108 protein-coding genes and 1 pseudogene (2 of these 109 cut by a window edge) are annotated in these 114,701 nt (G+C 61.2%); 45 read left to right on the top strand and 64 right to left on the bottom strand.

All coding sequences use genetic code 11. The features are described 5' to 3' along the window. From NKH06_RS01935 to NKH06_RS01985, 11 genes are all read left to right on the top strand, one after another. Positions 1–1,544, top strand: partial view of a rhodanese-like domain-containing protein gene (locus NKH06_RS01935; RefSeq protein WP_352892038.1) — the 3' portion only. 94 nt of this gene lie to the left of the window's left edge; 1,544 of the gene's 1,638 nt are visible here — the last part of the coding sequence; its start codon lies off the left edge, out of view; the stop codon is at positions 1,542–1,544. 93 nt (positions 1,545–1,637) lie between these two features. After that, positions 1,638–2,780 (top strand): ABC transporter substrate-binding protein, encoded by a 1,143-nt coding sequence (locus NKH06_RS01940; protein WP_352892041.1) that lies wholly within the window; start codon positions 1,638–1,640, stop codon positions 2,778–2,780. 35 nt (positions 2,781–2,815) lie between these two features. Beyond that, entirely contained in the window at positions 2,816–3,682 is an 867-nt protein-coding gene (locus NKH06_RS01945) for a branched-chain amino acid ABC transporter permease (protein ID WP_352892042.1), read from the top strand. Positions 3,683–3,684: 2 nt separating this feature from the next. After that, on the top strand, positions 3,685–4,674 hold the full coding sequence (locus tag NKH06_RS01950; RefSeq protein ID WP_352892043.1) for a branched-chain amino acid ABC transporter permease: 990 nt from the start codon (positions 3,685–3,687) through the stop codon (positions 4,672–4,674). Next, a complete protein-coding gene (locus tag NKH06_RS01955) occupies positions 4,674–5,480 on the top strand; it encodes an ABC transporter ATP-binding protein (protein ID WP_352752171.1) in 807 nt (268 codons plus the stop codon). Before NKH06_RS01950 ends, NKH06_RS01955 begins: the two co-directional genes overlap by 1 nt. Continuing rightward, positions 5,470–6,225, top strand: coding sequence for an ABC transporter ATP-binding protein (locus NKH06_RS01960; protein WP_352752173.1), 756 nt, complete (start codon positions 5,470–5,472; stop codon positions 6,223–6,225). Before NKH06_RS01955 ends, NKH06_RS01960 begins: the two co-directional genes overlap by 11 nt. Beyond that, a complete protein-coding gene (locus NKH06_RS01965) occupies positions 6,222–6,827 on the top strand; it encodes a DUF1989 domain-containing protein (protein ID WP_352752175.1) in 606 nt (201 codons plus the stop codon). The genes NKH06_RS01960 and NKH06_RS01965 overlap by 4 nt, the downstream gene beginning before the upstream one ends. Before the next feature lie 39 nt (positions 6,828–6,866). Next, entirely contained in the window at positions 6,867–7,679 is an 813-nt protein-coding gene (locus NKH06_RS01970) for an IclR family transcriptional regulator (RefSeq protein ID WP_352892044.1), read from the top strand. A gap of 26 nt (positions 7,680–7,705) precedes the next feature. After that, positions 7,706–8,725 (top strand): M14 family metallopeptidase, encoded by a 1,020-nt coding sequence (locus NKH06_RS01975; RefSeq protein ID WP_352752179.1) that lies wholly within the window; start codon positions 7,706–7,708, stop codon positions 8,723–8,725. After that, positions 8,712–9,590 (top strand): nitrilase-related carbon-nitrogen hydrolase, encoded by an 879-nt coding sequence (locus tag NKH06_RS01980; protein WP_352892046.1) that lies wholly within the window; start codon positions 8,712–8,714, stop codon positions 9,588–9,590. Before NKH06_RS01975 ends, NKH06_RS01980 begins: the two co-directional genes overlap by 14 nt. After that, positions 9,587–11,884 carry a molybdopterin-dependent oxidoreductase gene (locus NKH06_RS01985; RefSeq protein ID WP_352892048.1) on the top strand — a complete coding sequence of 766 codons (2,298 nt, stop codon included), beginning with the start codon at positions 9,587–9,589 and terminating at the stop codon, positions 11,882–11,884. The genes NKH06_RS01980 and NKH06_RS01985 overlap by 4 nt, the downstream gene beginning before the upstream one ends. 401 nt (positions 11,885–12,285) lie before the next feature. On the opposite strand, the gene NKH06_RS01990 is transcribed toward NKH06_RS01985, so the two are convergent. The 3 genes from NKH06_RS01990 to NKH06_RS02000 all read right to left on the bottom strand — a co-directional run bounded on the left by NKH06_RS01990 (position 12,286) and on the right by NKH06_RS02000 (position 13,876). Next, positions 12,286–12,609, bottom strand: a complete 324-nt coding sequence (locus tag NKH06_RS01990) for a tyrosine-type recombinase/integrase (RefSeq protein WP_245273105.1) — start codon at positions 12,607–12,609, stop codon at positions 12,286–12,288. Positions 12,610–12,711: 102 nt separating this feature from the next. Further along, positions 12,712–13,356 (bottom strand): hypothetical protein, encoded by a 645-nt coding sequence (locus NKH06_RS01995; protein ID WP_245273103.1) that lies wholly within the window; start codon positions 13,354–13,356, stop codon positions 12,712–12,714. 43 nt (positions 13,357–13,399) lie between these two features. Further along, complete coding sequence (locus tag NKH06_RS02000; RefSeq protein ID WP_348629834.1) at positions 13,400–13,876, bottom strand: UvrD-helicase domain-containing protein; 477 nt, start codon at positions 13,874–13,876, stop codon at positions 13,400–13,402. Between the two features lie 11 nt (positions 13,877–13,887). Here NKH06_RS02000 and NKH06_RS02005 point away from each other — a divergent pair, with 11 nt between their 5' ends. Continuing rightward, the gene (locus NKH06_RS02005; RefSeq protein WP_206638033.1) at positions 13,888–14,268 is read left to right on the top strand and encodes a type 2 periplasmic-binding domain-containing protein; all 381 of its coding nucleotides are present in this window, start codon (positions 13,888–13,890) and stop codon (positions 14,266–14,268) included. 336 nt (positions 14,269–14,604) lie between these two features. Beyond that, on the top strand, positions 14,605–15,759 hold the full coding sequence (locus NKH06_RS02010; protein WP_245273101.1) for a RelA/SpoT domain-containing protein: 1,155 nt from the start codon (positions 14,605–14,607) through the stop codon (positions 15,757–15,759). 93 nt (positions 15,760–15,852) lie between these two features. Here NKH06_RS02010 and NKH06_RS02015 read toward each other — a convergent pair. Together NKH06_RS02015 and NKH06_RS02020 are read right to left on the bottom strand one after the other, a co-directional pair. Next, a pseudogene (locus NKH06_RS02015) lies at positions 15,853–16,020 on the bottom strand (IS1595 family transposase); the annotation flags it as partial. Between the two features lie 158 nt (positions 16,021–16,178). Next, complete coding sequence (locus tag NKH06_RS02020; protein WP_352442499.1) at positions 16,179–19,085, bottom strand: trifunctional glycosyltransferase/class I SAM-dependent methyltransferase/polysaccharide deacetylase; 2,907 nt, start codon at positions 19,083–19,085, stop codon at positions 16,179–16,181. A gap of 904 nt (positions 19,086–19,989) precedes the next feature. On the opposite strand from NKH06_RS02020, the gene NKH06_RS02025 reads away from it, so the two are divergent. From NKH06_RS02025 to NKH06_RS02040, 4 genes are read left to right on the top strand one after another with little or no spacing between them, the layout of a single operon-like run. Continuing rightward, positions 19,990–20,664: a coiled-coil domain-containing protein gene (locus tag NKH06_RS02025; RefSeq protein WP_031212622.1), complete on the top strand. Its 675-nt coding sequence runs from the start codon at positions 19,990–19,992 to the stop codon at positions 20,662–20,664. A 7-nt stretch (positions 20,665–20,671) separates the two neighbouring features. Further along, positions 20,672–23,350, top strand: a complete 2,679-nt coding sequence (locus tag NKH06_RS02030; protein ID WP_352442500.1) for an OmpA family protein — start codon at positions 20,672–20,674, stop codon at positions 23,348–23,350. A 13-nt stretch (positions 23,351–23,363) separates the two neighbouring features. Continuing rightward, a complete protein-coding gene (locus tag NKH06_RS02035) occupies positions 23,364–23,858 on the top strand; it encodes a Rab family GTPase (RefSeq protein WP_023809564.1) in 495 nt (164 codons plus the stop codon). 3 nt (positions 23,859–23,861) lie between these two features. Beyond that, complete coding sequence (locus NKH06_RS02040; RefSeq protein WP_023809563.1) at positions 23,862–24,932, top strand: adenylate/guanylate cyclase domain-containing protein; 1,071 nt, start codon at positions 23,862–23,864, stop codon at positions 24,930–24,932. 305 nt (positions 24,933–25,237) lie between these two features. Here NKH06_RS02040 and NKH06_RS02045 read toward each other — a convergent pair whose 3' ends face one another. The 3 genes from NKH06_RS02045 to NKH06_RS02055 form a co-directional block, all read right to left on the bottom strand. Next, positions 25,238–26,617 (bottom strand): hypothetical protein, encoded by a 1,380-nt coding sequence (locus tag NKH06_RS02045; protein ID WP_352892051.1) that lies wholly within the window; start codon positions 26,615–26,617, stop codon positions 25,238–25,240. Further along, a complete protein-coding gene (locus NKH06_RS02050) occupies positions 26,617–27,141 on the bottom strand; it encodes a GNAT family N-acetyltransferase (RefSeq protein ID WP_352630582.1) in 525 nt (174 codons plus the stop codon). Before NKH06_RS02050 ends, NKH06_RS02045 begins: the two co-directional genes overlap by 1 nt. A 74-nt stretch (positions 27,142–27,215) precedes the next feature. After that, on the bottom strand, positions 27,216–28,055 hold the full coding sequence (locus NKH06_RS02055) for a hypothetical protein (protein ID WP_352892053.1): 840 nt from the start codon (positions 28,053–28,055) through the stop codon (positions 27,216–27,218). Between the two features lie 189 nt (positions 28,056–28,244). Between NKH06_RS02055 and NKH06_RS02060 the strand changes: the two genes are divergently transcribed. After that, on the top strand, positions 28,245–29,660 hold the full coding sequence (locus NKH06_RS02060) for an adenylate/guanylate cyclase domain-containing protein (protein WP_023809558.1): 1,416 nt from the start codon (positions 28,245–28,247) through the stop codon (positions 29,658–29,660). 124 nt (positions 29,661–29,784) lie between these two features. On the opposite strand, the gene NKH06_RS02065 is transcribed toward NKH06_RS02060, so the two are convergent. The 8 genes from NKH06_RS02065 to NKH06_RS02100 all read right to left on the bottom strand — a co-directional run bounded on the left by NKH06_RS02065 (position 29,785) and on the right by NKH06_RS02100 (position 39,934). Continuing rightward, entirely contained in the window at positions 29,785–30,264 is a 480-nt protein-coding gene (locus NKH06_RS02065; protein ID WP_023809557.1) for a class I SAM-dependent methyltransferase, read from the bottom strand. 207 nt (positions 30,265–30,471) lie between these two features. After that, positions 30,472–31,653 (bottom strand): ABC transporter permease, encoded by a 1,182-nt coding sequence (locus NKH06_RS02070; protein ID WP_031212616.1) that lies wholly within the window; start codon positions 31,651–31,653, stop codon positions 30,472–30,474. Then, positions 31,650–32,648 (bottom strand): ABC transporter permease, encoded by a 999-nt coding sequence (locus NKH06_RS02075; protein WP_023809555.1) that lies wholly within the window; start codon positions 32,646–32,648, stop codon positions 31,650–31,652. The genes NKH06_RS02070 and NKH06_RS02075 overlap by 4 nt, the downstream gene beginning before the upstream one ends. A gap of 2 nt (positions 32,649–32,650) precedes the next feature. Continuing rightward, on the bottom strand, positions 32,651–34,549 hold the full coding sequence (locus NKH06_RS02080; RefSeq protein WP_023809554.1) for an ABC transporter substrate-binding protein: 1,899 nt from the start codon (positions 34,547–34,549) through the stop codon (positions 32,651–32,653). After that, positions 34,546–36,441 carry an ABC transporter ATP-binding protein gene (locus tag NKH06_RS02085; RefSeq protein WP_023809553.1) on the bottom strand — a complete coding sequence of 632 codons (1,896 nt, stop codon included), beginning with the start codon at positions 36,439–36,441 and terminating at the stop codon, positions 34,546–34,548. Before NKH06_RS02085 ends, NKH06_RS02080 begins: the two co-directional genes overlap by 4 nt. A 157-nt stretch (positions 36,442–36,598) precedes the next feature. Then, a complete protein-coding gene (locus NKH06_RS02090) occupies positions 36,599–37,933 on the bottom strand; it encodes an adenylate/guanylate cyclase domain-containing protein (RefSeq protein ID WP_352442503.1) in 1,335 nt (444 codons plus the stop codon). A 535-nt stretch (positions 37,934–38,468) separates the two neighbouring features. Continuing rightward, positions 38,469–38,573 carry a hypothetical protein gene (locus NKH06_RS02095; protein ID WP_023809549.1) on the bottom strand — a complete coding sequence of 35 codons (105 nt, stop codon included), beginning with the start codon at positions 38,571–38,573 and terminating at the stop codon, positions 38,469–38,471. 179 nt (positions 38,574–38,752) lie between these two features. Next, positions 38,753–39,934, bottom strand: a complete 1,182-nt coding sequence (locus tag NKH06_RS02100) for a DUF3095 domain-containing protein (protein WP_502914387.1) — start codon at positions 39,932–39,934, stop codon at positions 38,753–38,755. Between the two features lie 74 nt (positions 39,935–40,008). Here NKH06_RS02100 and NKH06_RS02105 point away from each other — a divergent pair, with 74 nt between their 5' ends. Together NKH06_RS02105 and NKH06_RS02110 are read left to right on the top strand one after the other, a co-directional pair. Then, a complete protein-coding gene (locus NKH06_RS02105) occupies positions 40,009–41,097 on the top strand; it encodes a glycosyltransferase family 4 protein (protein ID WP_352892057.1) in 1,089 nt (362 codons plus the stop codon). Next, positions 41,094–41,855, top strand: a complete 762-nt coding sequence (locus NKH06_RS02110; protein ID WP_352612688.1) for a polysaccharide deacetylase family protein — start codon at positions 41,094–41,096, stop codon at positions 41,853–41,855. The genes NKH06_RS02105 and NKH06_RS02110 overlap by 4 nt, the downstream gene beginning before the upstream one ends. Position 41,856: 1 nt before the next feature. Here NKH06_RS02110 and NKH06_RS02115 read toward each other — a convergent pair whose 3' ends face one another. From NKH06_RS02115 to NKH06_RS02125, 3 genes are read right to left on the bottom strand one after another with little or no spacing between them, the layout of a single operon-like run. After that, positions 41,857–42,711, bottom strand: a complete 855-nt coding sequence (locus NKH06_RS02115) for an MBL fold metallo-hydrolase (RefSeq protein WP_352892058.1) — start codon at positions 42,709–42,711, stop codon at positions 41,857–41,859. 23 nt (positions 42,712–42,734) lie between these two features. After that, positions 42,735–43,181, bottom strand: a complete 447-nt coding sequence (locus NKH06_RS02120; RefSeq protein ID WP_031212612.1) for a cyclic nucleotide-binding domain-containing protein — start codon at positions 43,179–43,181, stop codon at positions 42,735–42,737. Between the two features lie 34 nt (positions 43,182–43,215). Next, positions 43,216–45,930, bottom strand: a complete 2,715-nt coding sequence (locus NKH06_RS02125) for an ABC transporter transmembrane domain-containing protein (RefSeq protein ID WP_352892059.1) — start codon at positions 45,928–45,930, stop codon at positions 43,216–43,218. A gap of 233 nt (positions 45,931–46,163) precedes the next feature. On the opposite strand from NKH06_RS02125, the gene NKH06_RS02130 reads away from it, so the two are divergent. Then, positions 46,164–46,829, top strand: coding sequence for a class I SAM-dependent methyltransferase (locus NKH06_RS02130; protein WP_352892062.1), 666 nt, complete (start codon positions 46,164–46,166; stop codon positions 46,827–46,829). Between the two features lie 36 nt (positions 46,830–46,865). Here the strand turns inward: NKH06_RS02130 and NKH06_RS02135 are convergent, their stop codons facing one another. The 11 genes from NKH06_RS02135 to NKH06_RS02190 all read right to left on the bottom strand — a co-directional run bounded on the left by NKH06_RS02135 (position 46,866) and on the right by NKH06_RS02190 (position 59,853). Then, complete coding sequence (locus NKH06_RS02135; RefSeq protein ID WP_023809542.1) at positions 46,866–48,017, bottom strand: glycosyltransferase family protein; 1,152 nt, start codon at positions 48,015–48,017, stop codon at positions 46,866–46,868. After that, positions 48,014–49,258 carry a glycosyltransferase gene (locus NKH06_RS02140; RefSeq protein WP_352892063.1) on the bottom strand — a complete coding sequence of 415 codons (1,245 nt, stop codon included), beginning with the start codon at positions 49,256–49,258 and terminating at the stop codon, positions 48,014–48,016. The genes NKH06_RS02135 and NKH06_RS02140 overlap by 4 nt, the downstream gene beginning before the upstream one ends. 1 nt (position 49,259) lies before the next feature. Beyond that, positions 49,260–50,474 carry a glycosyltransferase family protein gene (locus tag NKH06_RS02145; protein ID WP_023809540.1) on the bottom strand — a complete coding sequence of 405 codons (1,215 nt, stop codon included), beginning with the start codon at positions 50,472–50,474 and terminating at the stop codon, positions 49,260–49,262. Between the two features lie 937 nt (positions 50,475–51,411). Continuing rightward, positions 51,412–51,903, bottom strand: coding sequence for an alcohol dehydrogenase catalytic domain-containing protein (locus tag NKH06_RS02150; protein WP_023809539.1), 492 nt, complete (start codon positions 51,901–51,903; stop codon positions 51,412–51,414). 825 nt (positions 51,904–52,728) lie between these two features. Continuing rightward, positions 52,729–54,105, bottom strand: coding sequence for an MmgE/PrpD family protein (locus NKH06_RS02160; RefSeq protein WP_023809537.1), 1,377 nt, complete (start codon positions 54,103–54,105; stop codon positions 52,729–52,731). A gap of 26 nt (positions 54,106–54,131) precedes the next feature. Beyond that, complete coding sequence (locus tag NKH06_RS02165) at positions 54,132–54,944, bottom strand: HpcH/HpaI aldolase/citrate lyase family protein (RefSeq protein ID WP_023809536.1); 813 nt, start codon at positions 54,942–54,944, stop codon at positions 54,132–54,134. Then, entirely contained in the window at positions 54,938–55,780 is an 843-nt protein-coding gene (locus tag NKH06_RS02170) for an HTD2 family dehydratase (RefSeq protein WP_023809535.1), read from the bottom strand. Before NKH06_RS02170 ends, NKH06_RS02165 begins: the two co-directional genes overlap by 7 nt. Before the next feature lie 10 nt (positions 55,781–55,790). Further along, a complete protein-coding gene (locus NKH06_RS02175) occupies positions 55,791–56,921 on the bottom strand; it encodes a CaiB/BaiF CoA transferase family protein (protein WP_352442506.1) in 1,131 nt (376 codons plus the stop codon). Next, positions 56,914–57,654 carry an NAD(P)H-dependent oxidoreductase gene (locus NKH06_RS02180; protein WP_023809533.1) on the bottom strand — a complete coding sequence of 247 codons (741 nt, stop codon included), beginning with the start codon at positions 57,652–57,654 and terminating at the stop codon, positions 56,914–56,916. Before NKH06_RS02180 ends, NKH06_RS02175 begins: the two co-directional genes overlap by 8 nt. Positions 57,655–57,663: 9 nt before the next feature. Further along, entirely contained in the window at positions 57,664–58,812 is a 1,149-nt protein-coding gene (locus NKH06_RS02185) for an acyl-CoA dehydrogenase family protein (protein ID WP_352892068.1), read from the bottom strand. 105 nt (positions 58,813–58,917) lie between these two features. After that, positions 58,918–59,853, bottom strand: a complete 936-nt coding sequence (locus NKH06_RS02190; protein ID WP_127267891.1) for a LysR family transcriptional regulator — start codon at positions 59,851–59,853, stop codon at positions 58,918–58,920. Between the two features lie 101 nt (positions 59,854–59,954). On the opposite strand from NKH06_RS02190, the gene NKH06_RS02195 reads away from it, so the two are divergent. The 5 genes from NKH06_RS02195 (at position 59,955) to NKH06_RS02215 (ending at position 63,951) form a co-directional block, all read left to right on the top strand. Beyond that, complete coding sequence (locus NKH06_RS02195) at positions 59,955–60,527, top strand: thiamine pyrophosphate-binding protein (protein WP_023809530.1); 573 nt, start codon at positions 59,955–59,957, stop codon at positions 60,525–60,527. Between the two features lie 5 nt (positions 60,528–60,532). Next, positions 60,533–61,120 (top strand): thiamine pyrophosphate-dependent enzyme, encoded by a 588-nt coding sequence (locus NKH06_RS02200; RefSeq protein WP_023809529.1) that lies wholly within the window; start codon positions 60,533–60,535, stop codon positions 61,118–61,120. Positions 61,121–61,128: 8 nt separating this feature from the next. Beyond that, on the top strand, positions 61,129–62,607 hold the full coding sequence (locus NKH06_RS02205; RefSeq protein WP_352442507.1) for an aldehyde dehydrogenase: 1,479 nt from the start codon (positions 61,129–61,131) through the stop codon (positions 62,605–62,607). 94 nt (positions 62,608–62,701) lie between these two features. Further along, positions 62,702–63,481, top strand: coding sequence for an SDR family NAD(P)-dependent oxidoreductase (locus tag NKH06_RS02210; RefSeq protein WP_023809528.1), 780 nt, complete (start codon positions 62,702–62,704; stop codon positions 63,479–63,481). Positions 63,482–63,501: 20 nt separating this feature from the next. Continuing rightward, on the top strand, positions 63,502–63,951 hold the full coding sequence (locus NKH06_RS02215) for a VOC family protein (protein ID WP_023809527.1): 450 nt from the start codon (positions 63,502–63,504) through the stop codon (positions 63,949–63,951). Between the two features lie 46 nt (positions 63,952–63,997). On the opposite strand, the gene NKH06_RS02220 is transcribed toward NKH06_RS02215, so the two are convergent. Beyond that, complete coding sequence (locus NKH06_RS02220) at positions 63,998–64,651, bottom strand: GntR family transcriptional regulator (RefSeq protein ID WP_023809526.1); 654 nt, start codon at positions 64,649–64,651, stop codon at positions 63,998–64,000. 106 nt (positions 64,652–64,757) lie between these two features. Next, positions 64,758–65,936, bottom strand: a complete 1,179-nt coding sequence (locus tag NKH06_RS02225) for an NAD(P)/FAD-dependent oxidoreductase (RefSeq protein ID WP_352892072.1) — start codon at positions 65,934–65,936, stop codon at positions 64,758–64,760. 181 nt (positions 65,937–66,117) lie between these two features. Here NKH06_RS02225 and NKH06_RS02230 point away from each other — a divergent pair, with 181 nt between their 5' ends. From NKH06_RS02230 to NKH06_RS02250, 5 genes are read left to right on the top strand one after another with little or no spacing between them, the layout of a single operon-like run. Beyond that, positions 66,118–67,320, top strand: coding sequence for a pyridoxal phosphate-dependent aminotransferase (locus NKH06_RS02230; RefSeq protein ID WP_352892075.1), 1,203 nt, complete (start codon positions 66,118–66,120; stop codon positions 67,318–67,320). Positions 67,321–67,327: 7 nt separating this feature from the next. Continuing rightward, on the top strand, positions 67,328–67,777 hold the full coding sequence (locus NKH06_RS02235; protein WP_352892077.1) for an acetyl-CoA carboxylase biotin carboxyl carrier protein: 450 nt from the start codon (positions 67,328–67,330) through the stop codon (positions 67,775–67,777). A gap of 5 nt (positions 67,778–67,782) precedes the next feature. Next, a complete protein-coding gene (accC, locus tag NKH06_RS02240; protein ID WP_352892078.1) occupies positions 67,783–69,156 on the top strand; it encodes an acetyl-CoA carboxylase biotin carboxylase subunit in 1,374 nt (457 codons plus the stop codon). Beyond that, a complete protein-coding gene (locus NKH06_RS02245) occupies positions 69,146–69,535 on the top strand; it encodes a biotin attachment protein (protein ID WP_352892080.1) in 390 nt (129 codons plus the stop codon). The genes accC and NKH06_RS02245 overlap by 11 nt, the downstream gene beginning before the upstream one ends. Positions 69,536–69,573: 38 nt before the next feature. Next, positions 69,574–70,347 (top strand): LamB/YcsF family protein, encoded by a 774-nt coding sequence (locus tag NKH06_RS02250; protein WP_352892181.1) that lies wholly within the window; start codon positions 69,574–69,576, stop codon positions 70,345–70,347. A gap of 17 nt (positions 70,348–70,364) precedes the next feature. Here NKH06_RS02250 and NKH06_RS02255 read toward each other — a convergent pair whose 3' ends face one another. From NKH06_RS02255 to NKH06_RS02280, 6 genes are read right to left on the bottom strand one after another with little or no spacing between them, the layout of a single operon-like run. Continuing rightward, the gene (locus NKH06_RS02255) at positions 70,365–71,390 is read right to left on the bottom strand and encodes a proline racemase family protein (RefSeq protein WP_023809519.1); all 1,026 of its coding nucleotides are present in this window, start codon (positions 71,388–71,390) and stop codon (positions 70,365–70,367) included. 42 nt (positions 71,391–71,432) lie between these two features. Further along, positions 71,433–72,464, bottom strand: a complete 1,032-nt coding sequence (locus NKH06_RS02260) for an Ldh family oxidoreductase (RefSeq protein WP_023809518.1) — start codon at positions 72,462–72,464, stop codon at positions 71,433–71,435. Positions 72,465–72,502: 38 nt separating this feature from the next. Further along, entirely contained in the window at positions 72,503–73,666 is a 1,164-nt protein-coding gene (locus tag NKH06_RS02265) for an epoxide hydrolase family protein (RefSeq protein ID WP_128303869.1), read from the bottom strand. After that, positions 73,663–74,643 (bottom strand): 5-oxoprolinase subunit C family protein, encoded by a 981-nt coding sequence (locus tag NKH06_RS02270; RefSeq protein WP_023809516.1) that lies wholly within the window; start codon positions 74,641–74,643, stop codon positions 73,663–73,665. The genes NKH06_RS02265 and NKH06_RS02270 overlap by 4 nt, the downstream gene beginning before the upstream one ends. Then, positions 74,640–75,302 carry a 5-oxoprolinase subunit PxpB gene (pxpB, locus tag NKH06_RS02275; protein ID WP_352892083.1) on the bottom strand — a complete coding sequence of 221 codons (663 nt, stop codon included), beginning with the start codon at positions 75,300–75,302 and terminating at the stop codon, positions 74,640–74,642. The genes NKH06_RS02270 and pxpB overlap by 4 nt, the downstream gene beginning before the upstream one ends. Before the next feature lie 6 nt (positions 75,303–75,308). Further along, positions 75,309–76,085 carry an SDR family NAD(P)-dependent oxidoreductase gene (locus NKH06_RS02280; protein WP_023809514.1) on the bottom strand — a complete coding sequence of 259 codons (777 nt, stop codon included), beginning with the start codon at positions 76,083–76,085 and terminating at the stop codon, positions 75,309–75,311. Between the two features lie 238 nt (positions 76,086–76,323). Here NKH06_RS02280 and NKH06_RS02285 point away from each other — a divergent pair, with 238 nt between their 5' ends. From NKH06_RS02285 to NKH06_RS02310, 6 genes are all read left to right on the top strand, one after another. Then, entirely contained in the window at positions 76,324–76,959 is a 636-nt protein-coding gene (locus NKH06_RS02285) for an RraA family protein (RefSeq protein ID WP_023809512.1), read from the top strand. A gap of 147 nt (positions 76,960–77,106) precedes the next feature. Next, a complete protein-coding gene (locus NKH06_RS02290; RefSeq protein ID WP_245273099.1) occupies positions 77,107–78,225 on the top strand; it encodes a branched-chain amino acid ABC transporter substrate-binding protein in 1,119 nt (372 codons plus the stop codon). A gap of 118 nt (positions 78,226–78,343) precedes the next feature. Beyond that, positions 78,344–79,255, top strand: coding sequence for a branched-chain amino acid ABC transporter permease (locus NKH06_RS02295; RefSeq protein WP_023809510.1), 912 nt, complete (start codon positions 78,344–78,346; stop codon positions 79,253–79,255). Continuing rightward, the gene (locus tag NKH06_RS02300) at positions 79,255–80,214 is read left to right on the top strand and encodes a branched-chain amino acid ABC transporter permease (protein WP_245273097.1); all 960 of its coding nucleotides are present in this window, start codon (positions 79,255–79,257) and stop codon (positions 80,212–80,214) included. Before NKH06_RS02295 ends, NKH06_RS02300 begins: the two co-directional genes overlap by 1 nt. 2 nt (positions 80,215–80,216) lie before the next feature. Continuing rightward, positions 80,217–80,981, top strand: a complete 765-nt coding sequence (locus tag NKH06_RS02305) for an ABC transporter ATP-binding protein (protein WP_352753467.1) — start codon at positions 80,217–80,219, stop codon at positions 80,979–80,981. Then, the gene (locus tag NKH06_RS02310; RefSeq protein ID WP_023809507.1) at positions 80,981–81,709 is read left to right on the top strand and encodes an ABC transporter ATP-binding protein; all 729 of its coding nucleotides are present in this window, start codon (positions 80,981–80,983) and stop codon (positions 81,707–81,709) included. The genes NKH06_RS02305 and NKH06_RS02310 overlap by 1 nt, the downstream gene beginning before the upstream one ends. 127 nt (positions 81,710–81,836) lie before the next feature. On the opposite strand, the gene NKH06_RS02315 is transcribed toward NKH06_RS02310, so the two are convergent. Next, positions 81,837–82,262, bottom strand: coding sequence for a Rossmann-fold NAD(P)-binding domain-containing protein (locus NKH06_RS02315; RefSeq protein ID WP_352610931.1), 426 nt, complete (start codon positions 82,260–82,262; stop codon positions 81,837–81,839). Positions 82,263–82,325: 63 nt separating this feature from the next. Between NKH06_RS02315 and NKH06_RS02320 the strand changes: the two genes are divergently transcribed. The 3 genes from NKH06_RS02320 (at position 82,326) to NKH06_RS02330 (ending at position 83,888) form a co-directional block, all read left to right on the top strand. Beyond that, on the top strand, positions 82,326–82,529 hold the full coding sequence (locus NKH06_RS02320) for a CsbD family protein (RefSeq protein ID WP_023809505.1): 204 nt from the start codon (positions 82,326–82,328) through the stop codon (positions 82,527–82,529). Positions 82,530–83,070: 541 nt separating this feature from the next. Further along, a complete protein-coding gene (locus NKH06_RS02325) occupies positions 83,071–83,376 on the top strand; it encodes a hypothetical protein (protein WP_128303874.1) in 306 nt (101 codons plus the stop codon). A gap of 110 nt (positions 83,377–83,486) precedes the next feature. After that, a complete protein-coding gene (locus NKH06_RS02330) occupies positions 83,487–83,888 on the top strand; it encodes a c-type cytochrome (protein ID WP_352631297.1) in 402 nt (133 codons plus the stop codon). Here NKH06_RS02330 and NKH06_RS02335 read toward each other — a convergent pair. From NKH06_RS02335 to NKH06_RS02370, 8 genes are all read right to left on the bottom strand, one after another. Beyond that, positions 83,860–85,104, bottom strand: coding sequence for a c-type cytochrome (locus NKH06_RS02335; protein ID WP_352892090.1), 1,245 nt, complete (start codon positions 85,102–85,104; stop codon positions 83,860–83,862). The genes NKH06_RS02330 and NKH06_RS02335 overlap by 29 nt on opposite strands. 236 nt (positions 85,105–85,340) lie before the next feature. Beyond that, complete coding sequence (locus NKH06_RS02340) at positions 85,341–85,682, bottom strand: hypothetical protein (RefSeq protein WP_352892092.1); 342 nt, start codon at positions 85,680–85,682, stop codon at positions 85,341–85,343. A gap of 1 nt (position 85,683) precedes the next feature. After that, positions 85,684–86,286: a cytochrome c oxidase subunit 3 gene (locus NKH06_RS02345; RefSeq protein WP_023809500.1), complete on the bottom strand. Its 603-nt coding sequence runs from the start codon at positions 86,284–86,286 to the stop codon at positions 85,684–85,686. Then, positions 86,283–88,223, bottom strand: a complete 1,941-nt coding sequence (gene ctaD, locus NKH06_RS02350) for a cytochrome c oxidase subunit I (protein ID WP_050592652.1) — start codon at positions 88,221–88,223, stop codon at positions 86,283–86,285. Before ctaD ends, NKH06_RS02345 begins: the two co-directional genes overlap by 4 nt. Then, positions 88,220–89,296 carry a cytochrome c oxidase subunit II gene (gene coxB / locus NKH06_RS02355; protein ID WP_352753475.1) on the bottom strand — a complete coding sequence of 359 codons (1,077 nt, stop codon included), beginning with the start codon at positions 89,294–89,296 and terminating at the stop codon, positions 88,220–88,222. Before coxB ends, ctaD begins: the two co-directional genes overlap by 4 nt. A gap of 152 nt (positions 89,297–89,448) precedes the next feature. Continuing rightward, positions 89,449–90,330 carry a cytochrome c oxidase assembly protein gene (locus NKH06_RS02360; RefSeq protein ID WP_352441946.1) on the bottom strand — a complete coding sequence of 294 codons (882 nt, stop codon included), beginning with the start codon at positions 90,328–90,330 and terminating at the stop codon, positions 89,449–89,451. A gap of 95 nt (positions 90,331–90,425) precedes the next feature. Next, positions 90,426–92,180 carry a thiamine pyrophosphate-dependent enzyme gene (locus NKH06_RS02365; RefSeq protein ID WP_352892096.1) on the bottom strand — a complete coding sequence of 585 codons (1,755 nt, stop codon included), beginning with the start codon at positions 92,178–92,180 and terminating at the stop codon, positions 90,426–90,428. A gap of 106 nt (positions 92,181–92,286) precedes the next feature. Next, positions 92,287–93,297 carry an ATP-dependent DNA ligase gene (locus NKH06_RS02370; protein WP_352892098.1) on the bottom strand — a complete coding sequence of 337 codons (1,011 nt, stop codon included), beginning with the start codon at positions 93,295–93,297 and terminating at the stop codon, positions 92,287–92,289. Between the two features lie 230 nt (positions 93,298–93,527). Here NKH06_RS02370 and NKH06_RS02375 point away from each other — a divergent pair, with 230 nt between their 5' ends. From NKH06_RS02375 to NKH06_RS02385, 3 genes are all read left to right on the top strand, one after another. Further along, positions 93,528–94,112: a LysE family translocator gene (locus tag NKH06_RS02375; RefSeq protein ID WP_352892101.1), complete on the top strand. Its 585-nt coding sequence runs from the start codon at positions 93,528–93,530 to the stop codon at positions 94,110–94,112. Positions 94,113–94,430: 318 nt separating this feature from the next. Continuing rightward, positions 94,431–95,723: an Nramp family divalent metal transporter gene (locus NKH06_RS02380; RefSeq protein WP_128303878.1), complete on the top strand. Its 1,293-nt coding sequence runs from the start codon at positions 94,431–94,433 to the stop codon at positions 95,721–95,723. A gap of 87 nt (positions 95,724–95,810) precedes the next feature. Further along, a complete protein-coding gene (locus tag NKH06_RS02385) occupies positions 95,811–96,305 on the top strand; it encodes a hypothetical protein (protein WP_023809493.1) in 495 nt (164 codons plus the stop codon). 72 nt (positions 96,306–96,377) lie between these two features. Here the strand turns inward: NKH06_RS02385 and katE are convergent, their stop codons facing one another. Beyond that, positions 96,378–98,489, bottom strand: a complete 2,112-nt coding sequence (katE, locus tag NKH06_RS02390) for a catalase (RefSeq protein ID WP_352892103.1) — start codon at positions 98,487–98,489, stop codon at positions 96,378–96,380. Positions 98,490–98,782: 293 nt separating this feature from the next. Here katE and NKH06_RS02395 point away from each other — a divergent pair, with 293 nt between their 5' ends. After that, the gene (locus NKH06_RS02395) at positions 98,783–99,346 is read left to right on the top strand and encodes a sigma-70 family RNA polymerase sigma factor (protein ID WP_127292180.1); all 564 of its coding nucleotides are present in this window, start codon (positions 98,783–98,785) and stop codon (positions 99,344–99,346) included. On the opposite strand, the gene NKH06_RS02400 is transcribed toward NKH06_RS02395, so the two are convergent. The 11 genes from NKH06_RS02400 to NKH06_RS02450 all read right to left on the bottom strand — a co-directional run bounded on the left by NKH06_RS02400 (position 99,347) and on the right by NKH06_RS02450 (position 108,344). After that, positions 99,347–99,523, bottom strand: a complete 177-nt coding sequence (locus NKH06_RS02400) for a hypothetical protein (RefSeq protein WP_127292183.1) — start codon at positions 99,521–99,523, stop codon at positions 99,347–99,349. It abuts the gene before it with no gap. A 162-nt stretch (positions 99,524–99,685) separates the two neighbouring features. Beyond that, entirely contained in the window at positions 99,686–99,838 is a 153-nt protein-coding gene (locus NKH06_RS02405) for a hypothetical protein (protein WP_352551592.1), read from the bottom strand. Positions 99,839–99,984: 146 nt separating this feature from the next. Then, positions 99,985–100,899: a class I SAM-dependent methyltransferase gene (locus NKH06_RS02410; RefSeq protein ID WP_352721182.1), complete on the bottom strand. Its 915-nt coding sequence runs from the start codon at positions 100,897–100,899 to the stop codon at positions 99,985–99,987. 3 nt (positions 100,900–100,902) lie between these two features. Continuing rightward, the gene (locus NKH06_RS02415; RefSeq protein ID WP_352892105.1) at positions 100,903–101,889 is read right to left on the bottom strand and encodes a GNAT family N-acetyltransferase; all 987 of its coding nucleotides are present in this window, start codon (positions 101,887–101,889) and stop codon (positions 100,903–100,905) included. Further along, complete coding sequence (locus NKH06_RS02420) at positions 101,886–103,016, bottom strand: glycosyltransferase (protein ID WP_352892108.1); 1,131 nt, start codon at positions 103,014–103,016, stop codon at positions 101,886–101,888. The genes NKH06_RS02415 and NKH06_RS02420 overlap by 4 nt, the downstream gene beginning before the upstream one ends. Positions 103,017–103,040: 24 nt before the next feature. After that, positions 103,041–103,973: a glycoside hydrolase 5 family protein gene (locus NKH06_RS02425; RefSeq protein ID WP_023809485.1), complete on the bottom strand. Its 933-nt coding sequence runs from the start codon at positions 103,971–103,973 to the stop codon at positions 103,041–103,043. Beyond that, positions 103,966–104,727 (bottom strand): TIGR04290 family methyltransferase, encoded by a 762-nt coding sequence (locus NKH06_RS02430; RefSeq protein ID WP_013533206.1) that lies wholly within the window; start codon positions 104,725–104,727, stop codon positions 103,966–103,968. The genes NKH06_RS02425 and NKH06_RS02430 overlap by 8 nt, the downstream gene beginning before the upstream one ends. Positions 104,728–104,729: 2 nt before the next feature. After that, positions 104,730–105,533 carry a sugar phosphate nucleotidyltransferase gene (locus NKH06_RS02435; RefSeq protein WP_023809483.1) on the bottom strand — a complete coding sequence of 268 codons (804 nt, stop codon included), beginning with the start codon at positions 105,531–105,533 and terminating at the stop codon, positions 104,730–104,732. Further along, positions 105,533–106,633 carry a CgeB family protein gene (locus NKH06_RS02440; protein ID WP_352551585.1) on the bottom strand — a complete coding sequence of 367 codons (1,101 nt, stop codon included), beginning with the start codon at positions 106,631–106,633 and terminating at the stop codon, positions 105,533–105,535. The genes NKH06_RS02435 and NKH06_RS02440 overlap by 1 nt, the downstream gene beginning before the upstream one ends. A 14-nt stretch (positions 106,634–106,647) precedes the next feature. Continuing rightward, on the bottom strand, positions 106,648–107,244 hold the full coding sequence (locus NKH06_RS02445) for a histidine phosphatase family protein (protein ID WP_352892109.1): 597 nt from the start codon (positions 107,242–107,244) through the stop codon (positions 106,648–106,650). After that, positions 107,241–108,344 (bottom strand): inositol-3-phosphate synthase, encoded by a 1,104-nt coding sequence (locus tag NKH06_RS02450; RefSeq protein ID WP_128303885.1) that lies wholly within the window; start codon positions 108,342–108,344, stop codon positions 107,241–107,243. The genes NKH06_RS02445 and NKH06_RS02450 overlap by 4 nt, the downstream gene beginning before the upstream one ends. A 155-nt stretch (positions 108,345–108,499) precedes the next feature. Here NKH06_RS02450 and NKH06_RS02455 point away from each other — a divergent pair, with 155 nt between their 5' ends. Beyond that, on the top strand, positions 108,500–110,242 hold the full coding sequence (locus NKH06_RS02455) for a hypothetical protein (RefSeq protein ID WP_352892110.1): 1,743 nt from the start codon (positions 108,500–108,502) through the stop codon (positions 110,240–110,242). Between the two features lie 9 nt (positions 110,243–110,251). Here the strand turns inward: NKH06_RS02455 and NKH06_RS02460 are convergent, their stop codons facing one another. From NKH06_RS02460 to NKH06_RS02480, 5 genes are all read right to left on the bottom strand, one after another. Next, entirely contained in the window at positions 110,252–110,437 is a 186-nt protein-coding gene (locus tag NKH06_RS02460) for a hypothetical protein (protein WP_352441956.1), read from the bottom strand. Between the two features lie 94 nt (positions 110,438–110,531). Then, positions 110,532–111,578 carry a UDP-glucuronic acid decarboxylase family protein gene (locus tag NKH06_RS02465; RefSeq protein ID WP_023809477.1) on the bottom strand — a complete coding sequence of 349 codons (1,047 nt, stop codon included), beginning with the start codon at positions 111,576–111,578 and terminating at the stop codon, positions 110,532–110,534. Between the two features lie 23 nt (positions 111,579–111,601). Further along, on the bottom strand, positions 111,602–112,705 hold the full coding sequence (locus NKH06_RS02470) for a CgeB family protein (RefSeq protein WP_352892113.1): 1,104 nt from the start codon (positions 112,703–112,705) through the stop codon (positions 111,602–111,604). Then, complete coding sequence (locus NKH06_RS02475) at positions 112,702–113,796, bottom strand: CgeB family protein (protein ID WP_352892114.1); 1,095 nt, start codon at positions 113,794–113,796, stop codon at positions 112,702–112,704. Before NKH06_RS02475 ends, NKH06_RS02470 begins: the two co-directional genes overlap by 4 nt. Next, a protein-coding gene (locus NKH06_RS02480; protein ID WP_023809475.1) for a CgeB family protein crosses the window boundary here: on the bottom strand, positions 113,793–114,701 show its 3' portion. It continues 222 nt past the right edge of the window; only the last 909 of its 1,131 coding nucleotides appear in the window; the start codon falls outside the window, past its right edge; its stop codon occupies positions 113,793–113,795. The genes NKH06_RS02475 and NKH06_RS02480 overlap by 4 nt, the downstream gene beginning before the upstream one ends.

Here is a 114,701-nt window from a genome sequence, read left to right on the forward strand (position 1 = left end):
AGTTCGCCTCAGGCCATCCGCTGTTTGCAACCTCGCTGCCGTTTGGTGTGCTGGAGGCCAAATTGCCTGTCCTGGTGCCTTCGACGGCTTGCCGGATCGTTTTCATGGATGACGGCTATTCGCAGCGAGCCGAACGAGCCGTCGAAATCGCCCGGCGGCTCGGTTATCAAGAAGTGTTCTTTCTCGATGGCGGAGCGACTGGATGGCAACGATCGGGCCTGTCACTTTTCGAGGGTGTATTCGTTCCGAGCAAAGCCTTCGGCGAACTGGTCGAGCAAGCCTTCTCTGTGCCGCATGTATCTCCTGAAGAGCTTAATCGTTGGCAGCGGGAGGGCAGGAAGCTCGTCCTGCTCGACGGGCGACCGCCTGAGGAACATCACCGGATGAACATTCCGGGCAGCATCTGTCTGCCCAACGGCGACCTTGCGTATCGGGCAAGCGCCATTATCCCGGATCCGGAAATTCCGGTGGTCGTTCATTGCGCGGGTCGCACCAGATCCATCATCGGTGCCCAGATACTTCGTGACCTCGGCTTTCCCAATCCCGTCTTCGCGCTGGAAAACGGAACCCAGGGCTGGACGCTTGCCGGTCTCGACCTGGAACGTGGATCGGACCGAGCTGTCGAGGCGGTACCAGATGAGGAAAGCCGGACGACGATGCGGGCCAGGGCGAGGACGCTCGGCGAGGCGTGGCAAGTGCCGTCTATCGATGTCGCGACCGTGAATGCCTGGCTCGGCGATGGGCTCCGGACGACCTATGTCTTTGACGTGCGCGGCGATGCCGAATTTCACAGCAATCACGTCGAAGGCGCCACGCACTCACCAGGCGGCCAGCTCATCCAGTCGACCGACCATTGGGTTGCGGTGCGCCGGGCGCGGATAGTGCTGGCCGACGATACCGGCCTGCGGGCCGTGGTCGTTGCCCGTTATCTGAAGATGATGGGGCTCGATTGCCACGTGCTGGCGGCCGCTGAAGACGCGTGGGGCGACATTGTATCGCCACGGCCGCTGCGCCCCGCGATGCCGGACCTGCCGCCCGCGCCGGTTCCGCTTCCGCGCGATGCCATCGTCCTCGACGTCAGGCCAAGCATGGCATATCGCTCAGCTCACATTTCAGGCGCTCAATGGGCGCTCAGGCATCAGCTCAGCGAGCGGCTGAAACATGTCGAGAAGGCGGCGCTGGTCGTGTTATGCGCCGACGACAGCGACGTCCTCGCACTTGTCGCCTCGGATCTCAGGGCAGCCGGATTTTCCAATCTGGCCGAGCTCTCGGGCACCGCTGCCAGCTGGCGCGAAGCGGGCTTGGAGGTGGTTTGCACACCGGAGCAGCCTTCAGACGCCCAGGCGTTGGATTTCGTCTTCTTCACCCATGACCGGCACAGCGGAAACCTGGAGGCGGCCCGCCGCTACTTGTCTTGGGAAACGGGCCTGGTTAGTCGCCTCGACGCCGCAGAGCACCTGGAACTGAGCCGTTGCCTGTCGCCGCGAACGAAACCGTTCGCAATTGCTCAACAAAACGAAAAACGACTTTCAAACGTGGGATGACAACAGAAACCCTCGGCTTGAGGGGTACGACAGCATGCGCATAAACTGAAAAACAGTTGCACTATATGCAACTTTAAAATAGGGGAAGATGACATGACCATGCAGAAATCGATCCGTATCGTAGCCGTGCTCGCGGCAATGGCCCTTGGAACGCAGCTCGCCGCTGCCGATCCGATCATGATCGGGCTGAGCAGCCCGCAGACCGGCGGCGCGGCCTATCTCGGCCAGCATCAACGCTGGGGCGCGGAGCTCGCGATCGAGGAAATCAATGCGGCAGGCGGCGCTATTGGCCAGCAGCTCCAGCTCTCAGTCCAGGACAACCAGTGCAACCCCACACAGGGCGCCGCCAGCGCCGAACAGTTGATCAGCGTCGGCAAGGTTTCCGCCATCGTTGGCGCGCTCTGCAGTTCGGCCACGCTGAGCATCATGCCGATCATCGAAAAGGCAGGCATCCCGCTGGTGGTCGAGACGTCAACCTCGCCGAAAATCACCGAACTGGCGGGTGTCGGCGGCAACAAATGGACGTTCCGCATCAACCCGTCCGACCAGGAACTGGCAATCGGCCTCGCCCGCTATCTGATCGCCGACGGCAAGATCAAGAAAGTTGCCTTCGCCGGCGAGGACACTGATTACGGCCGTGGTGGTCATGCCGCCCTGAAGACCGTGCTCGAGAAGAACGGCGTCGAGGTTGGCAGTGGCGACTTCTTTGGCCGCGACACACAGGACTTCTCGGCCTTTCTGGCCCGCATGGGCTCGGACAAGCCGGACGCTATCGCCGTCTACCTCAATGGAGCGGACGAACTGAACTTCCTGCGGCAGTACCGCGCCTCCGGTCTGACCATCCCGCTGACAGGGCGTGTCGAATTCTCGGAGCTGCAGGAAGGCGTTGTCGAAAGCGGTGCGATCAACGGCGCGACGAGCGTGTTCCCTTATTCCGAGCAGATCACGGTCGGCGACAACACAGCCTTTGTCGAGCGGTTCCGCAAGAAGTTTGGCGAGGTGCCGAATGCCCAAAGCTATGAGGGCTATACGGCCATCAGGCTGGTTGCCGACGCGATCGAGCGGGCGAAGTCGGCCGAGCCCGGCAAGATCCGTGATGCGCTGGAGAGTGCGTCCTTCAAGGCGACGCTGGGCGATGTGCTGAAATTCGATGATCATCACCAGGCCCATCCTTCGGCGGTGATTCTGCAGATCGAGAACAGCAAGGTGGTCGTCAAAGGGCTGTTCAACACCTGATCGGGCCGACGGTCCTTTTCGCGAACGAGGTTGTCATGCTTGTCTCGACACTCATTCTAAACGGCCTGGTGATGGGCGCGATCTACGCGCTCATCGGGGTCGGCCTGTCGCTGATTTTCGGGGTTCTGGAAATCGTCAACTTCGCGCACGGGCAGATCTATACGCTCGGCGCACTGGCCCTGGCGTTGCTGGTTGGCCATTTCGGGTTCGGCTTCCTGCCGGCGGCGTTTGTGTCGGCGCTCGGCGTCGCCGCGTTCGGCTATCTCCTCTACGTTCTTTTCCTGCGGCATATCCGAAAGGGTGAGTTCGAGCGCGGCATCATCCTGACGCTCGGCATCGGCATCGTTGTCCAGAATGCGCTGATCTACTTCTACGGCGCCACGCCGCAAATCGTCGACACCGAGTTCAGCTTCAAGGACATTACTTTCCTGGGGTTGCGGGTGGAGATGATCAAGGCGATCGCTGTCGGTTTCGCTATTGTTTCGATCACCACACTGCATCTCGTACTGACACGGACGCGGTTCGGCATGGCGATCCGGGCGCTGTCGCAAAATCGCGAGGCCGCTCTCGTCGTTGGCATGCGGCCCACGGTCATCGCCGGTCATGCGGTCGTGATCGGGACGGCTCTGGCAGGGCTTGCCGGTGCGGTGCTGGCGCCAGTCTTTACAGTCCATCCGCTGATGGGCGCGCCAATCCTGTTCAAGGCTTTCGCGATCGTCATCATCGGCGGTCTCGGGCATCTGCCGGGCGCCGTCGTCGCCAGCCTGATCATTGGCGTGTCCGAAAGCCTGGCCGGTGGCCTCGGGTCGGCCTCGCTGCAGGATGCGGCCGTGTTCCTGGTGATGATCGCGATGCTGCAGTTCCGGCCGATTGGTCTTTTCGGCAAAGGGGTCAGGATATGAGCATGGCCGCCGCCAGCATGAATTCGCCCTGGCCTCCCTTGCGGCGGCTTGGATTGTCGGCAGGTGCCGTCATCCTGCTTACGCTCCCACTCTGGTCGCCATCGGACTACATCACCGGCATCGGGACGCTTGCCATCTTCTTCGCCGTCGCCAGCACCGGCCTCAATGTGGTCTATGGCTATGCCGGCCTGCTGTCGTTCGCGCAGGTCGGGTTCTGGGGCCTTGGGGCCTATGTATCGGCTCTGCTGGTCACCGATCACGGCTTTTCGACGTGGACGGCGATTGGCTGCGCGGGTGCCGTCTGCGTCGTCACCTCGCTTGTCGGCGGGCTTGCCGCGCTGCGCGTTTCGCGCGATGCGTTCGTCGTCATCACGCTCAGCTTCAGCCTGCTTTTGCAACTGCTCGCGCGCAGTTGGACATCTCTGACCCGGGGCGCCATGGGCATTCCCGGTTTGCCGTCTCCGCAGGTTCGCCTGGGTGATGCGATCCTGCTGGATGGCAACACGGCGTCTGGGTTCTACTGGATCGCGCTGGGCTGCGGTGCCCTGGTCGTCGCGGCGACCTGGTGGCTTCTTCGATCGCGCGTCGGCAGGGCGTTCGTCGCGGTCAACCTCGATGAGAATCTGGCGCGATCGCAAGGGATTTCCGTCTTCCTTCACCAGCTGTCGGCCTTCGCTCTTTCGGCTCTCATCGGCGGCCTCGCCGGCGCGCTCTACGTGTTCAAGCTCGGCATCGTCGATCCCGGCATCTTCGACATCTACTATGCGCAGATGATGTTGATCATCGTCATTGTCGGTGGCGCCGGTCACTTCTGGTTCGTGCTGTTGATGAGCTTTGTCTTCACCGCCCTGCCCGAACTGCTGCGCCTGGCACCGGAACTGCGCATGATCCTGTTTGGACTTGTGCTGGTCATAACCATCCAGTTCATGCCCCAGGGGCTGGGCGGATATCTGGCCGATCGCCGAAACCGTATGCTGAGGAGGACCGAATAATGCCGTCACAGCAGCCACTTCTCTCGGTTGAGGGCCTGAGCAAATCATTTTCCGGCATCAGGGCGGTCGATGACCTGACATTCGTGGTCGAGCGGGGCGAGATCCTGGGCCTGATCGGACCAAACGGATCGGGCAAGAGCACCTCCATCGACTGTATCACCGGCTTCACGAGGGCGGACCAAGGCTCCGTGTTGCTTGACGGGAAGCGGCTGACTGGCGCGCGCGCCGAGCAGATCGCCCAGGCAGGCCTTTCCCGAACGTTCCAGAATGTGCGCGTCTATGACCGGCTGACACTCATGGAAAATGTGCTGATCGCGCGCCAGGCCTATGACGGCGTCGCTTGGTGGCAGGCGCTGGCCGGCACGCAGGCCTGCCGCGGTGCCGAGCGTCGGGCCAGCGAGCGCGGCCGCGAGCTGATCCATCTGGTGGGGCTGGCGACGATGTCGGCCTTCCCGGCCGCGTTCCTGTCCTACGGGCAAAAGAAGCTGCTCGCGCTGGCGATGGCCCTGATGTCCAATCCGAAGATCGTCATTCTCGACGAGCCGCTGGCTGGCGTTAACCCGACGGTCATCAGGAGGATCGCCGGCCTCATCCAGTCACTCAACGGCGACGGTCAGACATTCATCATAGTAGAGCACAACGTTCAGTTCATCATGGAACACTGTTCCCGGGTGGTGGTGATGGAGCAGGGTCGAAAGCTCGCCGAGGGGCCGCCGTCCCTCATCAAGGAGGACGAGCGTGTGCTGCACGCCTATCTTGGCAAGGCCGACGCCGTAGCGATGGAGCTAGCATTCCATGGCCAGTGACATCGCACTCGAAATCAGAGACTGGTCGGTCGGCTATCTCGATCATCCGATCGTGCGCGACTTCTCCGCGGTCTTTCCCACCGGTTCGGTGACCAGCCTGATCGGCGGCAATGGCGCCGGGAAATCGACGCTGCTCAAATCCATTTTCGGCCTCAACAAACACTTCTCCGGAAAGCTGACCTTCGAGGGCAAGTCCGTTGAGGGACTGTCGCCCGCTGCAAGGCTCAAGACCGGTATCGGCATCGTGCCCCAGGGGCGGTGCAACTTTCCCCAGATGACCGTTCATGAAAACCTGGAGATGGGCGCATACCTTCTGCCGCGGACAAGGGCGTCGGCCGCGATCGAGAGCGTGATCGAACTCTTCCCGATGCTGCGCCGCAAATGGCGCCAGCTTGCCGGCAATCTGAGCGGCGGCGAACAGCAGATCCTTGAAACGGCGATGGTGCTTGAAAACAGCCCCAGGCTTCTTCTGCTCGATGAGCCGTCACTGGGCCTTTCACCGAGGATGCAGTCGGAGGTGTTCGAGACGGTGAATTCGATCCGGGGCAAAGGCGTGACTGTCATCATGGCGGAACAGAATGTGTTCGGATCGCTGATGATCTCGGACCGCGCGATCGTCCTGGAACTCGGCCGCAAATTCGCAGACGGCCCCGCCAGCGACGTCATGCATGATCCCCGTATCAAGGCTGCCTTCCTCGGCGGCGAGCCGGTGGTTGAGACGACAGACATATGGAGCGAGACATGAGCCATGCCGAAACAACTGTCATCCCGGCCCGCAAAGGCATTGCCTTCGAGGTGCGTCGCGGGAGCCGGCTGAAGATCATCAACACGCACGGGTCGCAGGTGCTTGACACCTGGGCCTTCGCTCTCAATGACATGAAGGAGTACATGTCGATGGAGCATACGCGATCATCGACCAGCCGCATCATACCGGCTACCGGCGACACCTATGTGAGCAACCTGTTCACCCCGATGCTCACGGTGATCGAGGACACGTCGCCTGGCATCCATGACACGTTGATGTGCTGCTGCAGCCGGAAGACCTATGAGCGGCTGAAATACGAAGGCTACCACGACAATTGCAACGACAACTTCCACGCCGCGTTGGCAAGCGTTGGCAAGCAGTTGGCCTTCACACCCGGACCGCTCAACCTGTTCATGAACTTTCCGGTGTCAGGCGCAGGCGTCATCACCCGCGAGCCTCCGGTCTCACGGCCGGGCGACCATGTTCTCTTCGACGTGAAGGCGGATCTGCTGATGGTCATTTCGGCTTGTCCGCAGGACATCCAGACGGTCAATGGCGCGGGCAAGATGCCGACTGACGCCGCGTTCCAGATCCTGAACTGAAAGCGTCAGCATGTTCGAAACCGGAGGCAGCCATCAAAGATGAAAACGCTCGATACAGCGCTCAAACTGCTCAAGCTGTTCGAAACCGAGGAACAGACGCTTTCGGTCACGGAAATCGCCGAAGCGACGGCCCTGCCGAAAAGCAAGGTATCGCGGCTGCTCGCCGATTTTCGCGCCAACGGATTTCTGGAGCAGGACGAACAGACGCGCCGCTATCGCGTTGGCCTTGCCGCGTTTGAGCTCGGCTCCAACTACATCAAATCGCAGCCGCTGGCGCATGCCGCCTTGCCGGTGTTGCGACAGATCGTCGAGCGAACCGGCCATTCGACAACGCTCAGCGTGATGCGCGGCGATCTCATCTTGCACATCCTCGCTGTTGAAGGCCCGCACTATATCGACGGGCGCTGGCGCGTCGGCAACAGACTGCCATTCCATGCGACGTCGGCCGGCAAGGTCCTGCTGGCGGGTCTCACACCGGCTGGCTTCGAGGCGTTTGTCGCCAATCGTCGCCTTGATCCGATCACGCCTTCCACCGTGACGGATCCCGAGGTGTTTCGGCGCCAGGTCGAGGAGACAAGAGACAGCGGCGTGTCGCTGACCCGAGGGGAGAGCGCTCCTGGATTGTCTGCGATTGCCGTTCCGGTGCTGGGGCGCTCGAACGACACCGTCGCTGCCCTCGGCCTCATCATTCCCGACCGGTTCTTTGCTGAGGAGGAGACGGATTCACTGATCGCGTTGCTGCACGAAGAAGCGCGAACGCTGTCGATCAAATGCGGCGCCGCCGACTACCCGTTCGGCTCTGCCAGCGCTTCACCCAAGCCTGCTCTGGCAAGGTCGGCCGCGCCAGTCTGACAACCGCGAGATAGACGGATCAAAGCATGAACGAGCGTGTCCCTCAGTCGCAGCCATTTGTTGCGCCCATTACCGAACGCGGCACGATCAGTGCGGGCACCACCGCAAGCGGGCGCGAGATCTGCATTCCCTATCTGGTCAAGCGCGGCCAGGGTGACGGACCCTGTCTGTGGGTGAATGCCGCCGTACACGGTGACGAAATCAATGGTGTGTTTGCCGCACAGCGGTTTTTCGATCGGCTCGACCCGTTCGTGATGACCGGCAGCGTCGTGGTGACACCGGTTGCCAACGTGCTGGCCTTCGACGAGCGGCGCAAGACGGCCCTGATCGACAGCATCGACATGGATCAGAGTTTTCCCGGCCGGGCGAACGGTTTTGCGACCGAGCGCGCCGCGGCGGCCCTTTTCGATCGTTTCGGCAAGTCCGCCGATGTGGTGATCAACATCCACACGCTTGGCACGCCATTCGATGCCGCGCCCTACGCCGTCTACAAGGTCCATCCGGAAGCGCGGGTCTCAGAAGCCGAATTGCTGGCGCACATAGCGTGTTTTGAGCCCACGGTTGCCTGCCGCATGCCCGTCGCCAACGCGTCAGGCGAGTTGCCGGGAAACATCGGCGGCGCGTTGGATTACCAGTCGCTTTCGCTGGGAGCGATCGCTTTCATGGTCGAGCTTGGCGGCGGCGGCCGGCTGCAGGAGGATCACGTCGAACATGGCGTCGCCGGTCTCATGCGGCTGGCTGGCAAGATCGGCATCCTGGCCACATCGTCGGACCCGGTCGCCCGCCAGATAAGGCGGGTGACCAGGCGCGCCCACCGGCTGGCGAAGGCCGGCGGCCTGTTCGAACCGAAGGTACTGCCTGGAACAGCTGTCAAAGCTGGCGGCAGCATCGGTAGCATCCGCAACCTGTTTGGTGATGTCATCGAGGACATCGCGGTCGAGACAGACAGCTGGGTGATCGCGGTAAGGCGCGACCCCGTCGTGCATTCGGGCGATCGCGTCGCCTTCCTGGCTACTGAATGGAGCGATACAGATGTCGCAGCCTGAAGGAAGCGGCACGCGACCGATCGTTGCCGTGAGCCAATACGCGCCAGTGCATGGCACGGTCGCCGCAAATCTCGCTTTGTCCCTGGTAAAGATCGATGAAGCGGCGCGGCGCGGCGCCTCGATCGTGATCCTGCCGGAATGCTGCACGACGGGGCTGGTGTTTCCTGACCGGTCCCAGCTGCTCGCGATCGCCGAGACCATCGACGGCACGAGCGTAAAGGCGTGGTGCGAGATTGCCCTGCGCCTGAACATCTATCTGATCGCCGGGATGGCGGAGCGGGATGGAGAACAGCTTTACAACACCGCCGTCATCGCCACCCCTGACGGGGCTGTTTCGCGCTATCGCAAGGCGCATGTCTTTGGCCGCGAGAAGAGCCTTTTCGATCTCGGCGATCAACTCGCTTGCATCGACACGCCCTGGGGGAGAGTGGGACTGGCAGTCTGCTACGATCTCTGGTTTCCGGAGGTGACCCGCGCCTTGGCAGCAAGCGGTGCAACGCTTGTCGCCTCACCGAGCAACTGGTCCGTCCCGCCACGTCAGTCCCAGGATGCCCCAAACGTCGCTCCGATGGCGATGCACTTGGCGATGGCCGCCGCCTGCAGCAATGAAATCACCATCGCCTGCGCTGACCGCACCGGCGAAGAGGGCGGCGTACGTTTCCTAGGGCAAAGCTTCATCGTCGGGCCCAATGGCCGGCTTCTGGCAGGTCCGGCTGTGGCAAGCAGCGACGACTGTCTCCTTGCGGAATGGCCTGACTCGGCACTGACCCGCACCATGGTGCAGAGCCACATGGATACACGCCGTGACGAACTCTACCGAAGCGAGGTCGTAACGCTCGGCACCGGAGGCGATCGGGCGCAATGAGCCGTAGGCTGAGCCACGCGCATTGGGGAACATTCGAAGCGAACCTGAAGGACGGCCGGATCGATTCTGTCTCGCCCTTCGGCCACGACAGCCACCCATCGGCTCTGATCCAGTCCGTTCCGAGCGCCGTGCATGCCGCCTCGCGCGTAGCGCAGCCGATGGTGCGCGAGGGTTATCTGCTGAGAGGGCCAGGCGACCTGTCCCGGCGGCGCGGAGCCGAGCCGTTTGTTGCGGTGAGCTGGGAGGAGGCGCTTCAGCTGGTCTCGCGGCAACTGCGCGGCGTGAAGGAAAAGCACGGCAACAAAGCGATCTTCGGCGGCTCGTATGGGTGGTCGAGCGCAGGGCGGATCAATCACGCCCGCACGCTTGTCCATCGTTTCCTGTACGGGTTCGGCGGTTGCGTCGATCAGGTGACCAATTACAGCTGGGGTGCGGCGGCAGTGCTGCTGCCGCACATCGTGGGCGGCATCGAAGCCGTTGCAGGGCCTGTCACCGACTGGCCGAGCATCATCAAGAACACGAAGCTCATGGTTCTGTTCGGCGGCGCGGCCGAAAAGAACATGCTCATCACCACCGGAGGCGCCGGCAACCACGAAAGTCCGGGCTGGCTCAAACAGGCGCGGGAGGCAGGTGTCGAGTTCGTCTCGATCAGTCCTCTCAAACGCGATTTCAGTGATTGGCTCGGTGCCGAGTGGCTGCCGATCAGGCCGGGCGCCGATACCGCTCTCATGCTGGCGTTTGCGCACACCCTGATTGTCAACGAACGTGTCGACCTCGCCTTCCTGGACAGATACACGGTCGGTTACGGGCGGTTCCGCGACTATGTTCTCGGTCTCACGGATGGCACGCCGAAATCCGCGGCCTGGGCCTCCGGCCTCACCGGCATTGATGCGGACAGGATTTCTGGTCTAGCGCTGCGCATGGCCGACGCCCGCACGATGCTTTCAGCAACCTGGTCATTGCAGCGCGCCGACCATGGCGAACAACCTTACTGGGCACTCATCGCTTTGGCCGCGATGCTTGGCCAGGTCGGACTGCCGGGCGGCGGCTTCGGCTTCGGCTATGGGTCGATCAACGGGATGGGTACGCCGCGTCGGCCGACCAGCTCTCCGGCGATGGAGTCTGGCAAGAACCCGCTGGGTCTGGCAATTCCAGTGGCCCGAATGGCGGATCTTCTGCTTCAGCCGGGCAGGACAATCCCATTCAACGGCAAGAAGATAACCTTCCCTGATATCAAGCTCGTTTATTGGGCGGGCGGCAATCCGTTCCATCACCATCAGGACATTAACCGTCTGGTCGAAGCCTGGAACAGGCCAGAAACAATCATCGTGCATGAGGTCTGGTGGACGGCGACGGCGCGCCAAGCGGACATCGTATTGCCGGCGACGACCACCTTTGAACGGGATGATGTCGGAGCATCACCCCGCGATCGCTTCATCGTCGCGATGCCGCAACTGATTGAACCCGTTGGCCAAGCGCGCAACGACTACGACATCTTCAGTGACCTGGCCGGCCGGCTTGGCTTCCAGGAGCAGTTCACGGAGGGTCGCGATATTCGTGGGTGGATCGAGCATGCTTACGACGGATGTCGCTCGAAGGCTCGGGTGCACAATGTAGAGTTGCCTGAGTTTTCAAAATTCTGGAGGGAAGGCTTTGTCGAGGTGCCGTCGCCGGAGGACGACTTCATCCTGTTCGGCGATTTCCGTGCCGACCCCATGGCCAACCCGCTTCGAACGCCATCAGGACGCATAGAAATTTTCAGTGAGACGATTGCGGGCTACGGCTATGACAATTGCCCTGGCCATCCGGTCTGGTTGCCGCCGAAGGAATGGCACTCGGCAAAGGCCGCCGAGCGTTTCCCGCTTCATATGATTTCTAATCAGCCTTCGACTCGACTTCACAGCCAGCTCGACGACGCAAAGCTGAGCCGGGCTTCAAAAATAGCCGGGCGTGAGCCAATCCTTATCAACATCAGTGATGCCGCAGCACGTGGAATCCAGAACGGTGACACAGTGCGCGTGTTCAATGACCGGGGTGCTTGCCTCGCCGGCGCGGTGCTATCTCAAGACATCATGGCCGGGGTTGTGCAACTTGCCTCAGGCGCGTGGTATCATCCAGAGGCCTATGCAAGACCGGGCGCCCTTGATCTTCATGGCAATCCGAACATGCTGACACGGGATGAGGGGACATCATTCCTTGGTCAAGGCCCCTCAGCCCAGTCTGCTCTCGTCGAGATAGAAAAATTCGCGGGCGATCGGGAGCCAGGCCATTTCCAGATGCCCGAGCTTCACTAGAGTACGAGTTGCCGCTATCCATTGGCTGGCCCGCTGCGGGCTCTGTCACTTTACCTCGCAAAACCCATCTTCAGGTTGCACCTTCGCGCTCAAATTCCCTGCTTGCCGACAATGACTTCCCTGTTAATACGTGTAGGGAATTCTCCGATAAGCGATTGAATCTGCAGCGCGAGTTCCATACGGTTTCCCTCTCGCAGTCGAAAAACGCCCGAAAGTCGCTGTTTTTTGTCCCTTATCAGGGAAAATGGGAGAGACTGGTTCGCTCCTGACTGCCACCACCACCATAACCATTGATTTCATTGATAAAAATATGCCTCGGTCCAAAACGTTTTGGATCCATTGTGGGCCCCAAAAAAAGGGCCGCTGATATGGCCACGCTGCGCATGGTCGGTTGATTTCACTTACTTGACGACGCGCAGGGCCGCTCGCTGCTTCATCGCATCGCGTTTGGCCTCGCGCTCATTGATGGCGCGGGCTATGTCGACAGCCATTCGCTTCTTGTTGGCCTCTCGGACATATTCGTCCGTCACCGTCATGGAAGAATGCCCCATCGCCTCCATGATAGCGCGCGCTTGGATGTTGCATTCGGCGAGATACGTGCCGAAGGTACGGCGTAGCCCGTGCAGAGTGTAGCCCTCCGGAATGCCGGCCTGCTTGTGCCAATGTGCCATCATGCCGGTGAGACTCTTTTCCGCGAATGGGTGCCCATAGGCATTCTTCAGCACCGTGCCGCCTTTCGAACGATCAAGCGGCGCCAATAAACATCTCGCGCCCGCCGTGATGGTTGCGGTTTTTCTTCTGCCGGAAATCGAAGGCCTCGATCACCTCTAGAGACCCGTCGAACAGTTCGATCTCCTCGAAAACCAAATCGTCCCATTCCAACGAGGCGATATCGCCTCGACGGTTGCCGAGCCAGAACGCGAGCGCGTAGCAGGTGCGGGGCGGGGAGCCAATCGGATGGCGCGCCTCGAACTTTTCCCGAATGGGGACCCGCCACGCGGGATTGGCGGTCGATTAGGAATCCGGACGTGGATCGACAGTGAGGATTCGTTCTGCGGTTTGATCCATTTCTCAATTTCGATCCCCACCCACAAGAGCTTCTTGATTGCGACCAGCAGGTGCTTGGCAACCGTCCTGTTGGCGGCAAAGACGCTTTCTATAATCGAACGCAGATGGTCGGCGTCGAGATGTTCGACGGGCGTATCGCGCCAAGTTAGCGGACAGGCAGGATCGACCTGCATCCGAAGGAAGCGTTCAATAAGACGGGCATTCTTCCGCTGCGTCGCTTCGTCAAAGTCCAGCCATTCCATCGTCGCTTCAAGCCGCCGCGCAGCATGACCGAATGTCTTTGGCAACGCCCGACCGGGTAGGTCGATAATAGCTGCCTTGAGGCCCTGGCCTTGCGTCGCCTTTTCGTAGGCAGCCTCGAATTCCGGATCGCCGGGCTGACCTGGGAGGCGGATTTCAGGCATTCCCTTTGCACGATAGCGATAGACTGTCTTTCCATGACATCCCCTACGAGTTGCGCGCCGGTTCCAAGGAAACAGGCCTTAATGAGGCCGTACTGGAGATCGGTGCAGTCCTGGAACTCGTCCAAGAATACCTGGCTGTATGTTTCCTCAGCGCGTTCCGCGCGATCACGCTGCCCTCGACGATCGTCTTCGCAAGAGGGATCATGTCCCTGAATGTAATCGACTGGCCCTGGATGCGAGCCGGCCCGACGGAGAAGTCCGCAGCCAGTACGTCCTGCCCGGTGAGCGCGAGGCGGAACTGCTGGATTATGCGGAGCACGAAGCGATGGAATGTGAAGCTGTCGAAGCGTTCCCCAAGCTGGTGGCCGCACCGGCGCCTTACGCGCGCCTTGAGGTTCGTGCTGGCATCGACCTTGAAGGAGATCGCAAGGATACGCTTTGGGTATCTGCAGCTTCGCGTCCGCAGGAGAAAGTCGGCGCGTTGCGAGCATCTCCGTCTTGCCGGCTCCCGGTCCGGCAGTGAGCGCTAGGTTGGCTTCGGTCTCTGTTGCTGCCTCTAGGGCATTGGGCTCCAGAACGAACCCGTCCGAAGGTTTCCAATGTTCCGCACGGATCATTCAGGAAGATTTCCCAGCATCGTCCTCACGCGTTCGAGAGCCGATCGAGGAGCTGGCGAAACGGCCGGAGGTGCGCTTTCGCACGCGCTCTTACGAAACGGTGCGCTCGGCCGTCGCATCCGGCTTCGGCATGGCCGTCCTCAACATGCGGCCTATCGGTCGCGCCACCGCCGATGGGGAGGAGATCGTTCGAAGACCAATCCTCGATGAACTGCCGCCACCGACGCTGATCGTCGCCGACATGAACAATCGAGTGGGAATGATTCAGGCCCACTCAAACGTCGATTGGCTTTGATGAACCTTCGCATATCGCCCACCCGGATTTCTAGGTACCACCATCAGAGCAATAAGGCTCACGGTGGTGCTTTTTAATGCCCAATGCGATGGAGAAAAGGCAATTTCCTGCCATGAAGCCTTCAATTGTCCTGAGGTATCTTTCAGGAGGCAATTGCTATGTTGTCGGCGTCGCCCTTAAAGCACTGAAAAGAACTATAAGCTGGCTGACCGTGACGGCATCTACGTCCGCGTCATGTCCAGGGGCGCGATCTAGGCAGATACGGCCGAGACGATCGCTCGCGGAGATCCGATGTCGCGCGCTATGGTACTTCGCTTACCCAAACGGATATGACTCTTGGGATCTGATTCCCCTGCGATAGTCCGGCCAGTCCAGAATGAGGCGGGCTATCTTGATTTCTTGGCTCCAATGACTGAGTACCCGCGCCTTGCCTACAGCATGAAAGCCGTTCGCAAGGCAGGCGACCGGCTGGCAAAACCTATTCAGTTCGGACGAGACATCACTGTCGGCCAGTATGTGGACGCACTCGAAATCTTCTCAATCGCCAATAGCTGGCGCGACTCGCACTTTCTGCCGATGCGCAGCGTTCGGTTCTCTGTCGGTCATCACATAAGAGCCCTGCGACTGGAGGGCGACATGGCATCCCGGCCGAAGCGCATGGCATCCATTCGTCGGAAGCTTCGAGAGTCCACCACCAATTTGGACACCATGAACGACATCGGCGGTTGCCGAGCGATCATGGCCGATATCAAAGGTGTTCGCTCGCTTCTCGCATCGATGCGAGACAAGTTCCCCCATGAGATCCACTCTAGGGAGTTTAACTATATCGATGAGCCGAAGCCGGACGGGTATCGAAGTCACCATATTGTTTTCAAATACCGACCCAGAGATGCCGACACCGAGGCTTTCGACGGACGACGCATCGAGTTGCAAGTTCGTACCAAGCTTCAGCACTCATGGGCAACTGCGGTTGAGGCTGTCGGGCTATTCCGGGGCCAGGATTTGAAGCACGGAGAGGGCGACCAGGATTGGCTTCGCCTTTTCCAGCTTATGTCGGCGGAATTCGCGCACGTTGAGCAGTGCCCCGTTCATGTAAGTGTTCCGGATCACAATGACCGGGTTCGAGAATTGCAGGATCTCAACAAGCGTATAGATGCGATCGGCATACTAGAAAAAATCAATAATACTACTCACTGCCCAGAAAACTTCGTACATAAAGCAGCCAAAACTCGATACTATTTGCTTCAATATGGAAAAGATCATAAATTGTCCATCGAGCCGTTCTGGGCGCTTATATTAGGTGCGCGAAAACTGAAAGAGATCGAGCAAAAAATCGAGCTAAGGGGCAGTGAGGTGAAGGCTGTCTTGGTCGAGGTAGATAAGAAAGAAAAGCTTGTGGAAATGTATCCGAATTACTTCGGAGACGTTTACTTATTTGCTCGTAATCTGAAATCCATCTGCACGGGAAAAGCGGCTATCGAATACAGTTAGCCTGCACAGGTGGTAGCTCCGAACCCTACGAAAGGCCCTATTATGGTTCGGCTTAAGCGCCGTCGCTCGCTTCCGTGTGAAGTAACCCGAGGCGAGGCGCTTGCCGACGATACCATCGAGGCTGCGACCGGCCCGTGCATCGTCGTTCATGCCAGGGGCTACGCGTGAATTATGGCGGAAGTCATATTCGGAGAGGTCGCGGTGCAGATGCTTTTTTGCGCAAGGCTGATAGGTGCCACGCATGCCGCGCTTGAAGATGCTGATGCGCCGGGTATTTTGGCAGTGTTTACTCAGCCGCCGGGGCAGGTCATTCCGATCTCGGGGTGACATCGGGCGATCGCAGCAGTCTGGCGAGTGCGGAGCGTTTCGTCGATCTTGCGCACGTGAGCGGGACCGATGACCGTGACAAAGTTCACCGTTTAATCGAGCATGGCCTCGACGGTGGCGACAAAGTCGTCGAGCGAGCGATCCCCGCGAATCTCGATGCGTGGAAGATCGATGGGATCGCAATTAAGGTCCGCCGGCCCGTGTCTGCTGCCGAAGCCGATCCGATAGCCGGACTCCTTGGCCAGTCTGCCGAGCCGTCGGTCGGTGACAGAGAAGGGTGCCGCGAACGCCGAGGTTGGCCGACCGGTCCAACGTTCGATGAACATACGAGAGCGCAGCAGTTCGGCGGCCAAGTCAGAGCTCGACAGACCATCGATCGCGCGATGCGTCGCGAGATGGCTTCCGAAGAACGCACCTTCGGCGGCGAGCCGCCGCACCGTCCCGGCATCCATAAGCTGCGTCGGCGGACCGTTTTCGGCATCCCACTGCGCGCTTTCACCCACCAGGTCAGTCACCAGGAACACTTCCGCGGTCAGGTCGTTCGCGCGCAAGGTTGGCCAGGCTTGGTCGGCAAAATTCTGGAAACCGTCATCGAAGGTGATGAGCACTGGGCGGCCAGCGAAAGGCTGACGGTTGGCGATGGACCGTTCCAGTTGCTCGGACGTGGTCGCGTGAAAGCCATTGGCGCGCAGCCATGCCATCTGGCTGGCGAATGCGGCGGGCGTTAGCCGAAAACGGGCGAGGGCAGCCGGACCTTCTTCGGCGACGCTGTGGTACATGAGGACAGGGATACGTGGCCGCCGCTCGCTGCGCGCGACGTCGCGGCGCAAGGCCCGCGCCCCGCCCCAGACGATATTTCGGGCGACCCCGAGTCCGATGGGCGCGCGGATCGGCGCATGATCAATCCTCGGTTCCGTCACTACATCGTGCGGTGACAGGCGGCGGAAGCGGTCTATGCGATAGAGCTTGGTCTGGATCGACTGCTCGAGGACGAGACCTTCGGTCGCTGCGAGCGCCTCTGAGATCGCTTGTGCCCCGAATGTGTTCCAGTCGAACCCCGTCCTTTCAACATTGTCACGCAGCACGAATGCGTGGGCGCTGATGAAACTGCCGCCAGGCGCCAACGCCTCTGCGAATTTTTTGGCAATGCGCCGCAACTCGGCGAGATCATCCAGATAGTAGAGCACTTCCGAACAGAAGATCAGATCCATTTCACCCGGCAGCGTGTCTGCGGAGAAATCCAGTACGCCGAATTCGACGTTCGGCTGATCGCTGCATCGCGCGCGGGCCCGTCCCACGGCTATGGCGGAGATGTCGGTTGCGGTCAGATGGCCCACTCGCGGCGCCAGCTGCCGCGTGAAGTGGCCCTCCGCGCAGGCGAGCTCAAGTGCCCGTCCGATGGGACCCGCAGGCAGAATCTCGAGTTGCCGCTCATATTTTTCCTGCTCATAGGACGAACTGTAGTTCCAGGGATCCTCGGTCGTGAAATAGCCATTCCAGAACAACGTGCGATTCTCGTCGTGCCTGGGCCGTGCACGGCGCGGCGCGGCAGAAGGCTCCGCAGGTTCGGCGCTCGACCGGACCAACTCCCGCGCTTGCGCAGCCAATCTCGCGAGTTTGCCGAAATGGCTGTCCGGATCAGGCTCGCGTTCGGCTGTGCCTGACAATGCCCGGGCTGGAAGCGTGTTCGGAGTGTTGGCGCCAGCCTCCTTTTGCGGTGCGAAATTCCGGATCAGTTCAATCCAATGATCCCTTGTCACTGTCCCGAGCACGCCGAATTGTACGACGGCCTCGATGTGGCCATCCATCATCAGGTAGGCATAGATTTGGTCGATTCCTTCCGGCAGTTCGGTCGAGGTCGGATTTCGAGCGTCGACGCGGATTCCAAGTGTTCGCGCCAGCCTGCGCGGCGCGCCAAGATCGTCGGCGTCGAGAAGCATTTGCTCAAGCTGATACTGGATGCGGCGAGCCGCTGCGGGATTGTCCCAGACCTTGCCGAGTTCGGTAATCAACTCGGTGATGGCGCGGCCGAACCTTCCCCACCTGGCAGCCAGTTGCGCCGGCACAGACAGGCTTCCCACCGCAAGGCCGTTGATGGCTACCTTGGCGATCTCACTCGCCCACTTGCGTCCGGCCGGAAGCGCGCGCAGGGACTGCGGGTTGATCGAGCCCGAGCCGCCGCCGCAATCCGACGCGGCGTTCCAAAATGCGAACCACGCGAGTGCTTCGGAAGCGGTGCGGCCATCCGCCGAGTTCGCTCCGTTGGCGTGGATAGTCACCGGGTGTTTGACTCTGGAGTCGGCAGAGAAGCCACGGGCGATGACGATTTCCGCGTCGGCCAGCATCTGAGATGAATTGCGGGTGAGCGAGTTGGGGCTAGCCCGGTAGAAGGCGAGCGGCTCGTCGACCATTACCCAATTTCTGCCGAGACGGGCGAGGCGCTGCCACAGATCCCAGTCCTCGCATGTGCGCAGCGACACATCGAAACCGCCCAACTCGACGATTGTCTCCCGGTCGAGCAGCAGCGCGTGGGTGGCGATGGCACACCGGCGGGCAAATGTTTCAAAGGGCTGGATCGCAACCTCTGACGAGATGCTCAACCAGATAAGTTCGCCATCGGGCATCACGCATTGGGAGCCGCAATAGGCGGCCACTGAATCGGGCGCAGCCTCCAGTGCGGCTAGCATTTTCGCGAGGAAGCTGGCGTCTACCCAATCGTGCGCATCCAGAAACATGAGCCAGTGGCCGCGCGCCGTCGAAATCCCGCTATTGCGCGCGCCGGCGGGGCCACGGGCGCAAGAATTCAACGTCCGAAATCGGGAATCTTGTTCCACATAACTGGCAATGATCGCGGGGGTGCGGTCCGTGGAGGCGTCGTCGACGATGATCGCCTCCCAATCCACGATTTCCTGATCGAGAAGGCAATCGAGTGCGCGCGCCAGCGTCACCTCTGCGTTGTGCGCAGGAACCACGATTGAAACCAATGGATTATGCGCCATGCCGTCTTACCCAAGCCTGGTTCGAAGGTACAAGAGCCCCGAGACATAGCCGGCGGTTTCCCGCCAAAGGAAACGGTCACCGAGGATGCTGCGTCCAAACAGTCTCCCGTAAACTCTTCCGAGCCGTCGCGCCGCCATTTGGCTGCAGTGCGAGCTTGCTCCTGTCGTGCTAGCGACATTAGAAGCCTGGCGCAGCATTTCATCCGTGCCGCCGAGATCGGACGCCGGCTGTCGCAGATGCACGTCAAAACCAAGCATGCCGCATACTCATGTCGATCCCTGAAATCGGCACCATGACCACAAGCTGCGGTCCCTGGCACCTGGCTATGGCAAACTGCCGTCCTTTGCAATCGACGACGCAGCAATGCAAGCCCACTGAAGCTTTGGTTGAATGACTGCCAGCTATTGGGACCTATTGCTCTCTCCTATCGACCGAAACACCTCGATTCCGGGCTGCATTCTTGATCGGCGATTCCTCGTGTAAGAAGAAGATTCTCCTTCTACTGTTGAGATCGCGCCGGAAGCTGATGGTGGCAGTATATAGCGGAGCGAGAGCCAATATGCTGCTCACTGGAACAGCTATTTTAGCAATTTCTAATTAAAACTCATTACTTACGTCTGTCTAAATAGATATACATAATGCCATTGTATCACTCGGCTTCATAGTAGATTTCGCTCGATAACCAATTAGATTAAACGGCTATGGTTGCTATCACAGAGAGGGGCGAGAGCAACACCTAGCGGTACTGGTGCTTTTTCGGCCGGTCCAAGACGTGTAAAAAGAGCACGCAAATTGGCTTTCGCCAAGAAGATTCCGGCTTGCAGGTCGCGGATTTTGCTGGCATCTTCACCTGTTTATGGGTCTCTGCACTGTGGCAGGTGGTTCAAATAGAGGGGTATAAGGATGGCCAAGGAATCTTCGAGTACTTCGAGTGCCGTTTCCTCCGCAAACAAGGCGGACGCAAATTTGATCGGTAATGCAGACGGAAGCGGGCTGAACTTCATGGCGGCCCAGGTTCGCGAAAACGGGGGCGCCGGCGACGCCGTAGGTGTCGACAAGATACGCGATCTGCTGTTCGGCAACCAGATGCAGGACTATGACCGCCGTTTTTCCAAGCTTGAAGAACGGGTGTTGCAGCGCTTCAAGGATGTCGAATCCGAAGCCAAGCGCAATCTTGAGATGTACGAGTCAAATGCAAAGAAGCAGATCGATTCGCTCGCGGCGCAATTGCGGAACGAAAAAGACTCACGAGCCGATGCCGACAAGGAGATTGACCGGAATCTTCGCGAGCAAAACCAGGCACTTGAAAAGCAGGTGCGTGCGTTGTCGGATCAATTGAGCGCGCTTGAGCGGGACGTTTCGGACCGGATAAATCGAAACGATCATTTGTTGCGTGAGGAAATTAAGCAGAAGAATGAAGGCGTTCAGATGCTGATAGAGAAAATGTTTGCCGATCTCAGCAACGTTAAGACCGACCGAAATCTTTTGGCTGGCCTGTTTGTAGAGGTTGCGAAATGTCTGAATCAGGATCCCGTCGGCAGCAAGGGCAACTCGGATCGTAGCTGGAAAGTGAGTTGATGGGACCTTGACGTCAACCGTCGACCCAATCAGTCTTCCACAAAGAACAGCCTCGAACGATACAGAAATTGATCGCGAGGCTCTGGCTCGTCTTTTGGTCGAAATTGCCCGGAACGTTGATCCGGACTATCGTGCGCGTTTCGACGGAGTTCCAACCGCCGATCCTCGCATGGAAACGCTGCGCCAGTTGCTGGTCAGCCGCGAAATTTCGGAGCTTTCACGAGTTACGCATCTGCTGGACGAACCCGAGCAGCTTGCGGCAGCGGTGGGCGATGTTCTTCCCATTGCGGTCGCGCGAGCGACTCATGCGCAGCTCGGCGAGGCGCTTGCGCCAGCTGTCGAACGGGCTGTGCAACGGTCAATCCAGAAGAGCCCGCGCACGCTGACGGATATATTATACCCGGTGTTTCTGCCGGCAATCCGCAAGTCGATCGGGGAAAAGATCGACCAGACATTTCAGTCACTGAATGAAACTTTAAGACATATATTTACCTGGCATGGGCTCAAGTGGAGATTTGAAGCTTGGAGGACAGGTGCGAGCTTCTCGGAAGTTGTCCTAAAGCATTCTCTTATCTATCGTGTAGAGCATGCCTTTCTCATTAATCGTAATTCCGGGCTTTTGATAGCGCATGTAGCTGCCGACAATGCGACGAGCGAAGATCCCCAGCTGATTTCGTCGATGCTTAGTGCAATTCAAGATTTTGTGAAAGATTCATTCAACGAGAGAGAGCAGAGCGGCCTGGACACTATCCGTTTTGGCGACCTTCGTCTCTGGTCGGAAGTTGGACCGTTTGCGACCCTGGTTTCGGTGATCCGGGGAAATCCGCCAGAGGAATTGCATGAAATAGTTCGCGATGTATTGCTTCGCATCCATGAGGAATGCTCACAGGCTTTAGTAGAGTTTGACGGCGACAGTTCGCAGTTGGCCGGGGTAGAGGCGCAATTGCGGACCTGCGTGGAGCAGAAGCAGGAGGAATCAAACGAGGGATTTCCGTGGCTGGTGGCCGCCGTGGCCCTGCTGTTTTTGATTCTGGCAGGCGGTTGGTTCTTTCTTTCCTGGCAATCCGGGCAGCGCTGGCAGGCTTATGTGTCGCGCTGGCAGGCCTACGTGTCGCGACTGGAGGCCCAGCCGGGCATCATCGTTGCCGAACAACAGGCGCGCGACGGCCAATTCTATATTGCCGGCCTAAGAGACCCGCTTGCCGCCGACCCACAGTCGCTGTTGTCTGGAACGCAGGTCGATCCCGCCCGGGTTCATTCGCAGTGGCAATTCTATCAGAGCCTTCAACCGGAGTTCGTGCTGAAGCGGCTGAAGGCGTCGCTGGCTCCGCCGGATTCAGTACGACTATCAATCGACAATGAGCGCATCGTTGCCGAGGGTGAGGCTCCCGACACCTGGATAGATCGGGCGCGTGCAGCGGCCCGACAGCTTTCGGCAGGCGGACCGGAATTCGACATCTCCAAGGTTCGTGACGTAAGCCCCGAAGTACTCGAGGCGAAGCGCTGGCAGGCCTACGTGTCGCGACTGGAGGCCCAGCCGGGCATCATCGTTGCACAACAAAAAATACGCGATGGCCGATTCTATATTGCCGGCCTGAGAGACCCGCTTGCCGACGACCCGCAGTCGCTGTTGTCTGGAACGCAGGTCGATCCCGCCCGGGTTCATTCACAATGGCAATTTTATCAGAGCCTTGAGCCGGAGTTCGTGTTGAAACGGCTGACGGCGTCGCTGTATCCACCGGATACAGTACGACTTTCGATCGTCAATAATCGCATCATTGCCGAGGGCGAGGCTCCCGACACCTGGATAGATCGGGCGCGCGCAGCGGCCCGACAGCTTTCGGCAGGTGGACCGGAATTCGACATTTCCAAGGTTCGTGATGTGAGCCCCGAAGCACGCGCGGCGGAGCACTGGCAGTATTATGTGTCGCGACTTGAGGCCCAACCGGGAATTGTCGTCGCCCAACAATCGACCAGGGGTGGACATTTCTATATTTCCGGCCTGCGAGACCCGCTTGCCGCCGACCCGCAAGCTCTGCTGTCCGGAACGGAGGTCGATCCTGCCCGCGTTCATTCACAGTGGCAATTCTACCAGAGCCTTGATCCGAAGTTTGTGGTGAAGCGGCTGACGGCGTCGCTGACGCCGCCGAAATCGGTCCGACTTTCGATCATCCAGGGTCGCATCGTTGTCGTGGGCGAGGCTCCTGCCGCCTGGATCGACCGGGCGCAGGCCGCCGCTGAACAACTTTCGGCGGACGGAGTGGTTCTGGATGTCTCGCAACTGCGTGAGCTGGACCTTGCAGAGCTCAATCATTTGAGAGAGTCTATCCAGACGACCGACATTTTCTTCTCTTCCGGCAAAGTTGTGCCGGGACCAGAGCAGACGCCGGTTCTCGACAGATTGGCGGATCAAATAAAGGAATTCGCCCAAAATGCCCGCAAGTCAGGCGTAACTGCGCGGTTCATGTTGACCGGCCATTCGGACACCACGGGCCGTGAGACGGCCAACGCGTCGATCAGCGCCGCCCGTGCCGAGACAGTTCGTGCGCTTCTCAACAAGCGCGGCGTCGCCCCGGAACTGCTGCTGGTTCGGGGCGCGGGCACCTTTGAACCGGCGGTGCCTGAAAATAGTCAGGCTGGTAGCTCCACCAATCGCCGGGTTTCCGTTACGGTAAACTTGGACTAGGTCGGAGCCCAAGATGTTGCAAAAAAAGATCTGTATGTTGGGCGGGTTCTCTGTTGGAAAGACGAGCCTGGTTCGCAGGTTTGTGAAAAGCATCTTTTCAGAGACCTACTTGACCACGGTGGGAGTGAAAATCGACAAAAAGAGTGTCGCACTCCCGGACAAAACAGTGGATCTGATTTTATGGGATTTGGCCGGCGAAGATGATATCGGCTCATTCCGCGTCAGCCATGTGCGAGGTGCGACAGGCCTCGTGCTTGTCGTCGATGGAACCCGCGCCGCTACCCTTACCGCTGCACTCACGCTGCGCGAGCGGGTCGAGGCTGAATTCGGTGCTATGCCGTTCGTACTGCTTTTCAACAAATCAGATCTGGCCGATCGGTGGGTAATACCAGATAGAGAAATTGACGAACTGAGGCAACGCGGATGGCAAGTCTATCTGACAAGTGCGCTCTCGGGTGAGCATGTCGATGATGCGTTTCTTAAACTCGCTTCGATGGTCACCAAATAGACCATGCAAAGATTGCCAAGAGAGGTCGGAAGCTGGATTTACGATTTCTTCTACAACGAGCGTGCTATTGCGTATGTGAAAATTGACGCCCAGCTGCGGACAGCGGCGAAGGGCGGTAACGTTGAACATTACGGGCTCTCATGCCTTCGCATCGGTAAGCCTGTAGCCGACCAGCTTGAATTCATGGAAGGTTTGCTGCCTTGCCCGGAGCTTCCATTTCATATGCCTATGGTCGAACTGCCCAGCGGGCGTGTCGCGGACCTTCATCTTTTTGCTGATGATGACTGCGTGTGGCTGCTCTTTCTTGATGCCACTGCCGAACGCGACAACAAGCAGCGGCTTCAACAGAAGGCTTATGAAATGACTCTTCTGCAAGAGAGGGAGCGCCAACTCAACGAGAAGTTACATTCGGCCAATGAGGCGTTGAGGAAGAGTCAGGAGGGATTGTCGCGTGAATACCAGCGCGCGGAATCCCTGCTCCTCAACATTCTTCCGGCGTCGATCGCGGAGCGGTTGAAAGCGCAAAAGAAAATTGCCGACAACCACGCGGAGGTGAGTGTGCTTTTTGCCGACATCGTCGGTTTTACCGAAAGAGCGCGCAGCGTCGGAGCGGTGACTACGCTCGCTATCTTGAATTACTTCTTCAAGGCGGCGGATAGGCTCTCGGAACGACACGGCTGCGAAAAGATCAAGACTATCGGCGATTGTGTCATGGTGGTCGCTGGCCTGCCCACCGCGCGATCCGATCATGCACGAGCCCTCACGCACTATGCAGTTGAACTGCGCAAGGCGGTCAAGCGCGAACTCTTCGCAGGAGAACCGATAAGGCTGAGAATTGGAATTCACTCGGGACCGATCGTCGCTGGCGTCATAGGCAAAAGGCGGTTCGCCTATGACCTGTGGGGCGAGACCGTTAATCTCGCCTCACGTATTCAAACGTCCGCGGAGCCCGGTGAAATCCGTATCTCCGATGCAACGCGCCAACTGCTTGGGCCAAAATTTGCTTGCGACCCACTTGAGGAAACGGAATTGCGTGGTGCAGGTCGTGTACGAATGTGGCGGCTCCCAGCCTGATTTCCGGTTGACGATCCTGGAGCGCACTGCATCTCAAGCCGCAAATGATCAACGCAAAGATTTGACCCAACTAGTGACCCTCATTGGGCGACTTGGGGCTGGCTCGCAACGACAGTTACGGCCATCTGGGCCGTTTTCCCCACGCGTGGCGGCATGGCAGGAACTGCTCGCGTCAATCCTGACTATTCGCTGGAATACCGTCGCAAAGTCTTGCCTTACAAGAACCCTGCCGATATCGAACTCACGGTCGACGGGCTCCGCAAGGCCGGAATAGTGCAATGACAAATGAGGGCATGCGGCCCGGATCAGACGCCAAAGGCTCGGCCTATCTTGCGCCATCGGGCGTTTTCACGAACCAGTTTCAGGTCGTCGGTCGTCTCGGCAAAGGTGTGCGAACGGTAGTGCCCGAGCAGGTCAGGAAACAGCCTCCCTGCCGGCAGGCCGGCAACCTGTTCGCGGACCGACATTTTTTCATCGATGACCCGGGTGCCCCAGGCATTTTCCCGAACCTGCAACTCGGCAGCCAGACCGCGCTCTTCCGGCGCGGTTTCATCCAGCGCGGCCAGCAGGATCGAATGGAAAAGCGCTACATAACCGATCTGCCTCAGGCCGCCCACGACCCGCACGCGCGGCAATATGGCAAGAACGAGGAACGTCAGGAACAAGTTCGGCAGCAGCACGCCGTCCAGCAGCGCCTGCTTGAGATGCGCCTGCTCGAACGGGATGGAAAGACCATTCGGCCTTTCAGGCTCGATCAGGTGCCCGTTATCGAGGACGAGCTTGCGCACGCGCTCCTCGCGAATGCCCCAGAAATAGGCCGTGGCATTGGGCAGGAATCTGCCAAATGGGCTCGATTCGGTCTCTTGCAGGGTACGTTCGAGACGCTGACGCCTTGCGGGCTCAAGGAGCAGCTTGGAAAGAAGGCTGCTGTCATGGTCCAGATGCCGCGCCACGACGGAAGCCGCGAGCCGGTCATCGATGAACACCGGCCGAGCCATGCCGGAACGATCCCAATCGGCGACCAGATCCTCGTTGAGTTCTGTCAGTGCATCGGCGGCGGTTCCAAACACCTTGTCCTGGCTGGCGAGCAGTGTGCCCAGCCAGCGGCTGGCATCCGTTTCGTCGCCCACCGCTTCGAGCGCCCGCTTGTTGAGGGTGACCGGGCCGGCCGCGCAGGCGCTTTTGCGGCATAGTTTGTGGCGCCCCATGCCAAACAAGTTGACCTTGTCGTCGCCGACATCGAGCCATCCCGGCCCCTCCCGGCCAATTGTCTCCATGGTCATCGTCGTTCCCATGAAGCCGACGAAGGCCGACAGCCCGTTTTCGACCGCGCCGAGCCAGGCAAACAGGAGGGCATCGAAGGTGATCCGGTCCATCAGAAGCAGGCAGTGGAGGCCGGACTGAATCACCGGTCTGTGGTCGAATTCTTCAAGGGCCTTGCCGACCTCTTCAGGCTGCATGATCAAATCAAGGCGCTGATGCAGTATATCAAGCAGGATCGAACGGGCAGCGATCGCCGGACTCGATGCAGGCCTTGCCACCGGCCGCCACAGATGGCGGGCGTATTCGGAAACCGGTGCATTCCAGTTCTGCTCGATGTCACGCACGACTTCCGGGCAGAGCAGTGATAGCACTGCCAGAACATCCACCGGAGCCTTAAGGGTCGGATCAAAGTCCGTGGTCATCAGAACCGCAGCCGGGCCATGCTCAGAAGGTCGTGATACCGCCCTTCGGTAAAGCCGGCCTTCACATGCCGGCCTTCGACCTCGAAGCCGTGGCTTGTGTAGAGGCGGATGGCCGGTTCATTGTCGGCATAGACGGTCAATTCGACTCGCTTCAGGGCGCGCCAGTTGTCGGCCACGTCAAGCAGCGCGCCAAGTATGGCAGAGCCGATACCCTTGCCGACAAAGCCATCGTCAAGGCCGATATTGATCTCGCCGATGTGCGAACGGCGCGGCGAACCCTGCACGACCAGGCTGCCATGGCCGACGACCTTGCCGTCCAGCTCGGCAACGATCCAGGTGGTTTCCTGGCCGGACTTGGCGATACGCCGTTCTACCTGCTCCACCATCTCGAATGGCATCCTGAGCGTGCCCCAGCGGAAGCCCGGCATGTTGAAGATGGCGCAAAGCGCCTCCGCATCGCTTGGCCGAATGGCCCGGAGTTGCGGCTGGATTTTCTTTGCGAATGGCGAGGTCGTGCTGGTCATGGCTTTCCCGGCAAAGGCAATGGGCCCGGCACGATGCACCGGACATCATCTGAAAATCCAGCCATCTCATCATCCTATGATGCCGATTGCGCGCTGAAGTACCAGGAGACGGCGTAGAGTTTGAAGATGCCGCTGATTCCGATCCAGCTGAAAAGGGCGAGCCAGCACAATGTTCCCGTCGCCGTCCAGTCGATCCGGTGCACTGCGGCCTCGGTGATGACAAGGCCAAGGATGGCAAACAAGCCGACCAGAAACTGCGCCAGACCGAGCACCAGCAGCTCTTCGCGCGGCGCGCTTTTCCTGACGAGATATGTGCCGCCCGCTCCGGCGAGGAAGATGGCGCTGTAGACCTGAGCGTGGAAGGCGTCGATCGGCCACGGCCAGAAGCCGCCGAATGTCAGGGGAAACAGCAACAGACCGACGCCATAGAGCCCGAGGATCACCATTTCCATCGACATGTAGCCGCGCCATGCAGAGTTTAAGGTCACGCCCTTTGCGGAAGGACGGCCCCTGGCCCGCCAAAGGAACGATCCGGATACCGCGACCGAAGCAAGATAGACCAAGAACCAGAGCCAGGGCGCTTTGCGCTCGAAGTTGAAATAGCCGAGACTGAAGAACGAAGCCGCCGACACGATGACGGTGAAGATGAAGGCCATGACAAGCACGAGCCTGCCTGGCGACCAGCGGTTCCAGACCAGCAGCGCCGCCATCACGACCATTTCGGCGGTGTAGAAGCCGCCGAGGAAGCGGGCATTGAACGGCGTGACGGCCCAGGGCCAGCGCGGCTTGACCAGCGCAGGCGCGAAAAACAGGCCGGCGCCGACGATCAGGACGATGATGACCCCCGCCGAGAAAAGCCGCAGGGCCGCGGGAAATGGCGGGTTGCCGGGTGTCGGCGCGGGAGAAAGTCCCAAAGATGAATACCCCATGGACTCACCATAGTGCCGCTTGCGATCGGTGAAAATCCCGACGGAAATTGAACCGTCGCGCGGGCTTTGCCATTCGAATGGCCGTACGATCCGTTTCGAAGTAAGATGGAGCGCTCGGAACAAAGACCGGTTCCGGTGAACCACCTAGGGGGCGCATTTTCCGGAGCCTGCACGATGACCGAAATTCAGGATCTGTTCTCGCTTTTGCGGCAATCAACCGATGTCGATCTCCAGGCAATCGACGCGATCCGGCGGACCATCGCGGAAGGCAAGGATTATGAACTTTGCCGCATCAATGTGCCGGCTTTCGCCAGCAAGCATGGCCTCGACGAGGAACGCGCCATAAGCGCCTTCCTCCATGCGGCGCGGGTGGGCATCTTCGACATTTCATGGAATGTTCTGTGCCCCGGCTGTGGCGGCGTGCTCGACACCAACGCTACGCTGAAAACCCTGCAGAAGGACGAATACACCTGCGCGCTATGCTCCGAAGGCTATTCGCCGACCCTTGATGAGATGGTCGAGGTGACATTCACCGTCAGCCCTCGCGTGCGCAGGATTGCCGCCCACAATCCACACGAACTGCCGTTGGTGGAATATTTTCGCCAGATTTACTGGGGATCCGGCGTCGATCTGCCGGAAGAGGATCTGGCGAAAAACATAGGAGCGTTCTCGCTGGAGGATATCGAGCTGGCGCCGGGTGAAAAGGCCGTCCTGCTTATACAGCTTCCGCCCGAATTCATCATCGTCTTCGAGCCGGTCACCCATTCAGCGCAGTTCATCGACGCGAAGGGCAAACCAACAAAAGAGCGGCGAAGCCTGTCTTTGGCTTTCGACCGCGACCATGTCCAGAACCAGACACTGGAAATGCTACCCGGTCCGCTGCGTATTTCGCTGGAAAACAGGACCGACACCCGCGTGCTGCCGGCAGTCTTCATCGCCGGCGAGGCATTGCATAATCTCCTGGGCAAACGCCGGCCTTTTCTGACCGCCAAGCGCCTGCTCACCAACCAGACGTTCCGCGACCTCTATCGTACGGATACGCTCGACATCAACCAGCGCCTGAAGATCACCAGCCTCACCTTCCTGTTCACCGACCTGCGCGGATCGACCGCGCTTTACGAGCGGGTGGGCGACCTTTCAGCCTTCGATCTCGTGCACGTGCATTTCCAGGTTCTGCACGAGATCGTCGCGGCGGAGGCAGGCGCGGTGGTGAAGACCATCGGTGATGCGGTGATGGCGACATTCGCGACGCCTGATCGCGCGATGGCTGCGGCCCTCAGGATGCGTGATGCCATGCGTGCGCTCAATGACAGAAGCGGGCGCGAGGATCTGCTGCTCAAGATCGGTGTCCATGCCGGCCCCTGCATCGCCGTGTCCATGAACGAGCGACAGGACTATTTCGGCCAGACGGTCAACATTGCTTCACGGGTCCAGAACCTGGCCAACGCACAGGCTATCTTCGCCACCCGTGCAGTGGTCGACGACAATCTCACCGCCGATCTGTTGCGCAGGAACGCTCTGACGCCCGTGCTTCACGAAGTCTCGCTGCGCGGCATCGAGCGGGAGATAGCGGTGTATACAATCCCCTGAGCAATTGGGCCGTCCAGAGCAATTCCAAGGAAGTGTAAACGGTTTTCGGGAAAAGCGCCTAGCACTTTCCCTTGGAATTGCGGTAGAGCATCGTTTGCGTGAAAAGATGAGGGCTCTCGGCCGCTCACACGCGCTTGCAGAGGAAATAACGATCGGCGGGCTCTGAAGTCGGCGCCGGGAGGCGTTGCAGCAGCGGGTGATCGAGCGGCGTGCCACTGACCGCGAAGCCGCCGACGCGAAGCAGGCTCGCAATCAGATCGGGAAGCCAGGTAGCAGTCACTGCATCGCGATCGTCATAGCCGGTGCCGATGTCGGCATGAACAAGGGCGGCTTCGATGCCAATGAACTTGCGGGCCGTCTCGCGTATTTCGCCGAGCACGAGGTTTTCGGCTTCGGGAATTGAGCTGGCATGTGCACCGACTTCGCGGTCGAACACCACGATCCGGCGCCCGGGCAGGCGCTCGCGCAGATGGTGGAACGTCCGTCCGTTGCCGAGGCCGAGCTCGAGCACAAGCCCCTCCATCTTCGCCACCTCGACGCAGACTTGGTCGAGAATGTCGCGCTGTGCGGTCATCCTGCTGATGAAATTCTCAAGGCGACTCATATGCTTTGTGTGTCCTGAACCAGCTCAAGATCGGCAATGCCTCCGACACGAACTGTTCACGGGTGTATCCCGAAGGCGTAGTGCCAAACTCGATCACGTGTCGGAACATATAGAGGCGGACGATGAACACTGCAACAACCGTACAGGCAGCCGGCAAGGATCATACCGGGTGGAATAGGCGGCACGGCGCGCGGCAAAATAACGACCTCACTTGTAGGGATCTGCGGCGTCCCGCAAGCCGTCACCGAGGAAGTTAAACGCCATGATGACGAGAATGACGGGGAGCATCGGCAGGAGAAGCCATGGATAGAACGCGATCACGCTGACGCTGCGCGCCTCGGTGAGCAGGATTCCCCAGCTGGTTATCGGCGCCCTCAGGCCGAGCCCGAGGAAGCTCAGCGCCGTCTCGCCCAGGATCATGCCAGGAATCGAGAGCGTCGCCGTCGCGATCAGATGCGACATGAAGCCGGGAATGAGATGCCGCCTAATGATGCGGCTGCTTCCGGCGCCCATCAACTGCGCGGCGAGAACGTAATCTTCCTCGCGCAAGGCCAGAAGCTTTGAACGCACGGCCCGCGCCAGTCCGGTCCAGTCGAGCACTCCGAGGATGACGGTGATGCCGAAATAGATCAGGATTGGGCTCCAGGTTATCGGCATGATCGCCGCCAGGGCCAACCATAGCGGAATGCTGGGAATCGATTGCAGAACTTCGATTATTCGTTGAACGATCAGGTCGAAGATACCGCCGTGATAACCGGCCAGTCCGCCGATGACGATGCCCAGCAGGAAGCTGAAACTGATGCCGACGAGGCCGATTGTCAGTGAAATGCGTGCGCCATAGATCATGCGCGAGAGCACGTCGCGCCCCAGCCGGTCGGTGCCCGCCAGGAAAAGCTGACCGTTTTCGGCAGCGCAGACAAAATGCCTGTCACCTTCGATCAGGCCCCAGAACCGGTAACGATCGGCCTTGCAGAAGAAACGGAGCCGCTGAACATCGTCCTGGTTGTCGATGTAGTTCCGCTTGAGCGTGTCCATGTCCAGCGTCATCTGGCGGCCATAGACGAACGGCCCGACGAACTGGCCGTTGTGGAACAGGTGCACCTGCTGCGGCGGCGAATAGATGTAGTCCATGTTGCGCGTGTGCAGGTTGTAGGGCGCCAGGAACTCGCAGATTAATATCCCGAAATAAAGCACTACCAGGAATATGCCGGATACAAGGGCGAGCCGGTGCAAGCGGAATTTCCACCACATCAGCCGCAACTGCGACGCCTGAAAGACCTTCGACTGCTCCACCGTCATCGCCTCGACCGACTGCAGGTCAAAGGGCGCGCTGGAAACATAGTGTTCTAGTGGAGCACTCGGTGCGGGGAGCGGCGAATCCGTTTTCATTTGGTGCTGCCGCCCTGCAAACGAATTCGTGGATCCAGCAGCGCCAGCGCCAGGTCGGAAATCAGGACGCCGATAACCGTCAGGAAGGCGAGGAACATCAGGAACGACCCCGCCAGATACATGTCCTGGCTTTGCAGCGCCTTGATCAGCATCGGCCCGGTCGTTTCCAAAGACAGCACGATCGCGGTGATTTCGGCGCCGGAGATGATGGCCGGCAGGATGGAGCCGATGTCGGAAATAAAGAAATTGAGCGCCATGCGCAGCGGATATTTGACCAGCGCCCTGAACGGATGAAGACCTTTGGCGCGCGCGGTCACCACATATTGCTTGTGTAGCTCATCGAGCAGATTGGCGCGCAGCCGCCGGATCATGCTTGCCGTGCCGCCGGTGCCGATGATCAAGACCGGGATCCAGAGATGGGAGAGTATCGACTTCGCCTTGGCCCAGCTCATCGGCTCGCTGAGATATTGCGGGTCCATGAGATGGCCGATGGACGTGCCGAACCAGATGTTGGCGAAATACATCAGGATCAGCGCCAGCATGAAGTTCGGAATGGCAAGGCCTAGGAGGCCAAAAAAGGTCAGGCCGTAATCGCCCCAACTGTATTGATGCGTCGCGGAGTACATGCCGATCGGAAAGGCGATGAGCCAAGTGAAGATGATCGTGACGAAGGAAACCAGCACAGTCAGCCACATTCGGTCCCCGACGACGTCGCGAACCGGCAACTCATACTCGAAGGAATAGCCGAAATCGCCGTGCAGCATCCCGCCGACCCAATAGAAGTAACGAATGATCGGCGGCTTGTCGAAACCATATTCCTTGCGCATCATCTCGATGCGATCGGAATCCACCCCTTCGCCCTGTGCCCGAAGCTCGGCGACATAGCTGTCGAAATAGTCGCCGGGGGGAAGTTCGATGATCGTGAACACCAGCGCTGATATCACCAGCAGCGTTGGAACCATCACAGTAATGCGCCAGACAATATATCGAAGCACGCTCAGGACTCTCCAAGCCAGAATGTATCCGGCATGTAGACACCGAAATAGGCGGTCGGATCGTAGCCGAAGAGCGCCTTGTCAGGCAGATTGCGCAGCCGTGAGGACACCAGAATCGGCTGATGCGTTCCGTTCACGGTCCCGATCGAAAACACCTGATCGGTGTAGATCGACAGCATCGAATTCCAGATTTCGGCGCGCTCTGTCGCTTCGGTCGATGCGTTCCAGCGCTTGAGCAAAACCATTAACTCGATCACTGCAGGAAGATCGGGCGCCTCGCCCATCTTGCCATGAGACAAGTAGTGAGCACCCCAGAGCGGCCATTGCAGCTGATCGTCGATTGTGGGGGCCAACTGACTCGGGTTCATGTCGGCGGTCGGCACGCCATTGTCGATGCCCGACCACATCGACATCATGATTTGGCCGCCAAGCGCGCGGCTGCGGAAGATGTCGCGCTGCGAAGTCCGGATGAACAGGGCGATGCCGATCTTTCGCCAGTGATCGGTGATGAGTTCGAGCGCGTCGGTTTCCAGCGTGCTTTCGCCGGCGGTTTCCACGATGATCTGGGCAGAGCGTCCATCGGGAAGTATCCGCAGGCCGTCATCGTCACGTGCCAGAAGCCCGACCTCGTCGAGCAGCGCGTTGGCCTGGTCGGGATCATGGGCAACCCAAGCTTTAGCGAATTCCGGCCGGTAGAGCGGGCTCTCGGACAAAACCGTATCGGCGCTTTCCTGCGCCAATCCGTAGAACACGGCCATATTGATCTCGCGCCTGTCCACGGCGAGCGAAAGTGCGCGGCGCACGCGCACGTCACGCAGAAGGCCACGCCACACCTGGTCGGCACAATTCAGATTCGGCAGCAGCGCCAGCCGAGAACCCTGTGTGCGTTTCCACAGGTGCATCTTCACCGGATAGCGCTTCTCCGCGTCCTTCAGGAAGGAGTAATCGCTGAAGTCAATTCCCATGCATTGCAGGTCGCTCTCGCCCGCCCCGGTCTTCGCGGAGATGATCGCCGATGAGCTGACATTCATGATGATTCGGTCAACATAGGGCAGTTGCCGGCCGTTCTCGTCTGTCCGATGAAAGAAGGGGTTGCGCTCGAAGATGAATTGCTCGGCCGGCGGCTTGGTTCGGTTCTGCCAGGGGTCGAGCGTCGGCAGTTCCGGGTTCTCCGGGCGATATTGCCGCGACATACGGATATGCAGGAGCGTCCATTTCTGGGTCCGGTTCTCCTTCATCAGGCCGGCGAGCCGGAATGGATCCTGATATTTCTTGTGGAACTGCTTGAGATAGGCGGATGGCAGAACAAGCGATATCGGCGAAGCGGCAGCGAGCTTGGGCAGGAAGTCGGGATTGGGCGCATCCCAACTATAGCGCACCGTCAACGGATCGACGATCTCGAAGCGTGGCGGCTTGCCGTCCGCCATCAGGGTCGGGGCGAGCCCGCCTTGCGAAAGCTCATCGTTCAGCCAGACATCTTCCCAACAATAGCGAAAATCCTCCGGCGTCAGCAGGCTGCCGTCGGACCATTTGTGTCCTTCCCGTATCTTGAACGTGAAGATGCGATCATCCGCGACGTCGAAATTTTCGAGAATGTCGGCCTGCAAGCTAAGCTTTTCGTCGTAGCCGACCAGGCGAGAATATCCGTAAATCGTCATCATCCGGATATCTTTCTGGCTGCCGATGATCGTACGCAGCGTGCCGCCATATTGGCCCGGCTGCCGGCCCATCGTGGCGAGATTCAAGGCGCGCGGGCTCTTGGGCAGGCGCTCGGTGAGTGCCGGCAGCGCCCTGGCCGTCAGCTGCGGCCGAAGAAATTCCGGCTCCAGGTCGCCAGCGCGCGACGTGCCCGGCAGGAGTGCCGAAGCCATCACGCCAAGGACGGTGCGACGGCTGATCAATGGCGTAACTCGCTGACATCGGCCGAACGTCGGGCCAGCACGAGGTGGCCGCCGCCAAGATCGAGCGGCGCCAGGACATCCTCGTCGCCTTCTTCGCGGAATTGCGGTCCCCATGCGCTGGTGTCGGAAGCGCCGCCGAGCTTCAGCGTCTTGAAATCCATCGGCCGGTCGAGATCGGGGAAAGGTACCGCGGCGACCAGGGAGCGCGTGTAGGGGTGGATTGGTTTCCTGAGCAGAATTTCGCGCGGCGCAAGCTCGACGATACGCCCGCCGCACATCACCGCGATGCGGTCTGCCATGTAGTCCACCACCGCCAGATTGTGGGATATGAACAGGTAGGTCAGGCCAAGTTCTTTTTGCAGGTCCTTCAGAAGATTCAGGATCTGCGCCTGGACAGAGACATCGAGCGCCGAAACCGGCTCGTCGCAGATCAGGAGTTCAGGCCCCAGCGCCAATGCGCGCGCGATGCCGATGCGCTGACGCTGCCCGCCGGAGAAACTGTGCGGATAACGCTTAATGAAGCGCGGATCGAGCCCGATTGCCTGCATCAGGCTCTTGACCGTGGCGAGTCGGGACGCCGCATTGCCACGCTCATGGATCTCCAGCGGCTCGCTCAAGATGTTCTCCACCGTCATGCGAGGTGAAAGCGACGAAACCGGGTCCTGGAAGACCATCTGGATTTTCGCGCGCAATATGCGCAGGGCATCTCCCTCTGCGCCCAGGACGTCGGTCGGTCCATCGCGGCCGTTGAAGATCACAGAACCGCCGCTGGGGGTAATGGCCCGCATGAGGATCTTGCTGACGGTTGTTTTGCCACAGCCGCTTTCGCCGACCAGACCCAGACACTCACCCCGCCTGATGTCGAAGCTCACGCCGTCCACGGCGCGAACAGAGGATTGATGACCCCCGCTGAACCATCCTGACTTGCGGATGGTGAAGGTCTTAGTCAGATCCCTTACCGACAGCAGGATGTCGTCTGGCCCCTTCGATGCCGGGGCAGTCTGCTTGCCGAGCAGGTTCCCGACATTCACCGGCACCTCGCGGAGCGCCTTTAGCCTTTCACCGGGCTTCAGGTCGAAATGCGGAACGGCTGCCATTAGGCCCTTCAGGTAAGGGTGGCCCGGCCGGCGGAATATCGCCTCGACAGGCCCCATTTCCATGATCTCGCCATGGTACATGACCACCACCTCGTCGGCGACATTGGCGACCACGCCGAGGTCGTGCGTGATCAGCAGCATCGCCATGTTCAGCTTGGTCTGAAGCCCGCGCAGCAATTGCAGGATTTGCGCCTGGATGGTGACGTCCAACGCCGTCGTCGGCTCGTCGGCGATCAACAAAGCAGGCCGGCAGATAAGCGCCATGGCGATCATGGCGCGTTGCCGCAATCCTCCCGAAAGTTCAAATGGATACATGTCGTAGGCGCGCTTGGGATTGGGGAAGCCGACAAGGCCGAGCATTTCCTCGGTCCGCGCCTTGCGCTCCGCCCGAGCCATAGGCGTATGAATCTGCAAGGATTCGCTGACCTGGTTGCCGATCGTGTGCAGCGGCGAGAGCGATGTCATTGGCTCCTGAAAGATTTTGCCGATGCGGCTGCCTCTCAACGCCCGGATTTCGGTTCCGTCACGCTGCATCTGCAGGATGTCTTGCGTCGTGCCAGGCTTTTCAGGATCAGAAAACAGGATACGGCCGCGAACGTGGGCCGTATTCGGCAAAATGCCCATCACTGCCTGGCTGAGAACCGATTTTCCGGAACCGGACTCGCCCACAAGCGCGGTAACCTTGCCGGGCAGGACGCGGAGATTTGCGCGTCTGACGGCATGCAACGGTCCCCCGATCATGGCAAAAGAGATGCCAAGATCCTCGATCCGCAACAGATCAATGCCCGAATTCATCCTCACACCAGCCCCACTCTGGCAGTCTGCCGGGCGGCAGACCCAAAAAGCGAGACTAGCGTATTGCCAGCCTAGAGCAACTTGGATTCGAATCGAATTCCGCGACGGAACCGGCGACCGGGCTGCACACCAAGGCTTTCGGACCGGATCGTGTCGGTTACTGGAGCTTCCTCCGGTCGCTTGCCGACAACCGCGCGGCATCGCGATGAAGCAGCATGACCTGCTCGGCGTCCGATATCCGGTCCTGAATCGGCGCAGCGTCTTCATCGAGCGCGAGAGCACCCGACAAATCGGGTGAAAGCACCGTCAGCTTCTGCTTGATACCCGCCAGTTCCTCCGTGCCGAGCGTCAGCCAACTGTTGTCGCCGCAATAGCTGGCGAAGTCCTTGCTGGCGAGAACGCTGTGCGGATATTTCTTGGTCAGGGTCTGGAGACGCTGGACCTCGTTTACAGCCGAGCCGAAGACAGAGAATGTCAGCCGGTCGGTAAGTCCGACGTTGCCGAACATCACATTGCCGACATGCAGGCCGATACCAAACTTTATGTCGCCCAACCCCTGCTCCTTTCTGCGCAGATTGAGCTCCATCATGCGCGCGCTGGCCTTGTGCGCTGCCGCAAGAGCAGCCTGGCAGGCGATCTCGGACTGCGAGCGATGCCTTTCGCAGGGGTAGACGGCGATGAAGCCATCCCCCAGGAAACTCATGATCTGCCCGCCTTTGCGATTGAAAGGTGCAGCGATGGCATCGAAAAACTGGTTCAGCGTATCGATGTAGATTTCGCGACCGGAGGTTTCGGCAAGCCTTGTCGACCCCCGCATATCGCCCATGACCAGTGCGGCCCGGATTGTGTCACCCTCGCCGCGCTTGATCTGGCCGTCCAGCACACGTCTGCCGGCGTCGCCGCCAAGATAAGTGGTCATCATGTTGTCGGCGAGCTTGGTGAGCACCGCCATCTTGGTGGCGATAGCGAGATAGTTCTGGATCCGCAATAGCGCCGAAATCATGCCGTCGCTGAAGCCAGACGCACTGTCGGTCGACCACGACCCCATCATGCCCTGGCTGGTATCGCCGTTGAAGGGATGCACGAATGCCATGTAATCGGTGACGCCCATACGCCTGAGGTCGTCGAAAACAGGAAACTCCGACCGCACCGAGGGGTCAAGCCGGCGCCGCAGGTGGTCGAGCTTGTTGCTGAGCAGATGGTAGTATGGGCTGGTCAGGAATCTGTCGGAATGAACGCCGTTCTCACTGCGGAAGCCTTCCACTTCCAGGCCCTGGCCGCGAAGCCAGGTAAAACCAAGCGCGTCATAGAGCGGATGAAGCATCGAAAAGCTCAAATGCACCCGCTTCAGCGGCAGGCCGGCAGCAGCCAACCGTTCACAAAAGCCCTTTACCAATGTTTCCAGGTCGTTGCCCGCCAGCGCCGATTGGCTCAGCCAGTCGGCAACTTTATCCATGAGAATAGTGGAAACTTCTGCTTGCGCTGTGCTCATGCTATCTCAAACCCGTCGAAGACGAGCCATCTCCTTTGATCCGCCACACAAGTGAAGGCAGTGAAGCCGGCTTCGGCGACGAAAGCCGGCGAAGAATTTCCTAAATAACTCCTTGCAGGAAGGAAGCAGGCGTAAACAGCATCTATCACCTGGAACCCTATGTGGCGAGGCTTCCGGCGGAGTGCAATCTCGATCCTGACATCGGGCAAAGAATTCGCCGTCTCAGACATCGTCGGGCCTTCACCACCACTGTCGCTTGGACCAGCCCGAGGCGGCCAAAATCATTGCGTGTGTCGACGACCAGAGGAGCGTGATCAGCGATCGCCTGATAGTCGATCGCGTCGTGGTAGGTTGCCACGACGACAGCATCGGATCCTTCGGGGATCCTCTCCGGCTCCCGGTGTTTCGTCAGCGGTGTCGGAACGCAGATTATGATGGCATCGCAGACGGCTAGTTCGGCAAATCCGCAGTGGTGCGGAACCGCCCGGCCGGCACGGCTGTCGACGTCACTGCCTCAAGTAGGATTGGCCGTTGCTCAGGCATCGACCTTCCGGGCTTCGATGTCGAAGCCGGAAACCGGGAACCCGGCGCGTGCGATCGCAACCGACAGCGGCAACCCGACATAGCTCGGTCCGATCACGCCGACTTGCGCGACGCACCTCGAAATCCGGTTCAGAAGACGGTCATATGTTGATCGTTAGGCGTCCAAAAATCTGCTTTCCCGTCAATTCGGACAGGCTACCCGCTCCCATGGCGCGGCTCACCGGTGCCAAGAACCATGAGTGAGGGCATATTGCGGAAATCGATTTCCGCAAGCAGTCAGCAGACCGGCGCCTTCGCCTTCAGGCTTGCGGCAGCCATCGCGTAGCCGCCGGCGGCGCCATCGATGAAATGAACATGATCGCGCTGCAGCGGCGAGATGACGAGGCAGGTCATCAAGGCCGACTTCTGGCGGTGCAGGCCATAATTGCAGATGCCCGCCTCTTCCGCCTGCTTCAGCCGGTCTTGGATCCGATGCAGCACATCCGCGTCAACGTCGATGGTCATCTTCAAGCCGTCGTCGAACTTTCGGAAATCCGAATTGCTGGCCACCTCGCGTTTGTAGACCTTCGGATCGAAACGGCCAATCGTCCAGCCAAATCGATCGGTTACAGCCGTAAGCGTCATCAGGAACACGATCCACAGCTTCGACCGCCACCGCCATCCTGCCGTGGCCATCGCCCGCGCCTCGACATCCAGGCCGGCGGGCAGCAGACTGTAGCCCGGGCCGTCCACCGGCACCGGGTGGCCATCGCGCTCCTGCCTGCCGGCGAGGGCGATGATGTCGGAAGCCAGAAACTGAAACCCGCGCAAGTCGCGCGACGCCCCCGGTGTGGCTATGATCGAGACGATTTCGCCATGCCGTGCTTCGATCGGGTTCCAACGGCAGGAAAGGCCGGTCAGATCCGGCCGCGCGCCGACCGGCGCAGGATCGATGCGGTAGCGCCCCGCTTTCATCTCAGCTTCCGCCCAACTGCCGCCACCGCCGGCGAACATGGCATAGAAGGCCGCTTCGGAGGCCTGGAACCTCGCCACGCGAACGTCGAGGCCCTGCGCCCTTATGTCCCCTATCGGCACGATCGCGGCGCGCAAGGTCAGGCCCAGTTCGTCCGCCACCCATCTTTGGACGGCCGCCAGCGCTTTGCGGGCGATCTCCAGCGCCGAGCCGGGAAACGCCACGAGTGCGCCGTCGCCGCCGAAGACAAAGGGGAGATCTTGCCGACCCAGCGCATTGAGCAGCGCCGAAATGACGCTTGCGCCGGCCATATTGACGGTTTTATAGCGCCCCGCCTCGATCGCCTTGGTCGAGCCGACAATGTCGGCAGTGGCCAGCGCCCAGCCATCGGGGAGGGGCCGATAGTTATCGATATCGGCAACGCTTTCGAACTTTGCGAAGACCGGCAAAGAAGCGACAAAAGGGTCGGACGCGACAGCTGTTTCCATGGCCATCAGATAGCACATTCCACGACTTGAAGGTGAAGTCGATCACGCTTGGAAATTGACTTGCGCAGGCTTTCCGATGATAGGGTCGCGCGATGCGAATTGCCTTCTACGCGCCGCTGAAGTCACCCAATCATCCCGTTGTCTCCGGCGACCGCCAGATGGCACGGATGCTTGTCAAAGCGCTGGAGTACGGAGGGCATAGCGTCGAATTGGCATCTGAGTTGCGCTTCTATCTACGCCAGCCGGAGTCGAAAAGTTTCGAAGCACTCAAGATCGAGGCCGCAGAGGAAGCCGCGCGGCTGACCAAGCTTTGGGATCGTGACGGCAAGCCCGATCTCTGGTTCACCTACCATCCCTATTACAAGGCGCCCGACTTGATCGGGCCGGAGCTGGCGTCGGCCTTTGCTGTCCCCTATGTGACAGCGGAAGCCTCCTATTCCAGGCGACGCAATGCCGGCTTGTGGGCCGATAGCCAAGCATTGGTGGCGCGAGCCATCGAACAAGCGGCTCTGAACATCTGCTTCACCCAAAGGGATCGTCAGGGACTGGCGGATGCTATTCCCAAGGCCGCTTTCGGTATGCTTTCGCCCTTCATCGACATATCGGCATTCCGGGAAATCCCGGCACGGGGTTGTCCGACGCGCCTCGTTACCGTCGCCATGATGCGCCCGGGCGACAAACTGGGCAGCTATCGCATGCTGGCGCAAGCGCTCGGCTTGATCGGCCATATGCCCTGGACCATGTCGGTCGTCGGAGACGGGCCAGCTCGCGACGAGGTCGAAGCGCAATTCGCCGGCTTGCCCGCCGATCGTATCGAATGGATCGGCTCGATCGAGCCTGCCGCCGTGCCGGATGTCCTTTATACCGGGGGAATCTATGTCTGGCCGGGTTATGGCGAGGCCTACGGCGTTACCTATCTTGAAGCACAGGCCGCCGGCCTTCCGGTGGTGGCTCAGGACATCGCCGGCGTGCCGGAGGTCGTGCGGGATGGCCAGACCGGGTTTCTCACCCCGCCGGGCGATGTCGCGGCGTTCGCTTCCGCCATTGAAAGGCTTCTGGCCCGGGACGACGAAAGAACCATCATGGCCGCGGAAGCCCGGCGTTTCGTTCTCGAAGAACGTTCCCTCGGTGGCGCAGCTGCGCGTCTGGCCGAACTTATTGCGAAGGTCCCGGTCTCATGACGTCCGATCCGATCTGGCAGCCCTTGGTGGAAGAGCTGGCGCGCCTGCAACGGGCGGGCCGCAAGGCGGAGTTCTGGCTGCGCGACGACGACGCCGTGTATCCGACGCCTGCGCTTGATCGGCTGCTCGACCTCACCGGTGAATTCGCGGTTCCGGTCACTCTGGCCGTCATTCCGGCCCTGACCGACGCGAAGCTTGTCGCCCGGCTCGACGAGGCCCCGCATGCCACGGTCGCCATCCATGGCTGGGCGCACCGGACTCATGCGCCCGAGGACCAGAAAAAGCAGGAGCTCGGCGCGCATCGGCCACGCGAGGCGGTGCTCGATGATCTGGCTCGCGGACTGTCGCGAGTAACCGGCCTGCACGGCGCACGTGCCGTTCCGATGCTGGTGCCGCCCTGGAACAGGATCGACGCCGGCGTGGTATCCCACCTTGGATCGATAGGTTTTGCGGCCTTGTCAGTCTATGGGCCGCCGAAGCCGGCTTCATTGGCGGTCATCAACAGCAATGTCGACATCATGGATTGGCATGGCACGCGCGGCTGCCGCGATCATGGTGTATTGGTCCAGGCTATCATCGCACACTTGCAGCATGCATCCGACGGCGAGCCGATCGGCCTGCTCACCCACCATCTTGTACATGATGAATCGGCCTGGCTTTTCCTCGAACGATTGTTGACAGTCACCGCACAGGCTGAACCCTGTGCATGGCTTCCGATCAGGACATTGATCGGGCGCCACGCGGGTAAAGGAAAATAGCTCAGCGCTTTCTGTGCGATGAGACCGGGAATTTGAGCATCTGGCCATCCCGCGCGGCAAAAGCGCCGGCAAACCTGTCCTTGGCCAGCTTCTCCATCTCGTCCAGTTGCTCGTCGGTGCGTGTCGGATCGTGGTGAAACAGTGCAAGCGCCCGTGCACCGGCCGCCTCACAGAGCTTGACGCCCTGTTGCCATGTCGAGTGACCGTTACCGCGGCGGCGTTCCATTTCCTTCTCGGTGTAGGTGCAATCGTAAATGACGAGGTCGGCATCTTCGATCAGGTCGAGCACCGACTGATCGAGTTTGTCCGGCTCGTGCTCGGTGTCGGTGATCACCGCCACGACGCGGCCGCCCCATTCGATCCGGTAGCCTATGCAGCCTCCCGGATGGGTGAGACTGCCGGTCCGAACCACCACCCCTTCGCGCGGCCGAAGCACGTCTCCGGATACGAAATCGCGGCAGTCGAGATTTGCCTTGCAGACGTTCATTTTCACCGGAAACCACGGCGGCCGTATGAACTCATCGATAATCTGCCGGGTCGTCATGCGTCCTGCAAGATGCCCGGACCAAAGCGTAAGCTTGACGCTCGGGTCGAAGATAGGCGCAAAAGCCGGCAGCCCGATGATGTGATCGTAATGGCAATGGGTGAAAAGCAGGTCGAAATCGGTCACATTCGACGCCTGAAGCGCCCTGCCGGCAGGCCGCAGGCCAGAGCCTGCGTCGAACAGAAGCGTATGCTTGCCGCATCGCATCTCAATGCAGATTGTGTTGCCGCCATAGCGAGCGAATTCTGGCCCGGATACAGCAATGCTGCCGCGCACGCCCCAAAATCTGACCAGGAAAAAATCGTCGTCCATGCTACCTTTCGCCCATCATAGCTCTAGGCGCTTCGTGCGTCGATCAGATCCGCGGTCGTATGGCTTAGCCGATCGGCAAGAACCCGCAATATCTCGATGGTCATTTCCGGGAACTCCTTCATAAGCCTCAGGAAATGATCCTTGCGGATTCTCAAGGCCTCCAGATCACTTGCCGCGCTGACGGTGGCAGTGCGGGAGCTGTTGCACAATATGGCGATCTCGCCGACAATCGAATTTGGCAGCAGTTCGGCAACTTTCATCGGCCCGCTGTCGGAATCGACCAGAATATCCGCCCTGCCTGAAAGGATGACATAGGCAGCGTCTGCCTCGTCGCCCTGCCGGAAAAGAATCTGGCCGGCGCTGTAATTCACGCGATCGGATGTGAACGCGAGCAGCTTGAGCTTTGCCGGCTCAATGCCAGAGAACAAGGGAACGCGTTGCAGCATTCCAACTTCATCCTTGAGCAGCATTGTCGCAAACCTTCCTAAATTCGCGTCTGCCAGACTATGACAGAAGTTCCTTGAAGATACCGTTCTCTGCCAAAAGTGTCTCGTGTGTACCGTCTTCCACCAATTGACCCGAGTCAAAGACGATAACGCGATCGAACATCATCGCCATTGCCGGACTCGTCACGACCCACACAATTGCCGGCGAATGGCCGTCGCGTCTGGCTTCCTCGAGCACGTTTCGCAGCACCTTGTCCTGAATGCGCTGGTCGAGCGCCGACAGCGGCCGGTTGAGAATGAGAAAATCGGGACGCTTGAGCAGAGCCCGGGCAACATCGAGCTTCTGTCGCTGTCCGCCGGTCAGCCGCCTTCCACCGGCGCCGACGTTGAAGTCCAGGCCGACATCCAGAAGCTCGGCATAGAGCCCCAGCTCGTCAAGAATGTCATAGACGATGGAGCGTATGCGGTCCGGGGCGTCGGGATGGTTGTTTCCCACACGGCCGAATAGGACATTGTCCATGACGGTGGCCGCGGCAATGTATTTGGCAGGATCATACCGTTCGATCGCGTTGTGCAGTTCGGGCGGCAGGTTTTCATAGAACTGGTTGCGTGCGGCGACGATCTTGCTCATCAACTCGTCGGTCAGCAGGCCGAAGCGGTGCCGGGGCTCGATATAGGCAAAGCTCAAGGTGATGATCATGGCGCGGTCGGCCTCCGAAACCGCCTCGTAGGGGCGGTTCTTGAGCCGCTGCAGCAAGGTCTCGTAGGCGGGGATCTCCTCGGCGCTCATGAAGGCGAGCTGCTGGAAGAACTGGTGATCTGGCGGCAGGTCGGCAAACAGCTCGATGGCCTGTTCGGCGATCTCCATGCCCATCTCGTAGAGCGTGCTGTCGAGGCCGGCCTGCTTCAGCACGGAAGCAAAGTAGGGATTGGCCGCCAGAGCCTTGTCGGCCAGTTCGGGGCCGGCGGCGGCGCCGAAAAGCAAGTTCTGGCCGATCGTCGCTTCCGTGTTGTAAGCGCCCGGCTCGAAAGGAACCACCAGTTCGCGCAGCCCTTCCTGTTCCAGCCGGGTTCGCAGCGCTGCACGCAGTTCGACGATCCGCCCGGCGAGCTTCGTGTGACGCGTGAGGTCGGCCGAAGAGCGCAAGCCAAGATCCAGAATGTCGCGCGACAGAAGAACCGCGTCGAGCACCCGGCGCACCGCTTCAAAGAGGTCGTGCGGGCCGGTAGCACCGGCGGAAGCATAGTCGATCCAGTCGCTATGGACGTCGAAATCCGGATTGCCCGACCGGCGCGCCTCGTCCATGTTCCAGCGCTGCTGGTCTGCCGCGGCGCCGTCATAAGTCACCGATGTCAGCGGTGCATGCTTCAACCCGTAGAGCAGGTTATCGCGCAGGCTTGCTTGGAACAGGAAAACATCCGACGAGGCGTAGGACATGCGCCGGCCGGTCACGGCTTCGGGGAGTTCAAGCAGGTCATCGGCGCCCGAAGCGACCTTTCCACTCTCTGGCCAGTTCAGACGCGCGAAGGCTTCTGCTAGCGCCTCCGCTCCGCCTGTCGGGGTGCTGACCAGCGCCACCGTCTCAGCTGGCTTGACCTGCATGGAGACACGGTTGAGGAGCATTGCACCGCCATCGTCTGCCATGGAGAGACCGACCGCCGACAGCGGGTTTGTCATCGGACCGGGATCGTCGATCGTCAGTGCCGCGATTCCCGGCGCAATGATATCCTCGACGGTGAACTGTTCAACGACCTGCTGATATTTGACCTGGACATCCTGCCGATCCTGATCCCAGTCGATCAGTTCCTTCATCGGTCCGGGCAGGTCCTTGTAGGCTCCGATCACCGCCACGAGCTGGCCGACGTCCAGCCGGCCCCCGATGACCAGATACCCGCCGATCATGTAGAACAGAAAGGGCGTGAGCTGTGCGAGAAAATTGTTGAGGAACTTTACCATGAATTTCCATTGGTAAAGATCGAAGCGGATCTTGAAGATGAGCCCTAGCCTAGCAGCTATGTCGGCGCGCTCGTAGTTCGACGTATCGTGGACGTGAACCGCGCCGATGCTGTCAACGATTTCGCCAACCCGGCCAGAAAGCGCGCGCGCCGTCAACTGCCGTTGGCGCCCAAGCACGAGCAGCCGCCGCCGCATCCGCGGGATGAGTACGATCTGGATGATCACGATCACCACCGCTATCATTCCGAGCCAGACGTTCTGGACCATGATGAACAGCATGGCCGTCAGCGCCTGGCCGCCGAGCAGCACCGGCTGCAGGAAGGCATCGCCGATAAAGCCGCCCAGCGGCTCCACCTCATCCTTCACCATGGTCGCCACTTCGGCGGATTTCACCCGCTTGAAGTAAATCGGCGGAAACCGCAGCACACGATCGATCAGATCGAAGCGAATACGCCGCAGCATGCGTTCGCCGAGGCGGCCCTTGTAGGTGTTGATGTAGAGTTTGAACAGGCCGTTGATGACGACCAGCAAGAGGAACACAAGGCTCAGGGCAAGCAGCGTCTCCTTGCGGTCAAGCTGAAAACCGGAGAAGAACTGGACCTCGCCAATGAACGGCAGGTTATAGTGCAATCTCATGAAGGGCAGGGTCGTGCCGGGTTGCTCGAACCCCTTCCCCTGGATCGGGCCGTTGACGATCAGCTTCGGCAGGTCGAAGGACATGAAATATGGGATCATCGAAAGCAGGACGATCATCAATATCCAGATCTGCTGCTTCCGGGTGTGCGTCCAGATATAGCGGGCTAGGCTGGGTTCCATATGCGACTGTCAGTTTGGAGGATGCAGGCGGTGAAAGCACCTGCTGGCAAACGATGTATCGGCAATGTCTTCGCGGATGGACGCCGCTGGTCGGGACAGACGCAATCGGCCCCCTTCGCCACCGTGCAACGGCGAAACGGCTGGCGGCATCGTCTTATCCGCAAGTCGAACAGGCTCGCGTGAGGCAATATTGCGTTGTGTCGCCCGAAATCCCAACATAGAGGACGAATATGATGGATGTCACACAAGCACGCAATGCCGGCGGGCACGAACAAGCCTTGGATCTCGCCCGGGGAATTGCCGCCTATGTCGACCACCCTCTCGTCGCCGGGCTGGCGCGCGTCATCGCCAAGCATCCGACGGCCGACATCGCCAACGCCTTCAACCACAAGCAGGTCGCTTGCAAGATGTGGGCGCTCGACGAGCTGTTTGGAAGCTGCGGCGGCCGGTTCGGGCGTATATGGGTGCTGGGTGGATGGTACGGCGTATTGCCGGCAATGCTTTTCAACGACGCCCGTTTCGACATTGCGGCGATCGACAGCATCGACATCGATCCGGGAGTCGGGCCGGTCGCCCGGACCCTCAACCGGGAAGCCGGCGACCGCTTCCGGGCGCTGACGGAAGATATGTACGCACTCGACTATGCCGCCGGGCGGCCCGACCTAGTGGTCAATACGAGCTGCGAACACATAGACGAGCTGGGTGCCTGGCTGGCCCTGCTTCCGCGGGGCACGAATGTGCTGCTGCAATCGAACGATTACTTCAGCGAGCCGACGCACATCAACTGCGTGGCTTCGCTTGCAGCCTTCGAAGCAATGGCGGCGCTACGGGAGATCAGGTTCTCCGGCGAACTGCCGACAAAAAAATATACGCGCTTCATGCTGATTGGAACTGTTTGAAGCGCGTTTCGCGAATCCAACGAGATGCGACCTGCGTTAGGATTTCGAGGACCAGGTTCGTTGCCGCTCGCGCAGGATTTGCGCAGAGTGACGGGCGCCTTCCAGATCGAGACGATGCGCCGCTGGCGCCGGTCCCGCAAGCGCCTGTTCGATCGCTTGCGCCAGACACTCAGGCGTCAGGTCCTTTTCCATCCGCACCGTTGCAAGGCCGAGCTCTTCGAGCATAAGGGCTCGAACCGTCTGTTCCGTTTCCCCGCCGGCTGCAAAGGGAACGAGCAGCGAGCGACAGCGCGCGCGCAGGACATCGCAGACAGTGTTGTAACCCGCCTGCGAGACCGACAGGCGGGCGCCGGTCAGCAAGCTGGCGAAATCCTCGCGAAACCGGAAGATGGACAGGCGCGGCGTCGCATCGCGTGTAATCGCGTCAAATTCGTCCTTCGGCAGGTTTGGGCCGGTGATCAGACACCATTTCCAGGCGTTGTCGGCATTCCGCGCTAATGCGATGGTGGACCGGACAAGGCTCTTTCCGGCGGCCCCGCCGCCAACCGACACCACAACGTCGAAACGCTCGGAGGCCGCGGGCGCTGGTGGCGCGGCAACGAGCCCCGTGTACGCAACCTCGGCCCTGATCGCTCCCGCCAGTGGAAATGTCTTGTCGATGGTTGCGAAAGCCGGATCGCCATGGACCATGACAAGGTCAAAATGCCTGTTAACGAGATCGACCGTTTCCTCGTTTCGGCCCGGCTTGACGCGCTCCTGAAGGATATCACGGACTGACGTCACCAGCAGCGGTCTGGGCGACGCCGCGTCGATGGCCTCGATCAGCGGCAAGAGTTCGAAACGCATCTGCCGGCGCCCAAATGGAAACGCCTCGACAATGACGATATCAGGCCTGCAATCCCGGAATGCCTGCAGCAGCATCTCTGAACGCCGTTTCTTGAAATCATCGTCGATGGGCTTGCCCTGCAGGTCGACAAGACCGGAAAATCCTTCATCACCGGAGGTGACAGATGGCAGGGTTACAGATATTGCCCCCAATCCCGGAAACCCCGCGACCGGCGCTCCGCCAGTGACGATGGTTACGTCAAACCCGTCATCGACCAGAGCCGCCGCGACGCGGCTGGAGCGCGCGAGATGGCCGATGCCGAGCAGGTGCTGGACATAGAAGAACGCGCGCAGCCGCTTCATTCGGCGGCCCGCCACTCCCGTTCGAACAGCTCCTTGAGCTGTCCAATGCTTGCTATGTGATCGAAATTGCCGCGCACGCGCGCCTCTGCGGTGTCGCCGAGGCGGGCACGCAGCACGGGATCACGGATCAGCCGCTCCAGCGCCTGTGCCAGGGCAATTGGGTTTTCCGTCGGAACCAGCAGCCCGGTTTCATCCGGCGATAAAAGCTCCGGCACGCCGGAAATATCGGTCGACACGCAGGCAAGCCGCTGGCTGGCCGCCTCCACCAGAACATTCGGCAGACCATCGCGGTCACCATTTGCGGTGATCCTGCAGGCCAGGGCGAAGATATCGGCGCGGCGGTAGTGCTCAAGCACCTCTTCCTGCGCGAGCGCGCCTTTCCAAGAGATGCGATCATCCAGTCCGAGCTTTTGCGCCAACGCCTTGAGCCGTTCCAGTTCCTCGCCGCCGCCAATATGCTCGAAACGCCACGCTAAATCACCGGGCAAGAGGGCAAGGGCCTCCAGCAAGGTGTCGTAACCTTTCTTTGCAACGGCGCGCCCGACACTCAGAACGATAACCGGTTCGTCCGGCGCCGAGCCGTCATGCTGTTTTCGTGCCTCGCCGAAAATGCCGAAGCGATCAAGGTCGAGCCCATGATAGCTCAAATGCACTGACGAGTTGCCGTCGGCGAGTTTTTTCAGACGGTCGAAGCCGGTTTTCGTGCAAGTTACCGTCCAGCGCGCCGAGGAAAGCTTGCTGGCCAGATCCCAATCCGCCGAAGTCCAGATGTCCTTGGCATGGGCCGAGCAGCTCCAGGGCAGACCAAGAAGCTGGCTGGCATAGCGCGTCACCGATGCCGGCGTGTGCGCGAAATGCGCATGCAGCCATACCGCGTCTTCGGGCCATTCGGCCGCTAGCACGAGCGCTTGCCCGAAACGGCGCGCGCGATTGCGCGTAAAGTCGCGCGGCATATCGACGGCCAGCGATCCCAGTGCACGCCAGAAGCCCGGCCGCAGCAAACAAGCAGAAAGCGAGCGAACCACGCGCAGCGGCTCTTCATGCAGATATTCCGGCAGATAATGGACGGGCGCTTTGATCTCGTCATGCACGGGGTGGCGTTTTGCGTCGGTCGGCCGCCTGAGCGCGACGAGTATCAGATCGAACCCCGCACGCTCCAGTCCGAGCAGTTCCTGCGCGATGAAGGTTTCCGAGAGCCGCGGATAACCCTTCAGAACCACGACGATCTTGCGATGTTGCAACTCAGTTCATGCCTTCAATAACCGAAAGGTGAGGGCCAGCCTGCCGGTCGAGCAGTTCCGCGACGATTTCGGAAATATGAGGGAGCCCTTCCAGGGTCAGATGTGGATTACTCTGGGATGGACGAGGCCGATTCGGCAGCGCCACCAGTGCATCGGCAAATCGCTGGGAGTCCTTGGCTTCCTCCGGCAAAAGCATTTCGACGAGGCCCAGTTCGGCTGCGCGCCGCGCGCGGATCAGTTGTTCCTGGCGGGGTTCGATGCGCGGCACGATGAGCGCCGGCTTGTCGAAAGATAGTATCTCGCAATAAGTATTGTAACCGCCCATCGCCACTACCGCCTTGGCGCCGGCAATCAGGTCTTCCATGCGGTTGTCGAACTCGATAATCTTGATGTAGGGGATCGTGGCCCCCTTCTTCAGCAACTTGTTGCGCTTGCGAGCCGGCATGTAAGGCCCAAGCACGATCAGCGCCTTGTGCTGCAATTTCGGATCCTGCTGATAAGCGTCGATGACGTCGTGAATCAATTCGGCGCCGTCGCCGCCGCCACCGGTGGTAACCAGGATATAGTCGCCCTCTGGCCGGTGGCCGGGCAACTGGTTCCGCTGCAGGCTCCGTTGCAGGAAACCGACGAATCTCATTTTTGCCCTGACAGCCGGCGGCACATCCAAGCCAGTCAACGGATCGTAGAAATCCGGCGGGCCATAGGCCCAGACCTTGTCGTAGAACAGGCCTATCTTGCGCATCACATCCCTGCGCGCCCACTCTGCTTCGAGCAGATGCGGTGCATCCATCACCTCGCGCAGGCCAAGCACCAGCGTGGTGCCCCGCGTCTTGAGGTAGGACAGCGTGTCCTCAATCTCACCGCGCAGGCCGAGCGGTTCCTTGTCGACGATGAAGATATCCGGCCGGAAGGTCTCGGCTGTGTGGCGGATGATCGACTGACGCATCCTTAGCGTCTCATGCAGATCGATGTCCTTTTCCAACGAGGTGTATTCGCCGTTGCGCAGCTTGATGACGCTGGGGATCTTCACGAAGTCGACACGGGCGCGGTAGTCGAAGGCGCCAGCGATAGTCGCACCCGAAATGATAAGCACCTGAAGCCCACGGAAATCCTCGACTAGCGAATGCGCAATAGTCCGGCAGCGCTGCAAGTGGCCGAGCCCGAACGTGTCGTGGCTGTACATGAGAATTCGTGCGTTTTCTGCGTGCTGGGTCATTCTTGAACGTCTCTTAAAATTCTCGCCTTGACACCGTGAGTGGCCCGCCGGCTTCGAAACCATCCTGGGTTTGGCCGCAATTTTCAATTTTATATTGCTTCTATGGAATGCCGTTCAGATATGCTTTCTGATCGCGAGTCCGAGACTAGATGGGTTGGCGAATATCGCCGCGCGGGTGTGAGCAGAGACTTCCTGTTATATTGTGGGATGGATCGAAGAGGAAAGCGATGTCAAAAAAATCGGCAGAAATCATCCCTCTTGATTCCAATCCGGACTGGTAAAGGTGAAATTCCCCTATCTTGCCCATATAGCCAATTGCTTGATCGGTATACGAAAGGACAAGGTCGCTGGCGTCGCACGGCGCATTCTTGTAGAACTCATTCGTGCGCCATTGCACTCGCCTCGGGACCAAAGGTGCCGCCCATTATTCTCTTGACGGGCGGTCTCATTGTGATTCACCGACCAGAAATTGAGCCATCTGTCGCCAAGCTAGCCGGAATTTCAGCAAAAATCGAGTGGATGCCAGCGCGGTCGCAACACACCACCCGCTGCAGGGTATGTGCGACACCGGTTGCTTGTCGATCGTTATGGCCCATGCCAATGCCTTATTGGAGCGGTGACGGTACTTCTTTAAACGGCTTGGGCAGGCCGTCGAACGTCGTGAGGTACAAAAATCGCCCGATTGGTCCCGATAGTTGGTGAACCCTCGAAAATTCTTTGCGGCGAATTCCCTTTAAAACCAAAAGCGTAATTTTTTGACGGCTCTGGTGTCGGTCTCTTTTGGGATTATAGGGATATTTTAGTGCAATTTCAATGAGTTATAGGCTACTTGATCATGCCTTGCGGATCGAGCCGCTTGTCGGCCAGCCATTCGACGACGCGTGGCAACAGCCGGCGATTCAGGCGCGAGCCGGCACGGGATCGCGCACGGAGTGGATCACCTTGTCGGCACCGAAGCGTAGCGCCCGCTCGAGGCGAGCTTCATCGATGTCGGCCACGATGCAGCGGGCACCATGCATTTTGCCAACCTGCAGCACCGTGACGCCGACGGTTCCGGCACCCTGATCAGCAGTATCACAGAGCCACAGCCGGTGCGGTCGAGGACGTTGGCGGCAATCGAAATCGGTTCGGCCAGCGCCGCCAGACTGAACGGCATGTCGGCCGGAATTGGAATGGCATTATGCGCCGGGACGGCGACGAAGTTACGGAAACCGCCGTCGCGATGGACGCCGATCACTTCGAGGTGGGCGCAGACATTGGAACGGCCGATCCGGCAGGGATAGCAGTGGCCGCACGACACCACGGGGTCGACCACCGCGCGGCCTCCTCCCACGGCAACGCCGGTCACATGGCGTCCGAGCGCGGTGACGGTGCCCGCGAACTCATGGCCGATGACGCGCGGATAGAACGGCGAACGGATTGGAGCCATGCAGGATGTGAATGTCGGAGCCACAGATGCCGGCACGGCTGACGTGAACGACCACTTCGCTGGCGCCGGGCTGTGGCATGGCGCCCGGCCGGATTTCTAGCGACTGCGGCGCGCTGACAAGAACCTCAGCATGAACACTCCAGCTAAGTATACTAGTCGACAATTGCCATGGCTAACAGATCGTCAAGTTGGTGCGCGACCAGAGGCCTCCTGATGAGGCGATCGAAGCGGAACGGGCCGGGGATAATTGGACAAGCGTTTCGGCGCTTCTCGCCTAGCGACGTCGTCGAGTCTCCGATGGGACATGCCAGACTTGTAAAACGTCCGCTAGGGCCATCCCGAAGTCGCGAAGCTGTCAGTCGGGTTCCGGCCCCATTTCCGCCGTTCTGGACCCTGCTCCCAACGTTCGTAAAACGAGGTCAGCTATGGTCGGCAGTTTGGGGTCGCGGGAGCATACGAAACGATACGGGAAGCTTTCAGATTCTGGCCCACGAAAAACTCAACAGAACCAAGGATTTTAATATGCCCTCCGGGCCCACCATTATCGTCAAACTGCTTTACAACACAGGGCGGCGCGAAAGGAATCGAACTGCCCGTTATGCGCTCGTTCGCAATTGACGACCCAAATTCAGTAGCGTTTGTTCAATCTTCGCAAATGGCAGCAATGCGCTTCAAGTCGGCCGTTCGACACTGGGTGATCTCCCGAAAGCTGACATCGCCTCTGAAGTCAACTGCGGTCGCTCCTGCGCACGCCCCATAGCACGACCGGCCGCGGGCAATTCTCCATCCGTTCGGGCGGATGCAGTCCTTCGGCGCGATAGCGGGCTAACTCTCAGCAAATATATGCGCCGTGCTTCCGGGCTGATCGAGTCTCCAGATGCGGGCTATACACGCGCGCATCTCGTCGGCGGTGGCGCCGCCTCGAAATTCGGCAAGGCGTATGGCCTTGGCTTCCAGTTCCTGTTTCGCAAGCGTGTTGCCGGGGTCGCCCTTGGGCTCGTCGACGCGGGTATCGAGTTTGCGGCCGTCAATGGTCATGACGCTCACCTTGCCGACCCATTGCTTGGGATAAAGTCTGTCGATCTCGGCGTCGAACTCCATCCGCACCTTGGCGCGGAAACGGGCGACGCGCGTGTCGGCAAGTGCTTGGTGTTCGAACGCGTCGAGATCGGCGACGCCATGGACGGCGATGAGGCCCAACACTGTGCCCATGGAGAACTTCGCCTGGTGGACGGTTTGTGGAATGACCACCGCGCCCAGGACATCGATGGCTCCCTGATGGACATGGGTTACCACATCAGCGATGTCGTCCGGACCGAGCCCCTCGCCGCGCATGAGAAGCTGCAGCGCATCAGCGGCCGGATGGGTGTGCCGGCAGGCGGCGTGCCATTTGAAGGAGGTCTCCTCGGTTGCCCAACGGCTGCCGAGGCCGTCCGTCAGGCGGGCCGGATCGGCGTCGCTGGACATGCCTGAAGCCATGCCCTTTTTCCCTTCGAGGATCTGCGCGGCCCCCTTGAAGCCATCGCGTGCCAGATAGGCAGAAAACAGGCCGTTGGCGGCGGCTCGCGCCGTATGAAGCTGCTTGGAATCGGCGGCATCGCGCAAGAATTCCCAGAGCCCTGCCGCCTGGGTGCCGGCGGAGCCGAGAGCATGGTTGAGACCGGCTGCGTCCAGTCCGATCAATCTGCCGACCGCCGCGGCCGCGGCGACAGCGCCAGCGGTGCCGGTGGTGTGGAATATCTCGTAGTGCGAGCGTCCGAGGAATTCTCCTACGCGGATGCCCACTTCATAGCCGGCGATGCAGGCAGTCAGGACGTCGCGGCCGGTCTTCCCCTCAGCCTCGGCAACCGCCAGGACCGCCGGAAAGATCACGGCCGCCGGGTGAAAGACCGAGCCGTTGTGAACGTCGTCCTGTTCCACGATATGGGAGGCCGCCGCATTGACCATCGCCGCGAAATAGGGGCTTGTGCGCCGCCGCGTCGGGATGATGGTGCTTGGGCCGTCCGCCGGCCCCATGGCACGCGCAAAGCCGTCGATGATCTCGACCTGGTGCGCACCCTTGCCGGCCAGCGCCGAGCCGAGCCAGTCGATCATCAGTCCTTTCGCGAAATGAACGACGCGCGGCGGGATCTGTTCGAAGTCGAGTTCGGCGATGAACGAGCAGAGCCTGGCGGTCGGCCAATCGGCGGTGTCCGTGCTCATCTGTTGCTCCTCCTCTGGCATGCCCTTTAGACCAAAGCGGCCCGGCGCAGGACCTGCCTTGCACGTTCGATGACCGGCCGATCCACCATCTCGCCGTTCACCTGGCTGGCTTCGCCTGATGAGGCCGCGCCAATGATGTCGCGTGCCCATGTGATGTCATTTTCGCTCGGGCGAAAGCCATTGCGAATCGGCTCGATCTGCCTCGGATGGATGGCCATCTTGCCGCCAAAACCCATCTTCATGGCGTGGCGGGCGTCATCCTCCGTGATTTCAGGATTGCTCAGGTCGGTCGTTACGCCGTCGATCGGCGCGGCCCGGCCAGCGGCGCGCGAGCGCCAGACGATTTCGCTGCGAGCCGCAAGCAGGATCAGCCGATCATGCGCGCAACCGAGATCGAGCGAGAAGTCGACCGAGCCGAAGGCGACGGCAACGACGCCGGGCGTGGCCAATATGTCCGGCAGATTGGCAAGGCCGACAGCACTCTCGACCAGCGCGATGACGGAAACGCTGCGTGCCATGTGCCTGGTCATATCAGTAATGTCTTCCGGCCGCTCGGCCTTGGGCAGCATGACGGAGACGCCGTCGAGGCGCCGCACGGCATCGATATCCACTTCGTGCCAGGGTGTGCCGACGGCGTTGATGCGAACCACGACCGCGGATGTCAGCACGGCTGCATGGGCAACGACTGCTTCCCGGGCGCGCTCCTTGTCGCCAGGGGCGACGGCATCCTCGAGGTCGAGAATGACCGCATCCGCGCCGCTGCTGTCGGCCTTGGCAAAGCGCTCCGGCCGCGAGCCGGGTACGAAGAGCGGCACCACAGGCGTGACGAAGCTCACCATTGCGCCGTGGCCTTCACCGTCACATGGCCGTCGGCCGACCGTACCTCGAGGGCCATGCCATCTTGGCCTCGGGATGTTGCGCTCAAAAGCAGGCGCTGCGGGCCGGTCGCGGGATGCACGCCGCGGAACGAGAAACGGCGCGGCGACGTGCCGGCAATGGCGGTGGCGAAGTTCATCAGCAGCGTCGCCTGCAACGGGCCATGGATGACGAGCCCGGAATAGTGCTCGACCGTCGTGGCGTAGGGCGCGTCATAGTGGATGCGGTGCCCGTTGAACGTCAGCGCGGAATATCGAAAGAGCAGCACGGGATCGACGTTGATCGTGCGCTCGTGCGATGCGGCCAGGGGCGAATTGGCCGGCGGGGCAGGGGTCGCCGCAGCAGCTTCGGCGGCGCGATAGACGATGGTCTGGTCCTCCTCGATCACCGGACCGGAATCGTTGGCAATGTCGTGCCGGACCGTGACGAAGGTGAGGGGGCCGCTGCGGCCATGCTTCTCCTCTATGGCGGTCAATGTCGAGCGGCGGCGGATGGGGTCGCCGGAGCGGATCGTCGCCATGAAACGCACGTCGCTGGCAGCCCACATGCGGCGCGGAAGCGGCACCGGTGGCAGGAAGCCGCCTTTGGCCGGGTGCCCGTCAGGTCCGAGTTCACGCATGGCGGCAATGTCCGGCGTCAGGCACCAGTGCAGTCCTGGCGGGGCCGCGCCCTCGGCAGTCTGCGCCGCGTGGTCCCCAAGCGTGGCGCCAAAGCTGGCCAGCAGGCGCGGGGTGACAATGTCCTCGACCGTGTGTGTGCGTCCAACCCATTCCTGCAGCGTGGTTATGTCCAGGCTCATCAGGTCCTCGTCAGGCGGCGAATTCGGACCGGATCCGGTCCGTATCGGCGCCAAGGGCGGGAACGCTGGGGACCGTTGCGAACCCCTCCGACCGCCCTGCCGGCATCGGCACGGAGATGCGCCTGCCGTCCGGCAGCGCCACCTCTGTCCGGCGCAACGCCTTGTGGTGCGGCAGGTCGTTCATTGCGCTCACCCGGCCCCAGGCGATCTGCGCCTCGTTGAGACGGTTTATAGCCACTTCGCAGTCGATTGCCGCGAAGATCGGTTCGATCTCGGCGTCGAGTGCCGTGCGATTGGCCACCCGCCAGGCATTGGTGGCGAAGCGTTCGTCGGCGAACAGATCCTGCCTTTGCAGCACGAGCGTGCAGAAGCGCTTCCATTCATTGTTCTGCTGGATGGACACGACCACGCTGCCATCCCGACAGGCATAGGGTCGATAGGGGTAGATCGAAGCGTGCGCCAGGCCATATCTCTGGGTCTCACGGCCCGCATATTCGTAGTGCAGCAGCGGCACGGTCATCCAATCGGCCATGGCGTCGAACATGGCAATCTCGACAATGCGACCGCGCCCAGTCTTCTGGCGCGCGAGCAAGGCTTCGAGGATCGCTGCATGGGCATTCATGCCGGTGGCGATGTCGGCGGCGGAAACCCCGACCTTGCTCGGCGTGTCCGGTGTGCCGGTAACGGCGCAGATGCCGCTTTCGGCCTGCACCAGCATGTCGTAGGCGCGCATGGCCGCGTAGGGCGTGTCCTGCCCGTAGCCAACGATGTTGATGGCTATCAGCCGAGGAAACTCCTTCGCGATTGTATCGGCCGAGAGGCCGAGCCTGTCGATGGCGCCCGGCACGAGATTCTGCACGAGGACGTCGGCGCGCGCGACCATCCGGTGCAGGAGAGCCAGGTCGTGCTCGGTCTTCAGGTCGAGCACCGCGCTCTCCTTGCCGCGGTTGAGCCAGACGAAGTAAGCGGACATGCCCTCCACTGCGGAATCGTAGTGACGCGCGGTTTCGCCTTCCGGGCGCTCGATCTTCACGACGCGTGCGCCGGCATCGGCAAGGCGGACCGTGCAGAGCGGAGCGGCGACGGCCTGCTCGATCGAAACGACAAACAGGCCCTCCAGTGGGCGGGCGCCGTCAGACATTGCGCTGCACTCCCGAGCGCGCCAGCACACCAGGCTTCAGCCGCTCGTTCTTGCCGTAGTCCTCGGCTGCGTGGAAGAACAGATGCGGCGTGCCATCAATGTCCTCAAGCCTCTTGCGGTAGGCTTCCAGATAGGCCTTGCGGCCATCGTCGCCGACACGGCCCGGCATATAGGCGACGAAGGGCGGCAGCACGTCGAAGCCGGAATAGCGCAGCAGACCATTGTGGATCGGCCACAGCACCGTGAGGATGTCGCCGTCGATGCCATCGGGCGCGTAGGTGTCGGCCGACGTGCCCGTGGTGGCGGCCACCATGGCGAGCTTTCCCCTGAACATGCCGGTGTCGTATTTGCGGCCCGGCATATAGGCGAAACCGCGCGCGAAGACGCGATCGGCCCAGCCCTTGAGCATTGCAGGCATTCCGAACCACCAGACCGGGAACTGGAACAGCACGAAATCCGCCCGCTTCACCTTTTCGACCTCGGCGTTTATGTCGGCCGCGAGTGCGTCGGCCTCGTAGGCGGCGGTCTGCTCGCGCGGCAGGCTGAAGAAGTCTGGATCGTTGCGCTCGCCCGATATGTCGCCCGGCCCTGCGACAGGATTGAAGCCCATCGCATAGAGGTCGCTGACAACCACGTCGTGGCCGGCGCGGGTCAGGGTTTCCACGGCGAGATCCTTCATGGCGCCGTTGAAGGATTTTGCTTCCGGGTGGGCGTAGACGATGAGGACGTTCACGGACGACTCCTAGTAGGAACGCGGCAGTCCAAGCACGTGCTCGGAAAGGTATGACAGGATGAGGTTGGTCGAGATCGGCGCGACCTGATAGAGACGCGTCTCGCGGAACTTGCGCTCGACATCGTATTCTTCAGCGAAACCGAACCCGCCATAAGTCTGGATGCAGACATTGGCGGCTTCGTTCGAAGCGTCGGCCGCCAGCATCTTGGCCATGTTGGCTTCAGCGCCGGGGTTCTTGCCGGCCTCGTAGAGGCTCAGCGCCTGGCGCACCATCAATTCAGCTGCGCGCATGTTGGCGTAGGCCCTTGCGATCGGGAACTGGATGCCCTGGTTCTGGCCGATTGCCCGGCCAAACACATGCCGCTCCTTTGCGTAGGTGCTGGCCTTTTCGATGAACCATTTCGCATCGCCGATGCACTCGGCGGCAATCAGGATACGCTCGGCGTTCATGCCCGAGAGGATGTAGCGGAATCCCTTTCCCTCTTCGCCGATCAGGTTTTCGACCGGCACGCGCAGATCGTCGAAGAAGACTTCCGTGGTGGCATGGTTCTTCATGGTGCGGATCGGCCGGATTGTGAGGCCGTTGCCGACGGCTTCGCGCATGTCGACGATGAGGACGGAGAGGCCGTCGGTCTTTTTCATGCCGTCCTTCAGCGGCGTGGTCCGCGCCAGCAGCAGCATCAGATCGGAATGCTCGGCACGGCTGGTCCAGATCTTCTGGCCCTTGACCACGAAATGATCGCCGTCGAGGCGAGCAGTAGTCTTGAGCGCGCCGGTGTCGGTGCCGCTGCTCGGTTCCGTGACGCCGAAGGCCTGCAGGCGCAATTCTCCTGTGGCGACCTTCGGCAGATATCGCTGCTTCTGGGCTTCCGAGCCGTGGCGAACAAGCGTGCCCATCGTGTACATCTGGGCATGGCAGGCGCCACCATTGCAGCCGGCGCGCTGGATTTCCTCCAGCACGGCAGCGGCGGCCGAAAGCGGCAAGCCCGAGCCATCATAGGCCTCCGGGATCAGGATCGAGAGCCAACCGGCCTGCGTCAGCGCTGCGACGAATTCACCGGGGTAGGTCATGTCCCTGTCGAGTGCGCGCCAGTATTCTCCGGGAAAGCGCGCGCACAACCTGGCGACGGCATCGCGAATGTCCTGGTAGTGTTCCATGAGGTTTGTCCGGCTTTTCGTCTTGCTGCAGGCCTCACTATCGCGCCTCGACGCCCTATCCGCAATGCAAGGCAGGCGTGAGCAGATATAACGAAATTCAAATGCTTATGGCGGAGGACCGAGAAGCTGGCCAACCCAGACGGCCCGCCCGACAAGATCCTTGGCGATGTCCTCGATCGCTTGTCCGGCAAACCGCGCCAGCCGCGAGGCAGGCCGGTCCGCCGGGTATGCAAGGATCAGGCGGCGCACGGGCACCGGATCGATCAACGGCGCGGCGGTGAGCAGCCCGGCGGTCACGTCGGCATGGATAGGAGCGAGCGGCAGGATCGTCCAGCCATGGCCGTTGCGCACTAGGTCCTTCAGCGCGGAGTATGAGTCCGCTTCGATGCCGACATCGAGCGTGATGCCGGCATCCGTGGCGCAGCGTTCGACGATGATGCGCAACCCGTGCTTGATGCTGGGCAGCAGCAGGCGCTTGCCCGCGAGCGAGGCGAACGATACGGCGCGCACGGTTGAAAAACCCGCGTCCGGCGGTCCGATCAGGAACAGGTTTTCCAGGAGCAGCGGGCGCGAGCGCAGCGAACGCGCCATGCGCGGGTCGTAGAGCACCGCAACGTCCACCTCGCCGCGGTGCATCCAGTCCAGCAGATAGCCGGTGTAGGCACTGACAAGCCTGAGCTTGGCCTTGGGATGGGCCTTGCCGAAGGCGGCCGCCAGCGGTAGCGAAATAATGTCGGCAACGGTGGGCGGCAGGCCGATGGCCACTTCGCCGGTTAGCGGCGCATCGGCGGGCGTGGCCGTGGCGCGGATCTCGTCGATCTCGGCCATCACGCGCATGGCGTGCGCCAGCACCTCCTTGCCCTGCTCAGACAGCACCATGCCGCGTCCATGGCGCAGGAAAAGGGCAAAGCCCAATTCCTCCTCCAGCATGCGCACCTGCCGGCTGAGCGCCGGCTGCGCAATGTGCAGCCGGTCGGCGGCCTTGCTGAGGCTGCCGAGTTCGGCGACGTGGATGAGCGTGCGTAGCTGCGATAACTCCATGAGCTATCGAATATCATTATATCTGATCACAATAAAGGGACGAAGATTAGATTGGACAGCCGAGGTAACCTGGTTCCAATCCAAATTCCCGGGGGTCCAAGGTGACGGCGAGCATAGAAGCAAAACATCCGCAAGCGGCAGCACTTGCAGCCGCTCCGGCGGCGTCTGAAAAGCAGTGGCCGGATCCGGTCTATGACGTGCTCAAGGCCGCCGGCATCAGCCAGATGTCCTATGTGCCCGACGCAGGCCACACCACATTGATTGAGCGCTTCAGCACGGATCCCGAGGTTGTCACCAATGTGCTGACGACGGAGGAGGAGGGCATCGCCATTGCCGCAGGCTCCTGGCTCGGCGGCAAGCGGAGCGTCGTGCTCATGCAATCCTCAGGCGTCGGCAATTGCATCAACATGCTGTCGCTTCCCGTGCAGGCGCGCTTTCCCCTGCTCGTCCTGGTGACGATGCGAGGCGAGTGGGCCGAGTTCAATCCGTGGCAGGTGCCAATGGGGCAGGCGACGGAGGCCTCGCTGAAGGCGATCGGCCTCAGGGTGCTGCGCGCCGAGACCGGTCCCGATCTCGTGGAGACGGTGGCGCAGGCAGCCTTGATGGCTTTCGACGCCGACCAGCAGATTGCCGTGCTGATCGGGCAGCGGCTGCTCGGCAAGAAGAAGTGGTGAGCGACATGAATTTACCGACGATGGACCGCCGGGTTGCGGTGAAGAAGCTGCTTGACGCCCGCGACGGAGCCCTGGTCGTGACCGGTCTCGGCTCGCCGAGCTACGACGTGCATGCTGCCGGTGACCGCAACGACAACTATTATCTGTGGGGCGCCATGGGCGGTGCTGCGCTGATCGGCCTGGGGCTTGCCCAGGCCCAGCCGCAGAAGCGGGTCATGGTGATCACCGGAGATGGCGAACAGCTCATGGCGTTCGGTTCGCTGGCGACGATCTCGGTGGCGCGGCCGAAAAATCTCGACCTGATCGTGCTCGACAATCAGCATTTCGGCGAGACCGGCATGCAGTCCAGCCATACCGGCAAGGGCATTGGTTTCGACAAGGTCGCGGCCGCTTGCGGTTTTTTGAAGACCGCCGAGCTGCGTACGCTGGAGGAGGTCGACACGCTGTGTGAAGAGCTTCGGCATCCGGCCGACGGTCCGCGCCTTTTCGTGCTGAAAATCACCGCCGAGAACCTGCCGCGCTCGCTGCCGCCGCGCGACGCGGTCGAGGTCAAGAACCGCTTTCGCGCCCATCTGGGCTTTACCACCTGTTGAGGACCGATATGGCGCTGGTCAGTTTCCAGAACACGGTCGGCGGTCGGTTGCAATCGACAGCCGATACATTCGAGAGCCATGATCCGTTCACCGGCAGGCCCTGGGCGCTGATTCCGCGCGATGGACAGGCCGAGGTGGATGCCGCCGTAGCCTCCGCCAAGGCTGCTTTCCGGTCGAAGGAGTGGGCCGGGATCACGCCCACCGCGCGCGGCAAGCTGCTCGTGCGGCTGGCTGAGCTGATCGCGGAGAACGCGGATCGCATTGCCGCCATCGAGACGCGCGACAATGGCAAGCTGCTCACCGAAATGACGGCACAGCTGCGCTATATCCCGGAATGGTTCCGCTATTTCGGCGGTCTTGCCGACAAGATCGAAGGTGCGGTGCTGCCGATCGACAAGGCTGGCATGTTCGCGTTCACCCGCCACGAGCCGCTGGGTGTCATTGCAGCGATCGTGCCCTGGAATTCGCCGCTTTTACTCCTGACATGGAAGCTCGCGCCGCTGCTGGCGGCAGGCAACACTGTCGTCATCAAGCCGTCGGAACACGCCTCGGCCTCGACGCTGGAGTTCGTGAAACTGTTTGCGCGGGCAGGCTTCCCGCCCGGCGTGGTCAACACCGTTACCGGCATGCCGCTTGATGTCGGCGCGCCACTCGTCTCTCATCCCGACGTCGCCAAGATCGCCTTCACCGGTGGTGAGCCTGGCGGGATCGCGGTCTATCGAGCGGCTGCCGAACAGCTAAAAGTCGTCACGCTGGAGCTCGGCGGCAAATCGGCCAACATCGTCTTCGACGACGCCGATATCGAGGGCGCGGTCAACGGCGCGATCTCAGGCATCTTCGCCGCCAGTGGCCAGACCTGCATCGCGGGTTCGCGGCTGCTGGTGCATCGCAAAATCCACGACCGGTTCGTGGAGAGCGTCATAACGCTGGCGGCCAGCGCTCGACTGGGCAATCCGGCGCTGCAAGAGACGCAGGTCGGGCCGATCACCACGCAAGCCCAGCGCGAGAAGGTGCTGTCCTATCTCGGCATCGCGCGCCGCGAGGGTGCGCTTTGCGTGCTGGGCGGCGGCAAGCCGGCCTCGGGTGAATTGGCCGAGGGCTGGTTCGTCGAGCCCACCATCTTCACTGGCGTGAACAACACCATGCGGATCGCGCGCGAAGAGGTGTTCGGACCGATCCTTTCGGTCATTCCGTTCGACGACGAGGAAGAGGCTTTCGCCATTGCCAATGACAGCCCCTACGGGCTGGCGGCAGGAATATGGACCAGCGACATGGGCCGGGCGTTGCGCGGCGCGGCCGCAATGGAGGCGGGGATGGTCTGGATCAATTCATACCGTGCCGTCTCCTACATGGCGCCCTTCGGCGGCTACAAGAGGAGCGGTATCGGGCGCGAAAGCGGGCAGGATGCCATCAATTCCTATCTGCAGACCAAGACGGTGTGGATAGACACCGCCGGCAAGACCGCCAATCCCTTCGTTATCCGCTAGGCTAGGCTTCGGTGGGAGAATCCCCATCCGTAGCCAAGCTCGGCCCATACTCCTTGAGACGGTGGCCGACTTACAAATGATCGAAGGATTGGACATGAGACAGGCAGGCAAGGTGGCGGTTGTCACAGGCGCGGCGCGCGGCATCGGACGCGCTTGCGCGGAACGCTTTTTGGCCGAAGGCGCGAAGCTCGTGCTCGGCGACATCAATGCCGTGGAGCTAGAAAAATGTGCCGCTGAAATCGGCACCACCGACAGCGTCCTGGCGGTCGTTACGGATGTCAGCAAGAAGGAACAGATCGATGGGCTGATTGCAGCGGCGGTGGCGAAGTTCGGCCGTGTCGACATCATGGTCAACAATGCCGGCATCGCTCCGGTCCAGGACTTTCTCGACATCACAGAGGCGGACTACGACAGGGTTCTCGCCGTCAATCTGAAGGGCGCGTTCATGGGCACCCAGGCGGCCGCCCGCCAGATGATCGCGCAAGGTGGAGGCGGCGTCATCATCAACATGTCGTCGATCAATTCGGGCCTCGCCAACCCGCGTGTCGCCACCTACGCGATCTCCAAGGGCGGCATGAACCAGGTCACCAGCACCGCGGCCGTCGCCTTCGCTCCCCATGGCATCCGTGTGGTCGGTGTCGGCCCGGGCACCATCGCCACGGACATGGTCATGGACGGGACATTCATCGATTCGGAAGAAATGAGACGGGCGGTCCTTTCGCGTACACCGCTCGGGCGCCTCGGCACGGCAGCCGAGATCGCCTCGGTCGTGGCGTTCCTGGCCAGCGACGACGCTTCCTACATCACCGGCGAGACGATCTACCCCGACGGGGGGCGCCGCGTGCTGAACTATACGGTCCCGATCAAGGAGTGAGAAGAATGGGGAGTGACGACATGGGTAATTTCGAAAAGCTGCATCACATCTGCATCGTCGTGCACGATATCGACAAGGCGCAGGCCTACTACGACTCCATCGGCATCGGGCCATGGGAGCCCTATCCGCCGCTGGCTGAATACGAAGAACTGCAGGTCCCAAGCCCCGAGGGTTTCAAGGCGATGCAATATCGGATTTGCAACTTGCCGAACGTTCAGCTGCAGCTGTGCCAGCCGAACGGCGATCCTTCACCGCAGCGAATTCATCTCGACAGCAAGGGTGAAGGTGTCTTCCATATCGGCTTCGAGGTTCGTGATGCGGACGCAGCCGAAACCAAGGCGAAAACCGACGGACTTGCCGTGCTGATGCGCGGGCGCCGGGAAAACCGCACCGGCTTCACCTACTACGACACAGCCGACAAGGCAGGCGTGATCCTGCTGACCCGGGCGACCAATCTGCCCGGCAAATGATCTTCGCGCGAAGGATTGGGGCTGGACAAGGAGACGGGGCGACTGATCAGCTGCCCCGCAATTCCTCAAGCCGGTCGACCAGGAATTTGCCGCTGGTGATGATATGCATTTCCAAAAGGCCGACGGCGCGCAGCGTATCCTTGGCTTCGCACAGGTCGATGAGCTGCCAGTGGTCGCGGTCGGACTGGGCCTGGATCTCGGTGAGCGTCACCATCATGCGCGTGTAGCGTTCCAGCTGCTGGTAGATGCGCCCGACCAGTTCGATCGTCGCCTTGCGGCCGGACGGCGCGTAGAGCGCGGCGTGGAAGTTCCAGTTGAGCTGGTTCGAGTACTCGCCGGTCTTGCCCTGCTCCTGGTGCTGCTTTGCGCGCTCGCGGGCCAGCGCGAGGTCTGCCTCCGTCATCCTTGGAATGGCTAGGGCCAGCAGCCATGTTTCGATCCGGGCTCGCAATTCGTAGAGCTCGAGGATCTCGTCCAGGGAAATGGAGGTAACGACGGCGCCCTTGTGGGAAACCAGCGTGACGAAGCCTTCCGAATGAAGCTGATGCAGCGCCTCTCGCACCGGAATTCGGCTGACGCCGAACTCGGTGGCCAGATGTTCCTGCCGCAGTTGGAAATTGGCCTCGTATTCACCGATCAGTATCTTCTGCCTGATGGCATCGGCGACCTGGGTCGAGATGGTTTTCTTCTGTACGAGCATGAATCAGCCTGAGGCGACCGCCGTGTTTGTTGACTGGCGCCGTTTTGATTGAAGAAGTGGACGCATAGCACCGTTGTCACTGCGATGCCATGTCGCCCGTTTCGCTTCAGTAGACATGTTCCTCGATGGGCTGATTGCCAGCGATCCGTTCATAGCGGAAGGCCGACAGGTCGACAGAGCGGTACTCGCCATAGGCAATGAGGTCACTGACGCCTGACCCGGTTGCCGCCGCATGCATCATGCCGTGGCCACTGAAGCCGGTGGCCAGGACAAAGTTCGAGACCTCGGGATGCCGGCCGATGATGCCGCTGTGGTCGAAGGTGTTGTACTCGTAGAGGCCCGCCCAGGCGCGCAGCATGCGCAATTGTTCGAAGCCGGGCACACGATGGGCGAGCGCCGGCCAGATCAACTCGTCGAACAGGTCGTAATCCACATCCAGGCCAAAATCGTCCGGCTCGTTCTCGCGCACCGGCGGAATACCGCACAGGAAGAGCTGACCTTCCGGCCGCAGCCAGAAGCCGCTCGTGTCGAAGACGAAGGGGCAGTTTTCGATCCTTGCCGGCGTTTCGAAGACGAAGACGCAGCGCTTGCTCGGGACAACCGGCAGCTCGGCGCCGGCCATCCTGGCAATGCCCGCGCTCCATGGTCCGGCCGCGTTGATCACCGTGCCGGCGGTAAGCCGGTCGCCATTGTCGAGCACCACTTCGCCGACCTTTTGGGGAGACGCCATGGTCAATCCGGTCACCGTCGCGGCAAGATAGTTCACGCCCTGCGTGCGCGCCTTCCGACGGAAGGCCTGCATCAGGCCGGGGCCGTCGAACCAGCCTTCGCTGCCAAGGCCGAGCGAGCCAAGGGCGAGATCGTCCGTGTTGAGCCACGGGAAGCGTCGTGCCAGATCGACCTGCTCGATCAGTTCGGCGTCGACGCCCATGCCGCGCTGAACGCGATTCTTGGCACGCTGCGCGTCGGCCCGCTCGGGTGTCGCCAGCACGAGGTAGCCGGGCTCATGCAGGCCGATGTCGGCCAACTCGTCGCCGATGGCAAGCCGCGTCTTTACCTGGCGCAGGAAGTCGATGCTGAACTTCGACATGGCAATGTTGGGCGCCGTGCCGAACTGCTGGCGGATGGCGCTGGTCGACAAGGAAGACGAGGACGCCGTGTAGTACGGGTCCCGCTCGATCACCGCGATCCTGCCATCGAAATCCGGATTGGCTGACAGAAAGTAGGCGATCGAGCTGCCGACAACGCCACCGCCGACGATCACCACATCATAGTTTGTGCCCATACCAATCGCGTTCCCTATCTCGAATATCATCCGTGGCGACAAGGATTGGATACTTTCCCCTATCGGCCCACCACCAGAATGAGACATAACCCGGTCTTCTCTGCAGAAAAAGGGGTTTGACGCGAAAATCAGAATACATTATCCAATTTGTAGCAGATATCAGACATGCCGAGGATTTCCCGTGGGCCTGATCGCTCCCCGTCTCGACGTCATCAAGCCAAGCCCCAGCATGGCGGTCACCGCGCGGGCAATCGAAATGCGCTCGGCCGGCATCGACGTCATCAGCCTGAGCGCCGGCGAACCGGATTTTCCGACGCCTCCGCACATCGTCGAGGCAGCCTACGAGGCGATGCGCAGGGGTGAGACGCGCTATACGGCGGTCGACGGCACCGCCGCGCTGAAGAAGGCGGTGGCCGGAAAATTCAGGCGCGAGAACGGCCTCGATTACAAGCCTTCGCAAATCAGTGTCGCGGGCGGCGCCAAGCAGATCATCTACAACGCCCTGCTGGCAACGCTGGCCCCCAGCGACGAGGTGGTTGTCCCAGCGCCCTATTGGGTTTCCTACACCGACATCGTCCTGCTCGGCGAAGGCAGGCCCGTGGTCGTTCCCTGCCCGGAGGCGCAGGACTTCAAACTGACACCGCAAGCCCTGCGAGCCGCGATCACCGGGCGCACCAAATGGCTGCTGCTCAACACGCCTTCCAACCCGACAGGCGCCGTCTACAGCCGCGACGAACTTGCGGGGCTGGCGGGGGTGTTGCTCGATCACCCGCATGTGCACGTTCTGACCGACGACATCTACGAGCATATCCTGTTCGATGGACGTACGTTCCATACTATCGCCGGCGTCGAGCCGAGGCTGAAGGACCGTACGCTGACGGTCAACGGGGTGTCGAAGGCCTATGCCATGACCGGCTGGCGGATCGGCTATGCCGGCGGGCCGGAAGAGCTGATCCGCGCCATGGCGACCGTGCAGAGCCAAAGCACGTCGAACCCGTCATCCATCTCACAGGCCGCGACCATCGCCGCACTTGAAGGCACTCAGGACTTTCTTCGCCCGCGGGCGCTCGAATTCCAGGCCCGGCGCGACCGTGCGCTGGAGCTGCTGCGCAAGATTCCCGGCCTCACCTGCCAGACGCCCGAGGGCGCCTTCTATCTCTACCCCAATTGCTCGGCCCTGATCGGCCGTCGCCGCCCGGACGGCACTCCTATCGGCAGCGACGACGACTTCTCGCTTTACCTGCTCGATCAGGCACGGGTCGCGGTGGTGCAGGGCTCTGCCTACGGTCTGTCGCCGCATTTCCGCATTTCCATAGCCACGTCGATGGACCTGATCGAAAAAGCGATCGGGCGCATTGCCGAGGCCGTCGAAGCGCTGCGATAGGCCGGCGATGGATCTCGACTTCGTCCAGAAGCTGATCGAATTTGTCTCGCGTTCGCCCATTGCCGAGTTGGAGATCGAGCGCGATGGCGTTCGTATCCGCATATCCAGGCAGGCGGCGCCGGCGCAATCCGCGTCGCAGCCTTCGCCGCAGTCGGGGTCAGCCGCCGGCCCTGCCGTCTTCACAAATCCGGCTTCGACAGCTCCGCCCATCGCGCGGCATTCGATCCGCGCGCCGCTGACCGGCGTGTTCTACCGTTCCGGCACCGAAGGCGAACCGCCGCTCGCTTCGGTTGGCGATGTGGTCGTGGAAGGGCAGAAGGTCGGTGTCATCGAAGCCATGAAGACGTTCAACGTCGTGGAATCCGATCGCGCTGGGCGGATCGTCCAGATCGCGTTCGACGACCATGCCGCCGTGCGGTCCGGCGATGTGCTGTTCGTTCTCGAAGATTTGGGCTAGCGGCGATGTTCGACACCGTCCTTATCGCCAACCGCGGTGAAATCGCGCTGCGCATCCTGCGCGCCTGCCGTGATCTCGGATTGAAGACGGTGGCAGCGCACTCGGAAGCCGACGCGAGCCTTCGCCATGTCGCGCTGGCGGACAGGGCGATCTGCATCGGGCCGGCTGCCGCGACGGAGAGCTATCTCAATATCCCCGAGATCATCGCGGCCGCGCAACTCACCGGCGCGGGCGCGATCCATCCGGGCTATGGTTTCCTCTCGGAAAACGCCGCCTTCGCCGAGGCCGTCGAAAATGCCGGCCTCGCCTTCATCGGGCCGTCGGCCGCGGCGATCCGCACCATGGGCGACAAGGTCTCCGCCAAGCGCACGATGATCGCTGCCGGCGTTCCCTGCGTTGCAGGGTCGGAGGGGGCGCTGCCGCAGGACGAGCAGGCAGTGCGCGCCATTGCCGAGGCCATCGGCTATCCGGTCATCGTCAAGGCGGCGGGCGGCGGCGGCGGGCGCGGCATGCGCATCGTGCGCCAGCAGCACGCCCTGAGGGAAGCCGTTTCAATGGCGGTGAAAGAGGCGGACCGGGCCTTCGGCAACCCGCAAGTCTATCTGGAGAAATTCCTCGAGCACCCGCGCCATATCGAGATCCAGATTCTGGCGGACAAGCATGGCAAGGCGGTGTGGTTAGGCGAGCGGGATTGCTCCATGCAGCGCCGCCACCAGAAGATCATCGAGGAGGCGCCGGCGCCGGGGATCGCCCGCGAGGCGATTGCCGAAATCGGCGAGCTGTGTGCCCGCGCATGCCTGACCATCGGCTATACCGGCGCGGGCACGTTCGAGTTCCTCTACGAGGACGGGCGCTTCTCTTTCATCGAGATGAACACCCGCGTGCAGGTGGAGCATCCCGTCACCGAACTCGTCACCGGCGTCGATATCGTGCGCGAGCAGATCCGCATCGCCCGGGGCGAACCCCTGTCGTTCAGCCAGCAAGACATCCGCATCCAGGGCCACGCTGTCGAATGCCGCATCAACGCTGAAGATCCATATAGCTTTCGCCCGCATCCGGGCCGGGTCGAGCGCTGGACGCCGCCCGGCGGCCCGGGAATCCGCGTCGAATCGCATCTCTACTCCGGCTACACCGTGCCGCCGCACTACGATTCCCTGGTGGCGAAGCTGCTGGCGCATGGCGCGACGCGGGCCGAGGCGATCCGGCGCATGAGCGGCGCGCTGGGCGAGATGGAGGCTGTCGGCATCGCCACCAACTCGCCGCTCCACGCCCTCCTGATGGAGGAGCCCGGCTTCGCTGCCGGCGGCTTCGATATCCATCATCTTGAACGTCTCATTGAAGGCGGTCTGCTCCAGGGACGAGGCGCCGATGACGATTGAGGAGATCGAAAGGCTGGCCGCCTGGTGCGCAAGCGCCGGCATGGGCGAGATAGAACTGTCGGAGGCCGGCTTTTCGTTGCGCCTGCACATGCAATCCGTTGTTGCCTCGACACCCCCGGCCGAAGCCCCGAAGGCCGAAACGGTCTTTAAGGGCGTGCGCGCGCCCGGCGTCGGCGTGTTCCGTCTCGATCATCCAACGACCGGTCGGCCGGTTGCCGGACCTGGCCAGACGGTCCGCAAGGGCGAGACGGTCGGCGTCCTGCAGGTCGGCCCATGCCTGAAGGCAATCGTTGCGCCGGCAGACGGTGTGCTGGGTGTGGCACTGGCCGAGGATGGGGCAGTCGTCGGTTACGGCACGCCACTCTACGAAATGGTGTGAAGGCAAAGGCGATGGTTCGAACCACTGAGGAAAGCGCCATGGCGGCCAAAGGATTGCAGGTCGATATCAATTCCGACATGGGCGAGGGTTTTGGAGCCTACAGGCTCGGCGACGATGCGGCGATCCTCGACATCGTCAGTTCCGCCAATGTGGCCTGCGGCTTTCATGCCGGCGACCCCGAGATCATGGCGGCCACGTTCTCGATGGCGCGCGACAAGGGCGTTGCCGTTGGCGCGCATCCGAGCTTCGCCGATCTGTGGGGGTTCGGACGCCGCATCATTCCGCATTCCATGGATGAGATCGAAAGGCTGGTCGCCTACCAGATCGGCGCGGCGCAGGCGCTTTCCGCCTATGCCGGCCACCCGATCCGCTATGTGAAGGCGCATGGCGCGCTGGGCAATCTTACCCAGACCGATCGTGGCGTCGCCGAAGCGGTGACGCGCGCGGTCAAGGCCGTCGATCCCGGCCTGATCTGCCTGGCCATTGCGCTCGGCTTCCAGGACAGGATCGCCCGCGACGCGGGCCTGACGGTCAGGTCCGAAATCTTTGCCGACCGCGCCTATACTGAGGAAGGCTTTCTTGTCTCGCGCAAGCTGGAAGGCGCTGTCATCCATGACACCGAGAAGGCGGCGGAACGGGTCGTGCGGATGGTCAAGCAAGGCGCCATCGAGACGCTTTCCGGGCAGATGCTGCGGACGCCGATCGATTCGATCTGCGTCCACAGCGACACGCCGGCGGCCGTCGCCATCGCCGCGCGCGTCCGGCGACGGCTGGAGGCGAGCGGCGTCAGGGTCAGAGCGTTCGCGGCCTGAGCACGGTCGCGTCCGTTTCAGAACCAGACATCGCTGAGGCGATGTCCGCGCGGATAAGGGTCCGTCGGGTCGAGGCCATATTGGCCGATGCTGGTGATCCAGGCCTGTCCGGCGATGGTGACCACGACAGCGTCGCGATCGCCGACGCGCGCATTGGCGATCACCCGGGAATCGAAATGGGTCCCGATGATCGACTTGTTGCGGAACAGCTCTCCCTTGGCGATCTGCCCCTTTGCCGACATCACCGCCAGCCGCCCGGTGGTGCCGGTGCCGGTCGGCGAGCGGTCGAGCCTGCCATGCAGACACACCGTGCCGTTGACGCTTTCCACGCGACCGTCGACGCGCTTGATCGGGCCTTCGAAAATCACGTTGGACACGTCGCGGATCTTAGCGTTCTCCGGATGCACGACAACGAGCTGTTCGTTGGCCGCCTTCTTGATACGTTGGCCCATCAGCGACATCTGGTGTGCCTCGTCGGGTGTTATGGAAAAGCCCAGTGCGCGCGCGTTCACATGGGCGAAAGTCATGCCGCCATAGGAGGTGTCGACGGTGATCGTGCCGAGCCCCTCGACTTCGACAGGTGTGTCGAGGTGGAACGCGAAAGCCGGCACATTGGTGAACTCCACCTGCTTCACCTTGCCGTTCTCGCAGAGGCAGCGCACCTCGATCATGCCGGCCGGCGCCTCCATGCGCAGCCGCGTCTCGGGTTCCTTCATCGGCACCATGCCCGTTTCCAGCGCCACGGTGGCGACGCAGATGGTGTTGGAGCCCGACATGGGCGGGTATTCGGTGCTTTCAATTATGACGTAACCGAGATCCGCCGAGGGATCGCAAGGCGGCAGGATGATGTTGCCGTTGACGTAGGGCGCACCGCGCGGCTCGAACAAGAGCAGCCCACGAATGTCGTCCATATGCGCTTCGAGATACTCCTTCTTTTCGAACATGGTCTTGCCCGGAACGTCCTTGACGCCTCCGGTGATCACATTGCCGACTTCGCCCTCGGCATGGCAGCCGACGACCGTGAATGTTTTCGTCCAGCGCATTTTTCTCCTCCAGTGATTGATCTTGGCCCTGGCGATACCGATTCAGACCGTGTCGAGCCCCCGTTCGAGAAAACGATCGAGTTGTTCCATTTCCTGGTGCGAGAGGACGATACCGTCGCGCTCCGACGTCTCGCGGGCTAGGAACCGCCTTTGCGAGGGTAGGCGCGCACCTTGGCCCAAGATCGCCTCGAACAGCGCTTCAGCACGGCCCAGCGGATTGCCGGGCCGGCCGGCGGCGAAGGCTTTCGGCGAGAAAGCGATGACCAACTCTCCGTGCGACGGATAAAGCGTCGTGGTGCCAAGCAGCTCGAGCGCCCCGGGGCTGGTCAGGTCGCCGATCATGATCCCGGCGAGCAGTTCGATCATCGTCGCGATGGCGGAGCCTTTGTGCCCGCCGAAGGGAAGCATGGCGCCCGCCAGGGCAGCTTCGGGATCGGTCGTTGGCCTGCCGTCCGAATCCATGGCCCAGCCTTCCGGCAGCTTCTTGCCTGCCCGGCGGTGGAGCTCGATCTCGCCGCGCGCGGCAACCGAGGTCGCGAAGTCGAAAACGTAGGGAGGCTGCTCTTTACGCGGCCAGCCAAAGGCAAAAGGATTGGTGCCCAGCAACGGTCCGTTGCCACCGGTCGGAGCGACGGTGGCATAGCTCGGGCACATGGCCAGGCCGGCAAGGCCTGCCTGGGTCAAGGCTTCGACTTCCACCCAAAGGGCGGAAAAATGCACGGCATCGTTGATCGCTAGCGCGGCGATGCCGCAGGAGCGTGCCCGCTCGACCAGCACCGGCAGGCCCAGTTCGAAGGCCGGGTTGGCGAAGCCGTGCTTCGCATCCACTTTCACAATGGCGGGAGCGTCTTGCGGCAACAGTTCGGGCACCGCGTCTGGGTTTACCTTCCCTGCCTTGATCGTTCGCAGCGCGCCTTCGATCCGGTAGATACCATGCGATTTGCAGGCATCGCGCTCCGCCGCGACGATGACCCGTGTGATGGCGCTGGCCTGGATGGGGTTCAGTCCGGCCTTGCGGAAAATTGCATCGACGCGCTTATGCAAGGCATCGATGGTGAGGGCGGTATTGTTCATTTCTGGCCTTCGGGTTTGGCTGCGCGCAAACGCTGCCTTTAAAAATCCAGACCGCCGGCAAAGGCTCTTATATCCTGTGCAAGCAAAGCGGGCTGCTCGAGGGCTGCGAAATGACCACCGCGCGGCATCGCTGTCCACTGGCGGATGTCCTTGAAGACGCGCTCGACCCAACTCCTGGGCGGCATCGGCAGCTCTTTGGGGAACAAAGCCACTGCAAGCGGGACGTTGATCGCTGTGCCGGACGCGAATGCAAGCGGACGGGCGCGCGTTTCCCAATAGAGTCGCATCGACGAAGCGACGGTCCGGGTGAACCAGTAAAGCGAGATGTTGGCGAGCATGTCGTCGCGCGAAAATGCGGCGTTGGCCAGATCGCCATCGCAATCGCTCCAGTCGCGGAACTTCTCGATCATCCACGCTGCCAGTCCGACCGGCGAATCCGTCAGCCCATAGGCAAGCGTTTGCGGGCGCGTCGCTTGAATATGAGCATAGGCGCCATGAATATCCGCCCATTCGGCTTTCCGTTCCAGGAAGGCGCGTTCTTCCAAGCTTAGGTCGCCATCCGGGCCTGGATCGTGAGGAGGTGAGTATGAGCCGGGGATGAAGTTCAGATGCACCCCGGCGAGACTGTCTGGATGCGCGTGCGCCAGGCAGGTCGACACGCCGGCGCCCAGATCGCCACCTTGCGCGAGATATCGTTTGTAGCCGAGACGGCTCATCAACTCGGCCCAAAGGTCGGCGACGGTGAACAGGTTGAGACCAGGCCTGGTCGGTCGGCTTGAAAAGCCATAGCCGGGAATCGAGGGGACCACGACGTTGAAGGCGTCCTCCTGTCTTCCGCCATGCGAAAGCGGGTCGGTCAGAAGCGGGATCAACTCATGAAATTCGAAGACGCTGCCTGGCCAGCCATGGGTGAGTATGACCGTTCTGCCGGTTGCGACAGCGGCGCGCGCATGGATGAAATGGAGGGTTTCGCCGCCGATATCCGTCTGGTAGTGCGGATGGATGTTCCAGGCGGCTTCCTGCTTGCGCCAATCGAAGCCAGTGCGCCAGTGTTGCATTAGTCGGCGCAGTTGCTCGTGCTCCGTTCCCTGCGTCCAGCCTATTGCCTGCAACTGGTCCGGCTCGCGCCAGATCGAGATGCGCTTCTTCAAATCGTCGATTTCAGACTGGGCAATCTCGATGGTGAAGGGGCGAATTTTCATGGAGCCCTCTGCTCGCCGGCCATAAGGTTTCGGGCGGCGATAAAGTCGTGACTTTGCTGCCGGTTCGCGCGAAGCGCTTCTGTCGACGCTTCGATCGAGACCGGCAAGAAACGTAGGCGAGCGCCGACCGGCGCTTGCGCCAGCCGCCAGAAATCGGCTTCGATCACCGTGGCGATCTTCGGATAGCCGCCGCAGGTGTTGGCATCGGCAAGTTGGATGATCGGCTGGCCGGACGGCGGCACTTGAACAGTTCCCGGCACGATGCCGTGGGACAGCAATTCCAGCGGCGAGAGGAGGGAAAGCGTCGCCCCGGCAAGGCGATATCCCATACGGTTGGCGTCGTTGGTGATGCTCCATTCGCTGCCGGTGAAAGCCGCCTGGGCCTCCGGCCTGAAGGCGTCGAACTCGGCGGCCGGCAAAACCCGCAATTCGATTGCCGAGGCCAAGCCGTCCGCCGCGCCTCGCCGCTCTTCCAGCGCTGCGCCGATGCCGCCCGCGGGAAGGCGGCATTGCGCAGGGTTGAGCGCAAGCCGGTCACCGCGGGACAGACCGCGTCCGGCGAAACCGCCGAAACCGCCTTTCACATCCGTCGCGCGCGACCCCATGACGGACGGCAGATCGAGCCCGCCGGCAAAGGCGATGTAGGAACGAGCACCGATGCGCGGGGTTTCGAGGACTAGGGTCTCGCCGGCGCGGATCGTCATGGCCCACCAGGGTGGACAGGGCCGATCGCCGACGCTGACGGCGCAATCCGCGCCGGTGATGGCGACGGCGGTGTCGATATGCACGCGCAGCCGGAACGGATGAAGCGCGACCTCGATCCCGGCAGCCGAGGGGTCATTGCCCAGCATGAGATTGGCGATCGCCAGCGCCTGCCTGTCCATGGCGCCGCCATGGCTGACCCCCAGCGCCAGATGACCGGGCCGGCCGAGATCCTGGACCGTGTTCGGCAAGCCGGTGGTGAGGATCTCGATCATGCCTCGATCTCTGCGATTGCGAATCGGATTTTGTCTCCGGGCCTGAGCAGCACGGGCAATTCCGCTTCGGCCTTGAACAGCTTCACGTCGGTATGGCCGATTATGTGCCATCCGGAAGGCGCAGTCATCGGCATGATACCCGCCTGCGCGCCACCAATGATGACGGCGCCCTCAGTGACTTTGAGGCGAGGCGTGCTGCGCCTTGCCCAGGCAAACAGCGGGTCGAGACCGGACAGATAGGGAAAGCCCGGCATGGCGCCGATGGCGGCGACGGTGTAGGTGGCCGCCGCGTGGCGGCTGACGGTCTCGTCGACAGACATGCCGCAATGTGCGGCCCAGCCGGCGAGATCCTCGCCGCGCGCGCCGCCATAACTGACGGGAATGGTATGATGCGTGCCGGTCACCGCGTGGGCATCGGTGCAAGCCCAGAGCGACATCAGCTGACCCGTGACGCTGTGGGCGTCCGTAGCGAGTGGGTCAAACACCACCAGCAGGTTGTTCATGCCGGGAACGGCCTCGCGCACCCCCTCTAGGCGCAGCGCGGCATTCGCCACCGCCCAGACCAGTTCCTGGGTGGCATCGCTGAAAGCCCCCTGCACGCCATCGAGCAGCAGCGCGCCCGATCCCGCAAGACTGATGTGAGGCGTACCGACAACCATGGGCGGTCAGTCCTTCACCGGCACCGTATAGTTCAGGATCAGGCGACCGCCATCCGGATAGATGGTCTGGCCGACGATGTAGGAAGCGTCGTCGCTGGCCAGGAAGGATGCGACGCTGGCGATCTCCGAAGGTTCGCCACAGCGGCCGCTCGGCGTGCGCGACAGGATGGTCTGGCGCTGCGCTTCGCTGGCCATGACCGAACTCTTGACCATGTCGGTCAGGATGGTGCCGGGGCCGATGGCGTTGACGCGGATGTTATGCGGGATCAATCCGACGGCCATCACCGCCGTCAATTGCTTGATGCCACCCTTGGACACGGCATAGGCGACGGAATTGGGAATGGCCAGGATGGCGTTGATCGACGACATGTTGATGATCGAGCCGCCGCGTCCCTGCGCGATCATGGCCCTTGCCGCGGCCTGCCCGAGAAGGAAGGGCGCCTTGAGATTGACGCGCTGAACCAGGTCGAAGGCTTCCTCGGGGAAGTCGACGAAATCGTCCAGATGGATGATGCCGGCATTGTTGATGAGGACGTCGACACCGCCGAATCGCTCTGTGGCCTTGGCAACAACATCGGCTGCCATTTCCTGCGTGCATTCGGAGAGATCCGCCGATAGCCAGGCGGCACGCTCACCAAGACGTTCGGCATGCTCGCGCCCGCGATCGGCCTGCACGTCGACAAGCACAACCTTGGCGCCATCGGCATGAAAGCGCTCGGCGCAGGCAAGGCCCAGGCCTTGTGCCGCCCCGGTAACGATCACGACTTTTCCTGCATGCTTCACAGCCAATTCCCTTTTTACAATCATGGCGTTTATGGATATGTTATCCAATCTATCTTGAACTTTGCCGCCATTGCAAGCCCGGACGGGTGGGCCTTTGCGGTCATGTTTGCCCAAGTGGCGGCGTTTATGGGCTGCTTTGGCTTTTTTCTGCCGACCATTGCAAGCCGGTTGACTCCACTGAATTAATTGTGATTGGATACTATATTCATAAAAGTGCCGACGACGGGGAGTGCAGACGATGGCGGATGGATCACAGGAAAGCGAACTGATCGACGCGTTCCGCGCTCTGGCGACGCCGTTGATCAGCGACAATCTCGCCCGTGTCCCCGGGGCTGTCGGGTTGCGGCCATTTCACCGGGTGGGCGGCGTCATGGCGGGGAGGGCGCTGACGGTCAGGACCCGCCCCGGCGACAACCAGTTCATCCATCGTGCGCTCGATCTGTTGCAGCCCGGAGACGTCATCGTCGTCGATGGCGGCGGGTATGAAGGACGCGCGCTGGTCGGCGAGATCATGACAAGTGTCGCGGCGTCGCGCGGCGCCGCAGGCATTGTCATCGACGGCGCCATTCGCGATGCCGGTGCCATCGGCCGCAATCCGTTTCCATGCTTCGCACGGTCGGCCATCCATCTCGGACCTTACAAGGATGGTCCGGGAGCCATAAATGTTCCCGTCTGCATAGGCGGCATGGTCGTCGGTCCCGGCGACATCGTCGTGGGTGACGAGGATGGCGTCGTGGCATTTCCAATCGAAGATGCCGCCGCTTTGCTGGCCGCCGTCAGGGCGCAAGAAGCGCGTGAGGCCGAGATCATGCAGAGCATCCGGGAGAACCGCTACCAGGGAGCCTATGCCCGGGCTGCCGGCGGCAGTCACTGATCGGCGGATCAGAGCCTGCGGGTGACAAATCGCGTGGCCGGCTAGCGATCTTGCTCAACATAACCGCTCCGCAGCTAACCGAGGGGCGAAACAATGCATTTCGGGCACGCCGCCTGGATGCGCCAACAGGGGAAATGGAGAGAATTAATGGTTGTTTCCTTCAAGAGGCTTGCCAAGAGGCTTGCTTGTGCCACCGCCCTTGCCGGGCTGGCTATGACCACGATGGCCGCGGCTGCCGACATCAAGATCGGCATTGTGGCCCCCATGACTGGCCAACTGGCCAGTGAGGGGCAGGATATGGAGAACGCCGTGAAGATGGCGATCGATGCCGTCAACGCCAAAGGCGGCGTCAACGGCGACAAGATCATCACCACTACCGCCGACGACGCCTGCGATCCGCAGCAGGCGGTGACCGCAGGCAGCAAGCTTGTCTCGGAAGGCGTGACCGCCATCGTCGGCGGCTACTGCTCGGGCGCCGTCTTGCCGACATTGAAGATCTATGGTGACGCCGGCATTCCATTCGTCATCATCGGAGCGAACTCGACCAAGCTGGTCGCCGCCAATCAGGGCAATGCCTTCCTAGCCAATTCAACCGGTGACATGCAGGCGACGACAGCCGTCGAGCTCTTCAAGAAGAACGGCTACAAGAAGATCGCGGTCGTGGACGAAGGCGATGCCTATTCGTCCGACTTGGCCAAGCTGACCGCCGAAGCCTTCAAGAGCGCAGGCGGCGAAATTGCCGCCAAGGAGACCACCACGGCCGGCGAGCAGGACTATTCGGCGGTCGTCACCAAGATCAAATCGAGCGGCGCCGACGCTGTCTTCTGGACCGCATATCATGCCGGTGGCGCCCTGCTCACCAAGCAGCTCCGGCAGGCCGGGTTCCAGGGCGGCATTGTGCTGGGCGACGGCAACAATTCACCGGAATATCTGGAGATCGCCGGGTCGGCCGGTGAGGGCGTGTACCTGTTGTCTCCCCCGACTGTCGACCTCTTGTCCGGCGCCGCCGACTTCAAGGCCAAGTACAAGGAAACCTATGGCCGCGACGCCGGCGCCTATGCGGCGCTCTCCCACGATGTGGGCGACCTGATCGTCGATGCGATCACGCGGGCCAAGTCGGCGGATCAGAAAGCGATCATCGAGGCGCTCAAGGCGAGCGACTTCAAGGGCCTTGCTGGTGAAATCAAGTTCACCGACAAGAACACGCTCCAGACCTCGAATTTCCGCCCGGTGATCGCCAAGGGCGGCAAGTGGGTAGCCGAATAAAGGCCAACCGGATTGACGCCGAGGCAGGCCTTGTGGCGGCCTCGGCGTCACCGCCGATTGTCTGGTGTGCCGACGCTGCGCTCAGACAAGACTTTTTCAATTCTGCCCTGGAGCATCAATGACGCTCGACCTGCTTATTCAGCAACTGGTGAACGGTCTTATCGTCGGCTCGTTCTATGCCCTGATCGCGCTTGGCTACAGCATGGTCTTCGGCGTCATCAAGCTCCTGAATTTCGCCCATGGCGACATCTACATGAACGGCGCCTTCGTCGGCCTCATCGTGTTCTCCTTCGTCGGCATATGGGTCGGCAATGGCTGGCTGGGCGTGGTCTGCGCCCTGCTTGTGTCGATGCTGGCTGTCGGCTTGCTCGGCGTCATCATCGAACGCTTCGCCTACAGGCCGATGCGCAATGCGCCGCGCCTCTCCATCCTCATCACGGCGCTCGGCGCGTCGATGGTGCTGAACGGCACGGCACTCGCCCTGACAGGCGGGCGGCATTACGCCTTCAACACGGACCTCGGTTTTGCCGGCGTGGATATTTCCACCGTTCACATCACCTACACGCAGATGGTGCTGGTGGCCGCCTCCATCGCTCTTATGGCCGGCATGCAGGCCTTTGTCTCACGCACCATGTACGGCAAGGCGATGCGCGCCGTGTCCATCGACATGGGGGCGAGCCGCCTGATGGGCATCGATGTCGACCGGGTGATCGCCTTGACCTTCTTCATGGGCTCGGCGCTCGCTGCCGGCGGCGGGGTCATGGCCGGCGCCTATTATGGCAGTGTCCATTTCTTCATGGGCTTCATCATGGGGCTCAAGGCCTTCACCGCCGCGGTCATAGGTGGGATCGGCAGCGTGCCGGGCGCCATGCTCGGCGGATTGCTGCTCGGCCTGCTCGAAGCTTTCGGTTCGTCCTTGCCCTTCGTCGGCTCGGAGTGGCGTGACGTCTTCGTGTTCGGGACCCTGATCCTGTTCCTTGTGTTCAAGCCGACCGGCCTTCTTGGACGCTCTGTCGTGGAGCGGGTGTGATGACCGACGAAGTGAGAACCATGCCGACCGCCGGGCAACCGCAATTGATGCGCTGGTCCGTCGTGCTGCCCGGCCTGGCGGCGCTCACCTGCGCGCTGGTGTTGCCGCAATTCGCCAACGCCTATGTGACGGAGGTGGCAACCACGGCGCTGCTCTATGTCGTTCTGTGCCTCGGCCTCAACGTTGTCGTCGGCTATGCAGGCCTGCTCGATCTCGGCTACGCCGCCTTCTTCGCGGTCGGCGCCTACACATCAGGCATCCTGACCGCGGAATTCGGGTTCAATTTCTGGCTTACCATCCCGGTCGCCATGGTCGCCGCCTGCGTGGCCGGCATCATCATCGGGGCTCCGACATTGAGATTGCGCAGCGACTATCTGGCGATCGTGACGCTGGGCTTCGGCGAAATCGTGCGCATCATCGCCCGCAACCTCGACATCACCGGTGGCGCGAGCGGACTCATCGGCATCGAGCGCCCGGAGATATTCGGCTTCAGGCTGATGCAGGTGCAGCACTTCTACTATGCGTTCCTGGTGCTTGCGCTTCTCACCGCCTTCGTCTGTCTGAGCGTCGAGCGATCGCGAATGGGACGAGCCTGGTTCTACGTTCGCTACGATGAGGACGCCGCCGCTGGCATCGGCATCAACCGTGTCACGGCCAAGCTGCAAGCCTATATGATGGGCGCTGTGATCGCTTCCGTGGCCGGATGCCTCTACGCAGCCAAGATGACGGCCATCTCGCCGGAGAGTTTCACCTTCAACCAATCGCTGCTCATCCTTCTCGGCGTCGTCCTGGGCGGCATGGGCCGCATTCCCGGCGTCGTCCTTGGTGCTGTTCTCGTGGCCCTGCTTCCGGAGGTGCTGCGCGGCGCGGGAACCTATCGTCCCCTGGTGACCGCGGTTGCGCTGCTGGCAATCATGCTCTTCAGGCCGAACGGGCTGTGGCCGGACAAGCGAGTTTGACCATGGCGCTGCTGGAAGTCCGCGACCTGCGTCTCAGTTTCGGAGGACTGAAAGTCCTTCACGACATTTCGTTCTCGGTTGAGAAAGGCGCCATCAACAGCCTTATCGGGCCGAACGGGGCCGGCAAGACATCACTCTTCAATTGCCTGACCGGCTTCTACAAGCCGAAGGGCGGCTCGATCAGTCTGGGCGGCCGGCCAATCACCGGCTTGCCGCCGCATCGCATCACCGCGCTCGGCCTCGCCCGCACGTTCCAGAACATCCGGCTGTTCAAGGAAATGACCGTTCTGGAAAACGCCATGTCCGGCCAGCATTGCCGCAGCCGCCACGGCATCATGTCGGCGATCCTGCACTTGCCGGCACAGCGGCGCGAGGAGGAGACGATCCGCGCGGCTGGCATGCGCTGGCTCGATTTTGTCGGCATCGAGCAGCATGCGCATCGCCGTGCCGGTGGTCTTTCCTATGGCGATCAACGGCGGCTCGAACTCGCAAGAGCCCTGGCGTCGGCGCCCGAGCTCATCCTGCTGGACGAGCCCGCCGCCGGCCTGAACGAGCGCGAGAAGCTGGACCTTGCTCACCTGATCCGCCGCATCCGTGACGAAACCGGTGTCACCGTCCTGCTGATCGAGCACGATATGGGCCTGGTCATGCAGGTGTCGGAGAAGATCGTGGTGTTCGACTATGGGCAGAAGATCGCCGACGGACCGCCGGAGGCCGTGCGAAAAGACCCCAGGGTCATCGAAGCCTATCTCGGTACGGAGGACTGATGGACGCCGAAATCGTTCTTTCCGCGGACCGCATCGTCGCACGCTATGACGGCATCGAAGCCCTTCATGGTGTCAGCCTTTCGGTCAAGCGCGGCCAGATCGTCGCCCTGCTTGGCGCGAATGGTGCGGGCAAGAGCACCACCCTGCGCACGCTGTCCGGCCTTGTTGCCGCATCCTCCGGATGTGTCCGCTTCCTGGGCGAGGACATAACCAAAGTCCCTGCCCATCGCCTGCCGCATCGCGGGCTCGTCCACGTCCCGGAGGGAAGGCGTATTTTCGGCGACATGACGATCAGGGAGAACCTCGACCTGGGCTCGTTCACGCTTGCCGACGACGTCGAGCGCCGGCGGCGGCTGGATCATGTTTTTGAGCTCTTCCCCATCCTGGCGCGCAGACAGAATGGCGATGCAAGGAACCTCTCGGGAGGCGAGCAGCAGATGCTGGCGATCGGCAGAGCCCTCATGGCCGCGCCCAAGGTGCTGTTGCTCGATGAGCCTTCCATGGGTCTGGCGCCGCAACTGATCAAGGAAGTCATGAACATCGTGCAGCGCCTCAATCGTGAAGGCGTGACCATTCTGCTTGTGGAGCAGAATAGCAAAGTCGCCTTGAAATTCGCCGACTACGGCTACGTTCTCAAGGCCGGACGCGTTGTTCTTGAGGGACCAGGCAGCGATCTCGCGAGCAATGAAGCGGTTATCAGCGCCTATTTAGGTGGCGTCGCTGCTTAGCTGGCAAAGCTGCCAACGCCCGGATTTTACAGAATGAGGCCGCCGCTCCAGTCCATGATTTGCCCGCCTTGCAGGAGTGGGATCAGCCACAACGTGTTGATTCTGTAGAAACGTTGACCTTCCGGGCCTACCATCCAGTCTGTGTTCCGACCCCGGGGACATAGCTGACAAAACCTCGAGGGACGCACGGAAACCAGCGGATTGCCGCAACCGCGACGGCGATCCCATAATGGCTCAGGAGTGATTGTTCATCCGCTCGAACAAAGCTTCGCCCATCCGGCGCGTATGGGCCAAAATACCGACAAGCACCTCGTCCTTGTCCGCTTCGAATGCGCAGCGCCTCGGTGGCGAATTCGTCCGGACTGACCATCATACGGTTGGCTGTTCCTCCGCTGCGGGTGCTGCCAACGAGACCGGTATCGACAATTGGCGGAGCCATCTCCACCACCCGAATTCCGCTCGACCTCAATTGATGACGCAGACTGAGCGTAAAGGAATGGATCGCGGCCTGTGAGAGCAAGACAAGCGCCTTGCTGTCGAGTTCCAGGAACATCCGTCGTTGATTTGCGTTTGCTCTCCGAGGTTAGACGTTTTCAAACCGAAGGAGAACGGTGTCATGGACTGGAACCGCGTGGAAGGAAACTGGAAACAGGTGAAAGGCAAGGTCAAGGAGCAGTGGGGTAAACTCACGGATGATGACCTTGACCGCATCGCCGGCAAGCGCGATCAACTCGAAGGCAAGATCCAGGAGCGTTACGGCCTCGAAAAGGACCGTGTGCGGCGCGATATCGATGACTGGTACGGTCGGCAGGGCTGGTAGGCGTGTGAGCCCCGGCTGCGGCCAACTCCAAGACGCGGCCCGGGTGCCAATTCGGCAGGTCCGGGCCATGCAGGCGCCGAGCCTTATCGTCAGTTGAATTTTGCAGCAAGGATTTCGTACTGTGTCAGAAGATATCTCTCGCAAGCAAGAGCAACGGGGGACAAGAAGGATTGTCATGTGGGCGGTCGCAGTTATCGCTGTGCTTTTCCTTGTTCTGCTTGCTACATTCGTGTTCGGCCCGTTGGTGTGATTTTCGTTGCGATGATTGAGCTGTTTCCTGCACGATCCAGGGATGATCGGGCGTTTGAGGGCGCTTGCAGCGGCCACCAGTGAGCGACGATGTGTTTGGCGAGGATATGCGGCTGGCGCTGCTTCCGCGGCCGGACGGCGCAACAAGCGGCGCTTATACCGACTGCCGTCGCGCGGCTAACAGTCTGCGTTAGCCTGAAACCGTTTCACAGGAATTTCGCTGAACACGATTTCGCCGGGAACTATCAGCAAAGGATTGGTTTGGTGGCGGTACACAACCAGGAGATCCACCATGATTGTCAAACTTCTCTCCACCGCTGTGCTCGCGCTCACATTGGCCACATCGGCAATGGCGCAGTCGAACGGTTCAAGCTCCAACAGCGGTTCGGGCACGACGCCCGGAACCACGAATGATGCCAATGGTACCGCCGGTTCCGGTTCCGGTACTTCGACAACCCCCGTTGACCCGAACGCAACAAATTCGACAACCACCCCGAACGGCATGAGCGACCGCTGCAAGGACGCCGCGGGCAATGATACCGACACAAACACCGCCTCCGGCACGACAACGTCGAATGTGCAGAACTGCAACAAATAGATTGGTGCCTCGGAGCGCTGCCGGACATTGCTCCTTTCCCTGGGGCTGCGATCGGGCCGCGTTTTGCGACTGCGATGGCATGCGCGGATGAGCGACAACCCGTCAGGCTGATGCCATCCGCGCTGCCCTGGGTGGCAGGCGTATCCGCGGCAATCGTCATTATTCCGGTAGTTTGCGCCGTCAACTTGGTCCGCGGCGACAATCTCCGGGAAACCACCATTGCACAGGCCATCGGTGGCGACCCTGACCGGGCCGTCCCGGCAATGATCCGCCACGGCTGTGGCGGATGTCACGAAATCCCGGGGGTACCCGGCGCCCATGGCACCGTCGGTCCGTCCCTGCAAGGCGTCGTCGAAAGAGGATATATCGGGGCGTCGCGAGCCACCCCGGATGCGATGATGCGCTGGATCAGCAGGGCGCGGGATGTAGACCCGAAGGCGGCCATGCCCAATACAAATCTGTCGCTTCAAGAGGCGCGCGACATTACCGCCTATCTCTATGCGCGAACATGAGGCGCGCTGAAGTCGCCCCACGGCGCAGGCGTCTTGCCAGCAAAAGCAGCAGGCCAAGCATCAACACGGCGGCGCCCGCTACAAGTGATTGAGCCGCCAGAATCATGATTGTCTGGCTGGTTGTCGTTCCTGCTCGCATCTGGCGTACATCGGCCGCGGTGACGCTGAGGTCGGGATTTCCGAACCGCGCGGTGACGTAATTTGCAAGAGCTGCCACCTGGCCATCGTCCAGCCAGCCGCCGAAGGCCGCCATCGATTGACGCCCGGCCACGTCACCAGCTTTGACGCCTTCAAGGATGGTCATGACGACATCCTCGGGCGTGGCCGCGCCGGGGGTGCTGTTGCGGGTCAAGGACGGATAGTATCCGTCGGGCGATCCGCCTCCGTTCGCCCCATGGCACGTCGAACAGAGCGATCGATAGAGATCATCGCCGGTTGCGGTCCCGCTGCCTTGCGTCATCCCCTCGGTTCCAGCATCGCCGTCGGCCGCGGCGGCGGCCGCGTTACCCCATGAGAAACGCGGCTGCTTCTCGTCTCCCGGTTGGGTGGGCACGTCCCTGAGATAGGCGACAATAGCCTGGATGTCGTCGTCGGAAAGATGCTGCAGGCTGTTCATGACCGTTTCCGCCATCGGCCCGCCCGCGTAGGCCTTCCCGGGCACGGCGCCGGTTTTGAGAAATCGAGACAGCTCTTCGTTGCTCCAGCCGCCGACGCCTGCGATCTTGTCGCTGGTGATGTTGAAGGCGTGCCAGATGCCGGCGGTGCCGCCGGCAAGCTTGTGGTCTTCATCCATGCCGAACGTCGCATTCCTTGGCGTGTGGCAGGCACCGCAGTGGCCGAGCACCTCGACAAGGAAGGCTCCCCTGTTCCATGCGGCGGTCCGGCTCCGATCAGGCGTGAAACTGCCGGTTTGGAGATTCGCGAGCTTCCACAGCGCAACCGTCCAGCGCTGGTTGAATGGAAAAGGCAGAATGTTTCGCGGCCGCGGCTGGGAAATCGGCGGCTGCGCAAGGATATAGGCCCGAATTGCAAGCACGTCCTCGCGGCTCATTGCGGCGAAGCTGTCATAGGGCATGGCGGGGTAGAGATCGGCTCCGTCGCGCCTGATACCTTTCTTGACGGCTCGCACGAACTCGTCCGCGGAATAGCGTCCGATGCCCGTTTCGAGATCTGGTGTGATGTTGGTCGAGTATACATCGCCGAACGGTGTCGGCACGCGATAGCCTCCAGCGAAGGGGCGGCTCGGATTGGACGTGTGGCAGCCGATGCAGTCGGCCGCTCGCGTGAGATATTCACCCCTCTGGATTTCGCTCGCCCGCAGCTCGGTGCAAAGCGCCAACGACGACAAGACGAGTACGACCGCCCGAGAAATGACGGGTGGGAATGGAATGCCCGTGGCAGGCCAAAGCGCGTACCGGCGGTGGATGGCCAATCTCCGCGTCTTTGGCGTCGTCACAGTTCGCACCCGCTGAAGATCAGCCCTGCCACCACTTGCGCCAGCAAGATGAGCGTGAACAGCGCCCCGACGCCCACCGAAGTCCTGGCAAGGAACGCACGCGTGCGCGCCCTCCGGGGCGGGATCGTACCACGTCCGCGGTCATGAACGGCGTGCCACGACAGCAGCGTGCCTGCCAGGGCGACAGCGGCGCCTATCAATGAGAACAAGGCAGTGGGACGAAAGCCGGCATGGCACTGCCAGGATGCAATGGAGTAATCGAGCTGCAGGGCTATTGCCCACGCAACTGGCCCGCTGACCAGGCCTGCCCAGGAAACGCCGGTACGGATCGCCTGCATCTCACATCCTCGGAGCCCAATAAATAACAAGATAGAGCACGACCCATGAGACGACGACGAAGTCCCAGTAGAACGCATTGTCCGAGACGTCGCTGAAGCGGCGGCCCGCCTTGCCTTTTTGCGTGAACATGAGAACCGCCAGGACGATCGTGTCGCCGACATCGGTAAGAAGATGCGTCGTATGCAGTCCAAGCAGGAACCACACGATCGATCCGTAAGCGTTCTGATCCCAGGAAATCCGCAGAGCCGGAAATTCCCAGATGCGAACGATCAGCGGAAGAATCCCGACGATCGACATGACGACCATGCCAAGGCGAACTTTCGCGAGGTCCTGGCGACGCGCCCAAAACTCGATCAGGTGGTTGGGCACGACGCTCGCAACCAGAATAATCAACGCTGCCGTGCCCGGCAGCAAATCTGGCGCCGGGGCTCCGATGGGCCAATGCCGGGCCAGCACAGCCAGATAGAAGTAGGTGCCTATCGCCAAGGCAAAACCTGTTGCCTCGAGAGCAATGAAGGCAAGGGTTCCCCACCACATCGGGCTCGCCGACCCGAAATCATATGTGGGCAGGTGGCTGACGTCGGCGACGGGACGGTGCCTCATTCCTCGTCCTCCGGCTCGCCTTTCGGCCAGAACCAACAGATGAAGCCGATCGAAACCGGGATCGCTCCCCAGACCACCGCCCATGGCGTGTATATCGAACCGAGAAATGCGCCGCCCACCGCAATGGCCGACAGCAGCGGCCAGATCGAGTTGTCAGCCGATGGCACCCTTAGTTGCGGCACCGCATCGGCGACCGTGCCGGCGAGCACCTCGCGTGCGTCGACACGCAGACCCTCGACCACGGGAAGCGTATCGGGCTCGGCCCAAAGCGGTTCGCGGTGAGTTACCACGGGCAGCCGCGAAAAATCGTAGGAGGGCGGCGGCGACGTCGTCGCCCATTCGAGCGTGCTCGCGCCCCAGGGATTGTCTCCGGCAATGCGGCCGTTGCGAAGGCTGAGCAGGAGGTTCAGGAAGAAAAGCGCAAAGCCGGCGAACACCACCAGTGAAGAGAGGCTGATGAGGAGGTTCATCTCGCCCCAGCCGCTCGCCGGCGGATACGTATAAACGCGGCGCGGCATGCCTTGCAGACCGAGAATATGCATGGGGAAGAAGGTGAGATTGAACCCGAGGAAGACGAGCCAGAAATTCCAGCGGCCGAGCCTCTCCGACAGCATGCGTCCGGTGATCTTGGGAAACCAGTAATAAACGGCGCCGAGCAGGGGGAAGACGGCGCCCCCGACCAGCACATAGTGGAAATGGGCAACCACGAAATAGGTGTCGTGCACCTGCAGGTCGAGCGGCACCGAGGCGACCATGACCCCGGTCAGGCCGCCGATCACAAAGGTGAAGATGAAGCCGAGCACGAAAAGCATGGGCGTGGCGAAGATCGGCCGGCCGCCCCAGATCGTCGCAATCCAGCAGAAGATCTGAATGCCGCTCGGAATGGCGATCATCATCGAGGAAGCGGTAAAGAAGCTTTCGCCGAGCTGCGGCAGGCCGGTAGCGAACATGTGGTGCACCCACAGGCCGAAGGAAAGAAAACCGATCGAGATCAACGACAGGACGATGCCGAGATAGCCGAAGATCGGGCGGCGAACGAAGGTCGGCAGGATCGCGGAGACGAAGCCGGTCGCCGGAATGAAGATTATGTAGACCTCGGGATGGCCGAAGAACCAGAACAGATGCTGCCACAGCAGTGCATCGCCGCCTGCTGCGGGATCGAAAAATTTCGTGCCGACCAGGCGGTCCAGGATCAGCATTGTACTCGAGACCATCACGGCCGGCATGGCGAACAGGATGACGAAAGCCGTAACGAGGACGGACCAGACATAGAGCGGGATGCGGTCGAGCGACATGCCGGGAGCACGTTGTTTGAACACTGTCGCGATGATCTCGACCGCTACCGCGAGCGCGGACACTTCAGTGTAGGTCACCATCTGCGCCCAAAAATCGGGGCGCTTGCCGATGCCATATTCGGGTCCGGCGAGCGGTACGTAGGAAAACCAGCCGGCATCCGCACCGGTTTCGAAGGCAAAGGCGATCCAGATCATCAGCCCGCCGGAAAGATAGACCCAGTAGCTGAATGCATTGAGCCGCGGAAAGGCGACATTGCGAGTGCCGATCATCAGCGGCACCAGGTAAATGGCGAAAGCTTCCATCACCGGCACGGCGAACAGAAACATCATCGTCGTGCCATGCATGGTGAACAGCTGGTTGTAGAGATCGGGGCCGATGTGGCCGGCCTCAGGCTGGGCAAGCTGGAAACGCATGGCGAGCGCTGATAGACCCGCAAGGATGAGAAACAGGAAAGCCGTCACGATATAGCGCCGTCCGATCAGCTTGTGATCGACCGTGACCAGCCAGCCGTAGAAGCCTTTCGGCGTTCGCCAGGCATGCGCCAGAAAAGCGCGCAGTCTCACCTCTTCGAGGCCGGTGTCACGGATGCCTTTCAAGCCCTGCTCGGTATGCTCGGCCGGCTTTCCCGCAATGCCGCTCATTCGAGGCTTCCGAGATAGGTGACGACCGCGTTGAGATCGTCGGCGCTAAGGGCAATGCGCGGCATCTTGGCGCCAGGCTTTATCGACTGTGGATCGGCAATCCAGGCGGCGAGTGCGCCAGGGGTCATGGCCAGCGTATCCGCGGCCAGTGCACGTCGGCTGGCGAGATGGGTAAGATCAGGTCCGACCGTTCCGCTGGCAGGCGTGCCTCTTATCGTATGGCAGAGCGCACAGCCGGTGGAAAGAAATGCCTGTTGGCCGCGGCGTTCTTCCTCGCCGCCAGGCGCCGATGCGACGGCGTTTTGCCTGGATTGCCATGCTTCGAACGCTTCGCGGCTTTCCGCGATGACGGTGATGGCCATATGGGCGTGCTGATAGCCGCAGAATTCGGCACACTGGCCACGATAGATGCCGGGCTTATCGGCGATGAGGGTAAGCTGGCTTAGCCGGCCCGGAATGAGATCGCGCTTACCGGCAAGGTTCGGCACCCAGAAGCTATGAATGACATCGAGCGAATCGAGTTCGACCTTGACCGGTTCGCCAACCGGGACATGGATTTCATTTGCCGTGACGATCGATTGCGAGGGATCATTACCGGCATACCGGACCTCCCACCACCATTGGTGCCCCGTGATCCGCACGGCAAGCGTTTCCGTTCCGCTCAGCGAAGCAATGGATTTGCCGGCGAAAAAACTCGCTATCGTCATCATGACGAGCACCAGAACGGTCAACGCAATGGCGCTGCCGACAGCGCGGGTAAATCGGCGCTCCTGATGTGAATCGATCTCGAGCGGCGAGCGCGTTGTCTCGGACAGGCGGCGATGCAAAAGCGCTGCCGCCAAGACCAGCATGACAAGCAGCCACGTGGCCACCGCGACTGCGCTGAAAGACCAGATCAGATCAAGGATTCTCCGGGCGTTCGCACCGTGTGCATGGAGGGCCGACTGCCGATCGCCGCATCCTGCCAATACCAACATCGGCGCTGCGCTGACCCACCTCAAACGCTGTTGCGCGGCCTTTCCCGGAACAATGTCAGTCAGGATTTGCGTTGGACATGTAAAGGCAAGCGACATTCGCGGTCGTGTCCGCCTGCGAGAGCCGGCCAACGGACTCATGCACCTCGCCATGAAGGATCCACCATCGTTGCCAAGGCCATAACGCAGCTGACTGAAAAAGGATGCTTGGCAACACCGCCCCGGCGAAAACCGACGTGAAGCGGTGCGGGTTAGACGATGCGCAACTCCTGGGGAGCCTGATGCCGCCGACTGCTCGTTTGAATCCAGAAAGCGACCAAGAGCAGTGCGGCTCCGCCATAGATCAGGCCAGCGGGAATCCACATGATCAAGCCTGCAAGTTGCTGGTCCTCGAGCGGGCTGAGCCCCCACAGATCCGAGCCGACGGCGTTGGCCGGATACCACAGCTTTGGCGAGACAACGAGCAAAGCCCCGAGCAGCCCGGTGTGGAGCGAGGTGAAGAAGAGATGCATCACCGCATTGCCGCGAGCGTGCTCGCGGCCAGGGCGAGGCAGCAGCACCCACCAGAACAAAAGCCCGGTGCCGAGGAAGCTCGCGTGCTGGGCATAGTGCAGGAAACCCTGCTGGAGGGCAGCCTCGAACAGCGCCGGGAGATGCCAAATCCATATCGCGGCTCCGTGCAGGACGGTCGCGACCACAGGGCGGCTGATGAACGCCCAGATCGCCCGAAGCGTATTTGCATGTCCGGCCGCTCCGAATATCTGGCGCAGTTGTACCGGCAGTGCCCACATCATCGCCGCTGTCGGGCGGGAGGTAACCAGCAGAGGCGCTGCGACCACCATCAGCAATTCATGCTCGATCATGTGCGCCGCAAACACATGTTCGCCCAACGCATGGATCGGGCTTACAAGGGCGAACGCCAGGACGGCCCAGCCGGCAGCAAACTGGAAGGCCTGCCGTGATCGCAAGCGACGTCCGCGTCCGCTCCGTCGCCACAGTCGGTTGGCGCCGGCAACATACAGCAAAAGGATTGCCGCCAGTGGCAATGTGATGGGGAGCGCCAGAGTCCAACCGGCCTGCGGAGCGCCGTTACCGTAGCAGATGGAGGTCGAAAAAAGCGCGTCGAAGCTCATGATCCGCATCCGTCACCCGGAAGAGCACCGGTTCATCTGGAAAGATCCAGAATGAAGCCAAGGAGGCGCGCTGTTCCCACCTCCTTGCGCCGCCTCTAGGCGTCCATCGTCGATTTCGCCGGCTCCCGGGCGATATTTTCTTCTATGCGTTCGTGTCCCGGTGTTCGCGGCAGGGCCTGGCGGAAGTTCTTGGCATAGTCTGCCGGCATTTTGGGCGGCATCAGCGGCTCATAGGCATCGACCAGCGCTTCGATCACGACAGGGCCTTCCGTGGCGAAAGCCTGGTCGAGAACCGTCTCGATCTGATCGGTCCGCTCGATGCGAAAACCCTTGGCGCCCATTGCTTCCGCCGCCATGGCAAAATCGATCGGCTGCAATTCGCAGCCGAATTGCGGATTCCCCAGAAACATCATCTGCTCCCAGGCGATCTGATTGAGCATGTTGTTCTTGATCACCAGAACCTTCAGCGGGATCTTGTAGCGCACCGCCGTCGAGAATTCGCCGAGCTGCATGGCAAAGCCGCCATCGCCGACGATGGCGGCAATCGGGCGACCGGGGAATGCTATGCCGGCAGCGATGGCGTAGGCGAGACCGCAAGCCATCGACGCCAGCGATCCGGACACCCCAAATGCCTGGCCGCTGCGAAGATCGACATGGCGGGCGGCCAGTTCCGTGTTCTGACCGGAATCCGTGGCCAGCACCGTGTCGTCGGCCAACCGTTGTCCGAACGCCCGGGCAATCGCCTGTGGCTTCAAGGGTTGCGCCTGCATGTCTTCCGACTGCCGCATCATCTCGCGCCATTTTCTCATGGTCTCTTGGGAACGGTGCAGGAACTCATCGGAGGGCTTCTGCGTCAGACGTTGGTTGAGCGCGCGCAATGTCTCGGCCGCGTCGCCGACAAGGCCGGCTTCGACTGGAAAGCGCAAGCCGATCCGCTGCGCATCGCAGTCGATCTGGACGCCACGGGCCTGCCCGGGCTGCGGGTAGTATTCGATATAGGGAAAGGTCGAACCGACAATCAGCACCGCGTCACAGCTCTCCATCGCCTCTTGCGAAGCCAGGGTTCCAAGAATGCCGATCCCGCCGGTGGTGTAGGGATGGTCGTCCGGCAGCACCGCCTTGCCCAGCAAGGCCTTCGCGACAGGCGCCTGCAGCAGGCGCGCCGTGTGTTCGAGTTCGGCGGCCGCGCCGATGGCGCCGCGTCCGGCCAGGATCGCAACCCGCGAAGCGTCATTGAGAATGTCGGCGGCTTTGTCGAGCTCAACGTCCAGCGGTACGCTGTGAGCGGCGAACATATCCTGCGGCGTGTGCGCCGGGCGATTGCGCTTGGAGCGCTTCGACGGATCGCGCTCCTGCTCCTGGATGTCGCTGGCAATCGAAAGATGTGCGACGCCCTTGCGCGCCAGCGCGGTTCGGCAGGCAAGGCTGGCGACGTTTTCCATATGCGCGGCATCGGCAACATGGGCGTTATAAACGGAGACATCATTGAACACGCGCGTCAGATCGACATCCTGTTGCGTGAACGTCTCGATCAGATCGTGGAACTGCATGCCCGTAATCGCCAGCACCGGAGCCTGGTCGAGCTTGGCGTCATAGAGGCCGGTCAGAAGATGTGTTCCGCCGGGACCGGACGTCGCAAGGCACACGCCCAGCTTACCTGTCCACTTGGCATACGCACATGCCATGAAGGCAGCCGATTCTTCATGCCGGACCTGAACGAAGGCAATCTTGTCGCGCCGCGTCCGCAACGCTTCCATGACGCCGTTTATGCCGTCTCCCGGCAAGCCGAACACCACCTCCACGTCCCAGGCGACGAGCGTATCGATGAGAATTTCTGCTGCATTTGGCATGTCAGGGTAGCTCCGGCGGATGGTGTCCGAACCGGTGAATCCCGAGTTGGTTCCTTCGTCACAATAAATCGTGACAGGTTTCTGGAAGCGATCTCCCCGGAGCGGTCTATTCGATCTGCTCGAACGTGCATTGCCGTGGCGCCTTGTCGGGGCGCCAGCGCAGCAGTTTGGTGCCGTGGCGAAACCGATTGCCGGTAACGTGGTCGAAGCGGACCTCCACCACCAGTTCAGGTTCCAGGGGTTCCCATTGTCCGCTGCGCTCCGTGCTCCAGCGGCTCGGGCCGCCGGGCGCCTTGCCGGTGAATCCGGGCTCTGACCGCAGCCCTTCCAGCCGGCGCGTGAGCGCTCCTCTGTCGGTCCTGGCGATGGTCGACGTGAAGCCGACGTGATCGAGCTTGCCGTCGTCATTGTAGAGGCCGAGGAGCAGCGAGCCGACCTCACGACTGTCCGCGAGATAGCGGAAACCGCCGACAACGCAATCGGCGGTGCGCCTCGGCTTTACCTTCACCATCGCACGTTCGCCGCACAGATAATGCTCATCGAGCACTTTGGCCACGATGCCGTCGGTCGATGCATGGCCAGCGCCGTTTAGCCATCGAGCCGCCGTGGCTGCATCATAAGCGCACTTCGACAGGCGAAGATCTGGACTGTTCGAGGAGGTCACGAAGTCCTCGATCGCTCGCCGCCTTTCCACAAGTGGCTTGCCCGTGATGACCTCGCCGCCCGGCCTGGCAAGCATGTCGAAGAGGATCAGACTGGCAGGCGTCTGCGAACTCAGTTTGCGGATTCTGCTTTGTGCTGGGTGAAGGCGCATCTGCAGCGCTTCGAAGGAAAGCTCACCGTCAACCTCAATGACAATCTCGCCGTCGATGACGAAGTGCCCGCGCTTGAGGTCACGCAAAATCTCCGTGATTTCTGGAAAATAGCGGCCGAGCGGCTTGCCGGATTTGGCGCGCAGGTCAACGGCGTTGTCGCTCTTGAAAGCCAGGCAGCGAAATCCGTCCCATTTGGGCTCGTACTGCCAGCGGTTCCCGTCCCTGGGGATTTCATCGGCAAGCCTGGCCTCCATCGGAGGAGTGTCCAGCGGGAGCGGGAAGGCGTTTATCGGTTCATGCACGGGTCAGGCCTCCAAAACCGGTTTAGGAACGGCTTCGGCTTTTCAACCTCCAGGACTGGCACCGTGTTCCATCTGACGGTTCTGCCTGGTTCTTCGCGATGGGACATTTTCGTTTGCCGCGGAACCCGGAGGACGGCTGGCCGCTTTGATGTCATCGGCAACGCGAGCGGAGATGTCCCATCGATCCCTCATTGTGGATAGCTTTTGTCGGAACCGTCATTCTGATACAGATGCCGCCAGGCCCCGACAGCATGCTGGTGATGGCACGCGGCATCGGACAGGGGCGCGGCGTGGCGCTGTTCACGGTGCTCGGCATGACGCTGGGCGCCGGACTGGTGCAGCTTCCGCTGATTGCATTTGGCCTGTCCTCGCTTGTCCACGCCTCGCCCCTGGCGTTCAATCTGCTTCGATGGGCCGGGGCGGCCTACATCGTCTGGCTGGGTGTCCGGCTGCTGCTTTCATCCTCGGCAACCATTCCCACGGGTGACCTCAAGGCCCTGCGGCCGCTCGCCGCCGCCCGGGAAGGAATGATCGCCAATCTGAGCAATCCCTGGCCTTTGATGTTCATGGTTGCGTTCCTGCCGCAATTTGTCGATCCGCATGGGGGCTCCGTCACGTTGCAGCTGGTGCTGCTTGGCGCAACACAGAAGATAACCGGTGTGCTGGTGCTGGGAGCCTACGCCTTGGCATCGGGCGCGGCCGGCGCATGGGTCATGCGGCACCCTCGCGCAAGGCTTTGGCAGCAGCGGCTCGCCGGCTGTCTCATCATCGGCCTCGGCGTGCGGATGGTGATCGGCGGCGGTACGAGCCGCTGACGAAGCGGATGAACAGCCGGGCCCCACACTCGACTTTGGCGCCGCTGGACATTCTTTCAAAGAAGTCGCCTGAATGACAGGCTTCGAGACAAGCATTCTCTTCTTCAGGGGACGGAGCATTCGCTTGGATGTTCGGCTCCGCCGAAAGAACCCGCATGGGATGAAACGCCGTCGCGGGCCGGGACTGTGTCCAGGAACAAAAAGCCTGACCAGAGGTTCGAACTTGATCTCAATGCAGCTTGAAACGGCTGCTTCATCGGCATCCGATTGGAATGTTCGTCATGATTTCTTGCGTGGCCCCGGTAAAGACGCGCTTCAATGAACAAGCCACCTGAAGAGGGCCAAAGGGCAAGCGAGCAAAAAAAAGGTGGCGTCGTTCGGGCTCTCGGGCTTGGTTTGATCACCGGCGCGGCCGATGACGACTGCTCGGCCATCGGTACCTACGCGAGCGCCGGAGCCCGGTTCGGCCCCGACCTGCTGTGGACGGCACCTGTCACGCTGCCGATGATGTATCTCGTCGTCTACCTTTCATCCAAACTTGGCCAGGTTTCGGGTCGCGGGCTCTTCAAGGTCATATCGGACTTCTATCCGCGTTGGCTGCTATGGTCTGTGCTGGTGGGCGTACTGATTGGCAACACGATCGAGGCAGCCGCCGACCTTGGCGCCATGTCGGCGGCCATCGTGCTGTTCGTTCCTCTGCCTGCTCCCTTGGTCGTCATTGTCGTTGCGGTCGTCATTTTTGCCCTGCAGGTGTTCGGATCGTATAAATTGATCCGAAATGTGTTCCGGTGGCTGGCTCTGGCTCTGCTTGCCTATGTGGTCTCCGCGGTGCTTGCCAAACCGGATGCCGCCTCCGTTCTGCGTGGCACGCTATTGCCAAAAATCGAGTTCAGCCGCGAATACCTGTCCATCCTCGTCGCCATCGTCGGGACCACGCTCTCCGCATACCTTTACACGTGGCAGTCCAATCAGGAGGTGGAGGAGGAGATCGCCAAGGGTCGAACGAGCCTCGAAGAGCGCAAAGGCGCCACCGAGGGCGAGCTGCGCCGATCCCGCCGCGATATCCTAATCGGCATGACGTTTTCCAATCTGATCATGTATTTCATCATCCTTTCGACAGGGTCGACGCTCTACAAGGCCGGGCAGACGCAGATCGAGACAGCGGCACAGGCGGCCGAAGCGCTGCGGCCGCTTGCCGGCGACGCTGCCGGCATTCTCTTTGCGGCCGGTATAATTGGCGTCGGCTTTCTGGCCGTGCCGATCATGACCGCTGGCGCCGCTTTCGATTTCGCTCAGGCGATGGGATGGAAGAATAGCTTGCATGCCAAACCCCGGCAGGCTCCCAAATTCTACATCGTGATCGGGGTCATAACGCTGGTGGCGGTGGGCCTCAATTTCTTCGGCTTCAACCCGATGAAAGCTCTGGTCTGGTCCGGCATCGTGCAAGGATTTTCAACGCCGCCGCTGCTGCTTCTCCTTCTCATCATGACCAACAACCGCAAGATCATGGGTGACAAGGTCAACAGCACAAGCACGAACATCCTGGGTGGGGTGACGATCCTGGCGATTCTTGCGGCGTCGGCGGGGTTGGTAGCAAGCTGGTTCCTGTAGCTCGCCGGGTGGGAAGGATGTTCAGGCATGGTGGAACATCGGCGGTCAAATGTCGTTGAGACGTTTGTGGGAGAAATGAGGTTGTCCATGTCAAAGTTGCAGGCCGCCACTCCGGATCGTTTAAGGCAACTCAGGCTTGAAGCTTCAGCACATTTCGCTCCGTTGATGCTGAACGAGGCCTTGTTGCGCCTTTCCCATGCCTGCGGAGCCGACAGCCTCGACCGCTTCGAGAAAGCCATGGTTGATCAAATCGAGGCAGCAAAGGACGATCGGGCCGATTTCGAATCGATCAAGGAATTCGCGATCGAGCAGCTTTACGCCCTGGTCCGGAACGCCAACGATTCGCCAAAAAAGAAACAGGCACTTGAGAAGATAGACACGCGCAGAACGCCCGGCCGTTCCGAAGAACCACAGACGCTCGAGGACCAACTGCAGGCGGGGTTGGAGGATTCCTTTCCGGCGAGCGATCCACCCTCGGTGGTGTCCACGACCATTTCAGGCGGAGCAAAGAAGCTGGTCGGGACCGACGAGGTCCTGGAAAAGCAGCGGCAACAAGCGTCCAGCAAGGAAGGCCGCTCGTAGATTGCGGTGCCGGCTGGTTTGGCGGCAACCAAGGCTTGCGGACACGCCAACGGAACAGCTGGCGCCATCGCATCAAAGCTTGACAGCCGCCTCCCGCGCCCAGAGCCGCAGTTTGCGGCATGACTGCACAAACGCAGTTACCGAAGCTGCGGAATCCAGCCGCGTCAGCCCCTCGTCGGCATCGGGAGCGACGCCTGCTTTGATCAGGAGCGGCTCGGCCCCTGTGGTGAAGCCGATGAACTTGCAATGCGCAAACGCATCAGACACGAAATCCTTCGCAGCGGCCTCCTTGACCAGCAGCTCGGCGCCCGCCTCGGAGAGGAGCAGCACCACCGCGTCGAACAATACGGATGGACCACCGTCGATCATGTGCCTTGCCTCGATGTGAGTACCGTCGGCGGCTTCGACGCCGCCCACCTTGGGCGCAATCACCTCCATCACCGCGCCTTCCGCTTCGATGGCGGAACGAAGTTCCTCGAACAGCGCGACATCGGCTCCATCGCTGAGCATGACACCGACTTTGCGGCCTTCGAAACTGTCGGGCCCGTTTTGGATGATGCTGAGCGCCGGCGACGGCGGCAAGTCGTCGCGCGGCGGAACGGCGGCTTCGGCAGGTTCGGGCATGTCACGGATGCCGAGCTTGTCGGCTACGGTGGTCGCCAGCGTTTCATCGATGTTCAACAAATGCGAAACCATCCGCTCGCGGATCGCCGGTGCCTGGACCTTGCTCAGTTCAAAGGTCAGCGCCATCGCGATGTGACGCTGCTCCGGTGGTGTCTGGCTGTTGAAGAATTGCCGGGCCTGGCTGTAGTGATCGGCGAAGCTCTCCGCGCGCAGACGTACTTTCTGCCCTTCTTCGGCATCGGCGAAAGAACGGAAGCCACGCTGCGGATCCTCGCGCGGTCCCAGTCCCCATGAGTTCGGCTCATAATTGGCGCGACCGGCCGGATTGCGCATGGCCATGTGCCCGTCCTGTTGAAAATGGGCGAACGGGCACTTCGGCGCATTGATCGGCAGATGGGTAAAGTTCGGGCTGCCCAGCCGTTTCAATTGGGTATCGAGATAAGAGAAGTTGCGGCCTTGCAGAAGCGGATCGTTGGAGAAATCGATTCCGGGCGGCACATTCTGCGTCATGAACGCAACCTGCTCGGTCTCGGCGAAGAAATTATCCGGCATCCTGTCGAGCACCAGCCGACCGACCGGAATTGGTTCGAGGACCTCTTCGGGAATGATCTTCGTTGCATCCAGGATATCGAAGTCGAAACTGTCGGCAAACGCCTGATCGAACAGTTGCATCGTCAACTCCCATTCCGGGAAATTGCCGGCCTGTATGGCGTCCCACAGATCGCGGCGATGAAAGTCGGGATCGGCGCCGTTGATCTTGACCGCCTCGTTCCAGACCACCGATTGCATGCCGAGCTTGGGTTTCCAGATGAACTTGACGAAGGTGGATTCGTCCTTCGCGTTGACCAGGCGGAACGTGTGCACACCAAAGCCTTGCATGAAGCGGAAGGAACGCGGGATCGCGCGATCCGACATGATCCACATCACCATGTGCATCGATTCCGGCATCAGGCTGATGAAGTCCCAGAAATTGTCGTGCGCCGTCTGTGCCTGCGGAAAGGCGCGGTCGGGCTCCTGTTTGGCGGCGTGGATCAGATCGGGAAACTTGATGGCGTCCTGGATGAAGAAGACCGGGATGTTGTTGCCGACCAGGTCCCAATTGCCTTCCTTGGTGTAGAGCTTGACCGCGAAGCCGCGCACGTCGCGGGCGAGATCGAACGAGCCCTTGTTGCCGGCAACCGTCGAGAAACGAACGAATGCCGGCGTCTTTTCACCAACTCGCTGGAAAATGTCGGCACGTGTGTATTTGGCAAGTGACTCGTAGGTCTCGAAAAAACCATGCGCACCGTAGCCGCGGGCATGAACGACCCTTTCCGGGATGCGTTCGTGGTCGAAGTGGAAAATCTTCTCGCGAAAGTGAAAGTCCTCGATCAGCGACGGTCCGCGCTCACCGATCCGCAATGTGTTTTGGTCGTCGGAGACAGGCGTTCCGAGCGCCGTCGTAAGGGCAGGCGTTTCATCCCCCGCGATCTGGTGCAACTCGCCGCCATTTCCGCGCGCGCTATTCTGATCCAGTCCACTTGCCGATTGGCGAGCGGAGGGGCGAGCGGATTTGGCCATGACAGGTCCTCGATCGATACCGGAAGGTTGAAGTGGTCAAGCCATCAAACTGCCGGTGAGCGGCTTTGTTCCCGTAAAAAATGGACGCTGTGGAGACACCGCTGTCGGAGGAGCCGTGACTGCTGCGGCGATGGTGCGCGCCGATCGGATGACAGATATCTCCGCCTGCGCAGAATTTATGAAGAGTTGTCTCCAGCACGAGGAACGAACCAAACTTCCATGCATTTAGCTGGGGCTGCGTTCACACACTCTTTCTTCTGGGAGCTGGACCATTGTCATCCGGAGGCTGCCTTTTGGCCGACCAGGAAACCAATGAAGTTTCCATCGTTGACCTGATACCTGCCCTGCGGGCATTCGCGCGCACCTTCTGCCGCGTCCCTGACGACGCCGACGATCTCGTGCAGGAGACACTGACCAAGGGTCTCGCCAACATCGACAAGTTCGAACCCGGTACGCGCATGAAGTCGTGGCTCTTCACCATCATGCGCAACACTTATTACACCCGGGTCAAGATCGCTGCCCGGGAGGCGCCAGGACTGCTCGATTGCGCGTCTTCGAGACCGATTTCGGAAGCCACCCAGGAATGGACCGTTCAGAGCAGGGAAGTTCACGGCGCCATTCAAAGGCTGCCTGAACACCAACGCGAAGTCCTGATGCTGATCGGCGTTTTGGGAGTGAGCTACGAGGAAACCGCCGACATATGCGGTTGCGCGGTCGGGACGGTCAAAAGCCGCCTGAACCGTGCGCGCGCCAACATCCTTGAATTCCTTGGAGAGAGTTCGCTGGAGACATTGATGGAGAGAAGAAACCAGCTTTCGGATGGTCAGCTTGATGTCGAGGTCGACGGCCGCAGATAGTCAGTTCTTCACGTCGCGTCGACGTTTCTCGACGAGCGCGTTTTGCAATTCGATCGCCAGCTTGGTCAGGCGGTCTGGAATTTTTTCCTGCTCTATGGCGGCCAGCAGGGAAGCAATCTCCTGATCCACAGCCATCTCGACATGCGGATCCGCGGTATCGTCGCTCGAACGAGACATCACATTCTCTTGATAGCGGTCCCTTGATCCTAGTGTGGTGGCAAGCGCCTTGCATTACAAGGCGGTGTCCACCGCCAAGAAGCTCACCAGCGGCCCCTTGCACAAGTTTATTTCCTTGCAGCTCCTTCGTCGCCGCGGGCCATGGACGCGCTGCGGTGGCGTTCAGTCCTCAGGCAATCGGTCAGCGGCGTCACCCGGATATTGATCGGACTTGATCCGATTGCCGTCCTGCCCGCGCTCCTGGCCATGCTGCTTCTTGTCGCGATTCGACAAGACCGCGGTTTCTTCGATCTCGTCCTTCTCCGGGGAGGTCACCGCGCCGGCGCCGGCACTCTTGCCCGGCTGCTGCGGCCGAAATGTTTTTTACCGCCGGATGCCATGATATCCTCCTTCGAATCGGGGACACTCGTCGGTGCCCGTTGTTCGACGTCCGAACTGGCATCGGGCTGTAATGTTCCGCTTCACCCAGCGAGCAGAAAGGCGTCGCCATCCCACGACCGAAACGGCTTCTCGCCGTCGATGAGGACCCGCAATTGATGAGTTTGCGCCAGACGGCCGATATCATCGCGGTCTGAGAGAAGTGATCCGCGATAGGAATAGTTCAGCAAGGCGAGCCAGCCCGGCCGTTTCAGAACGCGCGCAATTTCGTCGAAATGCCGATCAGCCATGCCGGCCAGAACCAGATAGGGAAAGCTGTCCACCGCCAGCACGCAATCGAAACTGGCATCGGCGAATTCGGACAGATCGAGACCGGAGGTTTGTCGCAACTCGACATTGCCGAGTGCGGCGCATTGCTCGGAGGCGATGGAGATCATCCGCGGCGATATGTCGATGCCGACCATCCGCTTGAAGGATTTGCACAGCGCACGCTCGAAACGGCCGATGCCGCAACCGATGTCGAGGATGCTCCGTTCCCTTCCGGTGAATTCTCGCGCTTCCAGCCATGCAACGATTTCGTTGGTCGTGGCTGTGAGCCTTGCCTCATCGCCGAGGGATGCCAGTTGGACACTCGCGGCTCCCGAAATCGCTGCCGCGGCATCGAAGCTGGAGGCCAGCCGCCTGACGACAGCGACATTCGTCTCATCCTCATTGCGCTCATGCCGAACGGCGCCACCCGCTGCCTGCAACATGGCGAAGACGTCTGGCTTGCAGCGCAGCAGTCCGGCGACCTTTCGCAGCCTTGCTGCGTCGCCGGCATCCGCCGGCTGGACCTTCAGCACGACCTCCGCCAATTCCGCCGCTCCAATTGTGGGCGGCAGGTGGAGCGCCAGTCTGACGAGAACGCCTTCGGCGCAAATGCCATCGGCCACGCAGTCTTCAACCGCCAGCCCGACCGATGTCAGGCGCCGGGCGGCTTTCGGTGCGGTTACACTCATGCATCAACTCCGCGTCCAGACCCTGCGCATCGTCCACCTGTCGACGGCACCCCAGCCATATTTATAGGCCTCCTGGCCGCGCAGGAAATCGAACTCGCGCGCATCTTCGCGGATCGCTTCCGCGATTGCGTGGCCAATCAGGATCGCGCCTGGGCTCTCCTCGGCATAAGCAGGGTCGAAGCCACCGAGGTAAGCATAGGCACGGCCGCAGTGGTGAAATCCGTAATAGGCGCCGACGGTCCCGCCATCGATCGCGAACAGCCAGCATCGCACCAGACCGTGAGCATCGAGCACGGGAAGTGAGAGCCGATGGAATTGCTCGACGGCGGCGTTGGCCAACACACCGCCTCCTTGTTCGGCCCAGCGCATATTGTGCAGGCGGATCAACTGATCGAGGAAGGTTTGCGGACTGCCGCTCGCCGACGACATCGCGATCCGGCCGCATCTTGATGCGGCTTGACGCGCCCGACACAACTGGCGTCTGCGTCTTGCGGGGACGCAGCCTGCAAGCGTTTCGTCGCCGGCGAGGGCGAGCACGGGGCAGGCGGCATGAGCGGTCGGCCAATCCATCTCGGGATGCGTCATCGCAAGGGCGACGCTGTCCTGCGGCAAGTCCGACAAGATCCATTGCACCCACCCGATCGAGAGGATCGACTCGGCGACAATGGCGACGACCTCGGCTTCGATCCCAGGGACAGCCAGAATGTCCAGGTAGTCGCTGAGCGAAATGCCGACCGGAAGCAGCTTCGAACCGGCGGTCCCATGCTCGAGATAGAGCGGCGCCAGCCCGACCAGATCGCCGCCGCGCCATACCGCGACCGTCGCCAGTTCACCGGGTGCGAATGCGTGCCACCACGGCACCAGCCAGGCGGGAGATTGAAACGGCGTCGCCGAGGGACTCTGCTGCCACAGTTTCCACCAGTGCGGCGTCAAGGCGTCGAATTGTGCGAGGTCACCGATGATTTCGCTGCGCAGCACAGCTTTACTCACGGCACCGCGGCGAAGCGCCGGCGACCACTGCCAAGCTGTGCCAGCGCCTGATAGGCGTCCATGTAAGACGAGATCATCCGTTCCAGCGAAAACCGCCGTCGCGCTTCGGCCCTGCATGTCTCGGCATCCAAGCTGGACGCCGCAAGAATGGCTTGGGCCATCTCATCGACCGTGTCGACGAGAAAGCCCGTCCTGCCGTGCTCTATGACATCGGGAAGCGCACCATTTGGAAAGGCGACCACCGGGGTACCGCAGGCGAGGGCCTCCATGGCCACAAGCGAGCTGGTCTCGGCTGCGAGGCTCGGAATGACCAGACAGCGCGCTGCGTTGAGAATGCGTCGCTTGGCGGTGAAGCCGAGCGGGCCAAGGAAGCGGCGGCGGCCATCGAGGCGAGATTGGACCTCATCGCGAAAGTACCGCGTATGCGTTTCATAGGGATAGACCTTGCCGCCGATGACCAGCGGCACATCTGCCTGTTTGGCTGCGTCGAGCGCCAGGTGGACGCCCTTTTCCGGGCAAACCCGGCTTAGAACAAGGGCAAAGTCGCGCTTCGGCTGCAGCAGGGTCAGTGCTTCGATGTCAACGCCGTTTGGAATCGGCGCCGACAGCCTGGCGCCTGATGGCGCGGTTTTCTGCTGGTTGGGCGAGACCGCATGGAGCCAGAGGTCACCGCGCGTCGGGCGCAATGCCGCGGCCGGATACCAATCCAATGGCAGGTGGAGGGTCACCAACGTCGGACCATCGTCGGGCAGATAAGCGTCGAAATCAATGCCGTGCAGATGAACCACGTCGATGGGCCATCGGGCGCGGGCAGCCGCGATCGCGTCGCGATGGGCCTGTTGCGCGCGGCTCTTCGCCGCCTCGTCGAGTACGCCGTTTTCGGCCGGTATTTCCACAAGCGTGCCGCTCGTTCTGGAGCCTCGGCAGCCAATGACGATAGATCGATGACCGGCCTGAACCAGTGCCCGATCGAGCATCGACAGAACCTGTTCGGCACCGCCGACAGCGTCGGGGCCGACGGGTGCGAGAGGGTAGGCGACATTGAGGACGGTGAGCGTCGCGGCCGGTCGCGTCTCGTTGCCCTGCGCCGCATCTCCACCTGTCAACGGCGTCGCGGAGCCCGGCATCTGATGCATGGGCACCATGACATTTCACGCGGCCGAGGCCCGCTGCGTGGGGAGCGAGGCGGATGTCATGCCAGGCGCATAGCGGCGGATCATGGTTGAACAGAATTCCGCGAACTCCTCCGGCACCAGGGGGGGGCTGGTGTGGTGGGGCATCATTCCGCGGTGCTGAGGTGTGAAGCAGAAGGTGACCGTCACATCGAAATCGGCGAGTGCTTCCATCTGCCGGTCGAACCAGTCCAGCGCATTCGGCCGAAAGCTGTCCGCCCAGGAAAGCCCGGTACGCATATTGGTGACACCCAGCCGCTTCATCCAGGCGACGGCATCGTCCAGCCGCGGGTCTTCGAAATGAAACCACTGCACCAGGCCCATTGCAGGTGCATGGCGCAGGAATTCCTCCAGCGCGGGCTTTGGCGTGCCGTCCTGGCGCAGCAGCCCCATATGGAAATGCCGGTAATAAGACGAGCCCTCGGCTTCGCGGTGCCGCGTCGTTGCTTCCCATTCACGCGGAAGATCATAGAGGCTGTACCACTGGATGCGTGGCGCATTGCCGAGCAGCAATTCAGCTGTGCGCTTGAGCCCCCAGACTTGGATTTCCTCGGCGCCGAAGGTCGATACGCCGACTTCGCTGACCCAGATGGGAAGGTCGGTGACGGTCGCGATCTCGCCGATCTTCTGCGGCCATTCCTGGATCTGCCACAGATTCCAGTCGAGGGGAAAGCCGTGCACAGCGACGGCATCTACATGATCCAGCACGCCGAATTCCTTCATGCGGGTGATGAACCCCGGATCTATCGGCGAGATGCCGCCGAGCACTTTGGTCAAAGCCGGGTTTTCAGATGCGATTGCGTCCGCCGACAGGATCGCCATCCTGGCAAAGCGGCTCCAATCAGGGTCGAGTTCCGGGTCCCAATGCGATTTGTTGTTGGGCTCGTTCCAGATCATCGCGGCTTCAATCATGGCGCTGTCCTTTCGAGGGGTAGACGGGACCGCCACTGGCCGGGTCGCCGGCGGCGCGGCAGAAATAGACCTCCTGCTCCGGATGCAGGACGATTTCAAATCCGGCGCTGCGCAGCATCGCTTCGGTGCAGGCGCGGTTGGGAATCCACCAGTTGGTCGGGTCGTCGGCATAGCGGTGCTCGATGAAATGGAGCTTGGGAAATTCCGGCCGGTCGAACAGGTCATGCGTCCAGAAATGATAGTTCTCTTCCATCTCGGGCAGATCTGTGCTGCCGCGCTGCATGGACTGGAAGATCATCAGGTCACCGGCGACATGCTCACGGATAAGGTCGAGCGCGAGCAAGGGGTGGCGCAAGTGATAAAGCACCCCCATGAACAGCACGATATCGAATGTTTCGCGCAGGGCGCCGACGTCGTAGACCGAAAGTTTCTGGAATTCGATTTCGCAATTGGCGATCTCGGCGGCAAAGCGGGCCTGCGCCAGATAGGCCTCATCGAAATCGATGCCGAGGACACGGGCAGCACCTCGCCGTTTCATCTCGATGGAATAGAAACCGGCATTGCAGCCGATATCCAACACCGTCTTGCCTGTCAGATCCGCGGGAATGGCCTCGGCGAATTTGCGCCATTTGATCAGCGGATAATTGCCGAGAAAATGGTTGGGAGCGGTTTCGACACCCGCCAGTTCCATGTTGTGGAACCATGGGCCGAGAGCATCGATACGGCGGCGGATTTCGGCATGGGAATGCAGCATGATCAGGCTCCTTCGCCGGGAACGACAGGCACATGCGAACGGGCACCTGGCATAATCGTGGCGGTTTGGTGATGGACGGGTGCGGCGCCGTCCTCGAGCAGCCGCAGAGCCGTGCGATAGCCATTGAACGTGCCGACATCGACATAGGCGGACCCAGCCTTGACGCCGGAGGCTTGACCTCCGGCCGCAAGGTAGGCGTTGACCAACGTGCCGATATATTCGTCACGGCATTCCCGCTCGCGCCAGAGTGCCGCAAGCTGATGCAGAATCTGGCCCGGCATCTTGAACGCACCCCAAACCCAGTTCGTGCCGGCATCCTGTTGCTTGACCTGGATTTCGATCACGCGCTCGTGGTCATCGACAATGACGGCGTCGAAGAATTCCGGACGATCCACCGGGAAGAGCAGAAATGAAAGCTGATCGTCAGGCAAATGACAGAAGCCATCCTCGGGAAACCAGATCGTGTCGGGAAGGCCGACCAGGACGACCTCATTGGGCGCGACGAGAGGAGCTGCCCGAAAAATCGCATCGCAAAGCCCAACCGGATTGGGCTGCACCACGAAGAGAGCCGCGGCGTCACCATAGCCGGCGGCGTAATATTCGAGGATGTCGGATTTGCCCGATCCAATGATGAAGCAGATCTTGTCGACGCCGGCGCGCACCATCCGCCGCACCAGATACTCGCTCACGGCGCAGGGACGCTCGGTCTGCCCATCGATCCGACTGCCGACCGGCAGCAGCTCTTTGGAGAAGCCGAGCGGCTGAATGCGGCTGCCGCGCCCGGCAGCGGGCACGATGCCCAACATCAGACTGCTTCCATCATCGGTTCGCCGGGAGATCTTTGAAAGGCGTCGTTTAGAATGTGGTCCAGCTCCGCCGCGCGCCGGGCAGAGGTGTGTTCGTCGAGAACCCGTTCGCGCGCTCGGGTTTTGATGGCATCGAGTTCTCCTGCGGGTAAGGCGAGCGCCGCGACGACGTCATCGGTGTCGTGGGCCAGCAGGATCTCGCTGCCGGGTTCGAAGAAGCTGCTTAGGCCCGGCCAGGTGTCGGTTATGATCGGCACTCCACATGCCGCAGCTTCAAACAACCGACCTGAAGGGCACCAGCCCTTTTGCGCCATCGCCTCGCGGGTGACATTCAGCGTCAGACGAGAGGATGAGAAAAACGCCGGATGATCGGCCGGCGGAAGGTGCCTGACGAAGAAGATGTTGTCGCTCCACGGGAATTCCTGCGGGTATTGTGCGCCGCCGATGACGAAGCGCTGGTCCGGCAAGCGCGCAGCTGGGCGAACCAGCAGATTTTCGACTGCTGCCTGGCGATCTGGCGCATAGGTTCCGAGATAGGACAAATCGGCCCTGAAATCGGCTCGCGGCGCTGCCGGCCGGTGTTGGTCGGGATCGACATGCCCATAGAGCGGCACCACGTGGTGCGCACCCAGCACCGACTTCAGCGCGTCGATCGCCGGGCCGCCTGTGTAACTCAGGACGAGATCGAAATCCGCAAGACCCTCGGGGCCGAAATAGGGTGGACGCTCACCTTGTTCGATGCGGGCAAGCGTGACCGGAGTGTCCAGATCGTAGAAGACACGCACTCCGCGGCCTGCCTGCTGCGCCAGCCGCGAGGCGTCCACCGCGTCGGGACAATAAGAGGTGACGATCACGACATCCGATCGTTTGATCGTTTGCTCCGCGACCCGGCGGATGTCCTCCCAGTCCGGGTAGAGCACGACGTTGCCGCCGTCCAGATGATCGAGATCGCGCGTTCCGGCATAGTAGGGTGTGTCGCGTTCGAAGAAGGTAATGGACCAGCCGCGCCGGGCGAGGGCTCTGATCAGTCCCCTCCATAAAGTGGCATGGCCGTTACCCCATGAAGACGTGACGGTAAGACCGAAAATGACCATCTGCATCCGGCAAATCCTCGTCAGGCAACTTCGTTCAATCGGATCAGCTTCGCCCCCCAGTCCCCCGACACGATCGTCGTGATCGAGGCGGGATCGATGTCGAAGCGAAAGCAGTCACCGGCCGGCAAGCCAAGGACGGTGCAGACGGCGACCTTGATCACATCGGCATGGCTGACCAGGGCGACGCATTGGTTCTGATGCCGCTCGCGGACCGCGGCCATCAGCGACACAATGCGTTGCTGGACATCCTGCATGGTCTCGCCACTCGGTGTCCTTGCCTCCTGCCGCTGGTCATTCCACGCTCGCCAACTGGCGTCGCCATTCAGCTCATCGAAAGTCTTTCCCGACCAGTCGCCGAAGTCGATCTCGTCGAGTTCGGCGCAGATCGCGATGTCCCCGACACCGCAGGCTAGCGCGATTGGCAGCGCCGTCTCTCGCGTACGCTCACGCGGGCTGCACAGGATCGCGACGATAGGCTCCCGGGCCATGCGGCCGCCAAGCTGCGCTGCCTGTGCCTTGCCGGCATCGCCGAGGCGAACGCCGTCCATCCGGCCTGCAAGATAAGAGCCGACATTGTCGTGTGCCGCATGGCGGATCAGAAAGAAGGTCGTCGTCATTCTGCGGCATCGAGCAAAGGCTCGTCCTTGCCAGCGATGAACGCAAGCGTGCGCTGCCGCGCTTCGGCGTCGGTGAACTGTTCGGGAGGCGACTTCATGAAATAACTGCAGGGACCGGTCAGGGCACCGGCTATGCCGCGATCGAGCGCCAGCTTGGCGCAGCGTAACGCATCGATCACCACGCCGGCTGAATTTGGAGAATCCCAGACTTCCAGCTTGAGTTCGGCATTGAGCGGCACGCCGCCGAAAGTCGTGCCTTCCACCCTTATATAGGCCCATTTGCGATCGGTGAGCCAAGGCACATGGTCGCTCGGGCCGACATGGATATTGCCCGGCTCCAGGGGAACATCGAACTGGCTGGCCACGGACTGTGTCTTCGAGATTTTCTTCGATTCCAGCCGCTCGCGTTCCAGCATGTTGAGAAAATCGGTGTTGCCGCCGAAATTCAGCTGATAGGTGCGGTCGATGCGCACGCCGCGTTCGCGAAAGAGATTGGCCAGCAACCGGTGCACGATGGTCGCGCCGACCTGGCTCTTGATATCGTCGCCGACCAGCGGCAGTCCTCGCTGCTCAAAGCGCCGGCGCCATTCCGGACGTGAGGCGATGAAAACGGGTATGCAATTGACGAAGGCGCAGCCGGCCTCGAGTGCGCATTCGGCATAGAAGCAGGTCGCCTCCTCGGAACCCACCGGCAGGTAGGAAACCAGCACGTCAGCGTTGCTGTCGCGCAGGATCTCGCTGACATTGGCAACCGGCTCCGGAGCTTCTTCAATCTCGTCACGCAAATATTTGCCGATCCCGTCCAGCGTCGGTCCGCGCTCGACGCGAACGCCGGTTGTCAACGCGTCGGCAAAGCGGAACGTGTTGTTGGGGGCGGCGTAGATCGCTTCCGCGACGTCGAGGCCAACTTTGCTCCTGGCGACATCGAATGCGCAGACAATCTCGATGTCGTCGACATGGTAGCCGCCGAGGTCGGCATGCATCAGCCCAGGGATTGGTTCGTTGCTTTTCGCGTGACGGTAAAAGGAGAGGCCCTGCACGAGGGAGGATGCGCAGTTGCCGACACCAACGATACCAACACGAACCTTTTTCGATCCCACGAACCGCCACCCTATGTTGTTCAAAGGTAAGTTCCTGGCGCCGAACCATCAGCGTGCCGGAATGTTCCTCCGCCCATCGAAAAATTGCGCGAGACAGCATGGATCGAAGCTGCATTCGATGCGTTGCCGCACGGCAAGCATTGGAAAACCGATCGATGATCGTCTACGGCGACCACAAGCAGACGCAGAACGCACAACAGCTTCGCGAAGCAGCAAGCGAAATGGCCGAAAGCCTGGATCGGATGTCTCATGGCATCCAACGCCATGCTGCATTGGTCGGACTGTTCATCAGCGTGTCGGAGCTGGTTCAGGCGCTTGCCGATGTCGATTTCGAAACTAGCGGCATCGACATCTTTTCGCCACGACAACAGCAAGGCGCCAGGTTGCTGGTCGGACTTGCGGCAGAGGTGGCGAAGTCGTGGCGAAGCGGTTTTGACGCCGGCGGTGGCATCGACCCGGGACTTTTCAAACTGCTGGCCGGGCTCGACTGCCAGGCCGAGGTTCTGACCGGCTCTGCCGAGGGTTATGCGCATTATGCGCTTTATCCCGAAAGCTATTTGGACGCGGCGCAGAAGTCGGGTCTCGATGCGAACACATGCGTGATCGGCGTCCGCAGCATTGGCCTCGGGCTGGCAGCTATGGTGGCGGCCTCGATTGGTGCGCCGGCACCATTCAGCGTTCGCCCGATCGGCCATCCCTTCCGCAGGCATATCAACGCCGATCCGCGGTCGATCGCCACTTGGATGAACAATCCATCGGCGCGTTTCGCCGTTGTCGACGAGGGTCCTGGCCTGTCCGGCAGTTCGATGCATGCCGTTATCGTGTGGCTGCGTGAACTGGGTATCCATACGGACCGCATTCACCTGTTTCCCAGCCATTCAGGCGGCCCGGGCATCGAAGCGTCGCGGGAGGCTCGGGAGACATGGTCGCGCTGTCCGAAGCATGTGGCGACGGCGTTTGAATGCACCTTCTCCGAAAGCTCGAAAATTCCCACGTTGCGCGACTGGGTGGCCGAGGCGGTCGGCAGGCCGGAATTAAGCCTGACCGAGCTATCTGGCGGCGAGTGGCGGGCCGCCCACTACGCCGATGAAGGGCGCTGGCCGCCGAGCCCACGCGGTAACGAGCGGCGCAAATTCCTGGCGTCCGCCGGGCGTGACCGCTGGCTCGTCAAATTTGCCGGCCTCGGCGAAACCGGACTGCGCAAGAAACGAGCCGCGGGGATGTTGTATGAAGCCGGGTTCGGATCGCAAGTTGTCGCGCTTTGCCATGGCTTTCTGGTTGAACGGTGGATTGACGGCACCACGATGGATCAGGCGCCGCTGCCCAGGGAAAGACGGATCGCGGAGTTCACAAATTACCTGGCCTGGCGTGCGGTCAATCTTCGAACTTGCGAACCGGGTGCATCATTGCTTGCACTCGCGGAGATGGCTGTTTCCAATGCGTCGGAAGCCGTGGGCGAAAAACGCGCGGCGACGTTGCGCGGTTGGCTCTCGAAAAAAACTCCCGCGCATGTGCTTCAGCGGGTTGAAATCGACGGCAAGCTCCAACCGTGGGAATTTCTCGTTCGTGCCGACGGCAGGGTGCTCAAGACAGATGCTGTCGACCATTGCCGGGCACACAATTTGATCGGCTGCCAGCCGATTGAGTGGGACATTGCCGGCGCCCGTGTCGAGTACGGGCTATCCGACAGCGATGTGAGGACCCTGGTCCAAGGAATGAAGCTTGCCATCGACAACGGCCACATCGGCTTTTTCGAACCGTGCTATTTGGCATTCCAGCTCGGGCTCTGGAGCACGGCTGCGCAATCCGAAAATGGCCGGGAAAAAGCAAGGCTGGCCGCGACGGCAGACCGATATAGGATGCGACTGATACGGTTCCTGGACGAATGCCGGCCATGATCGTTCCGATCAGTCCAGCTTTCGCAACATGTCCGCTTCCTGCTCGAGAATAGTGGCCACTTCCTCCCGCTGGAGATGCGTCATCATCAGGCTGACGCAGCACTCGAGATAGGTGATCGAGGCGCGCCGCAGATAGGCAGCCGTCTCACGTTCGGCCATCTGGTCGATCTCTCTCGCGGGTCGCTTGGGTCGCATGAGGATGATCCTCCGTATCGGGTCCTCCCGCCAAACCACAAGCTTGGGCGGATGTTCCGCACGATCTCGGGAAAGATTCGACCGCCGGCTCGCATCATGCCGGAAGGTTCTGCAGCCCGCCGGATGCGGGTCTCGCCCTTTTGGCAAAGCCTGTCATCTGATCGCCGATGCGACTGCCTTCGAGCGCCGCGAAATAATCGATCGTCAGCTTGAGCCCTTCGTTGAGGGGCACCTTCGGTGTCCAGCCGAGCAGCGCTTTTGCACGCGAAATATCGGGCTGCCTGCGCCGAGGATCGTCTTGCGGCAGCGGCAGAAATCTCAGATCCGATTTGGTGCCGGTCATCGCCTTTACCAACGCCGCCAGTCGCACGATGCTGAATTCTCCGGGATTGCCCAGGTTGACCGGCTTGCCCGGATTGGGATCGATATCCATCAGTCGCCTCAATCCATCAATCTGATCGGAGACGTAGCAGAAGGATCGCGTCTGCAAGCCGTCGCCGAAGATCGTCAGAGGACGTTTCTCGAGCGCCTGCATGATCAGGTTCGAGACGATGCGGCCGTCCGCCGGATCCATTCTCGGACCGTAGGTGTTGAAGATGCGCGCGACGCGCACGTCGGCTTTGCCGGCTCTAAGATAGTCGAAGCAAAGCGTTTCGGCGGTGCGCTTGCCCTCGTCGTAGCAGGCGCGTGGGCCGGTGCAGTTCACATGGCCAACATAGTCCTCCTTCTGAGGATGTTGCTCCGGATCGCCATACACTTCGCTCGTCGAGGCCTGTAGCAGCCGCGCGTTATTGTGGGCAGCGAGTTCAAGCAGGTTGAGCGTGCCGATCACACAGGTTCGCGTGGTGTGGATCGGGTCGGCCTGGTAACGCGGCGGCGAGGCAGCGCATGCCAGATTGAAGATACGCTCCACGGGCTCGCCGAGATCCAATGGCCGGCAGATGTCCTGCTCGATCAATCGGAAACCCGGCTGGTCCATGATCGAGATGATGTTCTCCATGCGCCCAGTCAGGAAATTGTCGGCGCAGATCACGCGCCAGCCGTCGCGAAGCAATGCTTCGCAAAGATGCGAACCGAGGAATCCCGCACCGCCGGCAACAAGCACTGCCTTTGCCCTTTGCGCGTTTCTTTTTTGTCGCATCGTCGTTTTCTCCTGTATGCCGGTCATGCTGCGCTTCCGATGTCGAAATCGAGGGCCGCCGCCCTTGGCTGTGTCAACGCCGTCACGAATTCGCGGGCCCTGGCCGCACCGGTGTGGAATGCGAGGACGCGTTCGCGGGCCCGGCGGGCCATGGCCCGGCGTGTGCGCTCGGACTCGCCGAAGAGGATCTCGACGACAGCGTCCGTTTCTCCGGCGGTGTGGATCGCCGATGCGGGAAAGAAGCTGTCGAGCCCTGGCCAGCGATCGCTGATGATGGGCGTGCCGCAAGCAGCCGCTTCGAACAGGCGCACACTGGGCGACCATCCGGCAGCGATCATGGAACTGCGTGTGACGTTCAGCGTGTAGCGCTGACGGCTGTAGAACGCGGCATGATCGGCTGGCGGCAAATGTTCGATGCGTTCGACATTGTCCGGCCAGGTGATGTCGGATGGGTATTGCGAGCCCGCTACGACGAAACGGCGGTCCGGCATATGCCGTGCGGGTTCGAGCAGCAGCGCGTTCAGCGTTGCCTGCCGATCCGCGCTGTAGGTGCCGAGATAGCCGAGATCCCAGCGGATCGGATCGCCGGTCCGGTGATGCCGTTCCGGGTCGGCCGAGCAGTAGAGCGGTTCGGCTCGGCGCGCGCCGAACTCCTCCACCAGATGGCCAAGCATCGGCCCGCCGGTGAACGAGAAGTAGACATCGAAATACGGAATCTGCCGCCAGCTCAGATAATCGCAATCATCGGCCGAAAGCTGCGCCACGGTCACCGGTGTGTCGATGTCGTAGAAGCAGAAGCGCCCCTTGCAAAATGACGCGACGATGTCGATGACCACGCGCCCTTCCGGCACGAAGGAGCCGATGACGACGATGTCGGCCTGCTCCAGGCACCGGGCGTAGTCGCGTTGCAACTCCGCAGTGGTTTCGTAGTAGCGCAAGGCGCAGAAATCCGGATCTCGCAGATCGCGGTGGTTGGCGTACCACGGCACGTCGCGCTCCAGAAAGGTCACGCGGTGGCCGAGTTCGTGCAGACCTTTCAGCAGGCCTCGAAACGTCGTGGCGTGGCCGTTTCCCCAGGACGAGGACAGCGACAGGCCGAGAAAGACGATGTTCAATTGCTTGGTCATTCCGCTGCCTCCACGGTCCCCTGCTCGAAATGACGTTTGAAGACGGCATCGGCCACGTCCGCCCGCAGCGCGTAGGTATGGTCGGCCAGCACGCGGCAAAGTGCGGCCTGGCCGATTGCTTTTGCACGACTGGAGGTCAGCGAGCGCATGATCTCGGCGACATCGCCGCCGTCGCGCGCCACCAGGATCTCCTCGCCTGGTTTCAGGAACAGTTCCACGCCCAGCCATGCGTCGGTGATGAGGCAGGCACCGGCGCCGGCCGCCTCGAAGACACGCGTGGCCGGTGAAAAACCGTTTACGGCCATGCTGTCGCGACTGATGTTCAGCACTGCCTTGGGTGTGACGTTGAAGGCATTATGATCGCGGGTGCCAACGTGACCAAGCCAGCCGACATTGGCGGGAAGCGGCTTGTCTCCCCAGCCAGATCCGCCGAGCAGAAAACGCTGTTTCGGAAGCTGGCTTGCGGGATCGAGGAAGAACGCTTCGACGCGTGCCTCACGATCCGGCAGCCGGTTGCCCAGGAACCCCAGATCGCAAGCGAAACGCGCATTGCTGTCGACCGGATGATGCGTTTGGGGATCGAGCGCATTGTAGATCGGCACGCATTCGTTCGCGCCCATGGCACGGTAGGCCCAGACGACGGGGTCGCCGCCGCCATAGGTCAGGACAAGGTCGATTTCTTGAAGGGCGCCATGGAGCGGATGGTCCGGTTCGTCGCGCAGCTGGGCAAGGGTTGCTGGAGCGTCCACGTCCCAGAATACCACCAGCGCGTCGCTGCGGGCGTTGTCGAGGACGGCGCGCAGCAGCGCCTCGTCCTCGAAACCGACGCCACTCGCCTTGACGACGATGTCGGCGCTGGCGGCGCGTGCCGCGACCTGCATCAGCGCGTGCTGGGTCGCTTCATAAACGACCACAGTGCACCAGTCAGGCGCCTCGATGTCGCGGTTCTCCTGCCGGTCGTAGACGTCGGGCTCATAGAAGGTGATTTCGTAGCCCAATTGGGAAAGCGCCTTCAGCAACCCGCGATAGTAAGTCGCGGCACCGTTCCAGTAGGACGACAAGAGGCTCGATCCGTAGAATGCCATCTTCATGCGGCGGCTTCCTTTGCGGTGGTCTTGTTGATGGTGTGTTCGGCTGTGCATTCCGTGAGCACGCCGAACAACTCGTCGACGCGGTGCGAGCAGGTGTGCCGCGAGCGGATGGTCTCGAGACCCGAAGTCACCAGGGAAGCCGCGAAATCCGCATCGGCCAATACCGCCCGCAGGTGTTGCCGCATTTGCGAGCCATTGTGGGCAAACAGAAAGTCGACGCCGGGCCTGAACAGCTGCTCGACATCGGACCATGGTGCTGAAATCAGCGGAATGCCGCAGGCGAGCGCCTCGAACATGCGGATCGTCGGAATTCCGGGCAAACCCTCACGATAGGGGCGCCGTGGGATGTGGACGGTGACACGATGCGCGGCGAACGCCTTCGGCACGTCGGCATTGGCGATCCATCCGTCATAGCGCAGTCCGGCGGCGGCTAGGTCCGTGAGCGCCGGCTTGGGATAGCGGACGCCGTGCACCGTGGCCTCGAGGCCGAGATCGCGGACCGGCTTGATCAGAAACTCCCTGAGTTCGACGGTTCGTTCATCGTCGCCCCAGTTTCCAATCCAGACCAGATCGGACGTGACGTGGATCTCCGGGTGCGGCTTGAACAGGCGATCGTCCGCGGCTTCATGCCAGGTGAAGACGCGCTTGCCCCAGCCGGCGCGCAGATAGCTCTCGCGCAAGGCCTCGCCAAAGGCGAGAACGCCGTCATAGTGCTCCAACCGCAGCGCCGAGATTGCCTCGGTGGCCGATACGGCCCGGTGGTGGGTGTCATGAAACAGAAGGATGAAGTTGCCGCCAGCGGCCCGGGCACGGCCGAGGCGTGCGACAAGCTCCGGATCCGTCCACTCATGAACGATCACAACGTCGGCCTCAGCGATCCACGCTTCGTGATCGAACCCGGCATC

Source organism: Mesorhizobium sp. M1342, assembly GCF_040317955.1.
GTDB lineage: Bacteria > Pseudomonadota > Alphaproteobacteria > Rhizobiales > Rhizobiaceae > Mesorhizobium.

Excerpts from the sequence above, each read along its gene's own strand:
- NKH06_RS02090 (WP_352442503.1), bottom strand. The coding sequence starts at position 37,933 with ATGAGCACAGCGCAAGCAGAAGTTTCCACTATTCTCATGGATAAAGTT.
- NKH06_RS02210 (WP_023809528.1), top strand. The coding sequence starts at position 62,702 with ATGAGACAGGCAGGCAAGGTGGCGGTTGTCACAGGCGCGGCGCGCGGC.
- NKH06_RS01955 (WP_352752171.1), top strand. The coding sequence starts at position 4,674 with ATGCCGTCACAGCAGCCACTTCTCTCGGTTGAGGGCCTGAGCAAATCA.
- NKH06_RS01975 (WP_352752179.1), top strand. The coding sequence starts at position 7,706 with ATGAACGAGCGTGTCCCTCAGTCGCAGCCATTTGTTGCGCCCATTACC.
- NKH06_RS02310 (WP_023809507.1), top strand. The coding sequence starts at position 80,981 with ATGGACGCCGAAATCGTTCTTTCCGCGGACCGCATCGTCGCACGCTAT.
- NKH06_RS01950 (WP_352892043.1), top strand. The coding sequence starts at position 3,685 with ATGGCCGCCGCCAGCATGAATTCGCCCTGGCCTCCCTTGCGGCGGCTT.
- NKH06_RS02250 (WP_352892181.1), top strand. The coding sequence starts at position 69,574 with ATGGCGGCCAAAGGATTGCAGGTCGATATCAATTCCGACATGGGCGAG.
- NKH06_RS02340 (WP_352892092.1), bottom strand. The coding sequence starts at position 85,682 with ATGCAGGCGATCCGTACCGGCGTTTCCTGGGCAGGCCTGGTCAGCGGG.
- NKH06_RS02160 (WP_023809537.1), bottom strand. The coding sequence starts at position 54,105 with ATGAGCACGGACACCGCCGATTGGCCGACCGCCAGGCTCTGCTCGTTC.
- NKH06_RS02060 (WP_023809558.1), top strand. The coding sequence starts at position 28,245 with ATGACCGAAATTCAGGATCTGTTCTCGCTTTTGCGGCAATCAACCGAT.
- NKH06_RS02270 (WP_023809516.1), bottom strand. The coding sequence starts at position 74,643 with ATGATCGAGATCCTCACCACCGGCTTGCCGAACACGGTCCAGGATCTC.
- NKH06_RS02295 (WP_023809510.1), top strand. The coding sequence starts at position 78,344 with ATGACGCTCGACCTGCTTATTCAGCAACTGGTGAACGGTCTTATCGTC.
- NKH06_RS02190 (WP_127267891.1), bottom strand. The coding sequence starts at position 59,853 with ATGGAGTTATCGCAGCTACGCACGCTCATCCACGTCGCCGAACTCGGC.
- NKH06_RS02430 (WP_013533206.1), bottom strand. The coding sequence starts at position 104,727 with ATGCTGCATTCCCATGCCGAAATCCGCCGCCGTATCGATGCTCTCGGC.
- NKH06_RS02385 (WP_023809493.1), top strand. The coding sequence starts at position 95,811 with ATGTCAAAGTTGCAGGCCGCCACTCCGGATCGTTTAAGGCAACTCAGG.
- NKH06_RS02040 (WP_023809563.1), top strand. The coding sequence starts at position 23,862 with ATGCAAAGATTGCCAAGAGAGGTCGGAAGCTGGATTTACGATTTCTTC.
- NKH06_RS02130 (WP_352892062.1), top strand. The coding sequence starts at position 46,164 with ATGGATGTCACACAAGCACGCAATGCCGGCGGGCACGAACAAGCCTTG.
- NKH06_RS02135 (WP_023809542.1), bottom strand. The coding sequence starts at position 48,017 with ATGAAGCGGCTGCGCGCGTTCTTCTATGTCCAGCACCTGCTCGGCATC.
- NKH06_RS02285 (WP_023809512.1), top strand. The coding sequence starts at position 76,324 with ATGGCGGATGGATCACAGGAAAGCGAACTGATCGACGCGTTCCGCGCT.
- NKH06_RS02305 (WP_352753467.1), top strand. The coding sequence starts at position 80,217 with ATGGCGCTGCTGGAAGTCCGCGACCTGCGTCTCAGTTTCGGAGGACTG.
- coxB (WP_352753475.1), bottom strand. The coding sequence starts at position 89,296 with ATGTCGCTTGCCTTTACATGTCCAACGCAAATCCTGACTGACATTGTT.
- NKH06_RS02410 (WP_352721182.1), bottom strand. The coding sequence starts at position 100,899 with ATGAGTGTAACCGCACCGAAAGCCGCCCGGCGCCTGACATCGGTCGGG.
- pxpB (WP_352892083.1), bottom strand. The coding sequence starts at position 75,302 with ATGGTTGTCGGTACGCCTCACATCAGTCTTGCGGGATCGGGCGCGCTG.
- NKH06_RS02020 (WP_352442499.1), bottom strand. The coding sequence starts at position 19,085 with ATGGCGCATAATCCATTGGTTTCAATCGTGGTTCCTGCGCACAACGCA.
- NKH06_RS02175 (WP_352442506.1), bottom strand. The coding sequence starts at position 56,921 with ATGTCTGACGGCGCCCGCCCACTGGAGGGCCTGTTTGTCGTTTCGATC.
- NKH06_RS02425 (WP_023809485.1), bottom strand. The coding sequence starts at position 103,973 with ATGATTGAAGCCGCGATGATCTGGAACGAGCCCAACAACAAATCGCAT.
- NKH06_RS01965 (WP_352752175.1), top strand. The coding sequence starts at position 6,222 with ATGAGCCATGCCGAAACAACTGTCATCCCGGCCCGCAAAGGCATTGCC.
- NKH06_RS02045 (WP_352892051.1), bottom strand. The coding sequence starts at position 26,617 with ATGACCACGGACTTTGATCCGACCCTTAAGGCTCCGGTGGATGTTCTG.
- NKH06_RS02100 (WP_502914387.1), bottom strand. The coding sequence starts at position 39,934 with ATGTGCTATCTGATGGCCATGGAAACAGCTGTCGCGTCCGACCCTTTT.
- NKH06_RS02125 (WP_352892059.1), bottom strand. The coding sequence starts at position 45,930 with ATGGAACCCAGCCTAGCCCGCTATATCTGGACGCACACCCGGAAGCAG.
- NKH06_RS01940 (WP_352892041.1), top strand. The coding sequence starts at position 1,638 with ATGACCATGCAGAAATCGATCCGTATCGTAGCCGTGCTCGCGGCAATG.
- NKH06_RS02070 (WP_031212616.1), bottom strand. The coding sequence starts at position 31,653 with ATGAAAACGGATTCGCCGCTCCCCGCACCGAGTGCTCCACTAGAACAC.
- NKH06_RS01945 (WP_352892042.1), top strand. The coding sequence starts at position 2,816 with ATGCTTGTCTCGACACTCATTCTAAACGGCCTGGTGATGGGCGCGATC.
- NKH06_RS02440 (WP_352551585.1), bottom strand. The coding sequence starts at position 106,633 with ATGCAGATGGTCATTTTCGGTCTTACCGTCACGTCTTCATGGGGTAAC.
- NKH06_RS01970 (WP_352892044.1), top strand. The coding sequence starts at position 6,867 with ATGAAAACGCTCGATACAGCGCTCAAACTGCTCAAGCTGTTCGAAACC.
- NKH06_RS02120 (WP_031212612.1), bottom strand. The coding sequence starts at position 43,181 with ATGCTGCTCAAGGATGAAGTTGGAATGCTGCAACGCGTTCCCTTGTTC.
- NKH06_RS02445 (WP_352892109.1), bottom strand. The coding sequence starts at position 107,244 with ATGACGACGACCTTCTTTCTGATCCGCCATGCGGCACACGACAATGTC.
- NKH06_RS02255 (WP_023809519.1), bottom strand. The coding sequence starts at position 71,390 with ATGCGCTGGACGAAAACATTCACGGTCGTCGGCTGCCATGCCGAGGGC.
- NKH06_RS02150 (WP_023809539.1), bottom strand. The coding sequence starts at position 51,903 with ATGGCTCCAATCCGTTCGCCGTTCTATCCGCGCGTCATCGGCCATGAG.
- katE (WP_352892103.1), bottom strand. The coding sequence starts at position 98,489 with ATGGCCAAATCCGCTCGCCCCTCCGCTCGCCAATCGGCAAGTGGACTG.
- NKH06_RS02025 (WP_031212622.1), top strand. The coding sequence starts at position 19,990 with ATGGCCAAGGAATCTTCGAGTACTTCGAGTGCCGTTTCCTCCGCAAAC.
- NKH06_RS02465 (WP_023809477.1), bottom strand. The coding sequence starts at position 111,578 with ATGCGACAAAAAAGAAACGCGCAAAGGGCAAAGGCAGTGCTTGTTGCC.
- NKH06_RS02215 (WP_023809527.1), top strand. The coding sequence starts at position 63,502 with ATGGGTAATTTCGAAAAGCTGCATCACATCTGCATCGTCGTGCACGAT.
- NKH06_RS02475 (WP_352892114.1), bottom strand. The coding sequence starts at position 113,796 with ATGAAGATGGCATTCTACGGATCGAGCCTCTTGTCGTCCTACTGGAAC.
- NKH06_RS02235 (WP_352892077.1), top strand. The coding sequence starts at position 67,328 with ATGGATCTCGACTTCGTCCAGAAGCTGATCGAATTTGTCTCGCGTTCG.
- NKH06_RS02260 (WP_023809518.1), bottom strand. The coding sequence starts at position 72,464 with ATGAACAATACCGCCCTCACCATCGATGCCTTGCATAAGCGCGTCGAT.
- NKH06_RS02200 (WP_023809529.1), top strand. The coding sequence starts at position 60,533 with ATGAATTTACCGACGATGGACCGCCGGGTTGCGGTGAAGAAGCTGCTT.
- NKH06_RS02315 (WP_352610931.1), bottom strand. The coding sequence starts at position 82,262 with ATGTTCCTGGAACTCGACAGCAAGGCGCTTGTCTTGCTCTCACAGGCC.
- NKH06_RS02225 (WP_352892072.1), bottom strand. The coding sequence starts at position 65,936 with ATGGGCACAAACTATGATGTGGTGATCGTCGGCGGTGGCGTTGTCGGC.
- NKH06_RS02460 (WP_352441956.1), bottom strand. The coding sequence starts at position 110,437 with ATGCGACCCAAGCGACCCGCGAGAGAGATCGACCAGATGGCCGAACGT.
- NKH06_RS02400 (WP_127292183.1), bottom strand. The coding sequence starts at position 99,523 with ATGTCTCGTTCGAGCGACGATACCGCGGATCCGCATGTCGAGATGGCT.
- NKH06_RS02245 (WP_352892080.1), top strand. The coding sequence starts at position 69,146 with ATGACGATTGAGGAGATCGAAAGGCTGGCCGCCTGGTGCGCAAGCGCC.
- NKH06_RS02170 (WP_023809535.1), bottom strand. The coding sequence starts at position 55,780 with ATGAGCCTGGACATAACCACGCTGCAGGAATGGGTTGGACGCACACAC.
- NKH06_RS01980 (WP_352892046.1), top strand. The coding sequence starts at position 8,712 with ATGTCGCAGCCTGAAGGAAGCGGCACGCGACCGATCGTTGCCGTGAGC.
- NKH06_RS02265 (WP_128303869.1), bottom strand. The coding sequence starts at position 73,666 with ATGAAAATTCGCCCCTTCACCATCGAGATTGCCCAGTCTGAAATCGAC.
- NKH06_RS01985 (WP_352892048.1), top strand. The coding sequence starts at position 9,587 with ATGAGCCGTAGGCTGAGCCACGCGCATTGGGGAACATTCGAAGCGAAC.
- NKH06_RS02325 (WP_128303874.1), top strand. The coding sequence starts at position 83,071 with ATGATTGTCAAACTTCTCTCCACCGCTGTGCTCGCGCTCACATTGGCC.
- NKH06_RS02380 (WP_128303878.1), top strand. The coding sequence starts at position 94,431 with ATGAACAAGCCACCTGAAGAGGGCCAAAGGGCAAGCGAGCAAAAAAAA.
- NKH06_RS02470 (WP_352892113.1), bottom strand. The coding sequence starts at position 112,705 with ATGACCAAGCAATTGAACATCGTCTTTCTCGGCCTGTCGCTGTCCTCG.
- NKH06_RS02145 (WP_023809540.1), bottom strand. The coding sequence starts at position 50,474 with ATGACCCAGCACGCAGAAAACGCACGAATTCTCATGTACAGCCACGAC.
- NKH06_RS02435 (WP_023809483.1), bottom strand. The coding sequence starts at position 105,533 with ATGTTGGGCATCGTGCCCGCTGCCGGGCGCGGCAGCCGCATTCAGCCG.
- NKH06_RS02035 (WP_023809564.1), top strand. The coding sequence starts at position 23,364 with ATGTTGCAAAAAAAGATCTGTATGTTGGGCGGGTTCTCTGTTGGAAAG.
- NKH06_RS02455 (WP_352892110.1), top strand. The coding sequence starts at position 108,500 with ATGATCGTCTACGGCGACCACAAGCAGACGCAGAACGCACAACAGCTT.
- NKH06_RS02290 (WP_245273099.1), top strand. The coding sequence starts at position 77,107 with ATGGTTGTTTCCTTCAAGAGGCTTGCCAAGAGGCTTGCTTGTGCCACC.
- NKH06_RS01995 (WP_245273103.1), bottom strand. The coding sequence starts at position 13,356 with ATGCCTGAAATCCGCCTCCCAGGTCAGCCCGGCGATCCGGAATTCGAG.
- NKH06_RS02205 (WP_352442507.1), top strand. The coding sequence starts at position 61,129 with ATGGCGCTGGTCAGTTTCCAGAACACGGTCGGCGGTCGGTTGCAATCG.
- NKH06_RS02220 (WP_023809526.1), bottom strand. The coding sequence starts at position 64,651 with ATGCTCGTACAGAAGAAAACCATCTCGACCCAGGTCGCCGATGCCATC.
- NKH06_RS02185 (WP_352892068.1), bottom strand. The coding sequence starts at position 58,812 with ATGGAACACTACCAGGACATTCGCGATGCCGTCGCCAGGTTGTGCGCG.
- NKH06_RS02420 (WP_352892108.1), bottom strand. The coding sequence starts at position 103,016 with ATGCCGGGCTCCGCGACGCCGTTGACAGGTGGAGATGCGGCGCAGGGC.
- NKH06_RS02365 (WP_352892096.1), bottom strand. The coding sequence starts at position 92,180 with ATGCCAAATGCAGCAGAAATTCTCATCGATACGCTCGTCGCCTGGGAC.
- NKH06_RS02050 (WP_352630582.1), bottom strand. The coding sequence starts at position 27,141 with ATGACCAGCACGACCTCGCCATTCGCAAAGAAAATCCAGCCGCAACTC.
- NKH06_RS02110 (WP_352612688.1), top strand. The coding sequence starts at position 41,094 with ATGACGTCCGATCCGATCTGGCAGCCCTTGGTGGAAGAGCTGGCGCGC.
- NKH06_RS02165 (WP_023809536.1), bottom strand. The coding sequence starts at position 54,944 with ATGGTGAGCTTCGTCACGCCTGTGGTGCCGCTCTTCGTACCCGGCTCG.
- NKH06_RS02360 (WP_352441946.1), bottom strand. The coding sequence starts at position 90,330 with ATGAGCTTCGACGCGCTTTTTTCGACCTCCATCTGCTACGGTAACGGC.
- NKH06_RS02300 (WP_245273097.1), top strand. The coding sequence starts at position 79,255 with ATGACCGACGAAGTGAGAACCATGCCGACCGCCGGGCAACCGCAATTG.
- NKH06_RS02345 (WP_023809500.1), bottom strand. The coding sequence starts at position 86,286 with ATGAGGCACCGTCCCGTCGCCGACGTCAGCCACCTGCCCACATATGAT.
- ctaD (WP_050592652.1), bottom strand. The coding sequence starts at position 88,223 with ATGAGCGGCATTGCGGGAAAGCCGGCCGAGCATACCGAGCAGGGCTTG.
- accC (WP_352892078.1), top strand. The coding sequence starts at position 67,783 with ATGTTCGACACCGTCCTTATCGCCAACCGCGGTGAAATCGCGCTGCGC.
- NKH06_RS02105 (WP_352892057.1), top strand. The coding sequence starts at position 40,009 with ATGCGAATTGCCTTCTACGCGCCGCTGAAGTCACCCAATCATCCCGTT.
- NKH06_RS02375 (WP_352892101.1), top strand. The coding sequence starts at position 93,528 with ATGCCGCCAGGCCCCGACAGCATGCTGGTGATGGCACGCGGCATCGGA.
- NKH06_RS02320 (WP_023809505.1), top strand. The coding sequence starts at position 82,326 with ATGGACTGGAACCGCGTGGAAGGAAACTGGAAACAGGTGAAAGGCAAG.
- NKH06_RS01960 (WP_352752173.1), top strand. The coding sequence starts at position 5,470 with ATGGCCAGTGACATCGCACTCGAAATCAGAGACTGGTCGGTCGGCTAT.
- NKH06_RS02065 (WP_023809557.1), bottom strand. The coding sequence starts at position 30,264 with ATGAGTCGCCTTGAGAATTTCATCAGCAGGATGACCGCACAGCGCGAC.
- NKH06_RS02115 (WP_352892058.1), bottom strand. The coding sequence starts at position 42,711 with ATGGACGACGATTTTTTCCTGGTCAGATTTTGGGGCGTGCGCGGCAGC.
- NKH06_RS02330 (WP_352631297.1), top strand. The coding sequence starts at position 83,487 with ATGCCATCCGCGCTGCCCTGGGTGGCAGGCGTATCCGCGGCAATCGTC.
- NKH06_RS02085 (WP_023809553.1), bottom strand. The coding sequence starts at position 36,441 with ATGAATTCGGGCATTGATCTGTTGCGGATCGAGGATCTTGGCATCTCT.